This window comes from Sediminibacterium sp. C3 (genome assembly GCF_000508085.1).
Classification (GTDB): domain Bacteria; phylum Bacteroidota; class Bacteroidia; order Chitinophagales; family Chitinophagaceae; genus Sediminibacterium.
Window position 1 is genome coordinate 677,589 of the sequence record NZ_KI669560.1, and the last position, 115,343, is coordinate 792,931.

General features: G+C 37.7%; 108 protein-coding genes, 2 tRNA genes and 2 pseudogenes (2 of these 112 cut by a window edge). 62 read left to right on the top strand and 50 right to left on the bottom strand.

Going from position 1 to position 115,343, the window contains the following annotated elements:
• Positions 1–599, bottom strand: partial view of a hypothetical protein gene (locus tag F777_RS0103130; RefSeq protein ID WP_026750769.1) — the 5' portion only. 61 nt of this gene lie to the left of the window's left edge; 599 of the gene's 660 nt are visible here — the first part of the coding sequence; the start codon lies at positions 597–599; the stop codon falls past the left edge of the window.
• A 46-nt stretch (positions 600–645) separates the two neighbouring features.
• Between F777_RS0103130 and F777_RS0103135 the strand changes: the two genes are divergently transcribed.
• The 6 genes from F777_RS0103135 to F777_RS15535 all read left to right on the top strand — a co-directional run bounded on the left by F777_RS0103135 (position 646) and on the right by F777_RS15535 (position 5,451).
• Entirely contained in the window at positions 646–1,221 is a 576-nt protein-coding gene (locus tag F777_RS0103135; protein WP_026750770.1) for a Crp/Fnr family transcriptional regulator, read from the top strand.
• A gap of 94 nt (positions 1,222–1,315) precedes the next feature.
• A complete protein-coding gene (locus F777_RS17145) occupies positions 1,316–1,801 on the top strand; it encodes an NAD-binding protein (RefSeq protein WP_051408396.1) in 486 nt (161 codons plus the stop codon).
• An 11-nt stretch (positions 1,802–1,812) separates the two neighbouring features.
• Entirely contained in the window at positions 1,813–2,907 is a 1,095-nt protein-coding gene (locus tag F777_RS0103145) for an alkene reductase (protein ID WP_026750771.1), read from the top strand.
• A 9-nt stretch (positions 2,908–2,916) separates the two neighbouring features.
• On the top strand, positions 2,917–3,633 hold the full coding sequence (locus F777_RS0103150; protein WP_026750772.1) for a 3-ketoacyl-ACP reductase: 717 nt from the start codon (positions 2,917–2,919) through the stop codon (positions 3,631–3,633).
• Between the two features lie 33 nt (positions 3,634–3,666).
• The gene (locus F777_RS0103155) at positions 3,667–4,812 is read left to right on the top strand and encodes a serine hydrolase domain-containing protein (RefSeq protein ID WP_026750773.1); all 1,146 of its coding nucleotides are present in this window, start codon (positions 3,667–3,669) and stop codon (positions 4,810–4,812) included.
• A 3-nt stretch (positions 4,813–4,815) separates the two neighbouring features.
• Complete coding sequence (locus tag F777_RS15535) at positions 4,816–5,451, top strand: class I SAM-dependent methyltransferase (RefSeq protein WP_037369088.1); 636 nt, start codon at positions 4,816–4,818, stop codon at positions 5,449–5,451.
• Here F777_RS15535 and F777_RS15540 read toward each other — a convergent pair.
• Genes F777_RS15540 through F777_RS0103175 form a run of 3 tightly spaced genes read right to left on the bottom strand, consistent with a single transcriptional unit; the run spans position 5,422 to position 7,455 of the window.
• Positions 5,422–6,519, bottom strand: a complete 1,098-nt coding sequence (locus F777_RS15540; protein ID WP_051408397.1) for a hypothetical protein — start codon at positions 6,517–6,519, stop codon at positions 5,422–5,424. The genes F777_RS15535 and F777_RS15540 overlap by 30 nt on opposite strands.
• Position 6,520: 1 nt before the next feature.
• Positions 6,521–6,820: a winged helix-turn-helix domain-containing protein gene (locus F777_RS0103170; protein ID WP_026750774.1), complete on the bottom strand. Its 300-nt coding sequence runs from the start codon at positions 6,818–6,820 to the stop codon at positions 6,521–6,523.
• Positions 6,817–7,455: a hypothetical protein gene (locus F777_RS0103175; RefSeq protein ID WP_026750775.1), complete on the bottom strand. Its 639-nt coding sequence runs from the start codon at positions 7,453–7,455 to the stop codon at positions 6,817–6,819. The genes F777_RS0103170 and F777_RS0103175 overlap by 4 nt, the downstream gene beginning before the upstream one ends.
• A gap of 155 nt (positions 7,456–7,610) precedes the next feature.
• Here F777_RS0103175 and F777_RS0103180 point away from each other — a divergent pair, with 155 nt between their 5' ends.
• A complete protein-coding gene (locus F777_RS0103180; RefSeq protein WP_026750776.1) occupies positions 7,611–8,117 on the top strand; it encodes a membrane protein in 507 nt (168 codons plus the stop codon).
• Positions 8,118–8,130: 13 nt separating this feature from the next.
• Here the strand turns inward: F777_RS0103180 and F777_RS0103185 are convergent, their stop codons facing one another.
• The 8 genes from F777_RS0103185 to F777_RS18555 are packed head-to-tail and all read right to left on the bottom strand — an operon-like array spanning position 8,131 to position 12,017.
• Entirely contained in the window at positions 8,131–8,475 is a 345-nt protein-coding gene (locus F777_RS0103185; RefSeq protein WP_026750777.1) for a nuclear transport factor 2 family protein, read from the bottom strand.
• A 9-nt stretch (positions 8,476–8,484) separates the two neighbouring features.
• Positions 8,485–8,958 (bottom strand): nuclear transport factor 2 family protein, encoded by a 474-nt coding sequence (locus F777_RS0103190; protein WP_026750778.1) that lies wholly within the window; start codon positions 8,956–8,958, stop codon positions 8,485–8,487.
• A 9-nt stretch (positions 8,959–8,967) separates the two neighbouring features.
• Entirely contained in the window at positions 8,968–9,837 is an 870-nt protein-coding gene (locus F777_RS0103195) for a sugar phosphate isomerase/epimerase family protein (RefSeq protein ID WP_081720450.1), read from the bottom strand.
• Positions 9,773–10,258, bottom strand: coding sequence for an RBBP9/YdeN family alpha/beta hydrolase (locus F777_RS15545; RefSeq protein ID WP_051408398.1), 486 nt, complete (start codon positions 10,256–10,258; stop codon positions 9,773–9,775). The genes F777_RS0103195 and F777_RS15545 overlap by 65 nt, the downstream gene beginning before the upstream one ends.
• A 9-nt stretch (positions 10,259–10,267) precedes the next feature.
• A complete protein-coding gene (locus tag F777_RS15550; protein ID WP_152530844.1) occupies positions 10,268–10,570 on the bottom strand; it encodes a hypothetical protein in 303 nt (100 codons plus the stop codon).
• Positions 10,567–11,190, bottom strand: a complete 624-nt coding sequence (locus tag F777_RS0103210) for a hypothetical protein (protein ID WP_026750780.1) — start codon at positions 11,188–11,190, stop codon at positions 10,567–10,569. Before F777_RS0103210 ends, F777_RS15550 begins: the two co-directional genes overlap by 4 nt.
• A gap of 48 nt (positions 11,191–11,238) precedes the next feature.
• Positions 11,239–11,799, bottom strand: a complete 561-nt coding sequence (locus F777_RS0103215) for a GNAT family N-acetyltransferase (protein ID WP_037369091.1) — start codon at positions 11,797–11,799, stop codon at positions 11,239–11,241.
• 8 nt (positions 11,800–11,807) lie between these two features.
• Positions 11,808–12,017 (bottom strand): DUF4160 domain-containing protein, encoded by a 210-nt coding sequence (locus F777_RS18555; protein ID WP_071790342.1) that lies wholly within the window; start codon positions 12,015–12,017, stop codon positions 11,808–11,810.
• Between the two features lie 37 nt (positions 12,018–12,054).
• Between F777_RS18555 and F777_RS17880 the strand changes: the two are divergent.
• Both F777_RS17880 and F777_RS15560 read left to right on the top strand, forming a co-directional pair.
• Positions 12,055–13,115: pseudogene (locus tag F777_RS17880) on the top strand (IS3 family transposase); the annotation flags it as partial.
• Between the two features lie 111 nt (positions 13,116–13,226).
• Positions 13,227–13,526 (top strand): winged helix-turn-helix transcriptional regulator, encoded by a 300-nt coding sequence (locus F777_RS15560; protein WP_037369093.1) that lies wholly within the window; start codon positions 13,227–13,229, stop codon positions 13,524–13,526.
• 119 nt (positions 13,527–13,645) lie between these two features.
• On the opposite strand, the gene F777_RS0103235 is transcribed toward F777_RS15560, so the two are convergent.
• From F777_RS0103235 to F777_RS15565, 6 genes are all read right to left on the bottom strand, one after another.
• Positions 13,646–13,957, bottom strand: coding sequence for a hypothetical protein (locus F777_RS0103235; protein ID WP_152530846.1), 312 nt, complete (start codon positions 13,955–13,957; stop codon positions 13,646–13,648).
• Positions 13,941–15,371: a hypothetical protein gene (locus tag F777_RS0103240; protein ID WP_026750784.1), complete on the bottom strand. Its 1,431-nt coding sequence runs from the start codon at positions 15,369–15,371 to the stop codon at positions 13,941–13,943. Before F777_RS0103240 ends, F777_RS0103235 begins: the two co-directional genes overlap by 17 nt.
• A gap of 246 nt (positions 15,372–15,617) precedes the next feature.
• A tRNA-Asn gene (locus F777_RS0103245) sits at positions 15,618–15,691 on the bottom strand.
• Between the two features lie 58 nt (positions 15,692–15,749).
• On the bottom strand, positions 15,750–16,103 hold the full coding sequence (locus F777_RS0103250) for a Rieske (2Fe-2S) protein (RefSeq protein WP_026750785.1): 354 nt from the start codon (positions 16,101–16,103) through the stop codon (positions 15,750–15,752).
• Positions 16,104–17,291, bottom strand: coding sequence for a GTPase HflX (gene hflX, locus F777_RS0103255; protein ID WP_026750786.1), 1,188 nt, complete (start codon positions 17,289–17,291; stop codon positions 16,104–16,106).
• 9 nt (positions 17,292–17,300) lie between these two features.
• A complete protein-coding gene (locus F777_RS15565) occupies positions 17,301–18,026 on the bottom strand; it encodes an outer membrane beta-barrel protein (protein WP_152530847.1) in 726 nt (241 codons plus the stop codon).
• A gap of 176 nt (positions 18,027–18,202) precedes the next feature.
• Between F777_RS15565 and F777_RS0103265 the strand changes: the two genes are divergently transcribed.
• Complete coding sequence (locus F777_RS0103265; RefSeq protein ID WP_026750787.1) at positions 18,203–18,994, top strand: response regulator; 792 nt, start codon at positions 18,203–18,205, stop codon at positions 18,992–18,994.
• 25 nt (positions 18,995–19,019) lie between these two features.
• Entirely contained in the window at positions 19,020–20,390 is a 1,371-nt protein-coding gene (locus tag F777_RS15570; protein ID WP_071790302.1) for a DEAD/DEAH box helicase, read from the top strand.
• Here the strand turns inward: F777_RS15570 and F777_RS0103275 are convergent.
• Complete coding sequence (locus F777_RS0103275; protein WP_152530848.1) at positions 20,387–21,568, bottom strand: lactonase family protein; 1,182 nt, start codon at positions 21,566–21,568, stop codon at positions 20,387–20,389. The two genes, F777_RS15570 and F777_RS0103275, sit on opposite strands and share 4 nt — an antisense overlap.
• 72 nt (positions 21,569–21,640) lie before the next feature.
• On the opposite strand from F777_RS0103275, the gene F777_RS15575 reads away from it, so the two are divergent.
• The 8 genes from F777_RS15575 to F777_RS0103315 all read left to right on the top strand — a co-directional run bounded on the left by F777_RS15575 (position 21,641) and on the right by F777_RS0103315 (position 29,770).
• Positions 21,641–22,948 (top strand): TolC family protein, encoded by a 1,308-nt coding sequence (locus F777_RS15575; RefSeq protein ID WP_051408403.1) that lies wholly within the window; start codon positions 21,641–21,643, stop codon positions 22,946–22,948.
• Positions 22,949–22,966: 18 nt separating this feature from the next.
• The gene (locus F777_RS0103285) at positions 22,967–24,070 is read left to right on the top strand and encodes an efflux RND transporter periplasmic adaptor subunit (RefSeq protein WP_026750789.1); all 1,104 of its coding nucleotides are present in this window, start codon (positions 22,967–22,969) and stop codon (positions 24,068–24,070) included.
• Positions 24,071–24,096: 26 nt separating this feature from the next.
• Positions 24,097–27,300 (top strand): efflux RND transporter permease subunit, encoded by a 3,204-nt coding sequence (locus F777_RS0103290; protein WP_026750790.1) that lies wholly within the window; start codon positions 24,097–24,099, stop codon positions 27,298–27,300.
• Positions 27,301–27,307: 7 nt separating this feature from the next.
• Positions 27,308–27,622: a hypothetical protein gene (locus F777_RS0103295; RefSeq protein WP_026750791.1), complete on the top strand. Its 315-nt coding sequence runs from the start codon at positions 27,308–27,310 to the stop codon at positions 27,620–27,622.
• Between the two features lie 5 nt (positions 27,623–27,627).
• A complete protein-coding gene (locus tag F777_RS0103300) occupies positions 27,628–27,813 on the top strand; it encodes a YgaP family membrane protein (protein WP_173399623.1) in 186 nt (61 codons plus the stop codon).
• 44 nt (positions 27,814–27,857) lie between these two features.
• The gene (locus tag F777_RS0103305) at positions 27,858–28,457 is read left to right on the top strand and encodes a hypothetical protein (protein WP_026750793.1); all 600 of its coding nucleotides are present in this window, start codon (positions 27,858–27,860) and stop codon (positions 28,455–28,457) included.
• A 54-nt stretch (positions 28,458–28,511) separates the two neighbouring features.
• Positions 28,512–28,585: transfer RNA gene (locus F777_RS0103310), tRNA-Ile, on the top strand.
• Positions 28,586–29,014: 429 nt separating this feature from the next.
• Positions 29,015–29,770 carry a hypothetical protein gene (locus F777_RS0103315; RefSeq protein WP_152530849.1) on the top strand — a complete coding sequence of 252 codons (756 nt, stop codon included), beginning with the start codon at positions 29,015–29,017 and terminating at the stop codon, positions 29,768–29,770.
• 72 nt (positions 29,771–29,842) lie between these two features.
• Here F777_RS0103315 and F777_RS0103320 read toward each other — a convergent pair whose 3' ends face one another.
• Positions 29,843–30,235: a hypothetical protein gene (locus F777_RS0103320; RefSeq protein ID WP_026750795.1), complete on the bottom strand. Its 393-nt coding sequence runs from the start codon at positions 30,233–30,235 to the stop codon at positions 29,843–29,845.
• An 86-nt stretch (positions 30,236–30,321) separates the two neighbouring features.
• Between F777_RS0103320 and F777_RS0103325 the strand changes: the two genes are divergently transcribed.
• On the top strand, positions 30,322–30,729 hold the full coding sequence (locus tag F777_RS0103325; RefSeq protein ID WP_026750796.1) for a transposase: 408 nt from the start codon (positions 30,322–30,324) through the stop codon (positions 30,727–30,729).
• Positions 30,730–30,770: 41 nt separating this feature from the next.
• Complete coding sequence (locus tag F777_RS0103330; RefSeq protein ID WP_235785968.1) at positions 30,771–31,619, top strand: IS3 family transposase; 849 nt, start codon at positions 30,771–30,773, stop codon at positions 31,617–31,619.
• 386 nt (positions 31,620–32,005) lie between these two features.
• Here the strand turns inward: F777_RS0103330 and istB are convergent, their stop codons facing one another.
• The 3 genes from istB to F777_RS0103345 form a co-directional block, all read right to left on the bottom strand.
• Entirely contained in the window at positions 32,006–32,746 is a 741-nt protein-coding gene (gene istB, locus F777_RS0103335; RefSeq protein ID WP_026750798.1) for an IS21-like element helper ATPase IstB, read from the bottom strand.
• Between the two features lie 20 nt (positions 32,747–32,766).
• Positions 32,767–34,281, bottom strand: coding sequence for an IS21 family transposase (gene istA, locus F777_RS0103340; protein WP_161631475.1), 1,515 nt, complete (start codon positions 34,279–34,281; stop codon positions 32,767–32,769).
• Between the two features lie 186 nt (positions 34,282–34,467).
• Positions 34,468–35,418 carry a hypothetical protein gene (locus F777_RS0103345; RefSeq protein WP_037369096.1) on the bottom strand — a complete coding sequence of 317 codons (951 nt, stop codon included), beginning with the start codon at positions 35,416–35,418 and terminating at the stop codon, positions 34,468–34,470.
• A gap of 221 nt (positions 35,419–35,639) precedes the next feature.
• On the opposite strand from F777_RS0103345, the pseudogene F777_RS15580 reads away from it, so the two are divergent.
• A pseudogene (locus tag F777_RS15580) lies at positions 35,640–36,715 on the top strand (IS3 family transposase); the annotation flags it as partial.
• Positions 36,716–37,170: 455 nt separating this feature from the next.
• On the opposite strand, the gene F777_RS17975 reads toward F777_RS15580, so the two are convergent.
• Positions 37,171–37,323 (bottom strand): hypothetical protein, encoded by a 153-nt coding sequence (locus tag F777_RS17975; RefSeq protein WP_157611476.1) that lies wholly within the window; start codon positions 37,321–37,323, stop codon positions 37,171–37,173.
• 336 nt (positions 37,324–37,659) lie between these two features.
• On the opposite strand from F777_RS17975, the gene F777_RS0103370 reads away from it, so the two are divergent.
• The 4 genes from F777_RS0103370 to F777_RS0103390 all read left to right on the top strand — a co-directional run bounded on the left by F777_RS0103370 (position 37,660) and on the right by F777_RS0103390 (position 41,576).
• The gene (locus F777_RS0103370; RefSeq protein ID WP_026750803.1) at positions 37,660–38,733 is read left to right on the top strand and encodes an ATP-grasp domain-containing protein; all 1,074 of its coding nucleotides are present in this window, start codon (positions 37,660–37,662) and stop codon (positions 38,731–38,733) included.
• Positions 38,734–38,774: 41 nt separating this feature from the next.
• On the top strand, positions 38,775–40,412 hold the full coding sequence (locus F777_RS0103375; RefSeq protein ID WP_026750804.1) for a PAS domain S-box protein: 1,638 nt from the start codon (positions 38,775–38,777) through the stop codon (positions 40,410–40,412).
• On the top strand, positions 40,340–40,714 hold the full coding sequence (locus tag F777_RS18480) for a PAS domain S-box protein (protein WP_026750805.1): 375 nt from the start codon (positions 40,340–40,342) through the stop codon (positions 40,712–40,714). Before F777_RS0103375 ends, F777_RS18480 begins: the two co-directional genes overlap by 73 nt.
• A 205-nt stretch (positions 40,715–40,919) precedes the next feature.
• Positions 40,920–41,576 (top strand): response regulator, encoded by a 657-nt coding sequence (locus tag F777_RS0103390; protein ID WP_255326567.1) that lies wholly within the window; start codon positions 40,920–40,922, stop codon positions 41,574–41,576.
• A gap of 11 nt (positions 41,577–41,587) precedes the next feature.
• Here F777_RS0103390 and F777_RS0103395 read toward each other — a convergent pair whose 3' ends face one another.
• From F777_RS0103395 to F777_RS0103405, 3 genes are all read right to left on the bottom strand, one after another.
• Complete coding sequence (locus F777_RS0103395) at positions 41,588–42,259, bottom strand: murein L,D-transpeptidase catalytic domain family protein (protein ID WP_026750808.1); 672 nt, start codon at positions 42,257–42,259, stop codon at positions 41,588–41,590.
• Positions 42,260–42,355: 96 nt separating this feature from the next.
• On the bottom strand, positions 42,356–43,057 hold the full coding sequence (locus F777_RS17565; RefSeq protein WP_071790304.1) for a response regulator: 702 nt from the start codon (positions 43,055–43,057) through the stop codon (positions 42,356–42,358).
• 3 nt (positions 43,058–43,060) lie between these two features.
• Entirely contained in the window at positions 43,061–45,982 is a 2,922-nt protein-coding gene (locus F777_RS0103405) for a PAS domain S-box protein (protein WP_161631476.1), read from the bottom strand.
• Positions 45,983–46,101: 119 nt separating this feature from the next.
• Here F777_RS0103405 and F777_RS0103410 point away from each other — a divergent pair, with 119 nt between their 5' ends.
• The gene (locus F777_RS0103410; protein WP_161631477.1) at positions 46,102–46,509 is read left to right on the top strand and encodes a small multi-drug export protein; all 408 of its coding nucleotides are present in this window, start codon (positions 46,102–46,104) and stop codon (positions 46,507–46,509) included.
• On the top strand, positions 46,509–47,129 hold the full coding sequence (locus F777_RS0103415) for an HAD family hydrolase (protein WP_026750811.1): 621 nt from the start codon (positions 46,509–46,511) through the stop codon (positions 47,127–47,129). Before F777_RS0103410 ends, F777_RS0103415 begins: the two co-directional genes overlap by 1 nt.
• A gap of 29 nt (positions 47,130–47,158) precedes the next feature.
• Here the strand turns inward: F777_RS0103415 and F777_RS0103420 are convergent, their stop codons facing one another.
• Positions 47,159–47,422 carry a DUF4834 family protein gene (locus F777_RS0103420; protein ID WP_026750812.1) on the bottom strand — a complete coding sequence of 88 codons (264 nt, stop codon included), beginning with the start codon at positions 47,420–47,422 and terminating at the stop codon, positions 47,159–47,161.
• A 162-nt stretch (positions 47,423–47,584) separates the two neighbouring features.
• Here F777_RS0103420 and F777_RS0103425 point away from each other — a divergent pair, with 162 nt between their 5' ends.
• From F777_RS0103425 to F777_RS0103470, 10 genes are all read left to right on the top strand, one after another.
• Positions 47,585–48,055 (top strand): LSm family protein, encoded by a 471-nt coding sequence (locus tag F777_RS0103425; protein ID WP_026750813.1) that lies wholly within the window; start codon positions 47,585–47,587, stop codon positions 48,053–48,055.
• A 20-nt stretch (positions 48,056–48,075) separates the two neighbouring features.
• Positions 48,076–49,326, top strand: a complete 1,251-nt coding sequence (gene nusA, locus F777_RS0103430; RefSeq protein WP_026750814.1) for a transcription termination factor NusA — start codon at positions 48,076–48,078, stop codon at positions 49,324–49,326.
• 75 nt (positions 49,327–49,401) lie between these two features.
• Positions 49,402–52,416, top strand: a complete 3,015-nt coding sequence (gene infB, locus F777_RS0103435) for a translation initiation factor IF-2 (RefSeq protein ID WP_026750815.1) — start codon at positions 49,402–49,404, stop codon at positions 52,414–52,416.
• Between the two features lie 117 nt (positions 52,417–52,533).
• Complete coding sequence (locus F777_RS0103440; protein ID WP_026750816.1) at positions 52,534–53,934, top strand: peptidylprolyl isomerase; 1,401 nt, start codon at positions 52,534–52,536, stop codon at positions 53,932–53,934.
• 88 nt (positions 53,935–54,022) lie between these two features.
• Positions 54,023–54,481 (top strand): MarR family winged helix-turn-helix transcriptional regulator, encoded by a 459-nt coding sequence (locus F777_RS0103445; protein ID WP_026750817.1) that lies wholly within the window; start codon positions 54,023–54,025, stop codon positions 54,479–54,481.
• A gap of 44 nt (positions 54,482–54,525) precedes the next feature.
• On the top strand, positions 54,526–55,245 hold the full coding sequence (locus F777_RS0103450) for a pirin family protein (RefSeq protein WP_026750818.1): 720 nt from the start codon (positions 54,526–54,528) through the stop codon (positions 55,243–55,245).
• Position 55,246: 1 nt separating this feature from the next.
• On the top strand, positions 55,247–56,113 hold the full coding sequence (locus tag F777_RS0103455) for a pirin family protein (RefSeq protein ID WP_026750819.1): 867 nt from the start codon (positions 55,247–55,249) through the stop codon (positions 56,111–56,113).
• A 49-nt stretch (positions 56,114–56,162) separates the two neighbouring features.
• Positions 56,163–56,690, top strand: a complete 528-nt coding sequence (locus F777_RS0103460) for a YceI family protein (protein ID WP_026750820.1) — start codon at positions 56,163–56,165, stop codon at positions 56,688–56,690.
• 47 nt (positions 56,691–56,737) lie between these two features.
• A complete protein-coding gene (locus tag F777_RS15590; RefSeq protein WP_051408406.1) occupies positions 56,738–57,313 on the top strand; it encodes an NADPH-dependent FMN reductase in 576 nt (191 codons plus the stop codon).
• A 53-nt stretch (positions 57,314–57,366) separates the two neighbouring features.
• Positions 57,367–59,214 (top strand): amidophosphoribosyltransferase, encoded by a 1,848-nt coding sequence (locus F777_RS0103470; RefSeq protein ID WP_026750821.1) that lies wholly within the window; start codon positions 57,367–57,369, stop codon positions 59,212–59,214.
• 1 nt (position 59,215) lies between these two features.
• On the opposite strand, the gene F777_RS0103475 is transcribed toward F777_RS0103470, so the two are convergent.
• The 4 genes from F777_RS0103475 to F777_RS0103490 form a co-directional block, all read right to left on the bottom strand.
• A complete protein-coding gene (locus F777_RS0103475) occupies positions 59,216–59,956 on the bottom strand; it encodes a LuxR C-terminal-related transcriptional regulator (RefSeq protein WP_051408407.1) in 741 nt (246 codons plus the stop codon).
• 130 nt (positions 59,957–60,086) lie between these two features.
• On the bottom strand, positions 60,087–61,163 hold the full coding sequence (locus F777_RS0103480) for a 3-oxoacyl-ACP synthase III family protein (protein ID WP_026750823.1): 1,077 nt from the start codon (positions 61,161–61,163) through the stop codon (positions 60,087–60,089).
• 92 nt (positions 61,164–61,255) lie between these two features.
• Positions 61,256–62,338: a mannose-1-phosphate guanylyltransferase gene (locus F777_RS0103485; protein WP_026750824.1), complete on the bottom strand. Its 1,083-nt coding sequence runs from the start codon at positions 62,336–62,338 to the stop codon at positions 61,256–61,258.
• Between the two features lie 57 nt (positions 62,339–62,395).
• A complete protein-coding gene (locus F777_RS0103490) occupies positions 62,396–63,358 on the bottom strand; it encodes a KpsF/GutQ family sugar-phosphate isomerase (protein ID WP_026750825.1) in 963 nt (320 codons plus the stop codon).
• A gap of 186 nt (positions 63,359–63,544) precedes the next feature.
• Here F777_RS0103490 and recQ point away from each other — a divergent pair, with 186 nt between their 5' ends.
• A complete protein-coding gene (gene recQ, locus F777_RS0103495) occupies positions 63,545–65,803 on the top strand; it encodes a DNA helicase RecQ (protein WP_081720452.1) in 2,259 nt (752 codons plus the stop codon).
• 1 nt (position 65,804) lies between these two features.
• Here the strand turns inward: recQ and F777_RS15595 are convergent, their stop codons facing one another.
• On the bottom strand, positions 65,805–66,713 hold the full coding sequence (locus tag F777_RS15595; RefSeq protein WP_051408408.1) for a DUF3089 domain-containing protein: 909 nt from the start codon (positions 66,711–66,713) through the stop codon (positions 65,805–65,807).
• A gap of 118 nt (positions 66,714–66,831) precedes the next feature.
• On the opposite strand from F777_RS15595, the gene F777_RS0103505 reads away from it, so the two are divergent.
• The 5 genes from F777_RS0103505 (at position 66,832) to F777_RS0103525 (ending at position 71,413) form a co-directional block, all read left to right on the top strand.
• Entirely contained in the window at positions 66,832–67,776 is a 945-nt protein-coding gene (locus F777_RS0103505; RefSeq protein WP_026750827.1) for an isopenicillin N synthase family dioxygenase, read from the top strand.
• A gap of 7 nt (positions 67,777–67,783) precedes the next feature.
• Positions 67,784–69,040, top strand: coding sequence for a chromate efflux transporter (gene chrA, locus F777_RS0103510; RefSeq protein ID WP_026750828.1), 1,257 nt, complete (start codon positions 67,784–67,786; stop codon positions 69,038–69,040).
• Between the two features lie 35 nt (positions 69,041–69,075).
• Complete coding sequence (locus tag F777_RS0103515; protein ID WP_026750829.1) at positions 69,076–69,819, top strand: ParA family protein; 744 nt, start codon at positions 69,076–69,078, stop codon at positions 69,817–69,819.
• A gap of 3 nt (positions 69,820–69,822) precedes the next feature.
• Complete coding sequence (locus F777_RS0103520) at positions 69,823–70,554, top strand: esterase family protein (RefSeq protein ID WP_026750830.1); 732 nt, start codon at positions 69,823–69,825, stop codon at positions 70,552–70,554.
• A gap of 82 nt (positions 70,555–70,636) precedes the next feature.
• A complete protein-coding gene (locus F777_RS0103525) occupies positions 70,637–71,413 on the top strand; it encodes a peptidase associated/transthyretin-like domain-containing protein (RefSeq protein WP_026750831.1) in 777 nt (258 codons plus the stop codon).
• On the opposite strand, the gene F777_RS15600 is transcribed toward F777_RS0103525, so the two are convergent.
• From F777_RS15600 to F777_RS0103545, 4 genes are read right to left on the bottom strand one after another with little or no spacing between them, the layout of a single operon-like run.
• Positions 71,410–72,450, bottom strand: a complete 1,041-nt coding sequence (locus F777_RS15600; protein ID WP_037369099.1) for a phosphotransferase family protein — start codon at positions 72,448–72,450, stop codon at positions 71,410–71,412. The genes F777_RS0103525 and F777_RS15600 overlap by 4 nt on opposite strands.
• 8 nt (positions 72,451–72,458) lie before the next feature.
• Positions 72,459–73,670: an acyl-CoA dehydrogenase family protein gene (locus F777_RS0103535; protein WP_026750832.1), complete on the bottom strand. Its 1,212-nt coding sequence runs from the start codon at positions 73,668–73,670 to the stop codon at positions 72,459–72,461.
• An 8-nt stretch (positions 73,671–73,678) separates the two neighbouring features.
• Positions 73,679–74,446: an SDR family NAD(P)-dependent oxidoreductase gene (locus F777_RS0103540; protein ID WP_037369101.1), complete on the bottom strand. Its 768-nt coding sequence runs from the start codon at positions 74,444–74,446 to the stop codon at positions 73,679–73,681.
• Between the two features lie 7 nt (positions 74,447–74,453).
• A complete protein-coding gene (locus tag F777_RS0103545) occupies positions 74,454–75,383 on the bottom strand; it encodes an SDR family NAD(P)-dependent oxidoreductase (protein WP_235785970.1) in 930 nt (309 codons plus the stop codon).
• 50 nt (positions 75,384–75,433) lie between these two features.
• Here F777_RS0103545 and F777_RS15605 point away from each other — a divergent pair, with 50 nt between their 5' ends.
• Genes F777_RS15605 through pdxH form a run of 4 tightly spaced genes read left to right on the top strand, consistent with a single transcriptional unit; the run spans position 75,434 to position 80,259 of the window.
• Complete coding sequence (locus F777_RS15605; protein WP_037369796.1) at positions 75,434–76,486, top strand: efflux RND transporter periplasmic adaptor subunit; 1,053 nt, start codon at positions 75,434–75,436, stop codon at positions 76,484–76,486.
• A gap of 18 nt (positions 76,487–76,504) precedes the next feature.
• Positions 76,505–78,538: an efflux RND transporter permease subunit gene (locus tag F777_RS18485; protein ID WP_255326260.1), complete on the top strand. Its 2,034-nt coding sequence runs from the start codon at positions 76,505–76,507 to the stop codon at positions 78,536–78,538.
• A gap of 5 nt (positions 78,539–78,543) precedes the next feature.
• Positions 78,544–79,578: an efflux RND transporter permease subunit gene (locus F777_RS18490; protein WP_255326261.1), complete on the top strand. Its 1,035-nt coding sequence runs from the start codon at positions 78,544–78,546 to the stop codon at positions 79,576–79,578.
• Positions 79,579–79,614: 36 nt separating this feature from the next.
• Complete coding sequence (pdxH, locus tag F777_RS0103560; RefSeq protein ID WP_026750835.1) at positions 79,615–80,259, top strand: pyridoxamine 5'-phosphate oxidase; 645 nt, start codon at positions 79,615–79,617, stop codon at positions 80,257–80,259.
• A 15-nt stretch (positions 80,260–80,274) separates the two neighbouring features.
• On the opposite strand, the gene F777_RS0103565 is transcribed toward pdxH, so the two are convergent.
• The 7 genes from F777_RS0103565 to carB all read right to left on the bottom strand — a co-directional run bounded on the left by F777_RS0103565 (position 80,275) and on the right by carB (position 91,094).
• The gene (locus F777_RS0103565) at positions 80,275–82,458 is read right to left on the bottom strand and encodes a PAS domain-containing hybrid sensor histidine kinase/response regulator (RefSeq protein ID WP_026750836.1); all 2,184 of its coding nucleotides are present in this window, start codon (positions 82,456–82,458) and stop codon (positions 80,275–80,277) included.
• Complete coding sequence (locus F777_RS17150; RefSeq protein ID WP_051408358.1) at positions 82,436–83,452, bottom strand: IS3 family transposase; 1,017 nt, start codon at positions 83,450–83,452, stop codon at positions 82,436–82,438. Before F777_RS17150 ends, F777_RS0103565 begins: the two co-directional genes overlap by 23 nt.
• Before the next feature lie 59 nt (positions 83,453–83,511).
• Positions 83,512–83,805, bottom strand: a complete 294-nt coding sequence (locus F777_RS0103575; RefSeq protein WP_026750484.1) for a transposase — start codon at positions 83,803–83,805, stop codon at positions 83,512–83,514.
• Positions 83,774–84,859: a PAS domain-containing protein gene (locus tag F777_RS0103580; protein WP_026750837.1), complete on the bottom strand. Its 1,086-nt coding sequence runs from the start codon at positions 84,857–84,859 to the stop codon at positions 83,774–83,776. The genes F777_RS0103575 and F777_RS0103580 overlap by 32 nt, the downstream gene beginning before the upstream one ends.
• A 106-nt stretch (positions 84,860–84,965) precedes the next feature.
• Positions 84,966–85,928 carry a transketolase family protein gene (locus F777_RS0103585; RefSeq protein ID WP_026750838.1) on the bottom strand — a complete coding sequence of 321 codons (963 nt, stop codon included), beginning with the start codon at positions 85,926–85,928 and terminating at the stop codon, positions 84,966–84,968.
• A gap of 42 nt (positions 85,929–85,970) precedes the next feature.
• A complete protein-coding gene (locus F777_RS0103590) occupies positions 85,971–89,342 on the bottom strand; it encodes a glycosyltransferase (protein ID WP_026750839.1) in 3,372 nt (1,123 codons plus the stop codon).
• Between the two features lie 105 nt (positions 89,343–89,447).
• Positions 89,448–91,094, bottom strand: coding sequence for a carbamoyl-phosphate synthase large subunit (gene carB, locus F777_RS15620; protein ID WP_037369798.1), 1,647 nt, complete (start codon positions 91,092–91,094; stop codon positions 89,448–89,450).
• Between the two features lie 96 nt (positions 91,095–91,190).
• On the opposite strand from carB, the gene bcp reads away from it, so the two are divergent.
• Together bcp and F777_RS0103605 are read left to right on the top strand one after the other, a co-directional pair.
• A complete protein-coding gene (bcp, locus tag F777_RS0103600; protein WP_026750840.1) occupies positions 91,191–91,658 on the top strand; it encodes a thioredoxin-dependent thiol peroxidase in 468 nt (155 codons plus the stop codon).
• 71 nt (positions 91,659–91,729) lie between these two features.
• On the top strand, positions 91,730–92,977 hold the full coding sequence (locus tag F777_RS0103605; protein WP_026750841.1) for a GAF domain-containing sensor histidine kinase: 1,248 nt from the start codon (positions 91,730–91,732) through the stop codon (positions 92,975–92,977).
• Here F777_RS0103605 and feoB read toward each other — a convergent pair.
• A complete protein-coding gene (gene feoB, locus F777_RS0103610) occupies positions 92,974–95,085 on the bottom strand; it encodes a ferrous iron transport protein B (RefSeq protein ID WP_026750842.1) in 2,112 nt (703 codons plus the stop codon). The two genes, F777_RS0103605 and feoB, sit on opposite strands and share 4 nt — an antisense overlap.
• A gap of 127 nt (positions 95,086–95,212) precedes the next feature.
• On the opposite strand from feoB, the gene F777_RS17155 reads away from it, so the two are divergent.
• Positions 95,213–96,856, top strand: a complete 1,644-nt coding sequence (locus tag F777_RS17155; protein ID WP_051408411.1) for a M28 family peptidase — start codon at positions 95,213–95,215, stop codon at positions 96,854–96,856.
• Between the two features lie 8 nt (positions 96,857–96,864).
• Complete coding sequence (locus F777_RS0103620; protein WP_026750843.1) at positions 96,865–97,299, top strand: IPExxxVDY family protein; 435 nt, start codon at positions 96,865–96,867, stop codon at positions 97,297–97,299.
• Positions 97,300–97,307: 8 nt separating this feature from the next.
• On the opposite strand, the gene selD is transcribed toward F777_RS0103620, so the two are convergent.
• Entirely contained in the window at positions 97,308–98,357 is a 1,050-nt protein-coding gene (selD, locus tag F777_RS15630; protein WP_037369106.1) for a selenide, water dikinase SelD, read from the bottom strand.
• 289 nt (positions 98,358–98,646) lie between these two features.
• Between selD and F777_RS0103635 the strand changes: the two genes are divergently transcribed.
• Together F777_RS0103635 and F777_RS0103640 are read left to right on the top strand one after the other, a co-directional pair.
• Positions 98,647–101,595, top strand: a complete 2,949-nt coding sequence (locus tag F777_RS0103635; RefSeq protein ID WP_026750844.1) for a sensor histidine kinase — start codon at positions 98,647–98,649, stop codon at positions 101,593–101,595.
• Between the two features lie 43 nt (positions 101,596–101,638).
• A complete protein-coding gene (locus tag F777_RS0103640) occupies positions 101,639–102,379 on the top strand; it encodes a LytR/AlgR family response regulator transcription factor (RefSeq protein WP_051408412.1) in 741 nt (246 codons plus the stop codon).
• Here F777_RS0103640 and F777_RS0103645 read toward each other — a convergent pair.
• A complete protein-coding gene (locus tag F777_RS0103645; protein ID WP_051408413.1) occupies positions 102,369–103,217 on the bottom strand; it encodes a biotin--[acetyl-CoA-carboxylase] ligase in 849 nt (282 codons plus the stop codon). The two genes, F777_RS0103640 and F777_RS0103645, sit on opposite strands and share 11 nt — an antisense overlap.
• Here F777_RS0103645 and rsfS point away from each other — a divergent pair.
• Genes rsfS through F777_RS0103675 form a run of 6 tightly spaced genes read left to right on the top strand, consistent with a single transcriptional unit; the run spans position 103,202 to position 108,619 of the window.
• Entirely contained in the window at positions 103,202–103,606 is a 405-nt protein-coding gene (gene rsfS / locus F777_RS0103650; RefSeq protein WP_026750847.1) for a ribosome silencing factor, read from the top strand. The two genes, F777_RS0103645 and rsfS, sit on opposite strands and share 16 nt — an antisense overlap.
• A 54-nt stretch (positions 103,607–103,660) precedes the next feature.
• Positions 103,661–105,682 (top strand): ATP-dependent zinc metalloprotease FtsH, encoded by a 2,022-nt coding sequence (gene ftsH, locus F777_RS15635; RefSeq protein ID WP_051408414.1) that lies wholly within the window; start codon positions 103,661–103,663, stop codon positions 105,680–105,682.
• Positions 105,683–105,737: 55 nt separating this feature from the next.
• Positions 105,738–106,310 carry a LutC/YkgG family protein gene (locus tag F777_RS15640; protein WP_235785881.1) on the top strand — a complete coding sequence of 191 codons (573 nt, stop codon included), beginning with the start codon at positions 105,738–105,740 and terminating at the stop codon, positions 106,308–106,310.
• A gap of 13 nt (positions 106,311–106,323) precedes the next feature.
• Positions 106,324–106,752, top strand: a complete 429-nt coding sequence (locus tag F777_RS0103665; RefSeq protein ID WP_026750848.1) for a gamma-glutamylcyclotransferase family protein — start codon at positions 106,324–106,326, stop codon at positions 106,750–106,752.
• The gene (locus F777_RS0103670) at positions 106,749–107,525 is read left to right on the top strand and encodes a UDP-2,3-diacylglucosamine diphosphatase (RefSeq protein WP_201767564.1); all 777 of its coding nucleotides are present in this window, start codon (positions 106,749–106,751) and stop codon (positions 107,523–107,525) included. Before F777_RS0103665 ends, F777_RS0103670 begins: the two co-directional genes overlap by 4 nt.
• Positions 107,522–108,619 (top strand): mechanosensitive ion channel family protein, encoded by a 1,098-nt coding sequence (locus tag F777_RS0103675; RefSeq protein WP_026750850.1) that lies wholly within the window; start codon positions 107,522–107,524, stop codon positions 108,617–108,619. Before F777_RS0103670 ends, F777_RS0103675 begins: the two co-directional genes overlap by 4 nt.
• On the opposite strand, the gene F777_RS18290 is transcribed toward F777_RS0103675, so the two are convergent.
• Positions 108,608–109,327: a MerR family transcriptional regulator gene (locus F777_RS18290; protein WP_235785882.1), complete on the bottom strand. Its 720-nt coding sequence runs from the start codon at positions 109,325–109,327 to the stop codon at positions 108,608–108,610. The two genes, F777_RS0103675 and F777_RS18290, sit on opposite strands and share 12 nt — an antisense overlap.
• An 81-nt stretch (positions 109,328–109,408) precedes the next feature.
• Here F777_RS18290 and F777_RS0103685 point away from each other — a divergent pair, with 81 nt between their 5' ends.
• A complete protein-coding gene (locus F777_RS0103685; protein ID WP_026750852.1) occupies positions 109,409–110,266 on the top strand; it encodes a 3-hydroxyacyl-CoA dehydrogenase family protein in 858 nt (285 codons plus the stop codon).
• Between the two features lie 25 nt (positions 110,267–110,291).
• Here F777_RS0103685 and F777_RS0103690 read toward each other — a convergent pair whose 3' ends face one another.
• Together F777_RS0103690 and F777_RS0103695 are read right to left on the bottom strand one after the other, a co-directional pair.
• Positions 110,292–111,671, bottom strand: coding sequence for an Ig-like domain-containing domain (locus F777_RS0103690; RefSeq protein WP_161631478.1), 1,380 nt, complete (start codon positions 111,669–111,671; stop codon positions 110,292–110,294).
• An 18-nt stretch (positions 111,672–111,689) separates the two neighbouring features.
• The gene (locus F777_RS0103695) at positions 111,690–114,836 is read right to left on the bottom strand and encodes an ATP-dependent helicase (RefSeq protein WP_037369109.1); all 3,147 of its coding nucleotides are present in this window, start codon (positions 114,834–114,836) and stop codon (positions 111,690–111,692) included.
• A gap of 51 nt (positions 114,837–114,887) precedes the next feature.
• Between F777_RS0103695 and F777_RS0103700 the strand changes: the two genes are divergently transcribed.
• On the top strand, positions 114,888–115,343 hold the 5' portion of the coding sequence (locus F777_RS0103700; RefSeq protein ID WP_026750855.1) for an SRPBCC family protein. 42 nt of this gene lie beyond the right edge of the window; the window shows 456 of its 498 coding nt (coding positions 1–456); it begins with the start codon at positions 114,888–114,890; its stop codon lies off the right edge, out of view.

Genomic DNA, 115,343 nt, shown 5'->3' on the forward strand with positions numbered 1-115,343 from the left:
GCCAAAACAATTTTTCTGGCATATTCATTATTAAGGATTACGGTTTTACGAATCCTGTTAAAATCAGTAATGGGTATCTGGGCAACCAATAAACTTTCTTTTTGTTTCCAGGCTTCCGCATCAATTATCATATCGGCCTGCCTTCCGTTGATACCCAACTGATCAATTAATTTTTTCCGGTATTTTGTTTTGTAGCTGCTTACAAGCTGTGCTTTTGACAAAGTATCATAAGCATTATTCGGACTTAACTGGGTAATGGCACAACCACTGGCATAAGCCCTGTTCAAAATGGATTTTGCCTTATCTCCTGTGATGGAAATGGCTTTATATTTTTTAAGTACTTCCTGATTTACTTCATTCACTGTAGCGAAAGTATCGTTGGTATTAGCCTCAATTTTAAGTTTTTGTAAGGTTGCCCAATAGTTAATTTGACCAACTTTATTCGCCGTCTCTTCCGAAATACCTAATTCCTTCATCAGAAACTGTTTTTCACAATATCCAAAGAGCTCCAGCTGTTCTTCAGGTGTCCAGGTTTGAGCGAAAATATGACCCTGGTTGAATACCAGAAAGCCAACAAGGTAGAGAAATACTTTTTTCATAAGTTCCTATTTAATTAGTCAATCTTATTAGTGTAGCTTTGATGTAATGTTCGAAGTATTTTTTTCTCAGGTTAAAGATAAAGTCTTGATTTCCGAACAGGAACAAAACCTTGTTAAAACCTTTTTTTCACCCAAAAAGATAAGAAAAAAGCAATATTTATTGCAAGAGGGAGACGTGTGTAAGCACCTTGCATTCGTTGAAAAAGGCTTGTTACGTTCTTATAGTGTTGATGAGAGAGGTACGGAGCATATGATCCATTTTGCCTGGGAGGGATGGTGGATGGCTGATATTCTCAGCTTTCTTTCGGCAGAACCATCCACGTATTTTATTGATGCCATAGAAGAATCTGAATTATTACTGATTAGTTTTCAAGGCTTTGAAGAAATGCTTTTAAAAGTACCTGTAATGGAACGGTATTTCAGAATCTTATTCCAAAACAATATCATCTCCAAAGAACGAAGGTTAATTCAATCACTTGCATATTCTGCAGAAGAAAAATATTTGCACCTCTTAGCTAATAATCCAAAACTGGTTCAGAAAATACCTCAAAATTTAATAGCATCCTATCTGGGCATCACTCCTGAGACACTGAGCCGCATCAAGCGAAAAATTAAACAATAGACCTTTTTTATTGATATAGGTCAATGCTATTTCTTGTTTTATCTCAATGGCAAAAAAATAATGGCAACCTAATTTTGCATTTCAAATTAGAAAGATGCAGTATAACAATATTGTAGCAATACTAGGTGCTAATTCGGATGTAGGTCAGCGAATTGCCAAAAGCATATCCGGACAGTACCCTGTTTTATTAATGGATGCTGACAAGGAAGCATTGAAGGAGCTACAAAAAGCCATTCAGGTCAATAATCCTGCTGCGAATATTACTCTACTTGAATGCAGTAAAGAAGCTTCCTGGGAAGCAGATATTGTAATTATTGCAGTTGAAAAGGAAGAAGAGCAACAATTGATTGCAGAAAGAATCAATGAATTCACTACCTGCAAAATCGTAATCCAAATTCGCCCCGAGAACAATTCAATGCAGCATCTCCAGCATAAACTACCCTATGCCAAATTCATGCTGGTAGACTGGGGTAATACAGTCGCAATAGTAGAGGGGAAAGATGAAATGGCCTTGTCTGTTACAGGAGAAATTATCCATTTATGTGGTTTACAACCCATTTTTAAAAAGTCATTAATTTAATCAATATACATATGAGTACTAATGTTTTGTTTACGCCTTATCAGTTGGCAGATTTAACGTTGAATAACAAAATGGTGATGGCGCCCATGACCAGAAGTAGAGCAGACAATGCCGGGGCTGTTCCCAATGCATTAATGGCAGAATATTATGCACAAAGAGCTTCTGCGGGATTAATAGTAACAGAAGGTTCTCCGGTGAGTACCTGGGGTGTAGGTTATATAAATGTGCCAGGTATTTACAGTGATAAACAAGTAGAGGGATGGAAGCAGGTAACCAAAGCTGTTCATGAAAAAGGAGGCAAGATCTTTGTTCAATTGTGGCATGTGGGCAGAATGTCTCATCCCGATTTTCATAATGGCGAATTGCCTTTGGCGCCTTCAGCTTTTAATCCCAATGAAAAGTCGTACACAAAAAATGGTTTTACCGATACAGTAGCTCCTCGTGAAATGACGATTGCAGATATTAAGCAAACGGTTCAGGATTTTAAAAATGCTGCAGCCAATGCCTTGAAAGCAGGTTTTGACGGAGTTGAAATTCACGGAGCCAATGGATATCTTTTGCAACAATTTTTTAATGCTACTTCTAACCAGAGAACAGACGAATACGGGGGTACGGTTGAAAACAGAGCAAGAATCTTGTTTGAAATTCTGGATGCATTCAAAGAAGTAATCGACTATAAAAAAGTAGGACTTCGTTTAAGTCCAAGCTTAAACGGATTATTTGGAATAACAATGGACGAAACCACTATTCCAACACACGAATACATCGTAAAGCGTTTGAATGATTATGGTCTGGCTTATTTACACTTAACAGAGCCATTTGTACCGGTAGACCATTTGCCTTTTGCTGTATCAGAAGTGGCAAAGCATTTCAGACCGCTTTATAAGGGTACTTTAATTATTAACAGAGGATTTAACAAGGAAACGGCTACCGCAGTATTGGAAGCAGGCGATGCAGATTTAGTTGCTTTTGGTGTTCCTTTCATTGCTAATCCCGATTTAGTAAAGCGATTTGAAACCGGTGCTGCATTAAACGAAGTAGACACGCAAACATTTTATACACCTGGAGAAAAGGGATATACCGATTATCCTTTTTTAACCGCTTAATTAATTACAATGGAATCATTACAGAATAAAGTGGCATTGGTTACCGGTGCCGGAAAGGGAATTGGAAAAGCAATTGCCATTGCTTTGGCAAAAGAAGGCGTTCATGTTGGACTAATAGCCAGAACAGAAATCGACTTGCAGGAGGTTGCGGCAGAAATAAACACATTAGGTGTTAAATCAATCATTGCAACAGCTGATATCAGCAATATCAATGCAGTAAACTGGGCAGTTGAAAAAATAGAAACTGCATTAGGTCCGGTTGATATCCTGATTAACAATGCAGGAACAGGAACATTTGGAAAGTTTCTGGATCTTAGTCCGGAAGTGTGGGAGCAACAAGTGAAAGTAAATCTGTTTGGTGTGTATTACACTACCAGAGCGGTTTTACCACAAATGATGAAACGCCTTACAGGTGATATTGTGAATGTATCTTCAACAGCCGGATTAAGAGGAGCCGCAACTACCAGCGCCTACAGTGCATCTAAGTTTGGTGTAATGGGATTAACAGAGTCGCTAATGCAGGAAGTAAGAAAGTACAATATCAGGGTTACAGCAATGGCTCCCAGTACAGTGGTTACCGAATTGGCACAGTCTGCTAATTTAATCAACAACAATGAAGAGCGTTTGATGCATCCGGAGGATTTTGCAGAATTGATTATTGCACAATTAAAATTAAACAGAAGGGTTTTTGTAAAAGAGAGTTCAATTTGGTCTACCAACCCTTAAATTTATGCATCCTATCACCCTAAAGCGGTAAAGATGCAACCATTTAAATATCTTTTATTTAGCCTGAGTCTGCTTTTGATTCACCTGCCCGGGGCAAGAGCACAAAATTCAAAAGCAGACTCTGCTATTTTAGCCATCATGCGGGAGACTCCCGTTATGGGATTATCTGTAGCTGTGGTGAAAAACAATAAACTTGTTTTCACCAATGCATATGGATATAAAAACCAACAAACCCTTGAGCCGCTTGCTACCGGTAATCTATTCAGAATAGCATCAATTTCCAAGTCTTTTACGGCAACAGCTATGATGCAGCTGGTTGAGAAAAAGAAAGTTTCCCTGGATGACGATATCAGCGCACTGGTGGGCTTTATTGTGCGCAATCCTTCTTTTCCAGAGCAGCCTATTAGTTTAAGAATGATTTTATCTCATCGTTCTTCCATCAATGATAGTCAGGGGTATTTTAGTTTGGACGCTATCAACCCCGCAAAAAATCCGGATTGGAGAAAATGTTACAATTCCTATGCACCTGATTCCGGATATCAATATTGTAATTTGAATTATAATATGGCAGGTGCTATTTTGGAGCGGATTTCTGGAATACGTTTCGATCAATACATCCAACAGAATATTCTGCAACCACTCAGTTTATTCGGAGGGTATAATGTGGACGAGTTCGATACTCAGCAATTTGCACAGATTTACGAATACAACAGAGACTCAGCAAAATTTCTATTTTCCTCAGGCGCTTATGCATCCCGAAAAAAGGAACTTGAGTCTTACACGCTCGGTTATTCAACCCCCATTTTTTCACCAACCGGAGGGATGAAAATATCTGCGCCGGATTTGGCAAATTATATGATGATGCATGCTAATTATGGCAAGTACAATGGGAAAAGAATTATTGCAAAGAAGAGTGCCAGGAAAATGCAGACCATGTATTCTGAAAAAGAACAATATGGTTTGGCCTTGTCAAAGTCAGTTAACCTGATAGAAGGGAAAACATTGGTTGGGCATACCGGTTCTGCTTATGGTTTGTATAGCATCATGTTTTTTGACCCTAGGGAAAAATTTGGTATAGTAGTTATTAGTAACGGATGTGATCCTGCTTATGAAAAAGGATTCAATAAAGTGCTGAGAAAAGTTGCCAATATATTGTATGAAAATATTGTGATTCAGTAAACGATGGTGTATCCGGTAATTGACTTTTCATTTTCCCCTGAGTTGAGTTTAACTATTCCGGATCCGGATAAGTTAAGAGCAGCCTATGAAACATTGCTTTTGAGTAATACCGAAACTGAATTTCCATTTTGGGCAAAATGCTGGCCATCTTCCCTGGCAATGCATTCGTATTTGAACAGTCATCCAGATATAATAAAGCACAAACTAGTATTAGAATTGGGCGCCGGAATTGGCTTGCCTTCTTTCTTTGCTGCCAAAACAGCATCTTCAGTAATTATAACCGATTATGCCAAAGAGGCTGTGGAGCTGATGCAAATAAACATTAATGCTCTTGGATGTAAAAATGTAAAAGCATTGGAGCTGGATTGGAATAATTATGCCGGAGATATTCCCGCAGATATTCTTTTGCTAAGTGATGTTAATTACGATGAGAGGGATTTTGAATCATTAAAATTAATATTGAGTTCTTATTTGGAAAAAGGGGTCACTATTTTATTAGCAACCCCTTACCGCATTAATGCAAGTTCTTTTGTTACCTATTTTTCTTTGTTCATTCAGGAACAGGAATTGATTGCGGTTCAAAATGAAGGAACGGAAGTAACGATAGGGTTATTTGTATTGAAATATAAGGGGGAATAAAAAAGCAACAATAAATGCCCAGCCACCATAGACAGGCAAGTAAGCAACAATGGTGTTGGCAACTTCTTCAATGGCTTCTTTCTTTTTAGTTGCTTTAACTAGTTTAAAGAAAACCAAAATAAGATTGGTAAATATAATCAGGTTGGCACCCAATACAGCTAATCTGTTTGCACTGACGCCAAATTCCGATAGTCTGAAGAGAATAGCTGACAAGGCAATTCCATTCACAATAATGGTAACTGTTGACAGCAGCAGTAACAGAATCGTATTTATTCTATTATCTTTTAGTTTGTTGGCTTCAATAACCGAAAATAGAATCAAAGCCATCACCCCTATCAATACCAGATTGAAAATGAGTAAAAAATCTCTATTACTGTAAATACTTTTACCTGTTGCGAATAAGGTAATCGTAAAGATGGTGAGCATGATTAATACCAGGGGTGTGAAAATTTTGGCAATCAGTGGCGTTATTTTGTTTACTAATCCTGCATTGTTTTCTACCAGATAACTGGCAATTAAGGGAACGGCAGATAGACCCGTTATAACCACATAGTTAAAATAAAATGTTTCAATCTTAACTTCAATCAGGTTAAACATGCTAATGGTTAATGCGGAAAAAATAAATCCGGAAATTACTAGCATTGCCGACATTACTGCCAGATTGCTGTTATATATCAGATATTCAATTTTTAATTTTGTATTTTTTACTTCTCCTTTTATGTAAATAAAACCCAGTATTGTCCATGCAAGAATAGGCATATGCATGCAGGCCAAAATCAGAGAATCATTTGATTCAATCGAAGGCAATAAGTTCATGTACACCCATGAAAGAATAATTACCACTAATGCGATAGCCGCTTTATTAATATTAATTTCTTTTTTCCATATAAAGTAGGCCATTAACGTAGGAACTATAATGAATGACAGGTTCTTTGCGTAATATTCGTCTTCTGTCAGTCCAAAAAACTGAGGTATTTTGGCTATAAACGTTGCAATGATAATCCCGCAGGAAATAAGAAACAATTCTACAAATTGTTTGCTGGATAATTTTATGGTCTTGTTTTCCATTTTAAAGTGTTTGTCTTATTAATTTTTCAAGTGCGTTGATATGCTCTTTAAATGCTTTTTTACCTTGAGCCGTAACTGAGTAAGTTGTATTTGGTTTTTTTCCGATGAATTTCTTTTCAACTTTTATATAGGCCAATTTTTCCAGGGCGGTAATATGACTGGCTATGTTTCCATCTGTAACTTGTAGCTGCTCTTTCAGACTAACAAAATCAATCTCATCTGCTACCATTAAAACAGACATGATGCCCAAACGAACCCTACTCTCGAAAGCCTTATTCAAATTTTCTATTCGGTTTTTCACTTTTCGTTTTTATAGTAGATAATGAGTCCAAATACAATATGTAAAAACCCAAACCCTGTTGTCCAAATTAATAAACCATGGGCAGTAAAAAACGAACCCAGTAGTCCGAGTGCAATCATACATATACCCAAATAGCGCATCAGATCAATGGTGTATTTGCCTGCGTTCAGCATTCCCATTCCATAGAACAGAAGGGTAGCAGGTAGTACCAATTCAATATGACCTTGCACTAATAGAATCGCACTATATATGCCTCCAGCCAGTAATGGAATCGAAAAGTTCAATAACATTCTTCTCGCAGTTAAATCGAATGGACTTGCCCCTTGTTTTTTGGCATTCACCGCAGATAAATAGGCTGAAATTCCGAAAGCAAGCAACAATAAAATTCCCAGATTAATCAGAATTAGTATTCCTTTTTCTGTTAATGATTCTGTTGATGCTGACCATATGTCTGCATAAGATATAGGTTCGCCCAAAGGGGTATCTAATATAGTATAGGTGATGAAACTGCTAATCAGGGCAAGCAGACCTGCAATTGCTCCGGAAAGGCCACTCAAGGCTGAAAATCTGGAAGAGCGTTCCATTAGCCTTTTAATGTCTTGTATGGCATCTAGCTGTTCTTCTTGTTTGCTCATTTTGATGTATTTAAAAGTACTTTGAAATACAAAGTAAAAGCGTTTTTCTAATCCCGCCAAATTTTTCTTTACTGATTTCGTAAACGGAATTCCTGTTTGCGTTAGTCTGCTTAAACACCTGAGCTTAGTTTCGCGACTCAATTATAAAAGTATCAATGAGCAAGGCTTCAACCAAAATGCGTGTTTACCATCGTTATCTGGGATTTTTTCTGGCAGGAATCATGGCCATTTATTCTATTAGTGGTATAATTCTTATCTTCAGAAACACGGATTTCCTAAAAAAGGAAAAGCATAAAATAACCATTGTAGAACCTAATCTTGATGAGGAATCTTTGGGAAAGGCAATTAAGGTGAAGGAGTTGAAGTTTTTGAAAAAAGAGGGAGACATGGCATTTTTTAAGCAAGGGAACTATCAAGTATCAACAGGAAAAGCTAGTTATACTGTAAAGGAATTGCCTTTTATTATCAGTAAGATGAATAATTTTCACAAAGCCAATACCAAGCATCCATTATTTTATCTCAATATCTTTTTTGGTTTATCGCTAATGTTTTTTGTGATTTCTACTTTCTGGATGTTTGCACCAGGCACGCGAATTTTTAAAAAGGGGATCTTATTTACAATTGCTGGTGTGATTCTTACTTTGGTACTACTTTTTGTATGAGAAAAATATAGCTTTATTTAGCCTGCTGATTTATAAAAGATAATTTATCCCAATACCCTCTTTGGTAAATGATTTTATCATTTTCTATCCAGAAAAAGCCACAGCCCCTTAAGCCTTTAGGGTCCTTCCACTCCAGCATACCCACATTGCCATCTTCAAAAATATTTTCCACAATACAAACCATTTCAAATTGCTCAAACTCTTGTTTAAACATTTGCTTAATATTTTCTTTACCACTTACTATACCATTGGGTGTTTGATGATTTGTACATTCTTCTGCATATAACTCAGCAAGTCCCTCAAAATCATATTGATTGAACAATTCAACCCATTGTTGTAAAACTTCCTTTGGTCTCATATTTTTGAATTAATGATCGTAGCTAATTACCCGGGAAATTTTCCAATTTCCTTTTTCGTTTTTCCAAATCATCATAAACTTGAAAGTACCAACTTCTAGCTTCCCATTTTCAATATGACTGAACTGATGACTACCCGCTTCAATGGCACCGTATCCTTCAATGGGATGAACTTCCAGTGATTCTTTAATAAGACTTCTGGTAAGTGTATATTCTCTATTAAATATGGATTGGAAATTAGCAAACACTTTTTCAAAATCAATAAGACCACCATTATCCTGATACCATTCCAAATCATCGGTAAAATAGGTTTTCATTAGATTCAGATTCTTTGAATTGTAAGCTGAAAATAATGCACTATCCAGTTGTGCTATTTTCTTGTACAGTACTGATTCTTTATCAGTTACCTTCTTTTCATTATTGTTCTGCGCAAATGAACAGAAACAAAATGAAAGGCAAATAAATATTACGATGGTTCTTTTCATTAGTACAATTTAGTAAGATGTTACCGATTTCATATATTCCATACTCTGTTTTAAAGCATCATAAACATCAATGGCAGAGGTATCCATCTCTAATACAAACCATTCACAACCAGCAGGAGCCGATTCAAAAATCGCCGGAAGATTTTGTGTTCCTTTTCCTAAAGGAGTCATTGGGTCCGGGTTATCACTAATTAGGTTTTGATTAAATTCAGCCGGGCCATCTTTTATATGCATAAGATTAACCCTGTCCCCGAATATTTTTATGATTTTATCTGGTTGATGCCCGGCTACTTTTACCCAATAAATATCAATTTCAAAAAAAATATCTTTATCTAATTCTTCTAATAAAACTTCATAAACAAATTTTCCATCTACTTTATTTCTAAACTCCCACCAATGATTGTGTAAGCCAAAACTCAATCCATTTGCTTTTGCAAATTTGTTTGCATTATTGTAGATTTTAACAAGCTCTCTTGTTCCTTCTATGCTACTATATCTCTTGTCTTCCGGCCAACCATGCCATATCATGTTTTTACAATTAAACACTTTGGCGGTTTCTAGAAATATTTTCTGATTTTCTCCAACAGGAAGTTCAATATGACAAGAGCTGACCTTTAAATTATTTTCATTCAAAATTGCAGCTGCTTGGTTCAGACTAATTCCCTTTGGCCAAAATGCCGTTTCTACATATTCAAAACCAAGGTCAGATATTTTTTTAATTGCGCCTGCAAAGTCTTTCGCAATATGATCTCTGATTGTATACAATTGAACAGACATTTTCTTTTTTGGGCTTAATCCCAAGAAATTAAAATTCTCAGGCAAACAAGTACCCATTATACCCATTGAAGTTAACTGTAAAAAGTCTCTGCGTGTTTGCATAAATTGTATTATAAAAATAACCTACAAAAGAAACCCAAATATCATTTGAACTGGCCACTACAATAGAGTTGAAACCTAATCTTTCCAGTGGGATGGGTGAAAAACCTTTTGTAGGAAAAGTATAGTTGGCTGCCTCTAAATCACTGGGAGCTACTAGCATAGCCCCCTTAATTTCCCTTTTATACTTTACTGCCCAATGTGCTATTGCAGAACAGCCTAAACTGTGTCCTATCAAAACGATGGAGGATGCTTCAAATGAAGTTACCATATCATCAATACTTTTTATCCAGTCTTCGCAGGCCGGCGTATCCCAATCTGATTGTTGTATTCTGGTGAAATTAGGAGCGGAGTTTTCAAAATAGGTTTGCCAATGTTCCGGACCTGAATTTCCCAGTCCAGGAACAATTAAATAATTTGTCATATCAAGTATTTAAAATTCTTTTTTTCTAGCTCTTGCAATTAAATCCGTATCAATTAACTCTAAAGACAAAACCATATCCTTAACAGTTTCCTTTTTATCAGATACTGCTGTATAAGATAATACTCCTGACTCTAGTTTTATGGCTGCTTTCATTTGCTCTTGCAAGGCAGATTTATATTTTTCTAACTGACGGCCATCTACTTTAATTTTTGCAATTCTATAAATTGGGTTAGCGTTCTGTGCTTTTGAATCAAAACCGATTATTGTTAGTATTCCAATCATTAAAAGCACTAGAAATGTATTTTTCATCATAATTTATTTAATTTAAAATCAATTCCTCCACAGGGAACCACAACAACATCTGTACCAGCTGTAATCTTGTAAAATAGTTTTTTATCTTTTAATATATACTCTCCTCTGACGGGCCATTTTGTTTTATGGATGAAAACTACGCTATAAAACAAATTATTTTTGAACGGGGAAATTCTAAAATTTAAACTCTTCAATTCATCTGATTCGTTATTTAAAAGAGATGATATGTCCGTAAGACCATAATCGAATTCTTGTAATTTGTCAATTGTCATTGGAGACTTAGGTATGACCACTTTTGCGTGAGAATCTTTTGATTCAAAGGGGATGCTTGTTGGAAATTTTATTTTTATATCCAGAGGCGTAAATTCGGCATTATGTACATTGGTCCAAAAAATGAAATTGTTATACTCTTTTCCATTATGATTTACGATACCCCCGCCCTTAGGTAAACTATTTGTAATAATTGTTTTCTTTTTGTCAGAAGAGGTGTAAACAACTTTAGTATGCTCCCAATTCTTTTTTTGATCAGTTTGCCCATTCAAATTTAATGTAAGAAGTATAAGAAATAAACCTGCGTATATGGTCAATTTCGGTGACGATGTTTGAAAAGTGATATACATAAACGAAAAAGGTTACACTTTACAAGTATAACCCTTTTAATCAGATATCTAGTCCCCTGCATTCCAATCCCACAAAACAATATCCCATTTAACACCACCATACATCAATTCATTGATGACTTGAAATCCTCTTTTCTTATGCGCTTTAAGAGAACGAGTATTTGCTTGGGCTATATCCGTAACGAGGTAAGTATATTCTTTTGAAAGACAATCCCTGAAATGTCCGTATAATTTTTGAACCAGGTCTTGTCCGCGGTATTCTTTTGCTACACACAATTGCCCAACAACTACATAATTAACATCCCTGAGTAATTTCCCATTGTATTCTGATTGATCAATGGCCTCAAAAAGCCCTTCAACAAGGTCGTGCCCATTTCTAATTTCTTTTGTAGCTACCAACGCATAACCAATAACTTTGTCTCCAACCTTTGCAATGATGGAAGGCGAATTTGCATTCATCTCCTGCAAATATTCTATTGTAAAGGCTGCTGTAAGAAAACCCTGGTCTCTGGCCTCTTCGGCACTTATATTCTGCTTTAAATTCAACGCTTGCAAATCTCTTATGCCAATTATATCACTTGGTCTTGATACCCTTGTTACTTCAATCATAGCACAACTTATACCAAAGGATCAATTTCATGAAGTTTTTCTTGATTTCTTGCTCTTTCCCAATTATTAATTAGATCCATCTGGTGAAGTGCAGTCCACTCTGTTACTATTCCTAAAACGCGAGGAGGTAGAAATCCTCCTATTATCTCATTTTTTTCTATATCAATTATCGCTTCATAGTCACCATGGTAAGCTCCCCCAAAAAGAGTACGGTTAATTTGTAGACAAAAAGTTTATAAATTTAAATCGTAAACCATGAGAAAGAGTCAGTTCAGTCACACACAGATTGCCAACATTTTAAAGGAGTTTGAGCAAGGAAAATCAGCCGAGGAGATCCATCGGGAGTATGGAGTTAGTAAAGCCACTTTTTATAAATGGGGGGAACGTTATGGTGGTATGGAAGCCAGTGAGCTTAAACGAATCAAAGAGCTTGAGGAAGAAAATGCTCGATTAAAACGGATGTATGCCAACTTGGCCATGGAGTTAGATACGGCAAAATATATCATCGAAAAAAAGCTTTAAAGCCTTGCGAAAAGCGAAGAATCATTGAGGAGCTAAAAGATGAGCGTCCAAAAGACATCGGCAAGGCGTGTCGGGTACTAAGAATAAGCAGAAGCAGTTTGCACTATCGGTCTATTAAAGATGATAGTACCATTATCAAGCTTCTAGAGAATCTAGCTGAAGACCAGCCAATAGAAGGCTTTTGGAAGTATTATCACCGATTAAGGAACCAAGGTGTGGTTGTGAATCACAAGCGACTACATCGTATTTACAAGGATTTAAAACTGCCTTTAAGGCGCAAGGTTAAGAAAAGATTGCCCCCACGGGAAAAACAATCACTTGAAGTGCCAGAATGCTTTACACAAACCTGGAGCATAGATTTTATGACTGATGTATTAAGTAACGGAACCAAATTCAGATCGTTTAATGTGATAGATGATTTTAACAGAGAAGTATTATTCATTGAGGTTGATTATTCTTTAAAAAGCAGTAGAGTAATATGGGTACTGCGACATTTAATAAACCGCTTTGGTAAACCACAAAAGATTAGAATGGATAACGACCCAGAGTTTATATCTAAGCTAACCCAATCATGGAGCAAGGCCAATGAAATTGAGTTCCACTATATTCAACCAGGTAAGCCATCACAGAACGCCTACATTGAAAGATTCAATAGAAGCTTCCGTGGCCATGTATTGGATGCCTATTCATTTGATAACCTAAACCAAGTAAGAGAAATTTCGGATGCATGGATCGAGGATTACAACAATCATCGACCACATGATGCACTTGGAGGTTTACCACCAAGGGTATACCGAGAAAAACAAAACCAGTCTAATGGGCTTCTTTTCGCTTCGGCTTCGCCTACGCTACAATCAGCCCATTAGCAATAAAAGAAAAAATTATACTTTTAACAAGTACTCAAAATGGGGAGCCTTCAGAAGCCGATCATTCTTAATGTTATCGGCGACCGGGCAATACGTTTTGGTAAACTTAACCAACTGATTCCTGCAATCTCAAATAAAGTACTGGCCAACGAATTAAAAGAGCTGGAGATTTTCGGACTGATAAGAAGGAAAGAATACAAAGAGTTACCTCCACGTGTAGAATATGAGCTTACTTCTGCGGGTATTTCGCTGATGCCAATTCTGCACGAAATGGCTAAATGGGGAAATACAAATATGGCTAAGCAAATAATAATAAAGGGTCATACTATCAAAGTATAACCCTTTACTTTTATGTCTGCTCCCCTTATTGACGAAAGATGCAGCTTTTCTCTTATCTAAAGGCTATTATTTTATTATAAAACATATTGTTAGTTCATTTAATATTATTGGAACAATAATTAGATATGCCAGTTTAATAGGATGCTTATTTTGACATAAGACCAGCCACCAATCATTACAGCTAAAATTCCTGCCACATAATATAACAATGAATTTTTATATTCTTTTGATTTTGGAGCTTTAATGATCATTAATAATAGCAATACAATAATATGAATGATTGTAAATACCATTTGGTAAAATCCAATTAATAAACTTTCAATATTTATTCTTGAAAAATAAATTGCAACCATCCCAAATAAATAAATTAATGAAAGTAAAAAATTTATAACAAAAAAATATAATATCCCTTTATTAGTTACATTCTCCATGGCTTCTTTTTGTTTTATAATTTCCGATTTTAATATTTGAATCAATATTTTTTCTTGAATTCAAATATTGATATACTCCTTTTGGGGAATAGCCACTGGTTATTCCAAAATAACTGGTTGAGGGTACAACAAGTCTCTCATTATTAGTTCTTGCAAAATTGAAAACATCTAACGCGTAGTTAGTACAATTATAATCATCTAACTTATACTTAGCATTATTAGCATATGCAATTGCAATGTTAACTGCAGAATTAAAATCTATTTCTGGCATGTTATCCATAATTATACTAGCATCTTCCTCTCGTTCAAGATTTGGAGCCCCATCGTTTTTAATGACACTTGACATATATTGCATAGTCAATGATGCATAAGAATTATTGGGGTAAAATCCGATGGATTGACTAATACTTTGATTACCATAAGATTTTTCAAATGTTAAATAAACATGTCCAGCATTAGAAAAAGTCGATAAAACTGTTGGATCTGAATTGTCAGGAATATCTACACTAAGTTTAAGTGAGAATTTTGCTCCATTACTTGGAATATTCTCAAAACATTTAAAAATTTTTAAAATATCAACAATTGGACGATCTTGATCAAAATATATAACAAAGTCTTCTTGTTGAATATTTTGAGTTTCATTACCACCACCACCACAATTACTTTTTAGGATATTGGATTCATTATCAATATCAATTGTAGTTTGACATTGATCTCCAGTGCAGGTTGTATATAAATATCGGCTACTTTCTGTTGTTGTTCCGTCTGAATAAAAGTAAGTAGTTACTAAAAACCAATTAGTGCAGTTTACTTCAGTGGATTTTATGTTTTCTAGTGATGAAAATGTAGAGTTTGCTTTTAAATTTCCTTCAAGTTTGGGTAATTGATTTTTTAGATGTCTAGTTTTAGTCAGTGACCCGTTTTCATAATTAAATTCCATAATAAATCTTCCATCAATATGTATTGTAGATATTAATAAGTTTTGTTTATCGGAGACCTTTGTGTAATCATTGAAATAATCTAAAATTATTTCAGAGCAATTTTTATTTAAATTATTTCCAATTATTTCTACTAAAAACCCTGATTTTATCTTTTGATTTTTAAACTGTAGAACAACCTTTAATTCTTTTCTTTTTTCTGTTTTATTAATAGTTTTATAATCTTGATTAATATCAATTAGTAAAAGTTTGTTATAAGAATCAAGTTTTATCTCTTGAGATTTATTCCATTCTATGTTTTTAATAAGTGAATCAATCATTTTATTATTGTGAAGAATAGAATTATAATGTTTTACTGTTGAAAAATATTCCAATACATCTTTTTTGTATAAAAGACTAATCTCATCATTATTAAATTCTTTTTTGCAAGAACTAAAACTTAATGGTATTAAAATAAGTAGGATAAAGATTCTCATATATTTTTATTTCTACCTGAAAATAATACAATTTAGTCCTTTGAATTAACCACTACAAAAAATAGGGTGATTCATACAAAATTGCTTTATCAATATTTTTTGTACAAAATAGCAGGTCATAGAAAATTTGGAAAAGATGCAACTATAAATTTCAATCTACCAGTGAGGATATTAATTAATGCCAGTAAGACTTTGGTAAAAGGTAAAAAGAAAAAGAGGTCATTTCTGACCTCTTGCCTTGTTTTGCTCCCCCTTCAGGACTTGAACCTGAGACCCTCTGATTAACAGTCAGATGCTCTAACCAACTGAGCTAAGGAGGAATTTCCCCTTTCGGGGTTGCAAAAATAGGGGATTATTGATTCTTACAAAAAAATTCCATTAAAAATTCGCAAAAAAGCCTTTTTTAAAGCCTACAAAAATACCTTCAGCCCCTTGTTTCACCGGGTAGGTTTTTAAAAAATACCCTTCTCCGCTGGTATTGCGGCCATTCTGCAAGGAAAACCGGTAACGATGTAGCGGGCAAACCACATTCCCTGCAGCATCTATAAATCCATCTGCCATAATACCACTGGCATGTGGGCATTTATGTGCAAAGGCAAAGATCCTATCATCTTTAAGTGCTAAAGTCAGTTTTTTCCCATCAGCCTCTATAATGCACATATGGTTGCTCTGCCAGATGAGTTCGTTTGCTGAATCGGCGATTTTAATCCAACTATAATCGGTTGCTTCCAATTAGTATAACATGGTTTTGTAGGGATAGCGAATGGCATATAATTCCCGTACCTTTTCAAGAATAATATCTCTTAACGCATCCATATTTTGTCTTTCTGTAGCTGAAACAAATACACAATTGCCATTGGTGGCCAAATCCCATTTGTCTTTCAGGTCCTTTAATATTTCTTCTTTCACTGAATCTTCCAACCACTCATCAAAGTTCTTCTGAACGTATAAATCCATTTTATTAAAAATGGTCAGCATGGGTTTTTCAAAAGCCTTTAATTCCTGGAGCGTTTTGTTTACAACGCCTATCTGGTCTTCATACTGCGGATGCGAAATATCTACCACATGCAATAAGATATCTGCTTCTCTTACTTCATCCAATGTGCTCTTGAAACTCTCAACCAGATGATGCGGAAGCTTTCTGATAAACCCTACTGTATCACTCAATAAAAAGGGTGTGTTCTCAAAAACCACTTTACGGGTGGTGGTATCAAGGGTGGCAAATAATTTATTCTCAGCAAATACCTCACTCTTGCTTAATACCGTCATGAGTGTGCTCTTGCCCACATTGGTATACCCAACCAGCGCAACACGTATGAATTCTCCACGTTCTTTTCGTTGCGTAAAAGCCTGTTTGTCTATTTCGCTCAAACGCTTGCGCAGTAAGGCTATCTTGTCTTTTACAATACGACGGTCTGTCTCTATTTCTGTTTCACCTGGACCACGTGTTCCAATACCACCTCCTTGTCTTTCCAGGTGTTTCCACATCCCTTTTAATCTGGGAAGTAAATACTGATACTGGGCAAGCTCTACCTGTACTTTTGCCTGAGCTGTTCTTGCTCTGCGGGCAAAAATGTCCAGGATCAAATCGCTTCGATCAATGGTTTTAACATTGAGCTCTTTTTCAATATTGGAGATCTGAGAACCGGTTAATTCATCGTCAAAAATGACAAGGGTAATATTCTTGCCGTTCAGATAATCTTTAATTTCTTCCAGTTTTCCCTTTCCTACAAAGGTTCTGCTGTCGGGGTGAGCTAGTTTTTGGGTAAAACGTTTAACAGTTTTCGCACCTGCTGTTTCCGATAAAAATGCCAGTTCATCTAGGTATTCTTCTGCCTGTTCTGTAGTTTGATCTTTTAAGATCACACCCACCAGAACGGCTTTCTCCTCAACGGAAATCAGTTGTTTTTTTTCTATCAATGGGTTGAATTATAATCCGCTAATTGAAATACCTAAAGAAAATCTGTTCATGGAAGGGCCAGCGCCGTCTTTTAGAACCGAACTGATATAGTAGCTTCCCTGTAATCCAATGATACCATATCCAACACGACCTGTGATAGCCAGAGAGGTTCCGTTAAAGTATTTTTTGGTTACTTCTTTTTGAACAAAGCTATTACCATAAACGGTTTGGTTGTTTTTGTCAACCAGGTTTTTACCCTTGGTATGAGCTCTTAAAAGAGTACCCACTTTTGCACCAATTGCAAATTTCCAGGACTTGGCCGGATTTTCCGGATTGGTATAGTAACGTAGTTCTACGGGTATCTCAAGGAAAATATTGGTTACTTTAAATTTGTCAAAATGGTTAATGCTATCCGCAATGGTAAAAGGCAGACGAGCTGCATTTGCTTTGATATTAACGTTTACATTGTCAAAGAAAATATTGCTGGAACCAATACCGGCACCATAAGACAGACTGAACTTCTTATTGTTTTTAAAAGGCTTATCAAACATCACATAGAAGTTGAAATGTCTGCTAAAACCGTTTCCGGTTCTTACACTATCGGGTCTGTTTGTCCAGCTGTCTGAACCATATTGAATCATAAAGTGGTCTTTGGATCGCCCACTCAGGTCAATTTTACTCCAATCTTTTTTTGTTGTTTGAGCAGCGGCACCCAGTCCTGCAAGCGTAGCAATTACTAGAAATATTCTTTTCATTTTGGTTGATTGCAAGATTATTCCCCTTGCAAGGCTGCAAAAATAATCAAAATGAATGCATCCGATTGGTTAAAAATTAGTCAAATGGGGTTATAATGCAGGGTATTTTCACAATTTTCACGATAAACGCCATATAAAATTTATATTTATGGCTCGTAGCACGTAAAACGAAAGGGATGAATACGGATTTTTTAAAGGGAAAAAGGATTTTAATAGCAGAAGACGACTTTGTGAATCAAAAGTTGATCACACACTCCTTAAATGTTACCGGAGCCAGCTTTGATATTGCCGGTAATGGCGCGGAAGCTATTGAAATGTTGAAGCAAAACCCTTATGACCTGATTTTGATGGACATTAATATGCCGGAAATGGATGGATTTGAAGCCACTCAAATCATCAGGGCCGAAATTAACAAGGAGATTCCGATTATTGCGATGACAGGCTGGAGCAGTCGTGCCGAAGGAGACAAGTTTACCAGAATGGGAATGAATGCCTGTTTGGCAAAGCCATTTGGACTGGAAGCATTATATAAAACCCTGGATGAAATATTCAATGCCCCACCACCCGTAAAGCCCAATAATGCCAATTTTGGTGTTAAAGCACCAGACACTGTGTCTACAGTTGCCGTTGATTTAGATATGCTGAATGAACTGGCAGAGGGTGACAATGAATATAAAACTACCATCATCAACATGTTTTTGGAAAGTATGCCGGAAAGCATACAAAAAATGGAAGATGATCTGGCCGCTGAGAACTGGGAAAACTTTTACAAGTCTGCTCACTACGCAAAATCCTCCTTATCTGTAGTAAGGGTTCCGGACATGCATACATTGGCTAATACCATGGAAGTTAATGCTAAAAAGCTGGAAAAGCTGGAAACCATTCCCCCTTCTTTGCAATTGTTTAAAAAGTACTTCGAGTTGGCCAAAGATGTATTACATGAAGAGATCAAAAAACTCGGAGCTTAATTAGTTTACTTAATTATATATCATTTTGAATTTTAGAGAACTCGGTTTAACTGAAAAACTGCTGGAGGGGATTGATGCCATGGGCTATGAAACAGCCACTCCTGTTCAGGCGCAGGTGATTCAACCCATACTCGAAGGAAGAGATATCATTGCATCTGCACAAACCGGAACCGGTAAAACGGCAGCCTTTTTATTACCGATTATTCATAAGATGTTAACGCAGCCACATTCGGCTCATCATATTAACGCCCTGATTATTGTTCCTACCCGTGAGCTGGCAATTCAGATTTCTGAGACCATGGAAGGGCTGGGTTATTTTACGGATATAAGTTGTATTGCGGTATATGGTGGTGGAGACGGAAGTTCATTTACTGCAGAAAAGAAAGCCTTAAGCAGTGGGGTGGACATGGTGGTTTGTACACCCGGCAGAATGATTGCTCATTTAAATATGGGCTATGTAAAAATGCAGGAAGTACAATATCTGGTATTGGATGAAGCAGACAGAATGCTCGACATGGGTTTTCATGATGATCTCATGAAAATCATTTCCTTCCTGCCAAAACAAAGACAAAGCCTTTTATTTTCTGCAACCATGCCTCAGAAAATGAGAGAGCTGGCCAGAAAGTTATTGAACAATCCTGCAGAAATAAATATTGCGGTTTCTAAACCACCAGAGCAAATATTACAACAGGCATATGTGGTATATGAGCCACAAAAAATTCCGCTGATTAAATATGTGCTAACGCACCAAACATATACCCGCGTCATTATTTTTTGCTCTAAAAAGCAGAATGTAAAACAACTGGCTTCTGAATTAAAACGTGCTAAATTATCCGTAGAAGAAATTCATTCAGATTTATTGCAAGACAAGCGAGAACAGGTATTGCAGGATTTCAGAAACAGAAAATTAAAAATTCTGGTGGCCACCGATATTTTAAGTCGTGGTATTGATATTGAAGAAATTGAATTGGTCATTAATTACGACGTACCCAATGATGGTGAAGATTATATCCATCGCATTGGAAGAACAGCCCGTGCAGCCACTTCAGGAACTGCCATCACATTTATCAGCGAACCCGAGCAAAGAAAGTTTTTACAGATAGAAGAATTGTTGGGCAAGCCGGTGGAGAAAATTCCGGTTCCTGAATCTTTTGGTCCTGCGCCGGAATATGCGCCAAGAGCATTCAAACCAGGTGCGCACCGCGGAAATCGCCCACCGCAAAAAGGCAGACCGAATCAGTTCAGACCAGGCCAACCGCGACAAAATCAAAATAGGTCTGCTCAGCCAAATAGAAATCAATCCAATCATAATCAAAGGCAAGGTAATCAGGGAAATATTAAATTAAATTCATCTGACCCAAAGCCAATTGATAATAAAGAAAAGAAGGATAATTAATCAACGAACTTCAGGCAAACGGGTTTCGAAACCTCAATTCGTTTTCCCGTATCCGTTAGTTTTCCTGTTTGTAAATTTCTTTTAAAAACAACCACCTCGTTACTGTTTTGATTGGCAGCTAATAAAAATTTTCCTGTTGGGTCTATGGCAAAATTCCTTGGTGCCAGACCTAGCGTTGGTTCTGATCCCACCCATTGCAACCAGCCATTTTGCCCAATTTTAAAAATAGCCAGGTCATTGAAGTCGGCCCGGTTGGAAGCGTATAAAAATTTTCCATCCGGTGATACATGAATATCAGCAGCGCCAGATTTTTTTTCGTCGCCCTTTACAAACATATTTACCTGCTGTAGTTTTCTGAGCGTACCCTTTGTAAAGTTCAATACAGTAACAGATCCTGTTAGTTCCTGAACTGCATATACAATGGGTTTGGTGGGATGAAAACTGATATGTCTTGGACCATCACCCGGATTGCAATTAAACACAGAAAGAGGCTTTTGTGAAACGGGACGGGTATTGTTCAGGTTTAAGCCATATACGCTAATCTGATCGGTGCCCAAATCCTGCACCAATAAATATTTTTCATCGGGAGAAATAAAGGCAGAATGCACATGTGGTTTGTCTTGTCTTGATTTATTGGCACTGCTGCCAGTGTGTTGAATGGTTTGTACCGCATTGCTCAGGCTTCCATCGGCTTCAATGCGCATCACACTAAAATTTCCTCCTGAATAATTTGACACAAATACAAAACGATTTTTGGAATCTATACTAATATGACAAGGATGGTCGCCACCGCTTAAAACCGTATTCAGTAATTGAAAACTACCGGATACTTTATCGAATTGATATGCGGATACTGCACCCATGCCATTGCCCAATTCGTTTACTGCATATATATTGGGTTTATTTGCGGCGATTGCTAAAAAGGAAGGATCCGCTGCTGCTGTTTTGCTTATCAACTCAGCTGAACCATTGGCATTGAATTGGTAATTATAAATACCCTCTGTTACAGTTCCATTGGTATAACTGCCAATCAACAATCTCTGACTGCCAGGCTTTTGTGCAGTAATGGATAAAAATGGAATAAGGGTAAAGAAGAGGTTTAGCAATCCTTTTATTAATCGGTTCATAGCGAGCAATTCAAGTGTATTGATACCATAAATATCGGCCTTTCTTGGCAAACCCCGATTGTTACATATGTTACTGAACAGGCTTTTTAACGGTTCTACTTTTGTGTTCTTAAAATAGGAATTATGAGATTATTGTCAATTTTTTTAGTGTCAATCCTCGGATTTCTTAGCGTAGAAGCACAGGAAATGCCTACCCAAATCCAGCTGGAAGAAGCATTAAGTCTGGCACAAAAAGCCAATCAGCAAATCAAAATTGCGCAGATTAATCAGCAGATTGCCAGCGCCAACGTAAAGCAAACCGAAGCTATTTGGTTGCCGCAGCTGAACCTTTCGTATACAGCAATGAATACCAACAACCCATTGAATGCATTTGGATTCAAGCTTCAGCAGGCCAATGTAACTGCAGCTGATTTTAATCCTGCATTATTAAATAACCCCGGCGCTACACCTAATTATCTTACTCAATTAAGTTTACAACAGCCCATTATAAATATGGATATGCTTCAAATGCGCAAAGCGGCTGAACAACAAGTCCAGATAAGTTCATTGCAAACAAAGAGAACAGAAGAAGCCGTTAAGATGCAGGTTACACAATTGTATCTGCAATTAAATTTTTTGTATCAGGCACTTGATGTTGTAAAAAGTGCCCTAATTACTTCTCAGTCAATTTATCAGTTTACTAAAAACAGATTTGATCAGGGGCTGATGCAAAAATCTGATTTGCTCAATGTTGAAGTTCAGGTTAAAAATACTGAAACCCGTTTAAATGAGCTTTATTCTAATATAGCGCAGACTTCAGATCAGTTGGGTCTGATGATGAATAAACCACAGGGTGTAATATATAAAACCACACCAGTTTCGCTTGATTTTGCAAAGGAACAATTACAAGCTATTCCAATGGACAGATCAGATTTAAAAGCAATGCAAACAGGATTGGGCATGTATGATATTGCTATAAAAGGATCTAAAATGAGCTGGCTCCCCAGATTGAATGCTTTTGCTAATTACCAATTGAACGACAGAAAAGCATTGGGGTTTAATGCAGGCTCTTATTTTGCGGGCATTCAATTGTCCTGGGATATTATCAAGGGTAATCAGACAAAAAATAAGATTGCTACTCAAACGATAGAAAAAGCTAAACTACAGGAACAGTTGGCTGCAAGATTTAATCAGGAACAGACCGAACTGCAAAATACAATCCGTAAAATTAAAGATGCTAGGTATAAATATCAGCAATTGGAAACCTCAATAGCACAGGCCGACGAATCTTTAAGAATATTACAAAACAGATATCAGCAGGGGCTGGTTAGCACCAATGATATACTGCTTGCTCAAACGCAGCTTTCTCAACAAAAACTACAGCAGGCAGAAGCCAAATTGATGGAACAGGCTGCTATTAATTACTATGAATTTTTAACAACAGTTAAGTAAAATATTAAAACCACTAAAATGAAAATAAATTACAAATTAGTCATTGCTGGAGCTATCATAACTACGTTTACAGCTACTGCTTGTGGAGATAAAAAAAGTGCAGAGACTGTTGTTTCTGAAGCACCTGTTGAAGTTGTATTAGCAAATGCCGGGACCAATGTTACAAATGGTAATTTTGAAATTACTGGTCAAATCGAAGGCATTCAATCAGCCAATATTTCTACCCGAGTAATGGGTACCATTACCAGTATGCGGGTAAAAGCAGGAGATATAGTTAAGCAAGGTCAGGTATTATTTACGATTAATGCCAGTGATATTAAAGCCAAGACGGCTCAAACAGAAGCCATGATAGCTCAGGCGGAAGCTGCTTTTAAAAATGCACAAAAAGATCACGAAAGATTTACTGCACTTTATAAACAACAGAGTGCTACTGCAAAGGAATTGGAACAAATATCCTTACAGTATACTTCTGCGAAAGCGAACCTGGATGCGGCAAAGCAAATGAAAAATGAAGTCAACGCAAATTTGGCTTATACAACCGTTACTGCTCCTTTTTCAGGTGTAATTTCTCAAAAGAATGCTGAAGCTGGTAGCATTGCCAGTCCAGGTATGCCTATTTTAACTTTAGAGCAAACCGGTAATTTACAGGTAAGTGCGATGGTGCCGGAAAATTTAATTGCAAGTATTTCAACCGGACAAGCTGTTGAAATGTATGTGCAAGCTGTTAATAAGAAAGTGAATGGAAAGGTAATTCAGGTAAATCCTTCATCTCAGTTTACCGGAGGGCAATACATTGTAAAAATTAGTTTGCCTCAGGCAGACATGAAAAGTTTTTATTCAGGCATGTTTGTTAATATAATGGTTCCGGTTACTGAAATAACATTAGCAGAAAAAGTGAATAAGGCCATAAGTGTTCCGGAATCAAGTATTGTTTATAAAAACCAACTTACTGGTATTTACACAATTACTGCCGAGAATACAGCACTTTTAAGATGGGTAAGATTAGGAAAAAATCAATCAGGTCAAATTGAGGTTTTGTCTGGACTATCTGAAGGTGAAAAATATATTGTGAGTGCCAAGGGGAACCTTTATAACGGTGTACCTGTAAAGATTGCAAAATAATTGCCAAAGCATTTAAACAAATGAAAATGGAAAAAGGATTATCAGGAAATATAGCAAAAGCATTTTTGCAGTCCAAACTTACCATTCTGCTGATGGTTGCCTTCTTACTTATTGGCGGTTATAGTACTTTATTAATGCCAAGAGAGGAAGAACCTCAGATTCAGGTTCCTATGGCTGATATTTTTATTGCCTATCCGGGAGCAAGTCCAAAAGAAGTTGAAACAAAAGTATCTGCTCCTCTAGAAAAAGTTATTTCAAATATAAAGGGAGTAGAATATGTTTATTCTACATCAATGAGTGGCCAAACCATGCTGATTGTTCAGTTTTTGGTAGGGGAAGATGTTGAACGTTCACTCGTAAAGCTCTATAGTGAAATCATGAAGAATATGGATAAAATGCCGCAAGGTGTTTCCATGCCTTTGATCAAAACCAGAGCAATTGATGATGTTCCTGTTTTTGGACTAACACTCTGGGGTGAAAAATATGATGACTATCAATTGAAACAGGTTGCTCAGGAATTGTCGAATGAGTTAAAAAAGTCCAACGATGTATCTGATATCAATATTATCGGAGGAAGAGCAAAAGAGGTAAAAGTACTTTTGAATAAGACTTTAATGGCAGCTAATCATGTTGACTTTTTATCTATATCTAAAGCAATTGGTGGAGCAAATACACAATCACAAAGTGGTAGTTTTTATAAAAATGACAGCTCATTCGCTGTACTTACCGGTAATTTTCTTAGCTCAGCCGAAGACGTGGCTTCATTGGTGATTGGTATGAATAGCGGGACGCCTGTTTATTTAAAGCAGGTGGCAACCGTTACAGAGTCTCCGGCAACTTCAAGTCAATATGTATTTTATGGTTACGGTCAGGCCGATACGGCGGGATTTAAAAAGTTTTCTGCATCGTATCCTGCTGTAACATTAGCTATTGCCAAGAAGAAGGGCGCAGATGCCATGAAGCTTTCTGATAATATTTTATCGAAAGTAGAATCCCTTAAAAAGGATTTGATACCATCAGATATTCAGGTAACTGCAACCAGAAACTATGGTGAATCTGCAGCTCATAAAGTATCTGAATTATTATTCCACTTATTTATTTCAATTGTTGTAGTAACGCTTTTTGTAATGCTGGCCATGGGCTGGAGAGGTGGTTTGGTTGTATTTCTTTCTGTACCGGTAACTTTTGCATTGACCTTGTTTAGTTATTATGCAATGGATTATACACTGAACCGGATTACTTTATTTGCCTTGGTATTCATTACAGGTATTGTAGTGGATGATTCAATTATCATTGCTGAAAATATGCACCGTCACTTTAAAATGCGTAAACTGCCGCCTCTGCAAGCCGCTATTTATGCCATTAATGAAGTCGGTAACCCAACCATACTTGCCACTTTCACTGTAGTAGCGGCCGTACTTCCAATGGCATTTGTTTCCGGCTTAATGGGGCCTTATATGAGCCCAATGCCTATTGGAGCATCTATTGCTATGTTGCTTTCATTGATTGTTGCCTTAACCTTAACTCCCTATTTAGGATATATTTTCTTAAGAGAAAAGGAAAAACGCGGTAGTGAAGATCATTCACATGGAAGTCATTCTTTGGAAGCATCAGGCATCTATAAAATCTATAACTCATTCATTCAGCCTATGCTGGAAGTAAGATGGAAGCGATGGGCATTTATCATGGGTACCGTAGTTGTATTATTAGCCAGCATGTTACTTTTTTACACAAAATCTGTGGCGGTTAAAATGTTGCCTTTTGATAATAAGAATGAGTTTCAGGTAGTGATTGACATGCCTGAAGGTACAACACTGGAAAAAACAAACGCAGTGGCTAATGAGATAGCACAGTATGTATCCAAACAGCCCATGGTGAAAAACTATCAGGGTTATATAGGAACAGCTGGTCCAATTAGTTTTAATGGATTGGTTAGACACTATGATTTAAGAAGAGGTGATAATGTGGCAGATATACAAGTGAACCTGATTGATAAAGAAGAGCGCTCTCTGCAGAGTCATGATATAGCTAAGTCAATGCGTGAACCCATTCAGAAAATTGCTGCCAGGTATCATGCAAATGTAAAAATTGTTGAAGTTCCGCCAGGTCCTCCAGTTTTATCTACATTGGTAGCGGAAGTATATGGCCCTGACTATAAACAACAGATTGAGATTGGCAGACAAATTGAACAGCTGTTCCGTAAAACACCTGATGTGGTTGATGCAGACTGGATGGTTGAAGATGATCAGTATGAATATAAGTTTACAGTTGACAAAGAAAAAGCAATGCGTTATGGAGTTGCAACAGCACAAGTGAATGCAATAGTTGCCGGCGGACTTTCAGGAATGCCTGTTGGGGTAATTAATGCACCTAGTTCCTTTTCGCAAACTCCAATTCGTTTACAGTTAAAAGAGGAAGATAAAGCTGGTGTGAATGAAATTCTTGGATTGACAGTTACAGGAATGCAGGGCAATACAGTAAACTTGCGAGACATTGTTACTGTAAATAGACAGGTGAAAGACAAAAGTATTTACCGTAAAAATCAGAAGGAAGTTGTTTATGTAATGGCTGATATGGCAGGTGAACTAGAGAGTCCATTCTATGCTATTTCTAAAATGTCTGACAGTATTTCAATGCTCAAAATACCTGCAGGTTACACTATAAAAGAAGAATATACAAAGCAACCCGAAAGTCAGGATCAGTATTCACTTAAATGGGATGGAGAGTGGCAGATTACCTACGAAGTATTTAGAGATTTAGGAATTGCTTTCGCTGCAGTTATTCTGATCATCTATATGCTGATAGTAGGTTGGTTTCAGAATTTTACCGTTCCGGTAGTTATGCTTGCTGCAATCCCATTGAGTTTGGTTGGAATTATTCTTGGGCACTGGATGATGGATGCTTATTTTACCGCAACCTCTATGATTGGTTTTATTGCACTGGCTGGTGTAATGGTGCGAAATTCAATTTTGCTAATCGATTTTATCAATATCAGGCTTGATGAAGGCATTCCTTTGAAACAAGCTATTATTGAAGCCGGGGCTGTTCGAACAACGCCAATTCTGTTAACTGCGGGTGCAGTTGTGCTAGGTGCTGTAATCATCTTGTTTGATCCAATTTTCCAAGGCCTAGCTATTTCTTTAATGGGAGGAACCATTACATCAACATTTTTAACCTTATTGGTTGTGCCATTGCTTTACTATAAAATGATGCGCAATAAAGTAAAATAATATTGACATGAAATTATTAATAATTACAGCTGTAAAAGAATGCAGCAAATCCATTGAAAAAATATTGAAAGAAGCATCTGTTTCCGTCTTTAGTGTTACAGATACCATGGGTGTAAAAAATAGTCCCGATGATTATATCCTGGATGATTGGTTTGGTTCTGATGATGGAAACAAATACGATTCTGTTTTTATTTTTAGCTTCTGTAATAATGAGGCAGCCAATCATGCCCTAAGTTTAATAGATGACTTTAATGCTAAGGAAAAAGAAAATCAGTTTCCAATCAGAGCATTTATTGTACCCGTAGAAAATTCAACAAAATAATCATTATGAAAGAAAGAATTGTAAGAGCTGTTGCAGGGGGCTTTGTATTGACCAGTATTAGTCTTGCCTATTTTGTGCATATTAACTGGCTTTTATTGGCGGCATTTGTAGGTTTAAATCTATTGCAATCCTCTTTTACCAAGTTTTGTCCTCTAGAATGTATACTAGAAAAAGCAAATATTTCTAAATAAGAAGTAAAACTGATGTACCTTGGTATTTGCCATTCACTAGTAATATGAATTTAGAAAAGAGGGATAAGTTAGCAGATAAAAAGCGCTCGTTAAAAACTCGGTTATTAGTTGAATCAAAAATCAAGGCTTTAGAAAATTGCTGGTTGAATTGGTTTAAACAGGTAAATGAAAAGATTAAAAGTTGTGAATTGATCTGTCTGGACTGGGTTCAAGATTCAGAGTTGCCATTTTGGGATAGTTTTTTAAATCATGCACCCTGGACAGAATTTTCTGATTTAACTAAGTTTTTGAAAGTCGGAAGTGAACCAGTAATTCTGGAATTACTTTTCAAGAATCATCCTGGTGTTTTGCCGCTAAGATATCTGCCGGATGCTCCAGTTTTAAAAACCAATGAGGCACCTGCTGCAATATTTTCTCAGATAGTTATGCAAAACCAAATAACGCAACAACCAGTTTATGTATTTTTTGTTCGTATGTCTCCTGTAATAAAAATGGACTTGTATGATATAATGAATTCGCCGGATTTGAATGAGCTTTTGCCAGAGGAAGAAGACATGGTTATTATGTCTTTGGATGGTAACTGGATTATCTTCAAATCACTCGAACAGGAATGGGTTTATAGAAATTCATTAGAAATTCAATAGAAATTAGCCCATAATCATTATTTTTGCCACCCTTTAAGAACAGCAATGTTCTTCGGGCCTATAGCTCAGTTGGTTAGAGCACCTGACTCATAATCAGGGGGTCCCAGGATCATGCCCTGGTGGGCCCACTTGAAAATCAAGCAGTTACGAACGAAAGTTGGTAGCTGCTTTTTTTATTTGCATACTATTTGCATGCCTTTTTTGATAATCATCACGAATTTTGGTCTGGAAGTATATGAAAGTAGACAGAAATCTAATATAACCGTGTGTATGTAAGAGGGTCTCAGGTTCAAGTCTTGGAGGGGGAAAGTAAGAATCAGCCGCTTACGACAAACAGTCTTAAGTGGCTTTTTTTTGCACCACTTTTTGGTCCACAATTTTTTTCCAAAAATTAATACCAGATTTTCAATTTCGTAACAAGCACTTGTGTCTGTAACGCCAATTGGATTATAATTACCCTAAAAATCAAAAAGTTTTATATAGAGTATAATGAAAATTTAGAATTGAATAGTCAGATTAAATTTTTAAATTTATTTCAGAGAAATACTTCAAAAAGTATGAAAATGAGGGTATTGATTTATTGCTTATTAATTTGCAATCTTTGCAAGGGCCAAGCTCCAGATTTAACTAACTGGAAATTAGACACACTACCATTAGAAGATAGAATATACAAAGCAAATAATTCAGATAATAATTGGTTTTTTGAAAAATCTGGTAATGTTTGGGAAGTAAAAAGAAAGGCTAATAGATTAGAAAGGGGGGATAGTCTGCCTGTATTAAGTAAAAGAATAAGGAAATTAATCGATTCAATTAAAGGAATTAAGTTTTTTAAGAAAATATCTTCTGGTTATTTAATGGGGGTTAATAATGGTGAGTTTGGAGGGGGATTGTATTATATTGATTTATCAAGAAGAAAGCTGCGTGAAATTCACCAAAGTTTTAGAATTCAAGAAATTTTTGAATTTCAATCAAAAGTGTATGCATCTGTAGGTGTATATAATGGTCAAATAATTGAAATTTATGAGGAAAATGAGCATTGGAAATACAAATCTGTATGTATTTTAATTGGAACACCAAGATTAATTGTTGATTATAACGATGAAAAATTAATTCTGACTAGTCAACATTTATCGGTACTTGGTAAAGATTTAAAGGTTACTGAATTACTTAAAGCTCCATTTTATTGGGGAATGTTATATCCTTCTTCTATTTTAATTGATGGTGACAATATATATATAGCAATGCGGGGAGGCGTATTGAAAATAAGTCAATTTATTACCAAACCTATGTTCGAATGGTTTACACCAAAATAAACAGGTATTGCAATACTCAATTATCACTAAGGGTTAATGAAAATATTTGAACGCAACTAATATTTTATATGTTTAGTTTTTACAAGGCCCATCAATTACTGAATTTTCATTTAACTTTTTTTCTTGCCAGTTTTTTGATTCGTTAGATCCTTTGAACATAGTCAATCCTGCATCGTAATCTTTTATTAATTTTAAAAAGTTAGTTTCCCAAGATTTGCTATGGTTACTACTAGCTAGGTTATAATCTGCTTTATATTTATTTTCAAAAGACTGTAAATCCATATCATCTGAAAGATGATCTACATAAAAATTTATAAATTTTTCAATATCATTTATTTTAAACACATATGAACCATATGTACTTACAACACCAAGTGTGAAATCACTATAAATCTTATACGGATCTTTTGCGGAATTACTAGCAACTATTTTACCTAATTGTTTTAGGTCACCTGGTGATGGCATTGAATTTAGGCCAGAATAATGAGAATGTATAATGCCAAAAGTCCTTGTGTCTAGTCCTGAAATAGCTTGTCAAAAAACTATTCAGCATGACAGAAAAGGTTCAAAAAAAGTCAAAGCCTAGTTTCCCCAGTAGCCAACCATATAGGCGGAGAAGCGAAGAGGAAATGTTAGAAATTGTCCGAGAAATTCAGGAAAGGGGAATGCCAAAGAAAACGGCATGCCGTAAATATGGAGTCAATAGGAACACCCTAAGGCTATTTATTTTAAAGCAATCCACAAAGGATTTATCCCAAAATCATTCATTAGATTTATTATCAACTATGAATGAAAATCAACAACACTTGGCATTGTCCAAAAAGATTAAGGAGCTAACTGGTGCACTTGAAAAATCTGAGTTAAAGGTCCTTACCCTTCAAACTATGATCCAAGTTGCTGAGGACGACCTCAAAATTAAGATTAGAAAAAAGTCTGGTACCAAACAGTCAAAAGAATAAGGCAAAGAAATCCAAAAGCATCACTGGAGAGTATTTGTGCACTGTTTGGTGTGACAAGGCAAGCATTTTATGATGCTCAAAAGCAAGAACAAAATATCACGATTGCTCAAATGATAGTTCTCTGTTTGGTCCGGGAGGCCAGGTTGATTATGCCAATGATTGGAACCCGGAAATTGGTTCATTATTTGGCAGGGCCACTGCAGGATCATGGGATAAAAATGGGAAGAGATCAGCTATTTAATCTACTGAGACACCATGGTCTGCTTGTCCGAAAGAGACGCAGGATGATAAAAACTACTGATTCATTTCATTGGTTAAAGAAGTATCCGGATTTAACGACAGGGCTTAATTTAAATGCATCAGAACAGCTTTGGGTGTGTGATATTACCTATATAAGAACCATTAATGGGTTTAGTTATTTGAGCTTAATAACGGACGCATATTCAAGATTGATAGTAGGATACTGTTTATACCCAACGCTGGAAGCTGTTGGTTGCTTAAAGGCCTTAGAAATGGCAATCAATAACAGAAGCAAGGGCTGTAAATTGATACACCATTCTGACAGAGGAATCCAATATTGCTCGGCGGCATATGTAGATGTATTGAAACTAAACCATATTGAAATTAGTATGACACAGAGTGGTAGCCCGTATGAAAATGCTCTGGCTGAAAGAATGAATGGTATTCTGAAAAACGAATTTTATCCCAAACGAGTTTATCAAAATCATAAAGAGGCTGTCAAGGTTTTAACTTCTAACATTGAGGTATATAATTCTAAACGACCTCATTTAAGTTTAGGCTATCTCACACCACGGTCAGCACATCAAATGACAGGTGATATTAATAAAAGCTGGAAGAGTTATCCCAGGAAAAAGAAACAGGTTTTTTAAGACATAGCAGAAGTACACTAAAAATAATCGGCAAAATATTTTGCCGATTATCGTGTTCATTTGGTTGGAATATCCCTGACAAGATGCCCCTCAGCAGAGCTTGTTTACGTTTCTTCCAACGTTTTAAGGCTAATAAATAGATCAAAATATACAAGGATATAAAATGACTATCTTTGATTGTAAACAAAATCCAGGATTAAGAAAAACACATGTAAAGTAATATCCGGATTAATTTTTAAATGTGTAAGGTTTTTTTAGGACGAGACATTGTGTTAAAGTTAAAGTGTAAATTCCGGTCATGTTGACCCCCTATTCCGGGATGTTGACCCCTCTGTTAAGAGGGCAATAAATGTAAGAGCTAGATGATGTTGTAAAAGTACAGAGGGTTATTGATTTGTCTTGGTTTTTTTTCTGCGTAATGATTCACCTTTTAGTTCTATTCTATGCCCATTTGCTGTCAGTCTGTCAAGGATGGCATCTGCAAGTGTAGGGTCATTGATGTATTCATACCATTTTGCAACTGGCAATTGAGAAGTTACGATGATACTTTTTTTGCCATAACGGTCTTCGAGTAGTTGTAAAAGCGTGAGTCGTATTTCTTGACTTAAGTTTTGTAAACCAAAATCGTCAAGAATAATGAGTGTCTGTTTTTCAAGGTGGTTTAATAGTTTAATGTAAGAGCCATCCAGTTTGGATAGGGTTACTTTTTCAATTAGCCGATTCATATTCAAATAGGTTGTCTTGTAACCCTGCAGACAAGCCTGATGTCCTAAGGCGCAGGCGAGGAAGCTTTTTCCGCAACCAGTTGGGCCAGTAATCAGTACGTTTTCTCCTTGCTGGATATAACGTCCTTCCGCTAGTAACCCCAGTTGTTGCTTAGTTAGGTTTCTGGCAGGGCTACATTCAATTTGATCAATCGAAGCAGCCAAGCGCAGTTTAGCTAGTTTTAGGTAATAAGCCGTCTTTTCATTCATTCGGCTGAGCTGTTCGGACTGAACCAATTGGGCAACTAAATCATGTCCTTCGAGCTGTTGATCTAAAGGGAGTTCCATTTGTGATTTATAGGACTGATACATCCCATTGAGTCGGAGTTGTTGTAATTGTTCCAGGGTTTGTGTTGTATTCATATATGTTGGTTTGATGACAATCATTGATATTGTTCTTTTCCTCTAATGTTTTCGTGAAGTGGTATGGGGGTATTAGAAGTGAAGAGCATTTTGTCGAGGCCACGTTCTAAAATATTTTTAATCATAGTATAGTTAATACGAGTACCCAATAAAGCACGGCTGCAAGCTGCTTCAAGTCGGTCGGCACCATATTTTCTTTGTAGCTGTAACATTCCAAAACAAGCTTTATAGTTTTGTTCTATGTAAATACTGTTTTCAAGCATCAATGCCGCAGCACGGGAAGTAGACAGGCCCACTTTAGCTGCTTGTTCCAGCAGTGTTTCTTTATTCCAGCCTTTAATTTCTTTCATGCGCTGATGATGTGGCGGCATATGTTCATCAAGGGTGGTATAAGCGTTTTGGTGTGTTTTGCGCAGATGCATTGCAATGCGCTGATGGTCAAAGTAAACTTCTACTACCCGGTTGTCGTAAAGTACTTTTACTTTTTTGCCTACATATTGGAAGGGTACACTGTAATAATGATAGTTTTCTGTTAGTTGTACATGATAGTTCCGCTGTACAGTTAACATAACCGCTTTCTTAGGAGAAAATGCTTCACAGGGAAGAGGTCGTAGCGTTGCTTTTTCCTGAAGGTCGTAATAGTACCATCGGCTATGTACTGTGTTCTTATAGGGTTTATCATTGAGTATAAGTAGCTGCTGGTACATTGCCTGATTAAGGGCTTTGATACTGGTAAAGTGGTGATGACGTAAGGGGGCATAAATATGCGTATAGATAATATTTACCGCACGCTCTACCATGGCCTTGTCTCTTGGACTATAGGGCCTGGTTGCACTAAAAGTAGTACCATAGTGTTCTCCGGCTTGGTTGCACATCTCAGTAAATACAGGCTCATATTTACTGGGGCGTATAACGGCTGTCTTTAAATTATCGCATAAAATAGTGGCAGGGCTGCCTCCATAGAACTGGAGCATTTTATTGAAGCAGGTGGTGAGATCTGCCGTCTGTTGGGTAGCTACAGCATAACAAAAAATCAACCCGCTGTAAGGAAGGATAGACACAAAGACTTCACAGAAGATTTGTTCGCCCGTTTGCTCATCAACATAAAATGGTTTTTTGCCAGCAAAGTCTACCATGATCATATCACCTGGCGTATACTCTAGGTGCATGGATACATCACTGTTGCGTTGATATTCCTTTAGGTGATAACAGAACTGACTGTATCCATAACCATCAGGGTAGTCCACCAGATACTCATGCCAAAGGAGCTGTCGGGTTACCCCTGTTTTTGAGAGTTCATGAGCTTTGACTTTAAAATACTGAAACAAGCTTTGTAGGCGTTGCTCGTTGTGATCTAATACGGCATTATTATATGCAGCATCGGCTAGTTCCTTGTTTGAAAAAGCATCAGTAGACACATTGATCCTAGAAAGATATTTACGTACACTGTTACGACTTATACCCGTTCGGCGTACAATCTCTTTAATGGCAACTCCATCTCTTTTTAATTGTAAAATTTGTTTTACGTGATCCATTGCAATAGGCTTTTGTGACATCGCTCCCTTGGTTTAGGGGTGCAAAAAACATCATTCAGCGCTATACATTGAATTGCCTACTGGGGTCAACATGCCGGAATGACAGAAAACCCAGACTAAATAAAACAAAAAACAGAGGGGTCAACATGCCGGAATAAAATCAAAACACCTTAATACAGCATTAATTTAGAAAATTAAAAGGTGGGGTGAACATCCCGGAACGGGGGGTGAGCATGAAACGGAATGAGGGGTCAACATGATCCGGAATCTACAGTTAAAGTGTATGAAATTTTCATTTTCGTTACCTTTCACTAGACTATATTCAAAATCACCTGAAGCGTTTTTGGTTATTACATATCCTTCTTCATTTGTTTGATTGACTTTCTTTGATAAATCTTGGATATTAGCAACGAAATTAGTATCAGCACTAATTGTTTTCATTGAACCACATGGATCATTACCTGTTGATTCATTTGATGTTGAATTATCTCCACCACCACCATAACTGGTAGTTTCAGGATTTTGGAATGTTAAAAAATCATTGTAATAAGCTTTATCTTGTAACATAAAAAAAAGATTCCAAAAGTCTAATTTTGCATTACTTGAAGGTATATAACCTATTACAAAGACTTCTGGCAATGGTTCGTTAGCAATGTCTTTGGATGTTATTGCTGAAGTAGATGTGAAAGAATTTGAAAAACTGGTTTTTTGATTTATCCATTTACCATCCACAACTATCATTTCATTTTCTAAAATTCCATTTAAATCACGAATAATAACACGTCGCTTCCTCGATTCAGCAGGTAATATTTTATCAAATTCAATAAACTTTATTGCCTCATGTCCTTTTGAATCTCCATAGACTAAAAATTGCCCTGGAGTATTTAATTCAACTAAATAAACATGATATTGAGTTCCATCTATTTTGCTAAACGTATTATTTTGCCCTTTCGCCCAATTAATTTTGTTGAATTGTTCTAGCGGAATTTTACCTTTTAAAATATTATACGCTGATAAAAGATCATGTTTTATTACAGTTTGATGAGTTATTTTCTGACAACTAAAAAGGGTTAATAAACTAATAGAAATGAATAAGATTCCTCTGGAAATCATTGTGGTTTTATAAAATATATTCATTTATTTAACAAATTTTTTAAAATCATAAAAGTAATATGTATTTAAATATATATATATAAATTTTTATAAATAAAAATTATTTGTCCTAAATACCCAATAATAATCTTGGTATAGCAAATGTCTAACCCGTGTAAATCAATTAACCTCCCCCCGAAAAAACGGACTGATGTAAATTAGAAAAATCGGGCAATTATTCATAATTTAAACATGAAAGATTGCTTATGAAAAAGTCACATTACACAGAGCAGCAAATTGCCTTTGCGTTAAAGCAGGCAGAGACAGGGACCCGGATTGATGAGATATGTAGGAAGATGGGTATTAGTGACGCTACTTTTTACAATTGGAAGAAGCGTTATGGAGGTTTGGGTGTATCAGAGTTACGGCGATTAAAACAAATGGAGGAAGAAAATTCAAGATTAAAACAGATTGTCGCTGATTTAACCTTGGATAAGCAAATGCTCCAGGATGTATTAAAAAAAAAGCTTTAAGGCTAAAACAGTTGAAGGAACTAGCGGCCAGTTTAATCAAGGATTATCGGGTATCTATAACGCGTGCTTGTGGTGTAGTATGCATCCATCGATCAGCTTGGCACTATAAGTCTAGGCGAAGAGAGGACAGACCTCTAAGGCAACGAATAAAAGAGATTGCAGCTGCGAGAGTCAGATATGGCATGTGGCGTATTTATGTTCTATTAAGGCGGGAAGGTTTTAAGGATAATCATAAGCGTGTTCATAGGATTTATAAGGAAGAGGGTTTAAATCTTAGAAGTAAGCGCCCCAAACGCAGTAAAAGTGCAGCACATCGCCTGGAACGCAGTACAGTCAACACTTTACATCACTGTTGGAGTATGGATTTTGTTGCAGATCAATTGTTTGATGGAAGAAAATTTAGGGCCTTAACTATAGTAGATAATTTTAGTCGTTTTTGTTTGGGAATCAGGGTTGGTAAATCAATAAAAGGAATAGATGTAGTTGAAGTGTTAGAAGCATTAAAAAATCAACAGCAGTTAATACCCAAACGAATACAAGTTGATAATGGAAGTGAGTTTATCAGCAAAGATTTTGACAAGTGGGCATATGAAAATAAAGTAACCTTGGATTACTCAAGACCAGGCACTCCGACGGATAATCCGTTCATTGAATCGTTCAATGGAAGCTTTAGAGATGAGTGCTTAAATACCCACTGGTTCTTATCTTTAGACGATGCGTATAAAAAGATTAATGATTGGGTGAATGATTACAACCATTATAGACCACACAGCTCTTTAAACGAATTAACACCTGCAGAATATGTTCAGTATTATCAAAATAAGTTGATCGATGGAGAAATCCTGCCGGAGGCGACTGATGATGAAGTTATGTTTATGAAGACACCGAAAAGTGATAGAATTAATCAAAAAAACATATCTTCATCATCAGTACAAATCAGTTCACCAATAGCCTGATTCTTCTACTATTAACCAGACCGATTATTGGGAGGACGTCATCAGTGAATCGTGTCTTTTTCATGTTTTGCAGTTTATATTTAAGCTTTTAGCTCTATTTTTAAACTGTCCGAATTTTAGGGACACTTACAAGCTTTGAAATGATTTTATCATAATCCTTTTCAGAAATATAAAAGGCATAATTCGGAGTCTGAATTAGATTATCTATACAAAAATCTGAAAACCCTATTTTTGAGCTTAACAATTTTTTGTTTTCAATTTTTGTTAGGGGCATTATTTTTTTGAAAACATTTATGTCGTCAATAATTTCACTCAATCCAAAAATCATGAAATCGATTGGTTTTAAGCCAGGCTTCTTTTCTGCAATAAATATCTACCACACAGCCTGCTTTTTTGAATATAAATGGAACTTCTGCACAACTATCCCAGTTATCCAGGCTTGCAATTAATACTTTATTCATTTTCTAAATATTGCTTGTCTGTGAAGTATGCAGTATAGATGCAGATTTTAAAATCAGTAGAATTATAGATTCTGAAGATAATCATTAATCATTTTTTATTCCTGAAACAGAGCAAGTATATCATCATTATTCAAGGATACTATAGGGAAAAATGAGGGAGAGCCTTCACTAAACAGAACCCAGATGATCGGTACTAACAGCAAAATGGCTTGTTATTTATTTATATAACATAAATATTTATTTGAAATAAAATTCAATTTGCACAATATTCAAATTAAGAATATTTGTTAATGTTTGATAACACTATCTTAACAAATTTTAAAATTTTTAACCACTATGAAGCCGAAAAACCTACTATTGATTGGGTATGACTCTAACTTAGCATTGGGTGTTCTTTTTTGTTTGCGTGCTCTGGGTTATAAATTTTATTTGTTATCTCATAACCGTAAAAATGCAGCCAGATTTTCCCGCTTTGTAGAAAGCACTTATTATTACACGGATGGTACGGACGACCTGAAACAGAGAATTATTGATTTATGTAACAAGCATTCAATCGATTTCATTTTTCCATACGATGAATTGGAAATCAGAGAAGTGACCTTGCATAAATCAGATTTAGAGCAATATGCAACCTGTTTGTTAGGAACAGATCCAACCTATTTTGATATTGGCATTCATAAGCAAAATCTGGCAGCGTTCTTACACAGGCATCAGCTACCCAGTCTTCCGTTTGTTTCCCTGGCCCAGAAAAACCTTGTTCAGGAGTTCATTAAAAATCATCCCTTTCCTTTATTGGTTAAACCAGTTAGAATGGCTTCGGGTCGTGGAATCCAGAAAATGTTTCATGAAACTGAATTATGGACCTTTCTTAAAGAAGACAGTGTAGTTGGCAGTGATTTTATGCTTCAGCCATTTGTAGTGGGTACTGATATTACCTGTAATGTGATATGTATCAATGGAAAATTACAATGTTATACCATTCAGGAGTCTCCAGTAAAACGAGGGGCTAATTTTAGCAGCAACGATATACTTTGTTATCATGATGATCCGGATGTTGTAGAAGTGGTTGGTTCAATGATGCAGTTATTGCATTGGAACGGAGTTGCCTGTGTTGATTTACGCAGAGATGAAATAACAAAGAAGGTATATGTGCTGGAAATTAACGGCCGATTCTGGGCATCAGTGGTTCCTTCCTTTTTAAAAGCAGGTGTTAATTTTCCGCTGATCATGCTGAAACTTTCTTTAGGAGAATCTATCGAAATTCCCAAAATGAGAACAGCTTATCAGATTTCACTAAAGCAATACCTGGTATCACTATTGAAGTTTGGTCCATATAAGTTTAAAGATACCAAGTACTGGCCTTATCTTTTCGATCCAATTGCACGCCTGGCTCAGTTATTACATATATAGTTATTTATAGTATCTTCATTAAGATTTGCAAGTATCCTTAGATGAATGAGCCATTATTGCCTGCCGATTTATCTGATAGTAATCAACAGTCATTTCTAGATTTGATTGAACATGTTGCTGTAGGAATAGTTAAGCATCGCGCCGACTTAAGCATTGTCCTTGCAAATGTTAAAGCACTTCAGCTACTGGGTCTTACCAAAGATCAGCTGATAGGAAAAACCTCCTTTGATCCTTCCTGGAATGTTATTGATGAGCAGGGGAAATTATTGCCTGGCGATTTACATCCTGTTTCTCTTGCACTTAAAACGGCAAAACCGGTAGAAAATGTAATTATGGGTGTATTTAGACCCATTACCCGGGATAGAATTTGGATTTTAACTACTGCAATTCCAGAGTTGGATGACAGAGGAGCTGTTCAGTTTATTACGGTCACTTTCAGTGAAATTGATGCAATTATAAAGAAAGAATTAAAGATTGTTGAGTCGAATAAGATGATCAACAGTATACTTGAAGCAGCCCATGATGCTATTATTGTTTACAATAGCCAATTTGAAAAAGTATTTATAAGTAAATCTGCTGCTGATATTTCTGGTTTTACGCTGGAGGAATTCTATAATCTTAAAGCTTTCTCTCTGGTTCCTGACTCAGATTTGCATTTATTAGATGAAGCAAAAAATGAATTATTAGATAAAGGAACAATTAGTGATAAGAAGATTAAAATTAGAACAAAGCAAAATCAAGTTTTAGATTTTACATGGAGTGGTAAAGTTGATAAGGAACTTAATCTGGTTTATTTAATTGGGAAAGACTTAACTGAACAAAACAATTATGAAGAAGCTTTAATTCAATCCAAGAGATTGTTTAAGTTCTCATCAGAAATAAACGATTTAATTTTAAATGCAAAAGAGCCATTGGATTTATACAATGGTTTTTGTGATATTGCTGTAAATAAAGGAGGTTTCGTTTTTGCGTTTGTGGGATTAAGGGACGACATTAACGAAACGATACAACCTTATAAATATGCAGGGGAAGAATCTGGCTATCTTGATTATTTTAAAAAGCATATTTCAATAAAAAATATACCAGCAGGTAACGGACCATCAGGCAGAACAATACGGGATGGAAAAATTTATTATTGCAATGATATTGCCAATGATCCTGCAATGGAAATCTGGAGGGAAGAAGCTTTAAAAAGAGGATACAGGTCTTCTTTAACAATGCCAATACGTGTAGATAATTATACTGTTGCTCAGATTGCCATATATGCAAACAGGCCAGACTTCTTTACACAGGAGGAGTTGGAGCTAATGAACAGAATTAATGAGAATATTAATTTTGCCATGTCTAATTTTTCTCTAGCAGAGAAACATGATCTTGCCAAGACACAAATTGATACGCTTACAGTGGCTATTGAGCAAAGTACCACATCTGTCATGATTACGGATACCAATGGGGTTTTTGAATATGCCAATCCATCCTTTTGTAAATCTTCCGGATATAGTTTACCTGAATTAATAGGGCTAAAAACGAGTATACTAAAATCAGGTTATACATCTATTGAGGAATACCAAAGATTATGGGCGAATATTAAAAACAAGAATCCTGGGTGGGTGAGTTTTGTAACAAACGAAAAGATGGAAGCCTTTACTGGGTTAAAGCCTATATTAATCCGGTTGTAAATGCAAACGGAGAAATTACTAAGTTCATAGGTGTTGAAGAAGATATAACTCAGCAGAAGGAAACACTTTCCAATCTGGAATCAAAAAATAAACAACTGGCTCGAATTGCGTGGGAGCAGTCGCATCTGGTTAGAGCTCCTCTTGCCAGAATTTTGGGTTTAGTAAATCTCTTTAATAACCATTTGGTTTCTGAAGAAGAAAGGTTGAAATTCTTGGAGTACTTAAAAATTTCTGCAGAAGAGTTAGATGCAGTTATTAAGGCCATTGTAATTAAAACCAACGAGCATTCAAACTTGGCCTGACCTTAAGTTCCAAATGACGAATTATTATAATTTATTGTTACTAGATGGTAAAGAGTCATTTTTTATTAAAGCCGACAAGCAGCGTATATAGCAGGTTGTTATTAACCTGGTTAATAATGCAATCAAGTACAATCGTGTTGGAGGTTGGGTAAAACTTTCTGCAGTTGAATTTGTAAAAAATGATCAGCCAATTATAAAAATTTGAATTGCCGATAATGGACCTGGTATTGAATCTGTTCATTTAAAAAAACTATTTATTCCGTTTGAAAGAATTGGTGCTGAAAATAGTGCAGTAGAAGGTACTGGTCTTGGACTTGCAGTTGTACAGCAGTACACTTCTTTAATGGGAGGTATTTGTGGTGTAGAGAGCGTGCCGAATGAGGGAAGCATATTTTGGGTAGAATTACCCAAGACAAACGGCTTGGCTGATACCATTCAAATACAACAAGAGCAATTACCAGATAAACCTGAATTGGTTAATATTCAGCAGCAGTCGGTAGTGTTATATATAGAAGATAACAGTTCTAATATTGAACTGGTCAATCAAATTATTGCAACCACCAGGCCTCATGTTAAATTAGTCAATACAGTTTACGGAGGAATGGCAGAAAGCCTGGCGCTTGAGCATAAACCCCAACTAATTCTATTGGATTTGAATTTACCTGATATGCATGGCTCAGATGTATTTAGTATACTTCAACAGAATAAAGAGCTCAAAGAAATTCCTGTTGTGGTAGTAAGTGCCGATGCTGTATCATCACAAGTTAATAGATTACTGGAAGCTGTTGCTAAGCAATACCTAACTAAGCCATTTGAAATAAAAGATTTTCTGAAAATAATTGATGAGTATACATTGCATTAGCCCTGGCGAGACTAACTTCCAATTAAATTTGATTTTTGTAAGTAGCTCTTATCTGGGGCGTGTATATAGAATAAGGAGGATCCTTTTATGGTTTGAATGATATCTTTTACCTGATTTTTCGGTACGGCCGGACAACCAAGGCTTCTGCCGATATATCCTTGTTTTTTTATTAATGCCTCATTAACATAGTCGGCTCCATGCACTACAATGGCTCTTTGTTTGGCTTTATCGTTAATACCAGCTTCTATTCCTTCCAGTTGTAATGACATTCCATGTTTGCCTTTATAAATATTTCCAGTAATAAAAAAACCAATACTGGATTGAAAGGATTCCATTTTATTGGAGAATTTCTCCGCCATCTGTTTTCCGGAATTTCTTCCATGGGCTACCAAACTATGGAAAACCAATTCCATTTTCTCCATATTAATAATGAATAATCTTTTTTCAGAGCTGGGTTTACTAAAATCTGCTATGGTTAGGAACTGCTGATTGTTTAACTGCCCCGAAAGCTTTAGTTGCTGGTAAACCTTAACTGCATTTTGAAGTGCATCTATACTGATGTTGAACTTACTTGAAAGTGTTGCAATTGAATTTTTCCATCCTTCTATAGGATTGGATGTTTTATTGTTGAATGCCTGCGTACTGAATAAAGTGAGCAGACTGAACAGGAGTATTTTTTTCATAGGGGGTGTGTTCGGAAAACTAGACAATAATTATTCCGCATGCAAAATTACCGCTATTATAGCCGATTTGCCCTTGAAAACTGTTAAAATGGCATTTTATATATTGGCTTGAGTCGATTTAGAAGAAATTTCCCTTACTGTTTTGTCGATTTCGTTAGCTGAACTCACTACAATTTCCATGATTTCTTCCTGTGTAACCCCTGCTTCGTCTTTTATATCAAGCAATGCAATGGCGCCCATCATCCTGGCCAATGGGGCTCTTACTACGTGAGATTGAATCCATGAAATTTCTCTAAGTGCTTTGTTTTGCAGTTCTATTGCAGCCAGATTTTTTTCCAGTTCAGCAGTTCGCTCTGCTACTCTTTCTTCCAGGATTGCATTTTGATTGGTTAACTGCGATAAGAGATAAACAGTATAAAGCAGGTTTTTGATTCTCAGGTCAACTTCTGTAAGATCGAATGGTTTGGTTAAAAAATCGCTGGCACCGCCTGACAATGCTTTCTTTTTAGATTCCGGTGTAATATCGGCTGTTAAAACCAAAATGCGCATGAGTTTAAGTGCATGGGGCTCTTTATTTAACTGATCTAGTATATCGAATCCAGAAACTTCTGGCATCATCAGGTCTAATAAAATTAATTCTGGTTGAAATTTTTTTATAGTTTCAATCGCTTTAGTAGAGTCCGTAACAGAAAGGACATTGGTATATCCCTTCATCAATAATAAATTTTCCAATACTTCTATATTGGCAAGTGTATCATCAACAATCAAAATTCTACTGTCTTTTAAATCTTCTCTCATGGTTTATTGTATATATGCATCGATTATTTCAAGAAATGATTTTATTTCTATTGGCTTTGTTAAATAGTTGGCTGCTCCTATTGATTTTAGCTCATTAATTTGATTCGGCATGGCATCAGCACTTATAATTAAAACAGGAATTTCCCGAATGGACTCATCGGCCTTTATTTCCTGCAAAATTTCTTTTCCGTGTTTATCTGGCAAGTTTAAATCTAAAAGAATAATATCTGGTTTTGTTTCTTTTATTTTTTCAACTACCCCCTTGCCACTCATGTGTATTTTTAGTTGAATACCTTTTCTTTTGGTGCTGATAATTTCTTCAACCAATTCTATATTAGGCTGATTGTCCTCAACATACAAAATACATCCAATCGTATCTTCTGACTCTTTATGTTGCCGCAGTGTAGCAGATTTCTGAATTTTGTCTAAATAGGTTTCAGATTCCTGTAATTCTATCCAGAAAGTACTACCCTTGCCGTATAAGCTTTTTACTCCAACACTTCCTCCCATTAACTCTGTTAGTTGTTTTACTACCGAAAGTCCCAATCCTGTGCCCTCCACATTGGAATTCTCCGCACCAATTCTCTCGAATGGAACGAATATTTTTTCAATGTATTGCTCCTCAATTCCCCATCCATTGTCTTCAATAGATATTCTGATGGGGGTATAGCCATCCACTGAAGCTGGTTTGGTATCAACAGAAATATTAACCTGACCGCCTTCATTGTTGTATTTGATGGCGTTATTTGTTAAATTAATTAATACCTGTTTTAATCTTTGTCTGTCTGCCTTTACATAAACGGGCATTGTTCCTTTGGGATACCATTGTAAGCTTACTTTTTTCTGATCGGCATAAAATTGAAGTCCTTCCGTAATTTCTTTAATTACTTCATATACATCTACCGACTCTACGGAAATACTGATTCTGCCTGATTCAATTCTGGAAATATCTAGCACTTCATTAATCAAATTCAGCAAATGTTTTCCACTATCTAAAATATGCTGAACTCCTTTTTCCTGAACAGGTGTTAAATCACTCATCTGAAGCAGTTGTCCAAACCCAAGAATAGAATTCATGGGAGTGCGAAGTTCATGACTCATTTTAGATAAAAAGTCAGTCTTTGCCTTATTGGCTTCCTGTGCTTCCTTATTTGCATTAATCAGTGTAATATTTACATTTTCCAGATCCAGTGTGCGTTCTTTAATTTTTTCTTCAAGATGATTGTTTAAATCTTTTAACTCATCCTGTATGCGTTTGCGTTCGGTGATATCTTCCTTGATAGCAATATAATGTGTGATTTCGCCTTCTTCGTTTAAAATTGGGCCAATGGTAGCTTGCTCCCAATACAGGGTACCGTCTTTTTTTCTATTGTGGAAAATCCCTTTCCATTCCTTTCCTTGTGTTATATTTCCCCATAAATGCTGGTATTCTTCTAAGCTGGTTTCGCCCGATTTAAGCACTTTTGGATTTTTTCCTAATAACTCTTCTTGTTTGTAACCTGTTGTATGAAAAGTATATGGATTTGCATATTCTATATTGCCATCTAAGTTGGTAATTACAACTGTTAAGGGAACTTGCTCTATAGCGCGGGAAAGTTTTCTTACTTTTTCTTCTGCAATTTTTTTATCGGTAATGCCAATGCCCATGCACTGCATTTCTGTGGGCCTGCCATTGGCATCAGCCAGACAAACAAATTCCCAAAGTGTGGTCATTATTCCTCCTTCCCTGGTTGGTTTGTCTAATTCTATCTGGTGCACTTTTCCCGGATTCCGGATACATGCCAAAACCACTTCCTGTGTTTTTTTGTGATGATAACCACAAATGGATTTTAGAGAGTCGCCTTCTGAAAGTCCTTTTTCACTGTACAGCCAGCCAAATGTTTCTTCAAATGTTTTATTCCAAAAAGTATGCTTACCACTTAAATCGGTTCTTAATACATAGTGTGTTGGACTATTGACAATATTTAACAAGCGCTCTTCACTTTCTGCAATTTGCAGATTATACTCAACCCTCAGCTTCATGTTGGCATATAATTCTGCAAAAATGACCAGCAGGTTTTGTTCTTCTGATGTAAAGAAGTGTTTTTTCTTAAATACGTCAATGCCAATAAAACCAAGACATTCCTGACCTTGGAAAATAGGAACTGTAAATAGACTTTGAATGTTTTGTGTCTCCAATGCAGCTTTTAAAACATCATTTTCTGGCAAAGCACTAACATCGGGTATATGAATGGATTTTCTTTTTTTGTGTTCTTTGGTCCACTCAGACATTAATTCCAGCGGTATATTCTGTAATTCGTTGATATGCGATGAAGTTCCCTCACTACACCATTCGTAGGTATTGTTACTAACTTCTTTTTTAAAATTGTATTCAAAAATATATACCCGATCAACTTCTAAAAATTCGCCTAGTTCTTTTAAAGAATTTTGTACTGCACTGTCGGGGTTAATTACAATACCGCCTAAATAATCTTTGGCCGTTTTGGTTATCAGATTTTGTAAACGATTCTGAAAGCGAAGTTTCTTTTCAATATTAATCTGATTGGTAATATTAGTAACTGTGGTCAGAATTTTTTCAATGGTTATCCCGTCTTCTTTCAATTCAGGTTCTGCTTCTATCAGTATCCAGGTAGTGTGCTTTGTTTTTATTTGGTGTATTCCAACAATTGCATCCTGTACAGGCTTTTTTGTTCTAATTACAATATTGGTTGGGTATTCTTCCTTGGGCAGTATTTTACCATCAAAATCTATAATAATATAACCGTCTTCCTGGGATCGAAGCTTGGTGAACTCTTCTACTTTTACCCCTAATATTCTTTCTGCTGCTTTGTTGGCTAATATAGGGTTTCCCTCTCCATCCGAATAAACTATCCCAATATTTATCCGGTTAAATAATTTTTCGTTCAATACAAGACTATCCTTCATTTTCCACTTATTTTTTGCAATCATTTAAAGTTAACAAATTATATGCGTTTGTGCTGAGACCAAAAGAGTAGATTCGCGGTTGACGATTATTTGAAACTATGTTTTATAAAATACTAACTGTGGCAGGACTAGCAACCTTTGAAATTTACGCTGCCATTCCTGCTGGCTTTGCTTTTGGCATTTCCCCGATTACTATTTTTATTGCCACAGTGATAGGAGGCCTTGCCGGTGTATTTATTGCAGCTTTTCTGGGTAAACATATTCAACAGTATATCAATCGCTTCAGAAAGCCGAAACCCAAGAAAGAAGACAAGAATACACTGATTTTTAAAATCTGGGAAAAATATGGAATTATTGGTCTTGGTTTTTTTGGAACACTAACAGTGGGCGCTCCGGTTAGTATTGGTGTTGGGACTGGTTTGAATGTTTCTATTCAAAAATTACTGGTATGGTGTTGTATTGGTGTTGTTACCCGTTGTGCCATTTTTACTACCTTAGGCCATTACGGTATGAAACTGATTAACTAATGGCTTATCAAATTAAAAATATCATTTTCGATTTAGGCGGAGTGTTATTGAATATTGATTTTAAACTAACCAGCAACGCTTTTAAGAATTTGGGTGTTAACCATTTTGATGAAATGTTCACCCAGCATTTTTCTAACCCCCTTTTTGAACTCCTGGAAACAGGCAAAATAGATGAAACCGCTTTTTATGAAGCGTTCAGAAAGGAAGCGGGATTGCCTTTATCCAATGAGCAGATTCAGGCTGCTTGGAATGCCCTTTTGCTTGATTTTCCACCCGAAAGAATTAAGTGGCTTGAAAAAATAGCGAGCCAATACCGTATTTTTCTATTTTCCAATACCAATCAGATTCATTACGATTGTTTTAAACTGAATTTCAGCAATGCATTTGATGGTAAGAATTTTGACGATTTTTTTGAGAAAGCATATTACTCTCAGTTCCTGGGATTAAGAAAGCCATACCCTGAATCTTTTCTGGCAATTCTAGAGGAGCAAGGAATTCTTCCTTCAGAAACACTTTTTATTGATGATACGTATAAAAACATTGAAGCAGCAAACCAGCTGGGATTTCAGACAATTCATTTACAAAGCCCCACTACTGTTCTGGATCTTAATCTGATTTAACTAAATCAGTGAAAATCAGCCAGAGTTTACTACTTAACTTCTTCAAAATCAAGGTAATCGCCCTTGCTGGCTGTGCCTGAAAATGTGCTATTCCCTGAACTGGAAGTTTGTTTTTGCTGGCTGGAATTTTGATTGTTCCGGAATGCTTCCTGTTGCTGATAGGCTTGTTCTGCCTGCATTTCTGCCATTTTCTTTTTCAACTGGCTGGCTGTTCGGCTTACCGGTATAACCAGTCCAAAAATAAAACGGTACAAAAAATAGATGGCCAAACACCAGAATAATACTTTAAACATAAGGTTGTAAAACTACCGATAAAGCTTAAAACCGATTGTTAAATACTGCTAAAACACTCAATGCAGTAAAAATTTGGATTCTAGCCTATTTTTTGTATACCTTTGCAGTAAGCTAAGAAACAAAAGAAGGGAACGACTATCGTTCCCTTCTCCTTTTTTACTATGGCAACAGATAAAAATTTAGGACAGATAGAAGCATTTCTTCAGACTTTACTGGCAGATGAGCCCAGTTATTTTCTGGTTTCTGTAAAAGTTAAGCCTACAGACAATATCAAGGTATTTCTGGACGGCGATAATGGGCTTCCCATTGAGAAATGTGTTTACTTTAATAGAAAACTCTATCATATGATAGAAGAAGCAGGCCTTTATGAAGAAGGTGCTTTTTCATTGGAAGTTTCTTCTCCTGGGATTGACGAACCGCTCAAGCTAAAAAGACAGTACCAGAAAAATATTGGAAGAACCATTCAAGTGGTGTTTAATGACAATACCATCAAGGAAGGAGTTTTGGAAACAGTTGCAGAAGCAGACATTATGTTACAGAGCACCTCGGGTAAAGGCAAAAAGGCAGTAACAGAACAGATACTTATTCCTTTTGAAAATATAAAATCAACAACCGTTCAAATTAAATTTTAGCAGAATAAAAAAACAGCGTTATGGCAAGTATAAACTTAATTGAAGCGTTTCAGGAGTTTAAAGACGCGGAAAATATTGATCGTCCCACGATGATGAAAGTGGTTGAAGACGTGTTTAAAACCTTACTACGTAAGAAGTTTGGCGCCGATGACAACTTCGACGTAATTGTAAACGCGGAAAAAGGTGACCTTGAAATCATCCGAAGAAGAATGATTGTGGAAGATGGAGAAGTGAATGATCCACTTGCTGAAATTGCTTATTCAGAAGCTGCCAAAATTGAACCCGATTTTGAAGTTGGTGAGGAATTGTATGAAGAAGTTGATATTCTTGACTTCGGACGCAGAGCTATTTTAGCTGCCAAGCAAACATTGGCAAGCCGAATCAGCGACCTTAAGAAAAACGTTCTGGTTAAAAAGTACGGCGACCGTATCGGTGAAATCATCAGCGCAGAAGTATATCAGGTTTGGAAGAAGGAAGTATTATTATTAGACGAGGAAGGCAATGAGTTGATTCTACCTAAATCGGAGCAGATTCCTCAGGACTACTTTAAAAAGGGCGAAAATATCCGCGCAGTTGTTGCCAGAGTAGACATGAAGAATAATACACCGGTTATTATCCTTTCCAGAACCAGCCCATTATTCCTAGCCAAATTGCTTGAAATTGAAGTGCCTGAAATTTTTGATGGCCTGATTGCTATTAAGAAAATCGTTCGTGAACCAGGTGACAGGGCAAAAGTTGCGGTTGAATCTTATGACGACCGTATTGATCCGGTTGGAGCATGTGTGGGTATGAAGGGTAGTAGAATTCACGGAATTGTTCGTGAATTGAAAAATGAGAACATTGATGTTATCAACTTTACTACCAATATTCAATTGTTGATTCAGCGTTCATTAACACCTGCTAAAATCAGTTATATGGACCTGGATAATGAGAAAAAGCAGGCCAATGTTTACTTAAAAGCCGATCAGGTTTCATTGGCCATCGGACGCAGAGGGGTAAACATTAAGTTGGCTTGTGAATTAACTGGTTATGAGATTGATGTGTACCGTGAAGACGAAGAAATTACCGATGAATTTGATATTGATCTGGATGAATTCAGCGACGAAATTGAAACCTGGATTATTGACGAGTTCAAGAAAATCGGTTGTGATACCGGACGTAGTATTTTAAAACTAACTGTTGATGAATTGGAGCGCAGAACAGACCTTGAGCGCGAAACCATTGAAGAAGTTAGAAAAGTATTACAAGAAGAATTTGATAGAGAAGAATAAGCAGCCAATAACCACGTATATTTGTCAAGTATGCGTGGCTTGATTGTTACGCATATTAGGACCCAAAAACAAAGAATGTCAGAACTGAAATTACCGAGACTGTTAGCAGCCGCCAAAGAATTCAACATTGGTCAGGATACCCTGATTGAATTTTTGGTGAAGAAAGGATTTAACAGAGATGACCTGAAGCCTACTGCAAAGCTTCAGGAAGACCATTACCGTGCCCTGCAGGCAGAATTCCAGGGCGATAAAGTTGCCAAGAACAAAGCTGACCAGGTAGAAATTCCAAAAGGAGGTCAAACAGAGGCGAAGAAGAAAAAAGACGAGGAAGAAATTACTTTCAGAAAAGAAGAGAAGAAACCTGTAGCTGAACCAGCTGCTCCTCCTGTTCAGCCGACAGTTGTTACTAAAGAAGAAGTGATAGAAAAGGAACCGGAACCAGTTGCACCAGCAGCCCCGGTTACCCCAGAGCCAGTTGCTGAACAACCGAAACCAGCGCCAGCACAAGCTCCGGAAACACCTTCCGAGAAAGCCCCTGTTGAAAAAGCTGTGGCTGAAGTTGTTAAGCCAGAGCCTACTACTATAGAAGGCCCAAAAGTGATCAATAAGATAGATTTATCTACCATTGATTCATCAACCCGACCAAAGAAGACCCCTAAGAAGCAAGAACCTGCGGTTGAAAAGAAGGCAGAAGCTACAAAGCCTGCACCTGCACCGGAAACTTCGGTTCCAGTACAGGCAGCCCCTGTTGCAAAAGTGCCGGACCCTGCTCCTACAGCCGTTCCAGCTCCCCCAGCAGCAGAAACAGCACCTACTATTGAAAATATTCGTGCTGAAAAACTGGAAGGCCCTAAAATTTTAGGAAAAATTGAGCTTCCCATCAATAGTGATACCCGTCCGAAGCCAATGGGCAGAGATGAGAAACGCAAACGCAAACGTATTCCTGTTGATAAGAAGGGAGAACCTAATACCAATGTTCCTAAAGATGCGGAAGGAAGACCATTGACGGGCCCTAATCGTCCGATTGTACCTGCGAGAAATAACAATGCTAATAGCGGAGGTGGTGGATTCAACAGAGGCGGACAAGGTCAGGGTGGATTCAATAGAGGTGGTCAAGGTGGCGGAAACAGAAGAAATGATAGAAATGCGCCACGTACAGAAGAAAAGGAAATAGATCAAAAAGCAATTCAGGAAAAAATAAGAGAAACCCAGGCTAAGCTTGCCGGAACGGGTGGCAGAGGTAAGAGCTTAAAAGCAAAATACCGCAGAGCCAAGCGTGATGAAGCAGCTGAATCAATGGGTGAGGAAATGTCGGATGACAACAAACTTCAGGTTACTGAATTTGTAACGGTAAGTGAGTTGGCCAACCTGATGGATGTAAGTTTTGCCGATGTAATTGGCAAGTGTATGAACCTGGGTATTATGGTTTCTATTAATCAGCGTTTAGATGCTGAGGTAATTGAACTGGTTGCCAGTGAGTTTGGTTTTGAAGTTGAATTTATTGGATTGGAAGACGTTGATGAATTAGAGGGAGATGATGATGTGGATGATGAAGCAGATTTACAGGAGCGTCCTCCAATTGTTACCATCATGGGTCACGTTGACCACGGTAAAACTTCCTTGTTAGACTATATCCGTAACGCGAATGTAGTTGCCGGGGAAGCGGGTGGTATCACTCAACATATTGGTGCTTATGAAGTAACCTTGCCTAACGGTAAAGCCATTACCTTCCTGGATACTCCTGGTCACGAGGCGTTTACCGCCATGCGTGCTCGTGGTGCCAAGGTAACCGATATCTCTATTATTGTGGTTGCTGCAGACGATGCGGTGATGCCTCAGACAAAAGAAGCCATCAGTCACTCTCAGGCCGCATCTGTTCCGATGATTTTTGCGGTGAATAAAATAGACAAGGACGGAGCCAATCCTCAAAAAATATACGAGCAACTTTCTCAGATGAATATTCTGGTGGAAGCCTGGGGTGGTAAATTCCAGAACCAGGAACTGTCTGCTAAACAAGGTTTGAATGTTGATCTTCTATTAGAGAAAGTATTGTTGGAAGCTGAATTATTAGACCTGAAAGCCAATCCTAACAGAGAGGCAGTAGGTACAATCATTGAAGCATCTCTTGATAAAGGAAGAGGATATGTAGCAACTATTCTGGTTCAGAATGGTACTTTACGTCAAGGGGATTTGATTGTTTCCGGACAATATTTTGGTAGAGTAAAAGCCATGTTTAATGAGCGTAATCAGCGCATTAATGAAGCTCCACCTTCTACTCCTGTGGTTATCCTAGGGTTGAACGGTGCACCTCAGGCGGGCGAGAAATTCAAAGTATTCGAAGACGAGGCAGAAGCAAAAGAAATAGCTACTAAGAGAGCCCAGATTTCCAGAGAGCAAGGACTTCGTGCCCGTAAGCATATCACATTGGATGAAATTGGCCGTCGTTTGGCATTGGGTAACTTTAAAGAACTCAATATTATCATCAAAGGGGATGTGGACGGTTCTGTAGAAGCATTGAGCGACTCTTTACAAAAACTAAGTACGGCTGAAATTGCAGTGAGAGTAGTGTTGAAAGGTGTGGGCCAGATATCTGAAAGTGATGTGTTGTTGGCTACAGCTTCTGATGCCATTATCATTGGATTTAACGTACGTCCTTCTATGCAGGCCAACAGATTGGCTGATACAGAAGGCGTGCAGATTAAGCTATACTCTATTATCTACCAGGCTATTGATGAAATCAAGAGTGCCATGGAAGGTATGCTTGAGCCTAAGATTCAGGAAAAGATTACAGCTAACGTTGAAGTTAGAGAAGTATACAAGTTTGATAAAGCCACTGTGGCCGGTTGTTATGTACTGGAAGGTAAAATTGCCAGAAACAGTAAGATCAGAATTATCAGAGACGGTATTGTGGAATATCCAAAAGGAGAAGGCCAGAGTGCTGAACTTGGCAGCTTGAAACGCTTTAAAGATGACGTAAAAGAAGTATCTACCAATATGGAGTGTGGATTAACCATTAAAAACTTCAATGACCTGAAAGTTGGGGATATTGTAGAAGCATTTGAGGAAGAAGAAGTGAAGCGTACTTTATAAATTGTTAACAGACATAAAGCCTCAAACCTGGTGTTTGGGGCTTTTATAATTTGTTAAAAGGTTTGGCAACAGCTGAAAACCATATTAGTTTGATTATTTTTGAATACTATGCAAGGGATGAACAAAATTGGAATGCTGCTCGTAATTATGCTGTTTGCTATTGGCTTTACAGCTGATGCGCAATCTAAAAAAGTGGTTGCTGATAAAATTATTGGACAGGTTGGCGATAAAATTATTCTTCGTTCTGATGTAATGAATACCATTGCCGATGCCAAGCGTCAAACGCAGGGTCAGGAAAATGTAATATTACCCAGCGAGTGTCAGGTTCTGGAAGGACAATTGATTAGGAAAGCATTATTGCTTCAGGCCCAGAAGGATTCTCTTAAAGTAGAGGATGACGAAATTGAGGCTGAACTTGACAATCGTATTCGTCAGACGATTCAGCAATACGGTTCAAAAGATATATTGGAAGAGATTGCAGGCAAAACTGTCTATCAGTTAAAAGATGATTTCAGAGAAGCTTTTCGTGAACAGAAGCTTGCGGATCAGATGCAACGTAAAATTGTTGACAATATTAAAATAACCCCAACAGAGGTTAAGCAATACTTTAGTAAGACCCCAACTGATAGTTTACCCTTCTATGAAAGCGAAGTGGAAATAAGTCAAATCATGATGATTCCCAAAGCTAATAAAGACGTGGAAGAGTATGTGGCCAAGCAATTGTATGATTACAAAAAACAGGCTGAAACACAGGGGCCCAAGAAATTTGAACAGCTGGCGAAAAATTTTTCGGAAGATCCTGCTGTTAAGGAAAATGCGGGTCAGTATACCTTAAATAGAAATGATAAGTTTTGGGATCCGGCATTCCTGGCTGGTGCTTTCCGTTTAAAGGAAGGTCAGATTTCACCTGTAATCAAGTCTAAGTTTGGTCTGCATATTATCATGATGATTAGTAGATCCGGCGATGAAGCCATCGTTCGCCATATTCTGAGAATTCCTCCCATTACGGAAGATGAAATTAAGGAGACAACCGATAAACTAGATTCAATCCGCGTGCAGATTCAGTCAAGCAAAATCAGTTTCCCAGAAGCGGTAAGCAAGTATTCAGACGATGAAAATAGTAAGTTCAGTGCTGGTGCCATGGTTGGTAGAGATGGATCTACCTTTATTTCTCTGGACATGTTAGATAAAGACATGATTCAGCCCATCAGTAAAATGAAACCGGGTGATATATCTGCTCCACAGGTTTACCAGGATGAGCGCGGAAGAAAAGTGGTCCGTATCATCTACTTTAAATCCAGGAAGGATCCACACAGAGAAAACCTGAAAGACGATTACAATCGTATTGCCCAGCGTGCTTTGGAAGAAAAAAAGAATGCTACACTGGAAAAATGGTTCAAGGATCGCATACCCACCTATTATGTCTTAATAGACAATGAGTTCAACAAATGTCCTGAGCTGGAGCAATGGAAGCAGGCTGCTGCCAATGCTGCTGCTGGTAGAAAACAACAGGATTAATTAACTCCACAATTGCCCCATTTTACCTAAAAACAAGCAAAGGAAAAAAAATTTGGAAAATACATGTATATACATGTATTTTTGCATTGTGAAATTAGAACAAGCCATACAAAGTAATAAATTCAAGAATGAAATGCATAAAGCAAGTCTGAATATATTGTATACAGCTTGGTGGTTAAAGACGCAAATGAGTAAGGTTTTAAAGGAGTTTGGGTTAACACACGAGCAATACAATGTAATGCGCATATTAAAGGGGAAGTATCCCGAACAAATGTGTGTGAAGGATATTAGTTGCAGAATGATTGAGAAAAGCTCAAATGTTCCCAGAATTATCGACAGGCTGGTCTTAAAAAAATTGGTTAAACGTGCGGATTCTCCCACAGATAAAAGAGAAACTGTCATCACATTAACACAGGCCGGAATTGCGGTGTTGGCAGCTTCAACAGAAAGTGTGAACCAGTTAATGGAGCAAATGGTACAGATAGAGACCCAAGAGGCACAAGAGCTTAACCGATTATTAGAGAGAATGAGGGGCACAGAAGTCTAGTTTTTTTTAATTAAATACATGTATATACACTTAAATAATTTTTTATGAAAACCGTTTTACACAAGGCCAACACCAGAGGACATAACAGTTTTGGTTGGTTAAACAGCTACCACAGTTTTAGTTTTGGACATTACTATGACCCGGAAAGGATTCATTTTGGTGCATTGAGGGTATTGAATGATGATACAGTTGCTGCAGGGATGGGATTCGGCAAGCATCCACATGATAATATGGAAATTGTATCAATTCCACTTTCTGGTGACTTACATCACCAGGACAGTACAGGAAGAAATGAAATTATCCGTCAACACGATGTACAGATCATGAGTGCGGGAACAGGAATTGCCCATAGCGAAATGAACGCCAATAAAGACAAGGAAGTAAAATTTCTGCAAATATGGGTTTTGCCAAAGCAAATGAATATTGCTCCCAGATATGAGCAAAAATCATTTAATCCGGCAGATCGTCAGAATGAAATTTTAACCGTTGTTGCTCCTGATCATAAAGACGCTGTTTGGATTAACCAGGATGCATGGTTTTCTCTGGCTGGTTTTGATGCAGGCAGATCCGCCATTTATGAACTTAAGAAGCCCGAAAGTGGCGTCTATGTTTTTGTAATTGCCGGCAAAGCTTCTATCAATGGTATTGAATTGAATGAGCGGGATGGCTTAGGCATTTCTGAAGTTGAACAACTTGAGATTTTTGCCAATAGTCAGACTGAATTATTGTTAATTGAAGTTCCCATGAACATAAACTTATCATAAGATGAAAAACAGAACAATTGAAACCATTGCCTACGGACAGCCTATGGATATGGGAGGTTTTCCCATACGCCAGGCATTGCCTTCCAGTAAGGCGGATAGCATCGATCCCTTCCTGCTATTGCACCATGCGGTGTTGAAAGTGGATCCCAATGTGGATGTTAAACATGCAGGGGTGGGTCCTCATCCGCATCGTGGTTTCTCCCCTGTTACTTTTATTTTTAAAGGAGGAGTGCATCACCGCGACAGTCGCGGAAACAGTCATGTGGTATACGAAGGGGGCACCCAATGGATGAATGCCGGAATGGGTGTTATCCATAGTGAGCGCCCTCCTGCAGATATTCAGCAATTGGGTGGTGTACAGGAATTAATTCAATTATGGATTAATACGCCCGCTGCCAATAAAATGGAAGAACCGGCCTATATACCCGTTTCAAAGGAAGAAACACCGGTCGTTTATTCTGAAGATAAATTGGCAGAAGTACAGGTTGTAGCTGGCGAACTCAATGGTGTTAAAGGCGCGATTGTGCCGCATACTTCCATTAATATGTTTACCATTCGGTTACAGAAGGGAGCAAAAATTGATATTCCTTTTTCCAATACCCACAATGCATTCATTTATGTATTGAATGGAAAAATTCTCTTGAATCAGGAAGAGTTGCCTGCCCATTATCTGGCATCATTTCATAAAGACGGTGATGGCATTTCCATCAACGCATCGGAAGAAACCACGTTATTAATGGGTACGGGTGAACCATTGAATGAACCCGTTGTTTCTCATGGACCCTTTGTGATGAACAACCAAACCCAGTTACTGGAAGCCTTCCGGGATTATCAGATGGGTAAAATGGGCATCCTCATAGAAGAGTAAAAAACAATTAAAACAAAACCTTCATTTTAAATCAATAAAAATTACAACAATGGCTATTTACAAAATCGACCTCATGCACAGTGAAGTAACTTTTAAAGTGAAACACTTAATGATCACCAATGTAACCGGTAGTTTTCAGCAATTTGATGCTACAATGGAAGCAAACGCAGAAGATTTCAGCGATGCTAAAATCAGCTTTGAAGCAGATATCAATAGTATTTCTACTGGTAACGAACAAAGAGATACCCACTTGAAGAGTGATGATTTTTTCTCTGCTGAACAATTTCCTAAGTTAAGTTTTACTTCTACTTCTTTTACCCATAAGGGTGGATCTGATTATGTTTTAAACGGAGACCTGACAATTAAGGGCAATACCAAGCCTGTAAGTCTGAATGTTGAATTCGGCGGAAGAATGACTGATTTCTACGGTCAGGATAAAGCTGGTTTTGAAATTTCCGGTAAGATCAACAGAAGTGAGTTTGGCCTAACCTGGAGTGCTGTAACCGAAGCAGGTGGTGTGGTAGTAAGTGATGAAATTAAGTTAAACCTGGCTGTTCAAATGGTTAAGCAAGCATAGTCTTTGCATACCATTGAACCCTTCACCTGAAAGAATGTTATAGTTATATGCAAATCGAAATTATATCCGGAAGTCCCAGAAAAGACAGTGTAACGTATAGAATTGCCCTTCACTTACAGGAGCATCTGCGTAAACACACCGATCATATGGTAGGAATTATTGATGTGAGAGAATGGAAACTACCTTTATTGGAAACGGTTTTTTCTTCCGTAGATCAGACCCCAGAAGCCTATAAGCCATTGGCAAAAAGAATTTTTGCTGCCAATGCCTTTATTTTGGTAACACCCGAATACAATGGAAGCTATGCACCGGCATTACAGAATTTGCTGGACCATTTTCCTAAGCAAACCAGAAAAGCTTTTGGATTGGTAACCGCTTCTGTTGGTGCAATGGGAGGGATGCGTGCGTCTCAGCAATTGTTGTTGCTGGTTCCTGGCTTGTTTGGTATAGCTTCTCCGCATATGCTGATTGTTCCTCAGGTAGATAAAAAGTTTGATGCCGCTGGTCAGCTCACTGATCCGGGATTCCAGGGCGCTACAGATAATTTTGTCAGAGAATTCTTATGGCTGGCCGGGAATTTACTACCCGAAACGGTGGCAGAAAAACGAACCGTATATAATTAATTTTTAAAAGGGTGGCGGAGTTGTAACTTCGCCATTCCTTTTTATACAGCATCATGAGCGACGAAATAAAACACGAATGCGGACTTGCCTACATTCGTTTGCGCAAACCCTTCTCTTATTACCTCCAGCAGCATGGAACGGTTACGTATGGCTTAAATAAGCTATATCTTTTAATGGAAAAACAGCACAACCGTGGTCAGGATGGAGCGGGGATTGCAACCGTTAAATTGAATATTGAGCCAGGGAATCCTTATCTGCACAGAATGCGTAGTAACGCTCAGCAACCAATTGCTGATTTGTTTTTTAAAATTGGTCAGGAAATCCAGGAACTGGAAAAATACCAGGCAGATATTAAACAACATCCGGGTCTAATGAAAGGCCATCTTCCTTTTTTGGGAGAATTATTGCTGGGCCATCTTCGTTATGGTACACAGGGTAAAAACAATGTTGAATTCTGTCATCCCTTTATCAAAAGAAATTTAATGCCAGGTAAGAATCTGGCATTGGCTGGAAATTTTAATCTCGTTAATACCGATGAGTTATTTGAAAAAATAGGATTTCAGCCAGGAGATTTTCAGAAGCAAAGTGATTTGGCTGCCATGATGGAAGTGGTTCACCATTATCTGGTAAAGGAGGATGATGCCAATCCCAATAATGCTGATATCACAAATGTATTGAAGAAAGCAACCCCCCTGTTTGATGGTGGATATACCATTGGCGGTTTATTGGGTAATGGACATAGTTTCATTATGCGTGATGCCCACGGTATCAGACCTGCTTACTATTATGTAAACGAAGAAGTGATTGTAGCAGCCAGTGAGCGGGCAGCCATCCGAACAACATTTAATGTTGCCGAAAACGAAGTGAAGGAATTAATGCCGGGCACGGCCTTGATTGTAGATGATAAAGGAAATTATTCCATAGAAACCATTCTGACTCCAAAGGAAAGAAGAGCCTGTTCTTTTGAAAGAATTTATTTCTCAAGAGGTAGTGATGAAAAAATTTATCGGGAAAGAATTGCATTGGGGCATCATTTAAGCAAGACTGTTCTGGAAAGTATCTCCTATGATTTAAAGAATACCATTTTCTCCTATATCCCCAATACCGCTGAAGTAGCATTTTATGGTTTGGTAAAGGGCATGGAAGAGTATCTGAATAAGATTAAAGTGGAGAGAATATTGAGCTGGGGTAATGATTTTAGCCCGGAAAAGCTGGAAGAAATGGTGAACAGAAAGATTCGCCAGGAAAAGATTGCCATCAAGGATGTGAAGCTCAGAACCTTTATTACCGAAGATGCCAATAGAAATGAAATGGTTCAGCACGTCTACGATATTACTTATGGTACTGTTCGTAAAAATGAAGATACACTGGTAGTGATTGACGACAGTATTGTAAGAGGAACTACTTTAAAGGAAAGTATCATCAGAATGCTTTCACGTTTGCATCCTAAGAAAATTATTGTGGTTTCTTCTGCACCACAAATCCGTTATCCGGATTGCTATGGAATTGATATGAGTAAGCTGGGAGACTTTATTGCATTCAGAGCAGCGATTGCTTTGCTAAAAGAAAGAAACCTGGATCATATACTGAATGAAGTGGAGCAACAGATTCTGGAAATGGAAGCAAACGGAACACTCCACACAGAAAATCTAGTTCGTCAGATTTATAAGCCATTTACCACACAGGAAATTTCCAATAAGATTGCGCAACTGATTACACCAGAAGGAGTAAATGTTGAAGTTGAAGTAATTTATCAGACCATTGAAGATTTACATGAGTGTTGTCCTACCAATACCGGTGACTGGTATTTTACAGGAAATTATCCTACACCAGGCGGAAACAAAGTGGTGAATAAGGCATTCCTGAATTTCTTAAGCGGCAAAAACATAAGAGGTTACTAAATCAGGGTAGAATATGGTTCTCGTAAGCAAAGCTTACCAGGTGTGCCAGATTTTTTACGTTGAATCTTTTGTATAAAGGCTGTATTCTTTTTTCTATAGCTGAAGCAGAGACGCCGAGTTTGTCTGCTATTTCTTTAAAGGAATAACCTTTTGCTACATAGCTTAAGGCTTCTTTTTCCTTTCCGGAAATAGTGAGAAATTTCTGTACTGCTTTGTTGATTACTTTTTCAAATTCTTCCTTATCAGGTCCATGTACATCATACCGCATTACTATGCCAAAATGAATATTTCGATTGATCCTGAATCTCCCGATAATATAATCTACTCCTCCGTTTTCATCCACCGTTAAAATCCCGATTTTAGCTTCCATGGGAACAACGCTTCCGTCTTTATGGATTTTTTTGAGTTCTACGGTAAAGCTATAATCTTTAATACCCGTTTTTCTGCTGAGCAGGAACTCAATGGTTTTGGCATTGATTTCATGGGAAAAAGCAAGATAGGAAGCATCCGTTTGTCTGATGATTTGCTGCAGGGTGATTTCATCATCTTTAAATCCCAGGGTTTCCTCCCATCCATCCGCATAAATCAGTTTTTTATCCTTGAATGAGTATATGTAGATGGCTTCATCAGCAAACCGGATTAAACTTCTTTTATACTGCTGATATATGGGACAATTCTTGTCGGCTGGCAAATCGGTTATAATAGCCGGATCTATTTCTGCAATTTTATTCGGCTTTTTCATGGATACAAGGTACAAAAAACTGTGTAATTACACAGTTGTTCAACGTTGTGTATTGACTTAGCTTTGCAAGGATTAGCTATCGGGGGGTAGTTAATTTTAAGGTCGCATTCCGAAAGGTAAGCGGCCTTTTTTATACCCTATAACAGAATGCATTGATATTCATTCCGGCTCCAACAGAGGCAAACATGACTATATCCCCTTTTGAAAGCTGATGTTCAGGCATTTCACCTCGTTTTACCAGATCATATAAAGTTGGGATAGTAGCTACCGAGCTGTTGCCGAATTTGTGAATGCTCATCGGCATTATATTCTCGGGAATCTCCCGAATTCCGTAGAGTTTAAACAGGGCTTTGATAAATCCTTCATCCATTTTTTCATTCGCTTGGTGCAAAAAAAACTTCTTTACATCCCGAACATCTACTTCGCTTTTTTCCAGACAGGCTTTCATGGCAAGGGGAACATTTTTAATGGCATACTCGTACACTTTTCTCCCTTTCATCTTGATATATCTTACTGCAGGATCCGCATCAGGCAAATAGGATTTACCCATGGTAATATATCGTAGTTCATCATTGCAATGACTTTGCATACTGCTGGCAATAATACCAGCATCGGTATTGTCTCCTTCTACAGCTTCTATTATAGTAGCTCCGGCTCCATCACTGAAAATCATACTATCTCTGTCGTAATGATCAATAACCCTGCTCAAGGTTTCTGTACCAATTACCAGACAACGCTTTGCCAGCCCGGCTTTTATAAATGCATCCGCCTGAGTAACACCTAAAATCCAACCCGGACAACCGAATAAAATATCATAGGCAACGCAATTTGGATTAACAATTCCCAATGCATGTTTAATATGAGAAGCCAATGCAGGAACTGCATCAGACTGAATGGTATTCTTTATTACGTTGCCGAAATTATGCGCAACAATAATCTGGTCAATGGTTTCATGATCAATGCCTGCATCTTCAATAGCATGTTTGGCGGCTATTGCTCCCATATCGCAGGCAGTAAACTCGTTACCTGCGTATCTTCTTTCTTCAATGCTTGTGATGTCTTTGAACTTCTCTACAATTTCAGCAGATGGTGTCGGAATTTTCAGATGATCTTCTCCATAAAAATCCTGGTTGGCAAAATCTTTATTGGTTTTTATATGCGGAGGAATATAACTTCCTGTACCAGTGATTACCGTTCTGATTCCCATTGATATTTAATTTGTTACTCCTTCAAATGTAATCATAAATAAAAAGGGATGGCAAGCCATCCCCTTATAATTTTTAGTATGCTAACAAGCGTTTATAAGTATTGGTCTCCCTTATTGCGTTTTACTTCTGCAACATATTCTTTAATGGCTTGTTCTTTTTCTTTTTTACAAATCATCAATACATCAGGTGTATCAACTACAATAAAATCGTCAAGTCCTTGTAGTAATAATAATTTTTCTTTTGGTGCTGAAACCATGCACTTAGTGGCATCAATGATGATTACATTTTCAGAAGCTACTGCATTGCCCAAATAGTCTTTTTCAAGATTGTCATAAGCACTGTTCCAGGTTCCTAAATCGCTCCAGCCAAAGGATGATGGTATAACATAAACATTGTCTGCCTTTTCCATTATCGCGAAGTCAATTGATACATTAGTGCATAGTGGATAAATGCGATTAATGGCATCTTTTTCTGTAGGCGTATTGAAATGTACTTTTTCTGCTTCAAAAAGCTCATACATTTCAGGCTGAAATTTTTCAAAAGCCTTCATTACATTTTTAACCTGCCACACAAATATGCCGGCATTCCATAAAAAGTCTCCACTGGCCAAAAAGGTCTTGGCCAATTCAAGATTGGGTTTTTCTGTGAAAGTCTTCACTTTGTAAATACCATCTGCCACCTGCATGGGTTCGTGCTGAATGTAGCCGTATCCCGTATTGGGGTGAGTTGGTTTTATTCCCAGTGTTACCAGTGAATTGATATGTGAAACAAAATCCAATCCTTGTAAAGTGATTTTTCGGAAATTTTCATTGTCCAGAATCATATGATCACTTGGCGCAACAATTAGTGATGCTTCCGGATCCTTCTGCAATAATTTATATGAGATATAAGCCACACAGGGTGCTGTGTTTTTTCTGCTTGGCTCGGCCAGAATATTTTCTGCTTTTAACTCAGGTAGTTGCTCCTGTACAATGGAAACATATTCTTCCGAAGTAACAATAAAAATATTATCGTTCGGAATAAATGCTGCATAACGCTCATAGGTCCATCGGATCAATGATTTTCCTGTATTCAATATATCCAGAAACTGCTTGGGATAACTGGTTCTGCTTTGTGGCCAGAAACGACTTCCAATCCCTCCTGCCATGATGGCAACATAATGGTGTTGATTCATTTGATTGACTTTAATTGCTGCAATACAAACGATTTCAATTTAAACTTATTGCTCAGTTTATACAATTCCCTCCCTAATTAAATCATGCAGATGAATGATACCCATATACTTACCTTTTTCGGCTACTACCAACTGACTAATGTCTTTTTGACGAATCAACTCCAGGGCTTCAACTGCCATTGCCTGAGGCGAAATGGTTACCGGATCGGGAGATAAAATATTGGCAGCACAAATGGTTGAAATATCACTGGTTTTTTCCAGCATTCTTCTTAAATCTCCATCAGTAATGATGCCGATTAGTAAATTTTCCTCATTAACAACAGCAGTTACACCCAGCCGATTCTGTGTAATTTCTACAATGACTTCCTTTAAGCTGGCAGTAGGTAAAACAGCTGGTTTTTGATTGTTTTCTGATAAATCTTCAACCCTCAGGTACAAGCGCTTACCCAAATTGCCCCCGGGATGAAATCTGGCAAAGTCCCTGTTGTTGAATTGGTTCAATTCCATAAGGCAAACAGCCAGTACGTCGCCCATAACCATCTGTGCAGTAGTACTGCTGGTTGGGGCCAGGTTATTGGGGCAGGCTTCCCTTTCAACGGTTGTATTAATAACCAGGTTGGCTTTTTGAGCCAGATAACTATCCATATTGCCAACCATGCCAATTAATAAGTTGCCAAAATTGTTGATTAGGGGGATCAGAACCTTAATTTCAGGGCTCTCCCCGCTTTTACTAATCAGCATTACTACATCATCAGAAGTTATCATTCCCAGATCTCCATGGATGGCATCCGCAGCATGCATAAACAATGAGGGGGTTCCGGTTGAATTTAACGTGGCTACAATTTTTTGGGCAACAATGGCACTTTTACCTATCCCACTCACAATCAATCGGCCTTTTGTATGATGAATTGCCTGAATAATTTTTTCAAAATCATCATTGATAAACTCCTTCAATCCCTGAATGGAAGCCATTTCAGTATCAATGGTTTGCCGGGCTATGGTCTGGATATTTGTATTCATGCTTAGCAAAGGTAAACTTTAACAGCTTTGGTCGGGTATTGCATATTGGATTCATTAACTTCGCAACCCTTTTGCAAAATAGCTTGATTTTTAGGCTATTTGTTGAAATAAATAAGGAAAAAAGGCAAAAATTGTTTAACTTTTACAGACACTGATTGTTCTTGTGAAGTAAATAGATATCCCCCAATGGCAACGACTACAAAAAAAGCAGTAACCAGGAAATCAACAGCCAAAAAAACGGCTGGTGCAAGCCAATATCCTATACATGCAGCTTTAGAGCAATATTTTGGATTTAAAGAATTTAAAGGAACTCAGGAAGCGGCCATTAACAGTCTTTTAGACGGGAAAGACACATTTGTAATTATGCCCACAGGCGGAGGGAAAAGTCTCTGCTATCAGTTACCAGCCCTGATGCTGGATGGTTGTGCCATAATTGTATCTCCATTGATTGCCCTGATGAAAAACCAGGTGGATTTGGTTAGAGGATACAGTGAAAATGATGAAGTTGCCCATTTTTTGAATTCTTCCCTGAATAAAAGTCAGATTAAAGCGGTAAAAGACGATCTTAACAGCGGTAAAACCAAATTATTATACGTTGCACCGGAAACCCTGACCAAACAGGAAAACCTGGAATATTTCAGTGATCTGAATATTTCCTTTTTTGCAGTAGATGAAGCACACTGTATTTCAGAATGGGGACATGACTTCAGACCAGAGTACAGAAGACTCAGGGAAATGATGGACATGATTCATCCCGACAAACCGGTGATTGCGCTAACGGCTACTGCTACTCCTAAAGTTCAAAGTGATATTGTTAAGAATCTGGGTTTAAGAGAAGCCAATATTTTTATTTCCTCCTTTAACCGAACCAATCTGTTCTATGAAATTCTACCCAAGATTCAAAAGGAGCAAACCGTAAAAAGCATTGTAAAATTCATTACGCAGCATAAGGGGAAGAGTGGGATTATTTATACCCTAAACAGAAAAACAACTGAGGAGCTGGCAGAATTGCTGGTGGCGAATAAAATTAAAGCCGTGGCTTATCACGCAGGTCTTGATCAGAAACTAAGAGCCGAGCGTCAGGATCAGTTTCTGAATGAAGATGTGCAGGTGATTGTAGCCACCATTGCATTTGGTATGGGTATTGACAAACCGGACATCCGTTTTGTAATTCATTTTAATATTCCCAAATCAATCGAGAATTATTATCAGGAAACAGGCAGAGCGGGTCGGGATGGTCTGGAAGGTATTTGTGTATTGTATTATTCTCATAAAGATGTATCCAAGCTGGAACACCTGATGCGCGATAAACCTCTGAGTGAAAGAGAAGTGGGTGCTCAATTAATTGATGAAATGGTGGCCTATTCTGAAAGTGCAGTTTGTAGAAGAAAGATTCTCTTACATTATTTCGGGGAAACTACGGCAACTGAAAACTGCGGACTTTGTGATAACTGTAAGAATCCAAAAGAAAAATTTGAAGCCAAAGAAGAAGTAGTAAAAGTGCTAAAGGTGGTAAATGCGCTGGATGGAAGATTTGTTGCCGATTATGTAGTAAATGTTTTAACCGGGAAGCTTACACCACAGATTACCATGTTCCGTCATGATAGTTTACCAGAATTTGGAATTGGTAAAGACAAGGAAACACATTTGTGGAATAGTTTAATCAGACAGCTGTTACTTGAAAACTTATTGCTAAAAGATATTGAAGAGTATGGTTTATTGAAAGTGAGTGAAAAAGGGCTTAAATACCTCAAGAAGCCATCCTCCTTTAAAATGGTTTTGAATAATCTGTTTGAAGACGCCAATGCTGATGATGACGAAAACGAATCTGGCTCTCAGTCTGGTGCTGCCACAGACGAACAGTTATTTACCATGCTGAAAGAGCTTAGACAAAAAGAGGCGAAGAAAAAAAGTTTACCTCCCTTTGTTATTTTCCTTGAAAGTTCTTTACAGGATATGGCAACCTTGTATCCAACCACATTGGATGAAATGAGTAAGTGTCAGGGTGTAAGTAAAGGGAAAGCCCTGAAATATGGTAAACCTTTTGTGGAATTGATTGCCAGTTATGTTGAAGAGAATAATATTGAAAAGCCCGATGATTTTGTCATGCGCAGCGTAGCCAATGCTGCAAGCAACAAAATTTACATTATACAGAATGTAGATAAAAAAATTCCACTGGAAACCATTGCAAGGAATAAAGATTTGAAACTTGACCAATTATTGGAAGAGATGGAAACCATTGCTGCAAGTGGAACCAGGCTGAATCTGGATTATGCCATTGATGAATGGCTGGGCGAAGATGAGCAGGATGAAATTCTGGAATATTTCAAAAGCTGTGAAACTTCTTCACTCGATGTTGCCCGTGAAGAGCTTGCTGAATTTGACTTTAACTGGGAGCAGTTAAAAATCATGAGGATCAAATTCCTGAGTGTTTACGGCAATTAATTTACTTATTAGAATAACTGCTGATACGCTGTTTCAGGTTTTCGCGGATATTCAGATAGTATAAATTAATATCGCCTACATGATAGTTTTTGGTTGTATAAAAAATATTTCCAAAAAATCTGGGTTTGTTTGTCCATAAAACATTCCCTTCAATTTTGGCAGAAGCAACCCTAGGGACTATTTTATTAAAATTCAGCAGTATTCCTCCCATGTTTAAGCTGGCATCTGCAACGGCAGGTTCTTCATTCCAGGTTAATGGATTTGTAACGATTGCCTTATTTTCTTCTTTTAAAATGATTGGGGGCGTATACCCTGTTTTATAGGTGCGCCAACCTACAATACATCCTGTCTGATTGTTGGTTTTACAGGATTGAATATGGGTATACTCATTCTCTGAAACCGGTATTCCAATTAAATAGGCAGCAATTAACTTTTTTTGCAGTGGCTGATTGTCAAAAAATTCCTTAACTAATCTTTTCCCATGAGTGGTTCCCTGGCTATGTGCTGCTATGATAATGGGTTTACCTTCATTGTAATGGTTTAAATAATGTACAAATGCAGCTTTTATATCCTGATAAGCCAATTCAAAAGCCGCTATAGCTGATAAGCTGTCTGCTGAATTCTTTGGAAAATAAGCCTGTAAATTGGCTTGACGATACCTTGGTGCAAAAATCTTACCTGCCTGATTAAATGCACTTGCCTGAAATAAAATGGTACTATAATCTGTTTTGGCATTGAGCTCATTGTTATTGATGGGTGCACTGTTTCCATACGGTAAATCACTATCAGTATAAGTAGTAGGATGAATAAAAAACACATCTACTGTGCTATCTGTTACTGCTGTTGATTTCAAAGGTTCAGGTATACTGTCTGCCGGATCTTTTTTATCCGGATGCGCTGCCCAAAACACTTATAACTAAAACCAATAAGGCTAACTTTTTCATAGAATAAAGTTCACTCTTTTTATTGGATTGGTTTACAATGCCTGCTATTATTGAATTTCCTGTATTTTCGTATAAACTTTTGTTATGGCCATACCAGTTGTTGATTTAGCACAGTTTACGCATGGAACTCCCGAAGAGAAAGCCGCATTTGTACAGGCATTGGGAAAAGCATATGAAGAAGTTGGATTTGTTGCGGTTAAAAACCATGGGGTTCCAGATCAGTTGATTGCCCATCAATATGAATATGTACAGCAGTTTTTTTCTCTTCCGCTCGAGAAGAAAAAGCAATATGAAATTCCCGGCTTGGCAGGTCAGCGAGGATATACTTCTTTTGGTAAAGAGCACGCAAAAGGCAGTGAGGCCCCTGATTTAAAAGAATTCTTTCAATATGGTCAAACGGTAGAAGATCGGGATGCCATTCAATCTGAATATCCCGATAACGTTCAGGTTTCAGAAATTGCTCCTTTCAATGAAACCTTATACAATGCGTACAGGAATTTTGAAAAAAGCGGAAAAGCCCTCCTGCAGGCGATAGCGTTGTATCTGGGTCTTGACGAACATTATTTTGATGAGCATATCCACAATGGAAATTCCATCTTGCGTTGTATCCATTATCCGCCTATTACATCTGAACCTAAATCAGCTATAAGAGCAGAACAACACGAAGACATCAATCTGATTACGCTATTGGTAGGTGCTTCTGCCGATGGTTTGCAGATTCTGACCAAACAGGGAGAGTGGGTGAATGTTACTTCCTTGCCAGAACAGATTGTGGTGAATGTAGGTGATATGTTGCAGCGACTAACCAATAATAAATTAAGAAGCACAACGCATCGGGTAGTTAATCCGGCCAGAGAACTATGGCATACCAGCAGATTTTCCATGCCATTTTTCCTTCATCCCAGAAGTGAAATGAGCCTTGCCTGTCTGGAAAGTTGTATTGATGAGCAGAACCCCAAAGCATATCCGGACACAACTGCCGGTGAATACCTCGATGAAAGGTTAAGAGAAATTGGACTAAAGAAATAGTCTGCCATTGAACCTGATTCGTCATATCCCCTTTTTAAGAGCTGTGTTTACGCACAGTATCACTGCATTTGGCGGACCACAAGGTCATCTGGGAATGATGATGAAAACATTTGTACATCAGCGAAAAGATGTAACGGAAGAAGAATTGCTTGATTATAATGGCTTCTGTCAGATGTTGCCAGGAGCTTCTTCCACGCAGGTATTAACTTTAATAGGATATAAGCGTGGAGGTGTTTTACTATCCATTCTTACATTGATCATCTGGATTTTACCGGCAAGTCTCTTGATGTCGAGCCTTTCATTTTTGTTGTATTATTTTGACAAAATTCAAAACCCGGCTACTTTTTTTAGATTCATCCAGCCAATGGCAATTGGATTTATTGCCTATTCTGCATTAAGAACCTATAAAGTGGCAGTGAATAATACAATTACCCGTGTGATTGTTTTGATAGCAGCGATTGCTACTTTTCTGGCTTTTAAAACACCCTGGATTTTTCCGATTCTGATTGTTTGTGCCGGTATTGCCACCAATTTCAGTGATAAAAGAATCCCGCAAAAAGGAAATCCACCTAAACAGGTAAAATGGGGTAATCTCCTGATTTTTTTGGTGCTATTTGGTATAACAGGTTATCTGTCCGAAACAGCCACCAAACAAAACTGGGAAAACCGCAAAGTATATAACCTGTTCGAAAACAATTATCGTTTTGGCAGTCTGGTTTTTGGAGGCGGGGATGTTTTGATTCCACTGATGTATGAACAATATGTTACACGTCCTCAGAGCAAAAGAATTCTTGAAAACAGGCGAGATGTTCTGAAAATAGACAGGGAAGCATTTTTAACAGGATCAGGAATTGTCAGGGCAATTCCGGGCCCGGTTTTTTCTATTGGTGCTTTCACGGGCGGTATGGTATTGAAGGAAATGGGAACTGAAAAGCAGGTTTTGGGATGTATGATTGGAGTAATTGGAATTTTTTTGCCCAGTGCCTTACTGGTCTTATTTTTCTTTCCCGTCTGGCATAATTTAAAGAAATATGCAGTGATTTTCAGGTCATTAGAAGGTATTCGGGCATCAGTGGTAGGTATCATGGCCGGATCTGTTTTGTACTTACTAAATGACCATATTTTACCTGAATTGGGTTCACAGCACTGGTCTATTTTTTGGGACTTGGGGATTGTAATTGCCACACTGATGGTACTTCGCTTAAATCGCGTACCCGCACCGTTTATTGTAATTGGTTGCTTATTACTGGGCGCTATTGCCTGATTTTTTGTATCTTCCTCTGAAGCATATTTTTAATTATGGTAACCATAGCCCTTTATAATTTAAAAGGTGGTGTTGGCAAAACTGCAGCTACCATCAATCTGGCCTATTTAAGTGCTAAACAGGGATATAAAACTTTAATATGGGATCTGGATCCACAGGGATCTTCTTCCTTTTATTTGGGCATTGCATCAACGGTTAAAAATGAATCCAGAAAACTCATCAGTGGTGAATTGGATTTGGCAGATGCAATTCAGCGTTCTGCCTACGATAACCTGGATATTATTCCTTCTGATATTTCAGCGAGAAATGCAGATATCTTATTAAATGATATGAAGCAAAGCAAAAAGAAAATTGCTTCTTTGCTTTCATCGGTTAAGAAATCATACGATATTGTTTTTTTGGATTGCCCACCGGGTATTTCTATTTTACACGATGCTGTATTTACCGGATCAGACTGGGTATTTATGCCAAATATTCCAACAACTTTGTCTATCCGCTCTTTTGAGTCTGTGCTCCAGTATTTTAAAGAGAATGATTTTGATACTTCAAAACTCAAATGTTTCTTTAGTATGGTAGACCATCGGAAGAACTTACATCACGAAGTCATCAATGAATTTTATAAAGACAAACTCTTCTTTAAAAGTTATATCCCCTATTTAAGTGATGTAGAAAAAATGGGTGTGAATCAGGCTCCGCTGGAAACTTTTGCAGCCAGTGGTTTTGCCGCACAATGTTATAACAATTTATGGAAGGAAATTAAAAAGACCTGTATTGAATAGTATATGAAAAGAGAGCTTAGTTCCTGGAATAGTCCGGCTTTAAATAAAGAAATGCCAATTGCTGCTTATGGTCATTACGGCTTTGCCATTTTGCTGATTCCAACTGCTGCTGCAGATTATCTGGAATATGAAAGATTCCAGCTGATTGATGCCATTGCACCCATGATTGAATCAGGGAAGTGCCGGGTTTTCAGCATTGATAGTATGAATAAGGAAAGCTGGATGAACAATCAGATGCTCCCTGAACACAAAGCAATTCGTCATAACCAGTTCAATGAGTATGTTTTTAATGAAGTGGTTCCCTTTATTCGCAACAGCACCAGCAATGAAACAATGATTTATACCTGTGGTGCCTCTTTTGGTGCATTGCATGCCATGAATCTGTTTTTAAAAAGGCCAGATATACTGAACGGCGCCATTAGTATGAGCGGCGTGTATAATCTAACAGAATATACCAAAGGTTTCTGGGACGATCAGGTATTTTATAATAGCCCGGAACACTATATTCCCAGTTTACAAGACGACTGGTACCTGAGCAAAATAAAAGCCAGTCACCATATTCACATTTATTCAGGTAGTGGAAATTTTGAAGATCCTGAAGCATCTAAAAGATTTGCCGGCATTCTATACAATAAAGGAATATGGTATGATCTGGATGTTTGGGGCCCAGACATTCACCACGACTGGCCTACCTGGAGATCCATGCTTCCGTATATTTTAGATAAGAAGTTTTAAACTGTAAAAAACTCGTTAATTCCCTAAGAACCTATGGTACTATGCCATTGCTGAACTAATATTACACATTAATTAAAGGCAATTGAGGTATTTTTCCGGAATATCGGCTTTCATTTTACTACTGCTTATTTCATTTGCTGCTAATGTACAGGCCCAGTACACAACAGTGAGTGGAAATGTCTATGATATTTCGGCCAGAAGGCCATTGGAAGCTGTTGCGGTACAAAGCACTTCTGGAAGAGGCACTATTACAGATTCAACAGGTTATTATAACTTAACAGTACTAAAAACAGACTCTATCTGGTTTTCTTTGATAGGAAAATCAACCATGAAATATCCGGTTGACACCATTAGCAATCTGGAGCGATTCAATGTAATGATTCATGTAAGGGCATTTGATTTACCGGAAGTGAAAGTGCGCAATAATTATTATAGGTACGACTCTATGATGAACCGTCAGGATTATGCCAAAGTGTTCAATTTTAAAAAACCCAGTTTAGGAGTTGTTTCCAGCCCTAATTATAATCCCGGGGCTTCGGTTGGTTTTGATTTAGAAGGCATCATTAATATGTTCAGGGTTAAACGCAATAGAAGTATTTTAACCTTGCAAAAAAGATTGATTGAAGAGGAAGAGGAAAAATATGTAAACAGCCGCTTTACCAAAATATTTGTAAAGAAAATTACGGGACTTCAGTCACCTGAACTGGATACCTTTATGCGTCGCTATCGTCCTGCCTATGGTTTGGTAAAACTATTGAACGATTTGGAACTGGGTTATTATATTGGCAAGCAATACGAGGATTACCGTTCTTCCAAATACAACTGGCGGGGTGGTTTATATAGAAGAAGAGACGATTAATAATGTCTGGTTGCTTTAAGCGCTTTTCTACCTAATAATTCTATTAAGGGTAATAATGCCCCAAATCTCTCATCGGTACTAAAGCCCTGTTTATATCGGTGATAAATCTGTTGTGCAATAACTGCATTTTTAAATAAGCCGAATGCGTAGTAAAAATGAATATCTGAAACATCTCTTTTGGTAAGGCTTGCATACAAAGAAATAATTTCATTTCTTGTTAAATTACCAGGTAGCCAGGTACAATTATATTGTTTAAAAATGGGTTCTTCATTGTCTTCAAACCAATAAGCCAACATGGCACCAAGATCCATCAGTGGATCACCCACGGTTGCCATTTCCCAATCTAATACCCCGATTACTTTTGTAAAATCCTTATTGAAAACTATATTGTCGTATTTAAAATCATTGTGCAATAATGCTGCTTCCTGCGCTTTGGGCTGATATTGTGTTAACCATTCTGCAACGGTGTTCATTGCCTCAATTTTATTGGTTTCAGCCCCATAATATCTTTTGATCCAACCGGCCACTTGCCTGTTTACATATCCTTCCGGTTTGCCTAAATTAATTAATCCTGTTTTGTTAATATCAATGGCATGTAATTGCACCAATGTTTCAATCAACTGCTTTGAACAATGTTCAAATTGAGTAGGTGATAGATTCATTTTAGGAGCATTATGGGCCCTTAAAATAACCCCATCTAATTGTTCCATGATATAAAACGAAGCGCCGGTGATGCCTGTGTCGGTTGAGTATATGATAGTTTGCGGCACTTGACCAAAATGTGGTTTTAATAATTGGAGCACTTTGTATTCCCGCTCCATATCATGTGCCGATTTAATATTGGCTCCTGGCGGGGCCATTCGCATAACAAATTGTTGGCTGTCTGTTTGAATGCTGTAGGTTAAATTGGAATAGCCGCCTGGAAAACGCGTAATGGATTGTATGGGTTTCGCATCTGGTATAAAGTTTTTCAACAAATAATTTATACCAGGTATATCAAACACTTCTTTATCGGAAAGGGGAACGGTTTTTTCCATATTACAGTTTACATTTTTCTACTCATGCCATATTTTTTTAAAATGCTCAATGCCAAACTCTGCTTATGCACTTCATCTGCGCCATCCCAGATTCTGGCACCTCTTTCGTGTTGAAATAAATTCGCCAGCATGGTTTCATCTGATAGTCCCATAGCGCCATGTACTTGTATGGCGCGGTCTAAAACTTTTAAGACCATATTCGCCACAAAAAACTTAATGCCTGCAATTTGATCTCTGTTTGCTGCAGCTCCGTACAAATCAATATTGTGTGCAGTTCTTAATACCAATAATCTGGCAGCATCAATCTCTACGCGACTTTCTGCAATAAACCCTTGTATGAATTGTTGATGTCCCAACATTTCACCTTCTTTAATTTCTCTGGTTGCAGCTCGTTTGCACATCAGGTCAAATGCTTTTTCTGCAATCCCTACCCAACGCATGCAATGGTGTATTCTTCCTGGACCCAGGCGTTCTTGTGCCAACTTAAATCCAGATCCCTCTGTGCCAATGATATTGCTTACCGGTATGCAACAATTGGTGTAACGTATTTCTGCATGACTGGCCCAGCCTTCTCCTGCTTCTCCAAACACTGGAATATTGCGAACGAATTCAAAACCAGGTGTATCTGTGGGTACAATAAACATGCTGGCTCTTTCGTGAGGCGCAGCATCCGGGTTGGTTACCGCCATGACTACTGCAAATGAAGCACCGTCAGCAGAGGAGGTAAACCATTTGTGTCCATTGATAATATACTGATCGCCCTGCCTAACTGCTGTAGTGCCCAATCTGGTTGGGTTTGAACCTGCAAACTCCGGCTCTGTCATTGAGAAACAGCTGCGAATCTGACCTTCTAATAAAGGGTGTAAATATTTTCTTTTAATATCCTCCGATGCAAATCGGGCAATCATTTCTGTATTACCAATATCGGGAGGTTGTGCGTTAAATGTATATTGGCCATAATAAGGAGATAAGGATAAAATTTCACTCACCTGACCAAATTCGCAAAGGGTTAATCCCATGCCTCCTTCAGAAACAGGCAAGTGCAGATTCCACCAACCTTTTTCTTTAACCATTGCTCTTTTAGTAGCAAGTAATTTTTCTGTTGCTTTAAATGGCCTTGTGGTATGCTCGCTTTCTAAAGGAATTAATTCTGCTTCAACAAAGGCTTTGATTTCCGGTAAAAGCGTTTTCAATCTTTCAGTTACAAAAATGGCTTCCATAATTTTTTTTAAATGGTTACGCCCCCATCCGCGGTAAATAATGTGCCTGTACAATATCCGGAAGCCGGCGAAGCTAAAAATAAAGCCAGTGCTGCAATTTCATCTACTGTTCCCATTCTTGAAATAGGAGCCAGTTTTACAAATCGATTCAACCACTTTTCATCCTGCCATAATGCTTCTGAAAATTTGGTTTTGATGAGTCCCGGACAAATTGCATTCACTCTGATTCCATCTTTACCCCACTCTTTGGCGGTTACTTTAGTAAGCATATTTAAAGCGGCTTTGGACACAGAATATAGCCCCAGTCCCGGATCTGGCGTAATACCTGCAATGGAACTGATATTAATTACTGAACCGCCGCCTCTTTCTTTCATAATGGGGTAAACAAGTTTTCCCAGTTCAAATGGTGCTTTCACATTCACATTCATGATTTTATCAAAAGCCCATGATTCAGATTCTACTACCGGACCAAAGACTGGATTACTTGCAGCATTATTAACCAGAATATCAATTCCACCAAAAGCCTCAATGGTTTTCTCTATTAATATTTTACAGAAGGCAGAATCCCCAGCATTACCCGCTATACCGATGCATTTTCCACCAAGCCTTTGAATGGTAGCAGCTACTTTATCCAATTCTTCCTGTTTTCTGGAGTTGATTACAACTGCGGCTCCACTACTGGCAAAGTAATGTGCTATGGCTTCTCCAATTCCTTTGCTGGCGCCAGTGACTAAGGCTACTTTTCTTTCCAGACTAAATGTTTCCTTGATTTGCATAGGTAATTTATTTTGAGAGTGCTTTATGCATGGCTTTCATAAACTGATCTTTCACCTTTAGCCTGAACCAGGTCGGTGCCAGTCTTTTCAGTTTCCACATGGTCACTGCTGCTTTTGGCAATATGATATAGAGTTCTTTTTTGCCTGCACGGATTAGAATCTCATTGGCTACATCAGCAGCTTCTAATCCGGATTTTTCAATGAATTTTCTTGTAATTTTTTCAGTAATGGCGCCACCCCTGACCGAATTGGCAATATTAGTTTTGAAATAGGTTGGTTGAATACAGGAAACATGAATGCCGACATCAAATAATTCACTGTAAAGGGTTTCACTTATGGCAACCACCGCTGCTTTGGTCATATTGTACCCACCCATGGTCGGCGCACAGCTGATAGCAGCTGCACTGGCTGTATTCAGAATATGCCCGTATCCCTGTTTTTTCATGACTGGAATAAAATACCAGCAACCATACAAAACCCCCATTTGATTAATCCCTACCATCCATTCATAGTTTTCAAGGGAATATTCTTCAAAAGGCGAACCATCGCCAACCCCGGCATTATTAAAGAGTAAATCAATCCCCCCTGTCGCATGAACAAACTGTTGGGCTATTTCCTTGTATTCATCTTTATCTGCTACGTTCAGAGAAAAAAGAAGCGCTTTGCCTCCGGCTTCCTGCACCAATTCTTCTGTTTCCTGATTAAGTTTAGGCTGGTTATCTGCCAGTCCAATGGTCCATCCATCTTTGGCCAATGCAATAGCCAAAGCCCTGCCCAATCCAGATCCTGCACCGGTAATGAATGCTCTTTTTTCAGGATATCGGTTGCTCAATACATACATAGGCAGAAATTGTTTACTGAATGTAATTAAAGCAATGCATTTTTCGCTTGATTCACCGAATAATTTTATGCTTTCGCCATTCAGCAAAACCTGCACTTCCTCCAAGTTTTTAATTCTATCTTTACAGCTTCCAAAAATTGACTCCTTTGAAAAGAATTAATCTGCTGCTGACATTGCCCTTGTTGATATTTGCCTGCAAGGAAGCTAAAAAAGAAAATGTTGATGCAAAATCAAAAGGTCCTTCTGCAACCATTGTAGATGTTCTGATTGCAGGAACCGGAAATGTAGACAACAAGGTTGAAGTAAATGGGTCTGTAATTCCAATGGAAACCGTGAATATTAATCCGGAAGTAAGTGGCAGGTTAATTCAGCTGAATGCCCCTGACGGAGCTAAAGTAGCACAGGGTGCTGTCCTTGCCCGTATTAATGATGCTGACTTACAGGCAAGTTTGTCTAAAACCAAGGTATTGCTTGAGTTGGCTCAAAAGAATGAAGAACGACTCAGAAAATTACTGGCTATAAACGGTATTAACCAATCTGAATACGATTTGGCTTTGAATCAGGTTAATGGGTTAAAAGCAGATTTGCAAATTACTCAGGCGCAGATAGACAAGACAGTAATCAAAGCACCTTTTGCAGGTGTTCTGGGCTTAAGACAAATCAGCCCGGGTGCATATGTTACCCCTGCTGTTACTTTGACAACACTACAGCAGGTAGACAAAGTTAAGATCGACTTTAATGTGCCGGAATTTTATACCAATATGATTCGCGTTGGCGCTTCGGTACAGGTACAAACCAACGAAAGCAATGATAAAAGAAGAGCCACTGTAATTGCAACAGATCCTCAAATTAACCCCACTACCCGTAATCTCCGGGTGCGTGCGGTGTTGGATGGACCCTCTTTGTCACCAGGTACATTTGTGAAAGTGTTTTTAGAAGGCAGCAAGAACAAGTCGAGTATTCTGGTTCCAACGAATGCCATTATTCCTGATGCAAAAGCTAAAAAAATCATTGTCGCCCGCGGAGGTGAAGGAGTTTTTGTAGACATAGAAACAGGTATGCGAGGTACAGGGTTTGTAGAAGTTACCAAAGGCCTTCAACCCGGAGACAGTGTAGTGGTTACAGGAGTATTATTTGTTAGACCCAAGCAACCCGTAAAAGTTCGTTCTGTTAAGCAATTGAGTGATATTATCAAATAGTAGAAGCAGCCATATCCCATGAATATTTCTGAATTATCATTAAAAAGACCCATCCTGGCAACAGTGATGAATATTCTCATCATTTTGTTTGGGATAGTTGGATATAGTTTTCTTGCAGTAAGAGAATATCCGGCAGTGGACCCTCCGGTAGTGAATGTTAGAACCTCTTATTCAGGGGCGAATTCTGAAATTATCGAGAGCCAGATTACAGAACCACTGGAAAAAGCCATCAATGGTATTCCCGGTATTAGAAGTATCTCTTCTTCCAGCTCTAACGGAAACAGTAATATTACTGTTGAATTTAACGTGTCTGAAGATTTAGAAGCAGCTGCCAATGATGTTAGAGATAAAGTGAGTCAGGCGGTAAGAAATTTACCCCAGGACGTTGATGCGCCACCAGTAGTAAGTAAATCGGATGCCAATAGCGACTTCATCATCATGTTGGCTGTGCAAAGTCAGACAAAAGGGTTATTGGAGTTGAGTGAGTACGCTGAAAATGTGTTGCAGGAAAGGTTCCAAACCATCTCTGAAGTGAGCGCAGTGAATATATTCGGACAAAAGCGTCCGTCTATGCGTATCTGGATTGATCCGGATAAATTGAATGCATTCAATGTTACTTTCAGCGATATCCGTACAGCATTAAATACGGAAAACGTTGAAATTCCTTCTGGAAAAATCTATGGTGATAAAACTGAGTTAACGATTAAAGCACTAGGAAGATTAACTACCGAAAAAGATTTTAGGGATTTAATTATTCGTCAGACAGCAGGAGGCATTGTTCGTTTATCTGATGTTGCGTATGTTGAAATTGGTCCGGAAAATGATGAATACAGCTGGCGCTTAAATGGAGTGAATGCAGTAGGTATGGCTATCATTCCGCAACCAGGTGCCAACTATATTAAAATTGCAGATGAATTTTACAAGCGTCTGGCAGAAATACAGAAGACCGAGAAGGGGGACTTTATGATGACCACCCTGATTGATCAGACCAAAAATGTTCGGGCTTCTATTAAAGAAGTAGAAGAAACCTTGTTGATTTCTTTTTCATTAGTGGTTTTGGTTATCTTTTTCTTCTTTAGAAATTGGCTGATTGCTATTCGTCCGTTGATTGATATTCCCATTTCCCTGGTAGCTACTTTTTTCATCATGTACATTTCCGGATTCTCTATTAATGTACTGACTTTATTGGGTATTGTGCTGGCAACAGGTTTGGTGGTTGATGATGGTATTGTTGTTACCGAAAATATTTTCCGAAAGCTGGAAGGAGGGTTACCTATCAGGAAAGCTGCGCTGGAAGGTAGTAAGGAAATTTTCTTTGCCGTTCTTTCCACTTCTATCACACTCGCAGTAGTGTTTTTGCCTGTGATTTTCTTACAGGGATTTGTAGGTAGCCTGTTCCGTGAATTTGGTATTGTGGTAGCTGCGGCAGTATTGATTTCTGCATTTGTATCACTAACCATTACTCCGGTACTGAATGTATACCTGAATAAAAAAGATGCTGGTCATGGCAAATTCTACGAAATGACCGAGCCTTTTTTCAAAGGCATGGAAAACGGATATAAAAATCTGTTGGGAGCATTTTTAAAAGTCAGATGGCTGGCATGGGTAATTGTAATTGCCTGTATGGGACTGATTTATTGGATTGGTTCCGGGTTACAAAGTGAACTGGCACCTCTTGAAGATAGAAGTAGTATTCGTTTTCAGATGAGTGGTCCTGAGGGAGCCAGCTACGGTTATATGGTGGAAACAGGTGACATGCTCTTGAATTATCTAACCGATTCGGTTCCGGAAAAAGATTTTGTATTTGCGGCGGTTCCCGGATTTGGAGGTAGCGGTGGGGTAAATGGGGGTACCCTGAGAATTAAATTGGTAGAGCCCAATGAGCGGACAAGATCTCAATCAGAAATTGCCAAAGCCATCGGAAAAAAATTACCCAGTATCAATAATGCCAGGATCTTTCCTGTTGAAGAGCAAACCATTTCTGTTGGTTTGGGCTCCCGCGGCTCCTTACCCGTTCAGTTCATTTTACAGAACCTTGATTTTGAAAAATAAAAACGGTGATTCCTAAGTTTCTGGAAGAAGCCAGAAAGGATAAGACTTTTCAAAATGTGGACGTGAATCTAAAGTTTAATAAGCCTGAGCTGCAATTAACAATCGACAGAATCAAAGCAAAAGATCTAGGTCTTTCTATTATTGATGTGGCAGATGTAGTTTCCAGTGCCTTTAGTGGCAGAAGACTGGCTTATTATATTATGAATGGCAAACAATACGAAGTAATTTCACAGGTTGCCTACAAAGACAGACAGAAACCAGCTGATATAGAAAAACTATATGTAAGAAATAACAGAGGAGAAAGTATCCCATTAAAAGCGGTTGTGAAATTAGAAGAAAGTTCTAATCCGCCCACTTTGTATCATTTCAATCGTTTCAAGGCAGCCACTATTTCTGCATCATTGGCAGAAGGAATGACTATTGGAGATGGTGTAAAAGCAATGAGAAGAATAGGTGACAAATTATTGGATGAAAGTTTTAAAACAGCTTTAAATGGGCCTTCAAGAGATTTTGAGGAGAGCTCTTCCAACACTGCATTTGCCTTTGGGTTTGCGTTGATTCTGATATATCTGGTTCTGGCTGCTCAGTTCGAAAGCTTTAAAGATCCGTTTACCATTATGCTTACCGTTCCTTTGGCATTAGCAGGGGCTTTATTGAGTCTTTGGGTTTTTGATCAGACCATCAATATTTTTTCTCAGATTGGTATGATTATGTTGATTGGTCTGGTTACCAAGAATGGTATTCTGATTGTGGAATTTGCCAATCAAAAAAGAGAGTTTGGCCTGGCTAAAAGAGAGGCAGTTCTGGAAGCATCAGCACAGCGTTTGAGGCCTATTTTAATGACTAGTTTGGCAACCGCTTTGGGTGCATTACCGATTGCGCTTAGTATTGGTGCAGCGGCAACCAGTCGTATGCCATTGGGTATTGTGATTGTCGGAGGTATTATGTTTTCATTATTGTTAACCTTATTTGTTATTCCTGCTGTGTATACTTATATCTCTGGCAAGCATGATGCCAAAAAGGTTGATATTACTGATTAATATAGTTGTAATAAAGCGTTTAATATTATAAGAAACATGCTAAGTTCCATATCTGATATTCGCCGTGATTATATGCTCAAGTCTTTTGATGAATCCCATGCTGCTGTCGATCCCTTTGATCAATTCAGGGTATGGTGGGAAGAAGCTACTTCTGCAGACATTGATGAAGTAAATGCTATGACACTGGCTACTGTTGACAGTAATGGAAAACCAGCAGCCAGAATTGTATTGCTGAAAGGATATACTCAGGATGGCTTTGTATTTTTCACCAATTATGAAAGCGCCAAAGGTCAGGATCTGGCTTTTAATCCAAATGCGGCACTCCTATTCTTCTGGAAAGAACTAGAAAGACAAATCAGAATTGAAGGAGCTGTAGAAAAAATTGATCCCGCAGATAGCGATGCCTATTTTCATTCCAGACCTTCAGGTAGTAGGATAGGGGCATGGGTATCTCCACAAAGCAAGGTAATACCGGATCGATCTTTTCTTGAAAACAACTACAATGAATTGGTAAAAAAATATCCTGATGAAAATGCAGTTCCCAGACCACCGCATTGGGGCGGGTATATAGTAAAGCCAGAATCGTTTGAATTTTGGCAAGGCAGAAGCAGCCGCCTACATGATAGATTAAAATATACCAAAACGATGGGTGGTTGGAACAGGGAACGATTAGCTCCTTAACAATCAGGAGCTTGATTAACTAGCAGGAAAATCTGTTTTTAATTGTAGAAATACCTGTTCTAGAATTTGTTCTAACTGCTTACCCAGTAAAGGTATTTTTTCTTCCTGCTCTCCGGTTTTCGCATAAAACTCAAGGATCTCAATGATTTTGTAAGCTTGCTTTATGCCCATACTGTATATAGAGGATTTCATTTTATGTGAAAATTGAAATACCTCATTCATCTGATTATTATCTATTGCTTTAAGTAAGTTTTCTAAATCTTTCCTTGTATTCTTATTAAATACACTAATAATTTCAATTAAGAATTCTGTATCGTCTCTATCTATGCCCTGCAAAGCATCCAGATTATATAACTTCTCATTTGATAAAGTTTTTGAAGTGTCGGATAAATTTTTGCCAAAGTCAATAGAATGTGCAAGTTGTAGTTGCTTCTTGATACAATCATATAAGACCTGTTCAGTAAATGGTTTAGTGATATAATCATTGAATCCGGCTTCTGCAAATCGTTCTGTTTCCTGCTTAAATGCATTGGCTGTTAATGCAATAATTGGCACTGCAGCTTTATTGGTATCATTCAGTCTTCTGATCATTTGTGTGGCTTCATATCCATCTACTTCAGGCATATGAATATCCATTAAGATTAAATCAAAGTCTTGTCTCTGATGCGCTTCATAGGCTTCCTGACCATTGTTAACGATCACTACATCATGTCCCCAATCAGACAAGATTTGTTTCACAATAATCTGGTTAATGGCTACATCTTCTGCTACCAGTATTTTCTTTTTTTCCAGAGAATTGTAAGTGGCTTCTTCCTTTTCCGGGTTTAGTAAACGGATATTTCCGGTTTTGTAGGGAATCTGAACAGTAAAACAGGTGCCCTTATTCAATTCACTTGTTGCCCATATACTTCCTCCCTGCATTTCAATCAAATTCTTTGTAATGCTTAATCCTAAACCGGTTCCACCATATTTTCTGCTGGTTTCTGAAGAAGCCTGAACAAATTCATCAAAAATATGGGCAAGGTTTTCTTCTGAAATTCCAATTCCTGTATCCGTAATCACAAACTCAAAAACAGATTCCTCTTCATTTTTAACTTCTTCCCGGGCAACCAAAGTAATCTTTCCGTATTCAGTAAACTTAAGCGCATTGCTGATTAAGTTATTTAAGATTTGCCCCAGTCTGAATGGATCTCCAATAATTATCTTGTCTTTTGTAATCTGATTATCAAAAATTAATTCCAGACCTTTCTCTTCTATTTTGAAAACAAAAGTTTTTAGTGTAGAAGCTATTTTGTCTTCCACATTAAAGGGTATATTTTCCAGTTCAACTTTTCCAGATTCAATTTTTGTAAAATCAAGCACGTCATTTACAATATGCAACAAATTATCAGCCGACTCCAATATTAACTTGGTATACTCGGACTGTTTTGGGGTTAAATGAGTTTTATACAAAAGACTACCAATGCCCAGAATACCATTCATTGGTGTTCTGATTTCATGACTCATATTGGCAAGAAATACTTCTTTAACCCTACTTGCTCTTTCCGTTTCCTCCTTTGCTTTAAGTAATTCCTGTTCAGCACGAATTCTATTGGTAATATCCTGTGAGAACCCAATTATATAGGGGGTGCTGGAGTCTTCTTCTACCATATAATTCTGAAAGAGAAGGAAAATCTGCTCTCCATTTTTGCAAACAATGGAGAAGACCCCTTCGGCCTGCCCTGTTCCCAAAACTTCTTTTAAATAGGTTTTATCAAAATATGCTACTCTTTCTGATGGTATAAATTCCTTGATATTTCTGCCAATCAGTTCTTCCTGTTCATATCCCATTATTTTACAAATGGCAGGATTAACACTTAATAATTTCCCCTCCAGGTCATGCGTACAAATAAGTGCCTGACTATAATTAAACAAATCCCTGTATCGCTTTTCGTTAAGCTTTACTTTTTCTTCAATCTGCTTTCTTTCTGTTATATTCAATCCAAATCCAATTACCAGCTTAACTTCATTATTTTCATTTAGAACAGGATAAAGATTTCTTAAATGATATTCGGTCTCCCCTTTATCGTTTACATGACTTTCTTCCCATGAATACTGCTTCTTACTCTCTATTACTTTTTGAAATACCGCTGACCTTGTTTCAGCAATTTTAGGGTCTTTATTTTGTCTCGACCCCTTAAAAACTAGACAAAAGTTCAATATTGGTTAGTCTGTTTTGGGCTGTTTTTTCTCTGCTTTTGGCAAAGATAGCCTCGCCTGCAGAAAACTCAAGGCTATACGAAGCGGTGGTGGCCTTTTCACAAGGGCCTTCAACCACCGGCCTTGACTTTTCCTCCGGCTTTGCGGCTTCAGGTTGCCTAAGCAGATCAACACCAGTATAATAGTCATCCCAGGCCTGTTGTGGTGATTGATCACCTAAGCTTCCGTGTAGCCTTCTTTCATTGTAATGCTTTTTCCACCTGTTCATGACCAGGCCGGCATCATAGATCGATTCAAACTCATATCTGCGTTCAATGGTTCGCTCTACAATGCTGTGATATGCTTCTATGAAAGAGTTCTCCTCCGGAGTGGCAACATGGGTAAATTCTTGGTCTACTTGCATCTCTTTGAGGTAATCCCTCACAAGCTGGGCAATGAACTGACTTCCGTTGTCGTTTCTGATGGTGATACCCTTAACAGGATGTTTTTCAATAATCCGGCTAAGCAACCACTTCACCTGTTCCTTTCGGATACGCCACCAAAGAAGCTGTCCCAAGATCTTGCGACTATATACATCGAGCACAGTCAACACCAATGCATTACGACCTGCACCATGGATATGAAGGTACTTGATGTCCATACACAGCTGCTGCATCGGCGCTTCGGCTTGTTGAGTGTAGTACTGAACAAACTTACGCTTGTCTGTCTTAACCTGAATTTTACTACAATACAGCAAACCTTGCTCCGCCATCAGCCTGTACACCTTTTTCCTATTGATTAGAAAACCTTCCTGTCGAAGACTGGAAGTCATCACCCGGTATCCATAGTCAACAAACTCAATGCCTAAAATAAACTTTACAGCAATAATCACGCTGATGTTGCTGAGCTCATTACCATCCTTCATCAGAGTATGGGTCGATGGCTTTCTGCCTTGTTTTCCCGATTTACATCGGTAATAGAAGCTACTCCGATTAACACCACACCATTGCAGCATCCGACTAACCTTTATCTTACTTTCAAAGAGCTGGATACAGGATCTTACATCCTGAACCTTTAACGGCTTTTTTTTAAAAGCTCGGTTTTGAACTCAAGCTCCAAAGCCTGGTTCGCAATGATCCGTTTCAAACGTTCATTCTCAGACTGTAACTGTTTGACTTCCGGATCAATGGTGTGATACTTGGACCGTAAACCAGCTATCCCATCCTGATTGAACTCCTTCTTCCAACGATGGAATAACGATTGTGCCACATTGTGCTTGCGTAGCGTCTCAGTAAGCCCGTACTGATCCACTTCCTGGATGAGCTGAAGCTTCTGTTCAACACTCCAACTTCGACGTTTTGTACTCATGGTTCCCTAAATTTAATGTTCTAAACTGAATTAAAAAATCAGTCCAGTCATTTAGGGGGCTAAGACAATTTCTATACTGACAATACTCCTGATCATTCTTTCCTATAATCCATTTTCTAATTTCAGGATTCTTTATACCTACGGGATTAGCAAAAAGATAGCGATGATTTTTATCTAATACTACTATATCTGTTGGTATATTATTTAATATACTTTCGTAAAAATTCCTTTGTTTGGTAAATTCAGCTTCTGTTTCCTTTATTTTGGTTATATCCGTATGTGTCCCCAGAATTTTTAATGGAAATCCATTGTCATCCTTCTCTATAACAATACCTCTGTCTAAAATCCATTTATAATCTCCAAACTTATCTTTTATTCTGTATTCTGAACTATGGTGATCAATCTCCTTATCCCTGTATTTTCTGTCCTGTTCTATTAAAATAGGAACATCTTCAGCATGAACAGCTTTCCACCATTGTTCAGCAATGCTTAAATGATTGTTCTCAAGTTCAATGAAAGCTCTTTTACTGTGTGAAAAGTTGGTTGTATTTTTTTTATAATCATGCAACCAGACATTATCCCCCATTTTTTCCAGAGCAAACAAAAGCGTTTGTTCGTAGTTATTACGAATGGCTTCCTCTTCTTCTTTAACTTTTAATGTTTTAAGTAAATCTATTTGTGGATTCTGAATAGCAAAATCACTTGCTTCCAGATTTGATTCTTCTAATTCCTTAATTGAATTAAAGGCAGGAGACCCCAGAAATACAAAGAAATTGTCAGTTTCTGAAAAAACAAACTGTCCCCTTAAATGAATGCTTTGCATTTCCTTTATCCTAACGTTTATCAGTTGATGCAAATGCATTTTAATAAAGGAAATTACTGGCTCATCTTCCAGTTCTTCTATCAGAAAAAAATCACTGAAAGGTGCTCTTTGAATAGCAGGTAAGATCTTCCTGATAGATTTTCCACAGCCAACTAGTATCCCATCAACACTCACTTTCAAGTGAAAAGGAAATAATATATCTGTTTGTTGTTGATTGAAGTGAATACCCATTACTCAGGATGCTTATTTCAATTTACGATTTATTTATGTTTAATGACCATATATAAAACAAAAAAGACTGTATGAATACAGTCTTTTGCTTTTCTTATTCTAAAGTTTATTTTCGGGCAATTGCTTTCTCTGCCGCTGTAATAATATTGGGTGTGTCCAAACCATATTTGGTTAATAGTTCAGTGGGTTTTCCGCTTTCCCCAAATGTATCATTGGTTCCAATCATTTCAATTGGTATCGGGAAGTTTTTTGCAGCAACCTGTGCAATGGAATCCCCTAATCCACCAATGATATTGTGCTCTTCAACTGTAACAGCACATTTGGTTTTTTTAATAGAAGCCAATACTGCTTCTGTGTCTAATGGTTTAATGGTATGAATATTAATTACTTCAACACTCAATCCTTTTTCTTCTAGAATCCTACCGGCTTCAATGGCTTTCCAAACCATATGACCGCAGGCAAAAATGGAGATATCGGTTCCCTCGCTTAATTGCTGTGCTTTACCAATCACAAAGTCACTTCCATCTTCCTTTGTAAAATTGGGCCATTTGGGTCTGCCGAATCGCAGATAAACCGGTCCATTGTATGAAGCAATTGCCTTTGTAGCTGCTTTTGTCTGATTAAAGTCGCAGGGTACAATCACGGTCATACCAGGAAGCATTTTCATTAAGCCAATGTCTTCCAGAATCTGGTGCGTTGCCCCATCTTCCCCTAAAGTAAGTCCTGCGTGTGAAGCACATATTTTTACGTTTTTCTCACTATAAGCAACACTTTGTCTAATCTGGTCGTATACTCTTCCGGTGCTGAAATTAGCAAAAGTAGTGGTATAAGGTATTTTACCACCGATGGTCATACCAGCCGCAATACCTATCATATTGGCTTCTGCAATTCCTACCTGTACAAAACGATCCGGAAAATCCTTGATAAATGGGCCTAATTTCAAAGAACCGGCAAGGTCAGCTGTTAACACAACAACATTTGGATTTTCTTTGCCTATTTCATGTATTCCTTCCCCAAATCCACCTCGGGTTTCTTTTTCATTGAGTACCTGAATATCTTTTAGTTTCATACAGTTATATTTTTACTGGAAAGTTGCAAAGTAAACACTTTTTTATATGGCTTCCTGTACATTTCCTGTTCTTTTAAGAACACCCCAGTGTTGAAGTTCTCCCTTTACCGCTTTTCGCATGGTTTTAAGTAATATCCATAATAATAGCCAGCGATAAATAATTCTTTGCGGAATTAGCCAAATCAGCTTCCAATAAGGCTCATTTTCTCCTGAAAAAGCAAAAGCAGCCAGTATCATGTCAACAACCAGAAAAATGCTGTAATACAACCCAATCTCTCCTGCACTGCCAGTTAATAATCCCAAAATCATTAGTAAGTCTGCAAAAGGAGAAAACAATGGAATAATGTATTTGAAAAGCAGAATATCTGGTAAGGCAATAAATCCCAGGTTTTTGAATGAGACATTAAAGATGGCATCTCTGTTTTTCCAGAAAGTCTGCAATACCCCAAAAGTCCACCGGAATCTTTGTTTTAAAAATTGTTTTATTGATTCTGGAGCCTCGGTTAACGCAATAGCATTATTTTCATTTGCAATAGTATATCCCTCACGTAAAATACGAATCGTTAAATCGCAATCCTCAGCCAGTGTGTCTGGAGTAAAACCACCTGCTTCCAGCACAGCCGATTTTCTGAATGCACCAATGGCTCCCGGTACTACAGTAATGGCGTTAAGAAGACTGAATGCTTTTCTATCCATGTTTTGACTGGTAGTATATTCAATACTTTGCCAGCGGGTTATCAGATTAATTTCATTGCCAACTTTTACATTTCCTGCAACTGCACCTATTTCCTCGTCATTAAAATGCATTACCAGTTTTTCAACAGCATCGGGTTTCAGCTTTGTGTCGGCATCAATACACACAAGGATGGAAGCATCTGTATGGCCAATGCCAAAATTCAAAGCTGAAGCTTTTCCGCCATTTACTTTGTGTAAAATAGTAACCTGCGGATGCTGATCAAATGACCGTTTAACTATAGATAGGGTCTGATCTGTACTACCATCATCAATAAAAATAATATTAAAATTAGGATAGGTACACTTCAATAAGTTATGCAATGAACTCACAGCGTTTACTTCTTCATTGTAAGCAGGCACAATGATTGATACCAGCGGATTATTTCTTAAAGGCATCAGCTGTTTTTTCTTTTCTTTTTTTCTTGCCTTTATTGCCAGAACCAATACAGCCAATAAACGTATACTACCCAGCACCAGAAATAAAATAAAGGTTGCATTAAAAAACTTTCCCAGGTAATATCCTGCTTCTGCCAGAAAATAATTAAACCTAAGCAAATAGTTTTCTTTATAGTTGGGTACAGGAGGCATTACATCGTCACGGGTTTTGCCCATTAAGTCTGCAACTGTTGTAAATTGATAACCCTCTTTATGGAAATACTCTATTATTTTAGGCAGTGCGTCAACAGTTGCACTTCTGTCTCCTCCTGCATCGTGTAATAAAATAATATTTCCACGGTCTTTCATTCTAACAACTCTATTGAAAATACTGTCTCCATTAAAATTTTTATCCTCGTCAATTTGCCAGTCAAGCGGATCAATGTTTTCTCCTATGGTAAGATAGTTTTTGGTTCTACTCATAGCTACCGGAACTAATTCTTCCATGGTTTCAGGACGACTGTCTGCATTAAACGGCGCTCTGAACATGATAGTACTTCTTCCTGTAATGGCTTCGATTAGTAGCTTTGTGGCATCCATTTCCAGATAGGCCCTCTGTTTGCTAACAGTAGCCATATTAGGATGCGTAAAAGTATGGTTACTGATTTCGTGTCCTGAGTTATAAATCCTTTTTACCAGCGGAATATTCTTCTCTGCCTCAATTCCAACAATGAAAAAATTAGCTACGACGTTGTATTTATCCAGGATATCCAGAATTTGTCTAGTATAAACCGGATGAGGACCGTCATCAAAAGTTAATACCATTTTCTTCTCCGTTGATTTCCCAAACTGTTTAACCACAAACATGGAGGGCAAAGTGTCGTAAAACTCTTCGGATATCAGCATCCATGCTGTATCAAGTTCTGTTCTGATATGTCCGGGAGTGGGCGTTGAAATTACATCCAGTATTTCTCCCTCACCCATGAAGTCTACATCATTACTGGTTTCTACTTTTGTAAATTCCTCAAAATTGAATTTTTGAACTGAAGCTTTGTTCATGGGCAAGTGGTAAAAGTCCCATAAACGACTGTCTTCACTTCCCATTCTCCATAAAGCAGTCCCCGCAAAACCATATTCAGTAGCGAATCTGAGGGAATTAAAATTGGTAGCAGCATCGGTAAAATGAACTTCTCTTTCATGCCCTACTTTGTCTTTATAAGTAAAATAAAGGTTATAGGAATCATTATCGTAAGTAATCTTACTGCCATTTTCCTTGGCAATACTCAAAGCCTGCTGATAAGTAACATCCGATCCCTCTCCACCTTTTGGCCAATCATAACCAAACCCGGCAATACAAAGAACCAATTTGGGTATGGGAACTTTTTTTACAATCTGATCTACGGCAGCTTCAATCCATTTTTGACCACTGATAGGTCCGGGTTTGGTACTGGAAGTGTACTGATCGTAAGCCATCAAGAAAATGTAATCTGTATTTTCAGCCAATGCTTTATAATCATAATCATCATTAAAGGGCATCACATCAATAGAAGTAAGCAATCCTCCCTGATGGAATTTGGCACTCAGTTTTTTTAAGAAGCCAGTCAGTACCCGGTTGTCTTTTTCAACTAATGCTTCAAAATCTATATTGATACCTGTGAAGCCTTCTGATTTTATCCATTTATATAAATCATTAATCAGCTTTTCACTTTTAACCGGGTCTTTGATAATCCTGCGTACCACTTCTCCGTCCCATTTCCCATTAACATTATTGGTAAGCATGGGCATGACCCTAACCCCTTTGGTGTTCTTAATAAGGTCGTACCCTCTTTTTTCTTTTCGAATAACCATGGAATCACCCTTGGGGTCAAAAAACAGCCATTCTGGTAAAACCAGGTTTAGTTTCTGAATATTTCTTCTGAGTGAGAAATAAGCCTGTGGGTCCCAGTCAACATAAAATGCTGCTCTTATACCCAAGGAGTCGCTGAAGAATTTTGAATTAGAAAGACGTATAGCGCTATCGTTTTGGCCGCATCCGTTACCAGCAGCCCATTTATCATCTATGAATTTCCTGAAACCCTGATATTCCTTTGCTAAAGAGTCCGGGCTATAGTCATCAACTAAGATTTGTTTAAAAACACTGCTCTGGAGAATAGGTACAGTAGGCACATAGGCAGTTCTAAGCGCTATAATTATTGCAATTAGAGCAATCACCAATAAGAACAGCAAAATACGGAACGACCACTTGAATCGTTGCCATCTGCTTGGATTATTGGTTTGAAAAACCTGTTGTGAAGCTTTGCTCATGAATTGCTTAAAAATTAATAGATAGTATATACAAAGTTAATGCCATTCAATGGCAGTAATACTACCAACCAGGTGGTATAAATTTTTAAGCAAACCGGTCAGGTTCTATCCTTCAAAAGTGCTGTAGAAATAGGGGGTCTGAGCCTCAAATTCAGCCGCACAAGTATCTACCATTTTATAAACACGGGTAATACCCAGTTGTTTTCTCTTTTCGTACACTTCATCTTCATGACAATTCCCGCTAAGTATTCTGGCAATTTGAAGATCTCCAAAGCCCATTTTTTTAGCTTCTTTCAACAATTCAGCGGGTAAACTATCTAAAGTATGGCTAGCAATGGCTTTTTCTAAATTGCAGATTTCCTGAATCTGAAACAGGAACCAGCGGTCAATACCTGTTGCCTGAGCTATGGATTTTACGGTAGAACCCTGCATTAAAGCGTCTTTGATTCGGAAGATTCTGTCCCATTTCGGAGTTTTAATATATTCTACCAGTTCTTCGCTTTTCATTAAACTCTTACCGTAATAACCCAGACCTACTGCTTCATTTTCCAGGCTTTGACAGGCTTTTTGCAAAGCTTCAGGGAAGCTTCTTCCAATGGCCATTACTTCACCTACACTTTTCATCTGTAGTCCAAGTGTATCATTTGCGCCTTTGAATTTGTCAAAATTCCAACGGGGAACTTTTACAATTACATAATCCAGTGCCGGTTCAAAATAAGCAGAAGTTGTTTTGGTAATCTGGTTTTTTAATTCAGCAAGAGAGTATCCGATAGCCAGTTTTGCAGCAATCTTGGCAATAGGATATCCGGTTGCTTTGGAAGCAAGCGCAGAGGAACGGCTTACTCTTGGGTTGATTTCAACCGCTATTAATTCTTCAGTTGCCGGGTTTAAGGCGAATTGAACATTACAACCTCCGGCAAAATTGCCCAGAGAGCGCATCATCAGGATGGCTTTATTTCTCATTTCCTGGAATGCAGTATCGCTGAGAGTCATAGCAGGAGCAACGGTAATAGAGTCTCCGGTATGAACTCCCATTGGATCGAGGTTCTCAACAGTACAAATGATTACTACATTATCATTAACATCTCTTAATAACTCTAGTTCATATTCTTTCCAGCCCAATACTGCTTTCTCAACCAGTACTTCATGTATAGGGGATGCTTTCAATCCTTTTTCCAATGCAGCATCCAGATCATCCTTGCTATGTACAAATCCGCCACCTGTACCGCCCAGGGTGAATGAAGGGCGAATAACCAGTGGGAAACCTATTTCCTGCGCAAATTCCTTTCCTTCCAAAAAGCTGTTGGCAACGCGGCTTGGAGCTACTGCCATGCCAATTTTCACCATCAGTTGTCTGAACTGCTCTCTGTCTTCAGCAGTATCAATGGCAGCCACATCCACCCCAATTAAACGGCAGTTGTATTTTTCCCATATCCCCAGTTCATCGGCTTCTTTACAGAGATTCAGTGCAGTCTGGCCTCCCATGGTAGGTAATACGGCATCAATATTATTTTCAGCCAGGATCTGTTCAATGCTTTCAACTGTTAATGGTAACAGGTAAACCTTATCTGCCATCATGGGGTCAGTCATAATGGTAGCAGGATTACTGTTAATAAGTATTACTTTTATGCCCTCTTCACGGAGACTTCTGGCTGCCTGAGAGCCTGAATAGTCAAATTCACAAGCTTGTCCAATGATAATAGGCCCAGAACCTATGATGAGTACCGTTTTGATTGATTGATCTTTAGGCATAGTAGTTGTATAGATAAATTGTGCAAATGTAAGACTGATGCAGTTAATGTGAAGAAAAAATAAAACCTTTTCAAAAATATAAATGTTACATAAAGTATGGCAGTTTTAAAAGAAGGAAGCAAGGCGCCGGCATTTAAGGCCCCTGATCAAAACGGGAATATGGTTTCCCTATCTGATTTCAAAGGCAAAAAAGTAATTCTTTATTTTTATCCAAAAGATGATACTCCAGGTTGTACAGCACAGGCATGTAATTTAAAGGATAACTATAAAATCCTTATTGATAAAGGATTTCAGGTAGTTGGAGTGAGTGTGGACAGTGTCAAAAGCCATAAGAAATTTCAGGAAAAATACGATCTGCCATTCCCATTGATTTCTGATGAAGAAAAAAAGATTGTAGATAAATACAATTTATGGGGAGAGAAGAAGTTTATGGGCAGAACCTATATGGGAACAACCAGAACTACATTTTTAATTGATGAACAGGGTGTTATACGCAAAATTATTGCGAAGCCAGATACAAAGAATCATACAGAAGAGGTATTGGCTGCCTGGGAAGACAATTAATATATTTTTTAAATGTTAAAGCCAATAAAATGACTTTTTAAGCGTTAAAAGCACGGACAAACCAGCTTTTGATGCCCAAAAAGAAAGAGCCGCTCAAACAAATCAATTTGTTTATGGTACCCCCGCAAATACCATCAGACGATAATAGGCGTTTGAAAGAGCTTTATCGGTATGAAGTACTGGATACTTCATACGAAGATGAGTTCAATGACGTGGTTCAACTGGCGGCAACAATCTGTAATACCCCTATTGCACTGGTTTCTCTGATTGATCAGAAACGACAATGGTTTAAGGCAAAGCTGGGAATTGAAGTAAATGAGTTTCCAAGAGACATTTCATTCTGCGGGCACACTATTAATTCAGATGCTGCTGTTTTTGAGATTCCCGATGCTGCAACTGATGAAAGGTTCTTGGATAATCCTCTGGTAGTTGATTCTCCATATATAAGATTTTACACAGGAGTTCCGTTAATCAATAGCAATGGATTTAAAGTGGGTACCATTTCTGTGATGGATACACAACCCAGAAAATTAAACGATGTACAGCTCTATACTTTGCAGACACTAGCTCGTCAGGTAGTGAAATTGCTCGACCAGAATTTACTAAATAAACAATTGGAGCAGCAACAGGAAAAGCTACAACAACAAATGGAGATGCAAAATCGAATTCTCTCGATTATTGCACATGACGTAAGAAATCCAATAGGCGCTGTAAAGTCAATCATTGAACTGAATGCTAAAAAAATACTCAGTCAACACGATTCTGTTGAATTAATGAATATGGCTGGAAAACAAATTGACGGTACGGTTGAATTGTTGAACAACCTGGTAGACTGGGGATCTATGCAAATGCGTGGACAAGGGTTTGAGAAGGAAAAAGTGCATATGAGAACCCTGGTCAGCAATATGTTTAAGAGTTTTGAAATCATGGCATCCCTGAAGTCAAATATTATGGTTAATCTGGTAGACGAAGATTTATTTATTAAATCTGAAATCAATGCCATGCGTTTCATCCTGAGAAACCTGATTAGTAATGCCAATAAGTTTACCAAGGAAGGTGTTATAACAGTGTATGCACACAAAGAAGACAATCAGGTTACGATGTCCGTTAGTGATACAGGAGTTGGAATGACCGAAGAAATTAAGTCGAAATTGTTTGATGGAGAGCATTACCAAAGTACTACCGGTACAGGCAATGAAAAGGGTTCTGGTTTGGGTTTGATTCTAACAAAAGACTTTATTCAAATTTTAGGTGGTACCATTAAAGTAGAGTCAACATTGGATAAAGGAACATCCGTTTATCTCTATTTCAATCATTAATTGAATAGGTTATAAACCAACCAGCTCATTCCATAGGCCAGTATGGTCATGTATATTAATTGAATTACAGGCCATTTCCAGGTTTTTGTTTCTCTTTTTACTACAGCCAGCGTACTCATGCACTGCATGGCAAGTACATAGAATACCATTAAGGAAAGTCCGGTTGCCAGTGTGTAAACTTTATCGCCATTTGAATAAGTTGCTGATTGTAATTTTTCACGGAGACTTTGGTCATCTTCTTCATCCACACTATACAAGGTAGCCATTGTTCCAACAAATACCTCTCTTGCCGCAAAAGAGGTAATTAATGCGATACCAATTTTCCAATCATACCCAAGCGGTGTAATTGCCGGCTCAATGGACTTGCCTAAGACACCTGCGTATGAGTTAGCCAGCAATTCGGTATTCAGTTGTTTTTTTAAAGAGTCTTCCTGTAAAGGATGGAGTTGAATAAGACTTTCGTATTTGGCGCTGGTTTCTTCCATTCTGTTGCCAGGTCCAAAGGAACTTAAAAACCACAAGAGCAGACTGATGACCATAATTACTTTTCCTGCATCAGTAACAAAGATTCTTGCTTTTTCTACCATAGTAATTCCGGCATTTTTCCATCGAGGAGCCCGGTACATGGGTAATTCCAGAATAAAGAAGCTCTTTTCTTTAATTTGAATAAAGAATTTCATTACGTAGCTAACCAACAAAGCCATAACCGTACCTAATAAGTATAACCCCATCATTACTAGTCCCTGCAAACTCAAAAATCCTAAATAGTATTTTTCTTCAATTACTAGTGCTATTAAAATGGTGTAAACTGGCAGCCTCGCACTACAACTCATTAATGGAGTAACCAAAATGGTAAGTAATCTTTCTTTTTTGTTTTCAATATTTCTTGCTCCCATGATGGCTGGAACCGCACAGGCAAAGCTGCTGATCATGGGCATTACGCTTTTGCCGTTCAGGCCTACTTTTCTCATTAGCTTATCACTCAGAAAACTGATTCTTGCCATATAGCCAGTGTCTTCCAGAATGGTAATTAATCCAAATAGAATCATGATCTGAGGTACAAAAACGAGAATGCCACTTAAACCTGCAATAAAGCCATTGATGAGTAAGTTGCTCCACCATATTTCGGGCAGGTTATCTGAAAGCCATCCGGCTATGGCAGCAAATGCCCACTCAATTCCATCCATTGGATAGGTGGCCAGCCAGAAAATACTTTGGAATAATAAAAATAAAACCGTCAATAGAATCAGGTACCCCCAGGTTTTATGCAGCAATACATTGTCTAGTTTCTCGGTAAATAGTTTTTTTTCGAGTGGACCAGTCTCAATTACGTTTTTCTGCATAATCTGACGGATGCGGGTATACCGCTGCATAATTTCTTCTGCCTGCGTTTTGGTGGTATTGAATTGTTCTTCCGAAATGATACGATTCAATCTGTTCTTTTCTTCCTCGTCGGAGAGCAAGTCATGGTAATTTATTAGCTGGTGAATACAGGCATAATCGCTCCAGTCGGGAAATATAGATTTTACTTTAGCAACAGCCGAAGGAGCCAGGGTAGCAGTATCTAGAAAATCACGAAACTTATTACCTGTATCCAACTGTATTTTTGAAATCACTTTTTTTAACTCACTCAGCCCTTTATTCTTTCTTGGATTCACTGCTACTACCGGTATTCCCAGATCTGCAGCCAAACCTCCGATATCTATTTTAATATCTTTTTTTGCTGCCAGGTCATTCATGGTTAAAGCCATGACAACAGGGATTTTTAAATCGATAATCTGTGAGCAAAACAAGAGATTGCGTTTTAAATTACTGGCATCAGCTACCAAAACAATCAAATCGGGTTGAATATCTGGGTCGGCCCCCATTAATACTTTATAGGAAACCCATTCATCTGCCCTTCGGGGATATAAACTATAGGTCCCCGGCAGGTCAATCAATTCCGCAGATCGGTTATCTTCTAAATTAAAAACACCTGTTTTTTTATCAACGGTTACACCTGGAAAATTACCTACCTGCTGATTCAGGCCGGTAAAGGCATTAAATAGAGAACTTTTCCCACTGTTGGGATTCCCAACCAACGCAATATGGATCTTGTCTTGTTTCAAGAATGCAAAAGTAGGAGGCTGAAGGCTCAGTTGGTTACGAGTTTGGGAACAGAATCCATATGATGACATTTCTATTGCGAATATCTACCCTGCCCTGCTTACTTTTGTGCCATAAAGATTTTGAATTATGAAAAAGTGGATGCTAGTATTGTTGATTTTGCCAGTTTTTGCAGAGGCTCAAAGTAAGCGAAAGTTAAGGATTGCGGCAGAAAAGGAAAATATATTAACAGAATCCAATTTGCAAAAACATGTGCAGTACCTGGCAGATGATAAACTGGAGGGAAGAAGAACCGGTACAGCGGGTGAGTTGCTGGCAATGGAATACATTATAGGGCAGTATAAAAATCTGGGCATTGAACCTAAGGGAAGCAATGGATTTGTGCAGGAGTTTGAAATTAATGAAGGATTACAATTGGATGAAAAAAATGCTTTCAAAATAAACGGGCAGTCCCTGGTTTTGCAGGATGAATACTTTCCAATGGCATTCAGCGCCAGAAAATCAGCCCAGGGAAAGCCAGCATTGGCATTGTCAGAGCCTGGACAGCCCTGGTTCAAAGACTTGAAAGAGTTGCTGGAAGAAAATAAGCAGAATCCTCATTTTGATATTGAGGAAGCTATCAAAAAACTGGTGAATGATGCTGCAGCTAAAAAGGCAACTGCATTTATCATTTACAATTCAGGATCCCAAGTAGATAATGTACAATTTAATAAAAACGATGCTTCTCAGCCATTATCAATTCCTGTAATCTATGTGAAACCAGCAGCAGTAAAAAAATACTTTTCTGATCTGTCAGCGAGTTTACAGATAGAATTACAGGTTTCCATGAGTAGTAAAGTCAGAAAAGCAAGAAATATAATTGCTTATATAAATAACAATGCTGCTAATACAGTTGTGTTGGGAGCGCATTATGATCATTTAGGGTATGGGGAAGATAAGAACGCACTGGATGCTGTACATGAAGTACATAATGGCGCAGATGACAATGCAAGTGGAACTGCTGCCTTGCTTGAATTGGCAAGAAAGTTGAAATTACAGTCTCCTAAGCAGAATAATTATTTGCTGATGCATTTTTCAGGTGAGGAACTTGGCTTAATGGGAAGCAAATACTGGCTGGAAAATCCAACCATTCAAACCTCAACCAACTACATGATTAATATGGATATGGTGGGCAGGTATGATACTGCAAGAAAATTGACGATTGGTGGATATGGAACTTCTCCTGTATGGGGCAATACGGTTCCAGAACTTGCTAAGAATCTTGCCTTTAAATTGGATAGCGCCGGTACAGGTCCCAGTGATCATGCCAGTTTCTATAGAAAGGATATTCCGGTATTATTTTTCTTTACTGGTAGTCATCCCGATTACCATAAGGCTTCGGATGATTGGGAAAAAATTAACTACAAGGGAATCAATGAAATTGTGCAACTAGTGTATAAAATTGTTGAAACCACTGATACAAAAGGTAAAATTGAATTTAATAAAACAAGAGAACAACAAATGGGAAGAAGTACCCGTTTTACGGTTAGTCTTGGTGTGATTCCTGATTATGGATATACCGGAACAGGTATGAGGATTGATGGAGCCAGTGCAGGTAAACTGGCTGATAAAATTGGTTTAAAAGCCGGAGATGTGCTTTTGCAGTTAGGAGACTATAAGTTTGTGGATGTAAACAGTTATATGCAATCGCTGTCTAAATTTAAAAAAGGAGATAAGACCAGATTGACATATAAAAGAGGAACAGAAGAAATTACTGTTGAAATAGAATTCTAATTTATTCTATGAAGTTAAAACTGGATGTTGATGAATTAAACGAAGACTTCTTTGAAGAAACCCGTCTATTAGGTATAACAGCTACAATTAAGAATTATCAATTCTGTATGCAGCTCAACGCCAGTCTGGGATACGATTTCAGGCTCAACCCTGAACTGGAAATTCAATTATTTAAAAAAAACCGGAACTACTTCTTTTCCATTTATCAGTTCAAAGAGTATAATTCTCCGCTTACTCATTATTTATACCAGAATCAATATGACGGCGAATATTTACTTCCTGAATTCAAGCATATGGATTTTTTGTGGTTAATGAAATACGATTGGGTGGATGATGAAAAATGCAACTGGATAAAAAATACAGTACGTAATTTATCAGGAGTTCAGCTGGTGGCTGAATTAACCAACGAACAGATTAAAAACAAAGGGAATATGGTTTTTTAGAGTCTGATTCAGGACACAACGATTCTTTTTTCCCCCTTTTCATGAAACTGTCCTATTGGGTTAGCAAATTCGCTCAGGTTCTGTGCCTTTAATAGGGATTCAAAATCTTCTCTTTCGGCTGGAGAAACGGCAATGAGCAGCCCCCCGTTGGTTTGTGGATCCGGCAATATTGAAAAAGCCTGCATTACATCCACTCCTTTCTCAAATGCCACCTGACTGCTGTAAGCATTCCAGTTCCGGTAAGTTGCATCCGGAACAATTCTTTTTGCCAAATACTTTTTACTGGCTTCAATAATGGGTACTTGATTGTAATAAACAGTGGCTCCCAAATTACTACCTTCTGCCATTTCCATCAGATGACCAATCAGTCCAAAACCAGTTACATCAGTCATAGCATGAACCGACGCTAAAGGGCCTAATAGTTGTCCAATTTTATTTAATTTATTTAACTGTTCTAAAAGAAGGGTAAAGTCTTCTTCTTCCAATACTTCTTTTTTCTGGGCAGTGGAAAGTATTCCAACACCAAGCGGTTTGGTCAGATACAGCAGGTCTCCATCCTCTGCAGTATTGTTTTTTTTCAGATGATTAAGAGATACAGTGCCGTTAACTGATAATCCAAAAATGGGTTCGGTAGTATCCACACTATGACCTCCTGCAAGTGGAATTCCTGCTTCCGCACAAATACTTCTGCCCCCTTCAATTACTCTCTGGGCAATCTCAGGCCCTAATTTTTCAATTGGCCAACCCAAAATGGCAATGGCCATTATCGGTTGCCCTCCCATTGCATATATGTCACTGATTGCGTTGGCTGCAGCAATTCTTCCAAACTGATATGGATCATCTACAATGGGCATAAAGAAATCGGTAGTACTGATTAATCCCATTCCATTCCCCATATCATATACTGCTGCATCATCTTTGCTGGAGTTGCCTACCAATAAATTAGGATAATGGATTGGCATGATGTCTGATCGGAGAATTGTGTCTAATACAGCGGGTGCTATTTTACATCCACAACCTGCACCATGAGAGTATTGCGTTAATTTGATTGCTGACATGCCGGTAATTTCAGCAAAAGTAAAGTCAAATAATGGGATATGGCTAAAAATGAAGAAAGCTGCAATTGACAATGCAGCTTTCTTACCCCCCAATGTTACGCGGTTAAATATTAATTTGAAATAAAATACTGTTCGGTAACAGTGTAAAGTTGTTTCATTTTTTAATGCAGATTTAAGATTTTACACGAATCCCCCCATTTCTTTCATGAACCCCCCCATTTCTTTCATAAAGGCCTCAAGTGATTTAAAATGAGCCATTTATATTATATTGTTCTTTAATTGATGCTACATGAGGTATTTCATTCTATTGATTGGTTTATTGGCTGGGGCAATTTCATTAAATGCACAATTTCCTTATGTTCAGAAATTCAACTATCCTGCTCAGTTACCTACACAGGTTATCTATGATATGCTGGCAGACAATAAGGGATATATCTGGCTGGCAACAGATAAAGGCTTATTTAAATTTAATGGGAGGTTATTCGTAAAAGTACCATTTGATGTAACCAGTATGCAATCGGTAAGTTATTTGCAACAGGATGATCAGGGCACTATATGGTGTATGAATTTTTATAAAGAATTATTTTCTCTGCGGAATGATACACTTCGTAATTATCATTTTAAGGACAAAAGAGTAAAAAATGAATCGGTAATTGTGAATTACACAGCCACTAAAGATCATATCTGGTTTGCCTCACTCGAAAATCTTTATCAGATCAATAAACATACCGGAGAAACCATTGAACGCATTTATTCACCTGAGTATCTGGGAATTACTTCACTTATAAGAAATGGAGAGGAAGTGGTAGCCTACGGCGCCAAAGGATGGATATTTACTTATCCGTCCAGAAAACCAGCATGGACTAAAACATCATTCATTTATAATGATACGCGGATGATGTCTTCAGGAAAATATATTTATGGCACTCAGATTGGAAAATCAAGACTTCCTGCATTTACGGTAAAAAATGGAATACTTAAACTAACAAAACCTTTTGAGGTGGCGGATAATGTACTCGTATTTCACTTTGCCTCTACATCTGAATCTGAACAATGGATATGCACACAGACGGGAGCCTATTTGTGGAATGTAGAGACCGGGAAAACCAATCTGATTTTTCCGAATCAAAGTATTACGGATGTAGTAAAAGATTATCAGGGTAATTATTGGGTCAGTACCCTGGATAATGGGTTATTTGTGTGCCCATCATTAAACAATAAACAGTACACCATTAATGTTGGTAACGGGTTTGATAATATTTCAAGAGTAACAACAATAAATAATGATACCATCGTAACAGGAAATACAAAGGGCATGATTACTGCATTTAACTTGACAAACGAAAGCAGAATGCATTATGAGCTACCTATTTCAACTGAAATCCAGTTTCTCAATTATGATGCAAGTGATAAAGTAGTGTTTTCAAACAGAGGTATCATCAACTTTCGCACAAATAAACCCATCAGGGTATCAGATTATGGCAAGAGTGTTTTTAGAGACCCTAATAAAAATTTGATTGTTGCTTCCTATAATAGAACCTATGTATTAAATAATCCATTGGGTAAAAATCCTGATATCACACCAGATACAACTGGGATTCCTTTGTATAGTCATTATATGAAGGAAAATATTTTCAGGAAAGGTCTGCGTATTCCCGTTTTCAGAAATGCCAGAAGCTCTAAAACACTGTTATCAAAAACAGGAAAATATTTCTGGATTGCATACTATGATGATTTATATAGATACTGTTTCAGTGATAGCACCTTTATTGTAAGGAAAAAGAATAATCAGAAAATAGTTGCCAGAACCTTATTTGAAACAAGTGATTTATTGTTATTGGCAGGAACTTCTAATGAAGGACTTTATGTGATAAAAAATGATAAAATTATTCAACGGTTTTACACTGGAAATGGTTTAAAGAGTAATAATATAAAATCGATTGCTGAAAGAGATGGTAAAATCTGGGTTAATACAGATGAGACTCTGCAGATTATTGATTTAAAAACAGGTTCCATTACCAATCTTCTGGATGAATATGGCTTGGCTGGACTTACTGTTAATGATTTTTCGCTTCATCCAAGGAAACTGATTTTAGCTACTACGGTAGGTTTGGTAGTAAATGACTACAGAGGTAAACCTGTTAATGAATCAATTTATTTTCCTGTATTGAAGGCAGTATCCAATGGAATTGAACTGAATAATATGCAGGAACTTTCAGCAGATCAAAATAATATCAGCTTTAATTTCGATGCCATTCAGTACAAGATTCCTACTAATTTACTTTACCGATATAAATTAGTAGGAATTGATACGAGTTGGAAAATATTGAGTTATAATATTGGCAATCTCAATTTTTATCAATTACCGCCCGGGAGGTATGAGTTTAAAATTCAGGCCTATGATAAAAATGGAATTTATGAAAGTAAGTTAAAGAGTTTTAAGTTTACCATTCTTCATCCTTTCTGGCTGCGTTGGTGGTTTATATTACTGGTGTTGATATTAACTGGATTTCTCATTTACCTTTTTTTCAAAGTCTGGTCTAAGCGTTTAATATTGAGACAAGGACTCAAGGAAAGATTATTTAAAAGTCAGCTGGTGGCAATAAGATCTCAGATGAATCCACATTTCATTTACAATGTACTCAATACGGTGCAAGGCCTCCTGTATGATAATCGCAAGGCAGAAGTAGGAAATTTGCTGGCTAATTTCAGTGACCTAATGCGTAAAACCTTGCAATCCAGCGACCGTCAACACCATTCACTGAAGGAAGAAATAGAAAACCTATCCTTATATCTTGAACTGGAAAAAGCAAGATTCGATAAAAATTTTGAGTATAAAATTGAGCTTTGCTTACAAGATGATCCTGCAGATTTAATTATTCCATCCATGCTTTTACAGCCCTTTGCTGAAAATGCAGTTAAGCACGGACTCATGCATAAAGCCGGACCCAAAAAACTGGTACTTCAATTCAATCAGTCAGAAGAGGGCCTTAATGTGTATATAATTGATAACGGAATTGGAAGAAAACAATCTGCCCTAATTAATCAAAGAAATAAAAGCAAGCCACAAAGCTTTGCAACCAAGGCGATTTCAGAAAGAATTGATTTGTTTAACAGGCTTTATAAACAAAAGATACTGCATGATGTAACAGATCAGTTTGATGAGCATAATTATCCATCCGGAACGGTAATTCATATATTTATACCCAGATATGAAATAGATAAGCTTGATTTATAAAAGGCTTTTCTAATACACATGGGAATGTTTAACTTCGGAATATATGAGTCCAATAAAAGCTATTATTGTTGATGACGAACCCAATGCCTGTAAAGCATTGAGAGGAATGCTGAATGAGCATTTTGAAGAAGTACTGGTTTTGGCAGATTGCGGTAATGTGCCTGAAGCAGTAAAAATGATCAATCGTTTTAAACCCGATTTGATATTTCTCGATATAGATATGCCTGGTTACAGTGGGTTTGAACTATTGGATTTTTTTGATGAACAACAGATATGGTTTAAAATTATTTTTGTTACCGCATATAGTGAATATTCTTTAAAAGCCTTTGAGAGCTCTGCGGTAGATTATATTTTGAAACCAGTAAGGCTGGAGCATATGAAGAGGGCTTTGCGTAAAATAAACTTCAATCTTCCCACACCTGTACAATACAAGGTATTAAGAGAAAATTTTAATTTGCAAAACGAGCGAAAAGTAGTTTTGCAAACTTCTGAAACTATTTATGTAGTAAACCAGGATGATATTATATTCATTCAGGCAGAGGGTAGTTACACAAAAATTGTAACAGTGTCGCATGGAGTTTTAACCATCACCAAAAAACTGGCAGAGTTTGAGTATCTGGAGACGGAAGCCCCTTTTTTCAGAGCGCACAGAAGTTATTTGGTAAACCTGAATCATATTAAAAGAATTGATAAGCGTGATTTTCTACTTGTCATGAGCAATGAATCGCAGGTTCAGCTAGCTCAGGATAAAAAAACGCTTCTTATTGAAAGGTTTACTGCTTAGTTTCTATTATCCATTCAACGGTTCCATGTGAAAACTGCATGGGGATTCCTCCGGAAACATATAATAAGCCCAGCCTGTCAACTTGCTGTATGGTATATCTGGCAGAACTGTTTCCGGTTTTCAGCTTTACCATTTCCCCTTTTTTGTATAATACCCGGTTATAGTCGTTGATTATTTTAATACTGCCGTCTGAAATCAGCAGCTGATGGAATCTTTTTTCTATGTAAAAACAAAGCTCTTTGGCCAATTCAACCGCATTGTATTGCTTTCCGGTAATCTGCCGTAATGAGACAGCCCGGGAGGTAGTTCCCGGAAATTGGGTTTGATTGATATTAATCCCGATGCCTGCAATCGCGTGCGTCCAAATACCCCCGCTAATTTGGTTTTCTATTAATATGCCTCCTGCCTTTCTGTCACCCCAGTACAAATCGTTTGGCCATTTTATGGTCAGATCCTGGCGAATATAGACAGATAAAAAATCATGGGTTGCCAGCGCCACTGCAGCACTCAGCGCAAACTGATCTCCCATATTAAGCGAGGAAGTATTAAGTACAACGGATATGAGAAGGTTTTTACCGGCTTCGGATTCCCATTTTTTACCCATTTGACCTTTTCCGGCAGTTTGTAGATCGGCAAAAAAAACAGTTCCGTGCTCAGCCAATTTTGCCTGAACTTGTTCCATGGCATAGATGTTGGTACTGTTTATCTCGGAAAGGTGGATAAACGGTATTCCTATCACAGTTTTAACACCTGAACCTGCCAAAGAATTACTATTTTTGACGAAGTTAACATGAAATTTTTTTAATAAAATACTGAAGCTATTTGGAACCTCTTTCACTATTGAAATCCCGCGAGAAAAAAACAGTTACCAGACTGACTAAAAATTCTAAGCTTTTTAAAACAATCATCCAGGCAATTTTGGATAAAAAAGGCGAAAACATTATCAGTTTAGACCTTAGGAAAATTCCAGAGGCCTCGGCAGATTTTTTTATTGTTTGTGAAGCAAGCAGTACCACACAGATAAAGGCAATTGCTGATTATGTGGAAGATCAGGCAAAAAAACTTTGTGGTGAAATCCCTTATCGCCATGAGGGTAAACAGGCAGCGCAGTGGGTATTGATAGATTATATCAATGTAGTGGTGCATGTAATGCATCCCGAAGCCAGAAACTTTTATAAATTAGAAGAAATGTGGAGCGATGCTGCTTCACAAATGCATGAGTCCTGATATTAACAAACTTTTAAAAGGGCTCAATCATTATTATATATCACGTAAGAAGCTATGTCACAAAATAACCCGTTACCAAAAATAAGTCCCGATAAGGGAGATGGTCAAAAGAAAGGGCCTAAGTTTACGATATACTGGATTTATGCCATTATTGCAATCATTCTGCTTTCTATGCAGTTCATGCGTATGTCTCCGGATCTTGCACCAACCAGTCAACAGGAGTTCATTGATCAGATGTTGATTCCTGGGGATGTACAGAAAATTGATATTGTAAAAAATAAAGAGAAAGTAAGGGTCTATATTAAGTCAGACCGACTTTCCAAGGATTTTTACGTAACCAAGTTCAAAAAGGATTTAAGTAAAGACAAGGCCAAAGTTCAGAATGTTCCTCTGTTTGAGTTTGAATTAACTGGGGATGTAAAGAATTTCAAGGATGATTTGAAAGAAGTATATGTTTCTCATCCTGAACTTACCAGGATTCCTGAGAAAGCAGTATCAGACCCGGAATGGTTTGGACCTATTTTTAATACCATGTTTTCCTTATTACTCATTATTGGCGTTTGGGTGTTATTAATGCGTAAAATGGGTGGTGGTGGACCCGGTGGTGGTGGGCCAGGAGGCATTTTCAATATTGGTAAGTCTAAAGCAACCTTATTTGATAAGGGAGCCAAGGTTAACATCACATTTGCGGATGTGGCAGGATTGGATGAAGCCAAAGTAGAAGTGATGGAGATTGTAGACTTTTTGAAACAGCCTAAAAAATATACCTCATTAGGGGGTAAGATCCCAAAGGGAGCATTGCTGGTGGGTCCTCCGGGAACGGGTAAAACCTTATTGGCCAAAGCAATGGCTGGTGAAGCACAGGTTCCGTTCTTCAGTTTAAGTGGATCTGATTTCGTAGAGATGTTCGTAGGAGTTGGGGCATCCAGAGTTAGAGATTTATTTAAACAGGCAAGGGAAAAAGCGCCTTGTATCATATTCATTGATGAAATTGATGCAATTGGTAGAGCGAGAGGAAGAAATGCCATCATGAGTAATGACGAAAGAGAAAACACGCTGAATCAGTTATTGGTGGAGATGGATGGGTTCGGCGGAGATACCGGAATTATTATTCTCGCAGCAACCAACCGACCTGATGTACTGGACAGTGCCTTATTAAGACCAGGTCGTTTCGACAGACAGATTTCCATAGACAAGCCAGATGTTAAAGGACGCGAAGCTATCCTTAAAGTACATTTAGGACCTATTAAGGTTTCTGAAACATTAGATCTGCATAAGCTGGCAGAACAAACACCTGGTTTTGCAGGTGCCGATATTGCCAATGTATGTAACGAAGCAGCCTTGATTGCAGCACGTAAAGGGAAAGATGCGGTAGATATGAGTGACTTTCAGGATGCTATTGACCGTGTAATCGGCGGTTTGGAGAAGAAGAATAAGATTATAGCTCCTCATGAGAAATCAATTATTGCTTACCACGAAGCAGGACATGCAGTTTGTGGATGGTTCCTGGAGCATGCTTATCCTTTGCTAAAAGTAACCATTGTGCCAAGAGGTACGGCTGCATTGGGTTATGCACAGTATACCCCAACAGAGCAATACTTATACAATACTGATCAGTTAATGGATCAGATTTGTATGACATTGGGAGGAAGGGCTGCTGAAGAAATCTTCTTCGGAAAAATATCAACGGGTGCGGCCAATGACCTACAGCAAATCACTCGAATTGCCTATAGTATGGTTACTGCTTATGGTATGAATAAGAAAGTGGGTAATGTGAGCTTTTATGATCCATCACAGGAAAATACTTTTACCAAGCCTTACAGTGAAGAAACGGGTAAAATTATTGATGAGGAAGTAAGAGGGATTATAGATCAGGCCTACCAGAGAACCTTAGATCTTCTAAGAGAACGCAGAACTGAAGTGGAGCGCTTGGCAAAAGAATTGCTGGAGAAAGAAGTATTACATAAGAGTGATGTTGAAAGCCTGATAGGGAAGCGACCATTTGAAGAGAAAAAAATTCTGGAAGTGGAAGCAGGTGAAAATAATCCCGGTAATGCAGAATCAACAACTATTTAATGTCTACAGCTAGAGAAAATATTTTAAAAAAATAAAACAGGCACTTGTTACAAAAGTGCCTGTTCCCTTTTCAACCCATACCGAAACACCTTCTTTGTTTCAGCCTTCCCGGAAAGAACTGGAAATTGAATTTGCAGAACATTTTACCAGTCTTCAAGGTCGTTTTTCATTTTGTGCCAATCAGCAGGAACTGACCGAGCAATTAAGCCAATTGTTTACAAACAGAAAGTGGGAAAAAATTTATTGCATTGACGCACAGATCCAGGACATGCTGACAAAGAGTGGAATGCCTCTTAAACCTTATAATGATTTAGCCAGTTGCGATGCATCTATAACAGGATGTGAATTACTGGTAGCAAGAACCGGGAGTATCTTTCTCAGTAACGCTACTTCCAGTGGCAGAACTACCAGTGTATATGCGCCTATTCATATTTGTATTGCCCATACATCTCAGCTGGTATATAGCCTTGAAGATGCCCTCCTGAATCTGACGAATAAATATGGTAATCAATTGCCTTCTGTGTTAAGTTTGGCAACAGGTCCCAGTAGAACTGCTGACATTGAGAAAACACTGGTGGTAGGAGTTCATGGTCCTAAAGAAGTATATTGCTTTTTAATAGACGAATGAAAATTGGAACTACATGGAACTAACTTGTCGTAACCTTTTTGTGTATGGATCTTTACGAAGTGGATTCAATAACCCGGCTTATGGGTATATCAGTAAATATTTTACACTGATAGGAGAAGCATATGTTAATGGGAAATTGTATCAACTCCCTGACTTTCCAGTAGCTGTTCCTTCAGAAGATGATTCATTGATTAAAGGAGAACTATATACCATCAAAGTGCCTTCTGAGTGTTCATGGGCTTTTGCTCAATTAGATGACTATGAAGGAGTGCAAGCAGAAGAAGGTGAGCACCCATTGTATAAAAGAGTTCTAACTACCGTACTTCTGAACAACAAAGAAGAAAAAGCCTGGGTATACTGGTACAATGGTAGCATTGAAAATGGTACACGAATAGAAGAATCAGACTTGCTGGCCTATCTAAAACAAAGAGGCCAATTATGATTTTGGAGATTAACAAAAACAAGAAAATTTATTTTCTCTCAGATTTTCATCTGGGAGCGCCCAATCATGAATCCAGCTTGATCCGGGAAAAAAAAGTTGTTCAGTTTCTTGAATCTGTAAAGTCAACTGCTGCCGCTTTCTTTATTGTTGGGGATATTTTCGATTTCTGGTTTGAATATAAAAAAGCAGTGCCTAAAGGATTTACCCGCTTACTTGGAAAACTGGCAGAGCTGAGTGATTCAGGCATCCCTATTATTGTATTTACTGGAAATCATGATTTGTGGATGGATGGATATTTTGAAAGAGAACTGAACATAAAAGTATATCATGAGCCACAGCAGTTTTTATGGAATAATAAAAAATTTCTGATAGGACATGGGGATGGTCTTGGACCAGGTGACCATGGCTATAAATTTTTAAAAAAGATTTTTACCAATCCTGTTTGTAAAACGCTGTTTAGGTTATTGCATCCTGATCTTGGCATAGGACTTGCTAATTATTTCAGCAGAAAGAGCAAAGAGAAAACCGGAACTTCCGACGACCATTTTTTGGGAGAGGAAAATGAATGGCTGATTGTTTATTGTAAGACGGTTTTGAAAGAATCGTATTATGACTATTTTATCTTTGGACATCGTCATTATCCAATTGATTTTTCTCTTCCCCAAAATAGCCGGTATATTAATCTGGGAGATTGGATTAAAAGTTTTACTTATGCTGAGTTTGACGGAGAAGATGTACAGTTGAAAAAATTTGAATTACCTAATTCATTATGAAAGAGATACTCAATAAAGTAGTACTGGATAATACAATACAAAGTTATCTTACTGTATTATTGATTATTCTGGCTATTCTGCTAATTAAAAGAGTGGTTTCCAAATACCTGGCGAAATTAATGTTTAAGGCTGTAGGAAAGGCCGGAAAGCATGTAGCCAGAGAATCATTTCTAAATCTGGTTGTTCAGCCGCTGGATTATTTTTTACTCTTACTCATTGGAATTATTACACTGGATCAGCTGAAGTTTCCGCAGGTATTAAATGTGAACATATACAGGGTCTCTTTAAAATCGGTAATTGATGCAATAGCGGATGGGGTATTGATTTTTGTATTTATCTGGTTGTGTATAAGAATCATTGAATTCATTGCCATGATTTTGGAACAGAAAGCCAATCAAACAGCTGATATGACAGACAATCAGCTGATTATTTTTTTCAAGGATTTCTTTAAGGCAATTCTGGTTATCATTGGAATTTTAATGATTCTACGTTTCTCTTTTAATCAGGACATCAGCAATGTATTAACGGGGCTAAGTATAGTGGGTGCTGCTTTAGCATTGGCAACCAGAGAAAGTCTGGAAAATCTCATTGCCTCTTTTATTATTTTCTTTGATAAACCCTTTAATACCGGAGATCTGGTTAAAGTAAATGGGTTTACAGGCACTATTGAAAAAATCGGATTGCGAAGTACCCGAATTAGAACTTTAGAAAAAACCTATATTTCAGTTCCTAATAAGCAAATGGTTGATACCATTGTTGATAATATATCTTTAAGAACGCATAGAAAGGCAGAAATTAAAATTGAAATTGGACTGGAAACAACCACCAATCAGTTAACCAATCTGATAAATGCAATTCAACATTTATTGTCGGAAAAGCAACTCGAAGGCATATCTGTTCATCTGGTGGACACCGGTAAAAATGCCCATGTGGTAAATATTGAGTACCTGCAATCAGCAGAACAGCCCATGCAGGAATTTCTGCAGGTTAGACAGGAGAGCATGTTGCAAATTATTGCCCAAATGGAGATATTGAAAATCCCCATGGCAGGGGCGTCAACAGATATTGTTGTAACGAACAAATCAGCGGTCTAATGAGCTTTTCAGTTCAAGTAGAAATTTTTTAAAATTTCCCAGCGTCTGAACTAGCAATGTCTCGGTATCAATTTTATTTTTATTCGATTTCAGATAGGCTTTTGCTCCTTCAATAGAGAATTTTCTTTGTCTCAGCAGTAAGTATATAAGTTGCAGGTTTTTGATGTCTTCCACTCTGAACAAGCGATCACCTTTTCTGGTTTTTCTGGGTTGTAGAATGTCGAATTCATTTTCCCAATATCTAAGCAAAGAAGTGTTTACCTTAAACCAGGAAGCCACTTCGCTAATTGAATAATACAATTTCTGTTTCAGCATTTCATCTGTTGGGATATCAATTAAATCAACCCCTGCATCCATTTCTTTAAAGGATTTCCTTCCGCGCTTACCAGGTACTTTAACTGTTTTTAACGGCTTTTCTTTTTTTACTTTTACGACAATTTGGTTATTGGCATAAATAACCGGATCTGCTACTGATTGAGATCTGACAACTACAGGTGTTTCAGGCGAAGAAAAATCGGAAATAGCTGTAGGTTCAATTTCAATAGTTGTATCAGTATTCGCCTCAATGGATTTTTCCGAGCGAGAAGTTGTACTCTGTTCAATAGTTTCAATGGCTGTCTTCTTAACAGGCTGCTTTTTGGGCTTTGTTGCAGGAGCTGCTTCCACAGGCATTCCAAATAAGTCCAGTTGTTGTAAAAGATTTGCCATGCTGTAAAATTAGGACCAAATTCATCTAAAAATAGACGGGTAGAGGCTTTGGTGGAAAAGATGTAAGTATCTTGCATTTCTATGGAGATCAGAAAAATTGAAACCATTGTGGTTTGCGGTGCCGGAACGATGGGTAGTGGAATAGCGCAGGTAGCTGCTACTGCAGGCTATCAGGTTGTACAATTCGATTTGAATGAAGCGGTTTTACTTGCATCCAGGCAACGTATCCAAAAGAATCTGGAAAAATCAGTGGAGAAAGGAAAAATTACCCGGGATCAATTCCAGGAAATTCTCAATAAAGTTCAATTTACCAGCGACTTAACTAGTTGCAAAGGAGAATTGATTATAGAAGCCATTATTGAGCAAAAGGACGCCAAAATAAACTTATTCAATCAACTGATTGAAGTAAACGACTCGGATACTATTCTGGCTTCCAATACATCTTCCATTTCTATAAATGCCATTGCTGCTGGAATTCGTTACCCGTCCCAACTGGTTGGGCTGCATTTTTTTAATCCAGCACCCCTGATGAAGCTGGTGGAAATTATTCAGGGAAAAGCAACCAATCCGGCAATCGTTGCAAGCTTGGTTGCTTTGGTTCAATCCATGCAAAAAAAACCAGTCATCTGTAAAGACTCCCCCGGATTCATTGTAAACAGGGTGGCCAGACCTTACTATCTGGAAGCCATGTACTTGGTGCAATCCGGTCAAACCCATTTTGAACAGGCAGATAAAGTACTGGAAGCAGCCGGATTTAAAATGGGACCTTTCAAATTAATGGATTTAATAGGCCTGGATATTAATTACAGCGTAAGTACCATTGTTTGGGAGGATCTGGGAAAGCCAGAAAGACTAAGACCTTCGGTGGTCCAGAAGAACAAGATTGACCAAGGGCAGTTTGGTATGAAAACCAAAAAAGGATTTTATGAATATGAATAAGTAAGCATTTAATAGTTTGGGTTCGTTACAATTCAATATTTACTTCATTGTCCCAGTTAGCTCTTACAGAAAGTGGTTTGGATATAAGTTGAACTACTTCCGGCTGACGCTTCACTTTACCAAAAGCACCTGTATCCCAGACTCCGTTTTTATTAGTGTCGTATAATATCCTCATTTCAAAACTCCCCGATTTAAATAATTTCCTGATAAGTTCATTGGATGTAAGCGGGGTGGATTCAATCAATTTATCTGCTTGAAAAAACTGCAGAATTGGATTCTTTTGCAAGTTGATATTCATGAATCGTAATCTGATACTACCATATTCAATCTCTTTTTTTGTTGTGAATTTCAAGGTATCGGATTTTATAAGGCCTGCTCCTGCAGTATCTTCCAAAGCATCTTTTAAAAGAACTAGATTAAATTTGGTTTGCTCCTTCCATGGAAAATGCAAAGACAAAATTGTTTTAGTTGAATCTAGACTGATTTTTAAAGGCTTAACTGGGTTAAAGCCTGAATCTGTAAACACCAATTTGCTACTGTCTATTTTTTTAATTGGTTTACTAAACTTTAATTCCAGCGGAGACAATAAATCTTGATTACCATTGTCTAAATTGTTAGTGAATTTTAAGCGGGAATCGGTCTTTGATGCTGGAGTAGTGGCAGCGGCAGTTTGAGTTGCTTTTCTTTTATAGGCTTCAAACACATAGAAAGTATCTGTAATTGTATTTGAACTAATCAGCAGGGGCTCAGACCTGAATGCAAAAAGTTTGGTGCTGTCATCGTATTTTTTGGAAAAATCATTAGGCAATACATACGCAGTATAGTATCCTCCCGACAAGTTATTGAATTCAAAAACACCCTTTCCATTGATTCTGGTAAAATAACGGGGCCTGTTTTTATAAATGGCAGTATCACTTGTATTGTTGTGAAGTATTACAATCAGGGTTGAGTCAATGCTTCCTTTTTCTGCCAGGAGTACTTTTCCACGATAACTGAAATTGTCGATAGTACTACCGGTTGAAAAAACAAACCTGAAGTTTTTCAGAATATTCCCTTCGTTTACATCTTTAATGGCATTTCCGAAATTCAGTGAATAGGTCGTATTAGCTTCCAGGCTATCCTTAAATTTTATGGTTAGGTTCTTGAGTTTGTTATCAACAATAGGGTTTTCTTTTAGGGTAGGTGAAACAATCAGGTTGCTATTTACATCCTGAAGACTAACGAATTCATCAAATGTTAGTGTAATAAGTTTGGGAGAAACATTTAATGCAGAATCTTTCGGTAATGCAGTTACCAATACAGGAGGTAAACTGTCCCTGTCTCCACCACTAGGTGGTATTATATTGGCACAGGAAGTAAAGAAAAAAGAAATAATTAGTACAAACCAGGGTATTCTATGATTCATTATCTGCATTCAACAAAATTAATAGGTTTCCGTGTTGTTTTCCAGCTCCTCCGGATTTAGTTCTGCCAAAGAAACATTGAGTTCATTGGATTTAACAAACTGACACCAGTGACAATCCTCTTTACCACAGCCAGTATAAAAGTCATGGGCCTGTATTTTTTCCCAAACACTGGTAATTTGATTTTTTACTATTTCAATGTCCTGTTCGCTGATATTTACCGTTACTTTTCGGTAGTTCTTTTTGTTGTCTGGTTCTACAAAATCAAATTCACTGCTTATTACTTTCCAGTCCTTTTGCTCATAATTGTCTACCAGAATTTTATAAAAAACTGCCTGTCTCCAATAGTCTCCTCCATTGGGTTGCTTTTCATCCGGAGGCAAGACTTTATCTTTAGCCTTTTCTATATCTCCGGTTTTATAGTCTACCACATTCACCAGTTTTCCATTGAACTCCAGTTTATCTAACTTTCCTTTTAAGGGCACACCGTTAACAACAACATTATTGATATTCCTTTCAATCACTACTATTTTATTCCACTTGTCATTATAAGCTTCCCGATAGTTTTGAAGAACTTCCTGCCCATATTCCATTCTTCTTTTAAATTGTTCAGGAGTAAAGCTTTTTCTGTTTTTCACCATGTATTCTTCAAAATACTTAACAAGATTTTCTTTAGATGGAAACTCCTGCTTATCCAGCATATACTGGAAATATCTTTGTAAGGCTTCGTGGATGGCCGAACCAAATTCTGTAGCTTCTGATTTGCCGGAAGGAACTCTTACTAAATTCTGATAGTAGAATTGAAGTGGACATTTTAAGTAATTATTTAGTGCAGTTACATTCATTACAAATTTCTGAAGCACCTGTTCAATAAATGCAGCTTCCACTTTTTCTATGGATGGCAAAATAGATTCCTGATACTGTAAAGCAGTAAAATCAGCAACAGTGGAATTTTCCAGATTAATCTGCAATATTTCTGCTTCTTTCTGGTCCTGTATTTCCGCAATGAACATGGAAGGTTCTATAGGTTTGCCATCCAGCTTATACTGACTGAATGAAATATAAAGGTGTTTCTCTGCTCTGGTTAATGCAACATAGAACAGTCTTCTTAGTTCTTCCTCATCACTGGTTACTGGCTGAGAAGCAAAAAGGGTATCGGGCATGGTATATCCTCCGCCCGGTTTCCTCTTTTTTTCCCAGTAAGTTGCATTGCAGCCCATGAAAAAAACATATTCAAATTCAAGACCTTTTGATCCGTGTGCAGTCATCAGGTTTACTCCCTTTTCACTACCGGTAATTTTTTTCAGTGGAAGCCTGATTTTTTCTTTGCGCATTAAATCAATCAGTTCCACCAGCCTTTTCAGGCTAAGTGATGGATTTCGATTGGTTTCTTCTTTTATATAGTTGAAGAATGCAGTCAGTTCCTGAAGCAAAGCATGTTTTTCAGGGTGCTGCATAATATAGTTAATGATACCAGTGTCCCGGATAATATTATCAAAGAGATTGATTAATGTTACGTTTGGCACATCACCAATTAATTTCTCAAGGCAGCTGATTGCTTTTTGAAGGCCGGGAATGGGTTTACTGAATAAGTCTTTTGGAGGCTGACTGAGCAAATCAGAAAGGTAGGCTCTCAAACTTATTTTTGGTCTCTTATCGGCTACTGTTGCAGAAAGTTTAGCAATTTCAATAGGAGGAATGCCAAACCAGTTAAAATGTAATATTTCAAAAAGCAATTCATCCTCACTAAATGGTATTGTTGTTTCTGAGGACAGGTAGTCAAGTATGGAAATTATTTTCCGGGTTAAGGGAAGATCCAGAATATTCAGATCCCTTTTACTATAAACTGGAATTTTGTAAAGGCTTAAGTATTGACTGAGTGACTCTCCAAACTTATTTTCTTTATAAATGATGCCAATTCTACCAGGTTGAACTCCATTATTAATGAGTTGGGCTACTTCCAGTGTTATACCAATCATTTCATGGTGTTCGCTGGGATAACTCAGAATTTTTGGCTGCTCTTTTATATTTAGTAAAGATTGATTAGAACTTGATAATTCCTTACTGAGGCCGGGGATTTTTTTAACCAGCCGTTCCTGGTTCCTGTCTATCAGTGTTTTTGCAACATTTAATATAGGTTGAGTGGAACGATAATTATCTGTAAGCACAACGGTTTTTAAATCCTTGCTATAGGCATCAGCAAACTTCTCCATATTCTCAATATTCGCTCCCTGAAATCGATAAATACTTTGATCATCATCACCTACTACAAATACATTGGGCTGTTCCCAATAACTAATCAATAATTCAACAAGGTTATTTTGGGTTCCACTGGTGTCCTGGTATTCGTCAACAAGAATATATTGAAACTGTTCCTGATAGTTGGCAAGTAATAATCTATTCTCTTTAAATGCCTGAAGAACCCAAAGAATCATATCGTCGAAATCATAACGATTTCTTTTTTTCATTAAGGCAAGAAAATGATCAAACTCATTCACTGCTGCCCTAAGTTTTTCCATTTTTTCTGTAACAAGATCAATCTGGGTTTGCTTCAGGTCCCCTTTCTTAAATTGTTTGTAGGCTCTTTGATAAATAAATTCATCTCTATTTGGTAAATCGAGTAGATAGCTATCAATGGCAGCATTAATCATTGCAGTATTCCAGCCCTCCCTTTTCATATTACTGAAAAGGTTCTTCAGATTATTAATCTCAAAGTAAACATCCCCTCTGTATCGCTTTAATGGATGATTTTTGGGGAACCCATCAATCAATTCTTTAAACACTTCAATACTCTCTAATTCAGAAATGGGCTCTAGGGAAGATTTCTCAAAAAGCGATAAATTATCCTGAATAATATCATTGCAGAATGAATGAAAAGTATGAATATGAACTTTATAAGCATCCGGACCAATAAAACGGATTAATCTTTTGCGCATGGCAACCGTTCCTGCATCGGTATAAGTTAGGCAAAGAATGTTTTCAGGGGTTGCATCAGTTTCAAGTAATATCTTACCAATGCGGGCACTTAATATTTGTGTTTTTCCGGTGCCTGGTCCTGCGATAACCATAACAGGTCCTTCCAGCGTATCCACTGCCTGTTTTTGAGCCTGATTTAAGGCAGCATATATTTCTTCAAAATAGGCTTTTTGTTCTTCTTTGGTAATCATTCTATAAAGATACCATGAACCTTCTTATGCAAATACTGTTATTATGATATTATGTCAAGAGTTTACAGCATCAAAACCGTTCAGAAGATTCCGATCAGTCTGGATCAGGCATGGGAGTTTTTCAGTAAGCCCGATAATCTGAAAGAAATTACCCCTTCTAATCTGGGATTTAATATTATCAGCAAACACCATGGCCCCACCATGTACTCAGGCCAAATTATTGAATATACTGTGAAACCTATCTTGGGTATACCGCTATATTGGATGACTGAAATAACGCATGTGACCGATCGCAAATTTTTTGTGGATGAGCAACGTTTTGGTCCTTATAGCTTATGGCATCATCAACATCACTTTAAAGAAATTGATGGGGGTGTAGAAATGACGGATATTGTGCACTATAAAATACCATTTTGGATTTTAGGTGATATCGCTCAGGTTATCATGGTTAAAAGCCAGCTAAAAGGCATATTCAACCACCGATATAAAGCGGTGGAAGAAAGGTTT

Bases quoted from the DNA above. Each gene is read 5' to 3' on its own strand.
- F777_RS15590 (WP_051408406.1), top strand. From the start codon at position 56,738: ATGCAAATCGAAATTATATCCGGAAGTCCCAGAAAAGACAGTGTAACG.
- F777_RS0103295 (WP_026750791.1), top strand. From the start codon at position 27,308: ATGAAATTATTAATAATTACAGCTGTAAAAGAATGCAGCAAATCCATT.
- F777_RS0103195 (WP_081720450.1), bottom strand. From the start codon at position 9,837: ATGCAAACACGCAGAGACTTTTTACAGTTAACTTCAATGGGTATAATG.
- F777_RS0103685 (WP_026750852.1), top strand. From the start codon at position 109,409: ATGGAGATCAGAAAAATTGAAACCATTGTGGTTTGCGGTGCCGGAACG.
- F777_RS0103135 (WP_026750770.1), top strand. From the start codon at position 646: ATGTTCGAAGTATTTTTTTCTCAGGTTAAAGATAAAGTCTTGATTTCC.
- F777_RS0103450 (WP_026750818.1), top strand. From the start codon at position 54,526: ATGAAAACCGTTTTACACAAGGCCAACACCAGAGGACATAACAGTTTT.
- F777_RS0103345 (WP_037369096.1), bottom strand. From the start codon at position 35,418: ATGAATATATTTTATAAAACCACAATGATTTCCAGAGGAATCTTATTC.
- F777_RS0103420 (WP_026750812.1), bottom strand. From the start codon at position 47,422: ATGTTTAAAGTATTATTCTGGTGTTTGGCCATCTATTTTTTGTACCGT.
- F777_RS0103155 (WP_026750773.1), top strand. From the start codon at position 3,667: ATGCAACCATTTAAATATCTTTTATTTAGCCTGAGTCTGCTTTTGATT.
- F777_RS0103690 (WP_161631478.1), bottom strand. From the start codon at position 111,671: ATGAATCATAGAATACCCTGGTTTGTACTAATTATTTCTTTTTTCTTT.
- F777_RS17975 (WP_157611476.1), bottom strand. From the start codon at position 37,323: ATGAATAAAGTATTAATTGCAAGCCTGGATAACTGGGATAGTTGTGCA.
- F777_RS0103285 (WP_026750789.1), top strand. From the start codon at position 22,967: ATGAAAATAAATTACAAATTAGTCATTGCTGGAGCTATCATAACTACG.
- F777_RS0103575 (WP_026750484.1), bottom strand. From the start codon at position 83,805: ATGAGTACAAAACGTCGAAGTTGGAGTGTTGAACAGAAGCTTCAGCTC.
- F777_RS0103515 (WP_026750829.1), top strand. From the start codon at position 69,076: ATGGTAACCATAGCCCTTTATAATTTAAAAGGTGGTGTTGGCAAAACT.
- F777_RS17145 (WP_051408396.1), top strand. From the start codon at position 1,316: ATGCAGTATAACAATATTGTAGCAATACTAGGTGCTAATTCGGATGTA.
- F777_RS0103620 (WP_026750843.1), top strand. From the start codon at position 96,865: ATGAAGTTAAAACTGGATGTTGATGAATTAAACGAAGACTTCTTTGAA.
- infB (WP_026750815.1), top strand. From the start codon at position 49,402: ATGTCAGAACTGAAATTACCGAGACTGTTAGCAGCCGCCAAAGAATTC.
- F777_RS0103425 (WP_026750813.1), top strand. From the start codon at position 47,585: ATGGCAACAGATAAAAATTTAGGACAGATAGAAGCATTTCTTCAGACT.
- F777_RS17155 (WP_051408411.1), top strand. From the start codon at position 95,213: ATGAAAAAGTGGATGCTAGTATTGTTGATTTTGCCAGTTTTTGCAGAG.
- F777_RS15600 (WP_037369099.1), bottom strand. From the start codon at position 72,450: ATGGAAAAAACCGTTCCCCTTTCCGATAAAGAAGTGTTTGATATACCT.
- F777_RS0103460 (WP_026750820.1), top strand. From the start codon at position 56,163: ATGGCTATTTACAAAATCGACCTCATGCACAGTGAAGTAACTTTTAAA.
- F777_RS0103485 (WP_026750824.1), bottom strand. From the start codon at position 62,338: ATGAATCAACACCATTATGTTGCCATCATGGCAGGAGGGATTGGAAGT.
- F777_RS0103590 (WP_026750839.1), bottom strand. From the start codon at position 89,342: ATGAGCAAAGCTTCACAACAGGTTTTTCAAACCAATAATCCAAGCAGA.
- nusA (WP_026750814.1), top strand. From the start codon at position 48,076: ATGGCAAGTATAAACTTAATTGAAGCGTTTCAGGAGTTTAAAGACGCG.
- F777_RS0103675 (WP_026750850.1), top strand. From the start codon at position 107,522: ATGAAAGAGATACTCAATAAAGTAGTACTGGATAATACAATACAAAGT.
- F777_RS15535 (WP_037369088.1), top strand. From the start codon at position 4,816: ATGGTGTATCCGGTAATTGACTTTTCATTTTCCCCTGAGTTGAGTTTA.
- F777_RS0103505 (WP_026750827.1), top strand. From the start codon at position 66,832: ATGGCCATACCAGTTGTTGATTTAGCACAGTTTACGCATGGAACTCCC.
- F777_RS0103320 (WP_026750795.1), bottom strand. From the start codon at position 30,235: ATGCCATCACCAGGTGACCTAAAACAATTAGGTAAAATAGTTGCTAGT.
- F777_RS0103470 (WP_026750821.1), top strand. From the start codon at position 57,367: ATGAGCGACGAAATAAAACACGAATGCGGACTTGCCTACATTCGTTTG.
- F777_RS0103490 (WP_026750825.1), bottom strand. From the start codon at position 63,358: ATGAATACAAATATCCAGACCATAGCCCGGCAAACCATTGATACTGAA.
- F777_RS0103145 (WP_026750771.1), top strand. From the start codon at position 1,813: ATGAGTACTAATGTTTTGTTTACGCCTTATCAGTTGGCAGATTTAACG.
- F777_RS0103670 (WP_201767564.1), top strand. From the start codon at position 106,749: ATGATTTTGGAGATTAACAAAAACAAGAAAATTTATTTTCTCTCAGAT.
- F777_RS18290 (WP_235785882.1), bottom strand. From the start codon at position 109,327: ATGGCAAATCTTTTACAACAACTGGACTTATTTGGAATGCCTGTGGAA.
- F777_RS18485 (WP_255326260.1), top strand. From the start codon at position 76,505: ATGAATATTTCTGAATTATCATTAAAAAGACCCATCCTGGCAACAGTG.
- ftsH (WP_051408414.1), top strand. From the start codon at position 103,661: ATGTCACAAAATAACCCGTTACCAAAAATAAGTCCCGATAAGGGAGAT.
- F777_RS0103635 (WP_026750844.1), top strand. From the start codon at position 98,647: ATGAGGTATTTCATTCTATTGATTGGTTTATTGGCTGGGGCAATTTCA.
- F777_RS0103265 (WP_026750787.1), top strand. From the start codon at position 18,203: ATGAATACGGATTTTTTAAAGGGAAAAAGGATTTTAATAGCAGAAGAC.
- F777_RS0103325 (WP_026750796.1), top strand. From the start codon at position 30,322: ATGACAGAAAAGGTTCAAAAAAAGTCAAAGCCTAGTTTCCCCAGTAGC.
- F777_RS0103520 (WP_026750830.1), top strand. From the start codon at position 69,823: ATGAAAAGAGAGCTTAGTTCCTGGAATAGTCCGGCTTTAAATAAAGAA.
- F777_RS0103150 (WP_026750772.1), top strand. From the start codon at position 2,917: ATGGAATCATTACAGAATAAAGTGGCATTGGTTACCGGTGCCGGAAAG.
- F777_RS15575 (WP_051408403.1), top strand. From the start codon at position 21,641: ATGAGATTATTGTCAATTTTTTTAGTGTCAATCCTCGGATTTCTTAGC.
- F777_RS17150 (WP_051408358.1), bottom strand. From the start codon at position 83,452: ATGCTGCAATGGTGTGGTGTTAATCGGAGTAGCTTCTATTACCGATGT.
- F777_RS0103185 (WP_026750777.1), bottom strand. From the start codon at position 8,475: ATGAGACCAAAGGAAGTTTTACAACAATGGGTTGAATTGTTCAATCAA.
- F777_RS0103540 (WP_037369101.1), bottom strand. From the start codon at position 74,446: ATGCAAATCAAGGAAACATTTAGTCTGGAAAGAAAAGTAGCCTTAGTC.
- F777_RS0103405 (WP_161631476.1), bottom strand. From the start codon at position 45,982: ATGAAGGATAGTCTTGTATTGAACGAAAAATTATTTAACCGGATAAAT.
- F777_RS0103215 (WP_037369091.1), bottom strand. From the start codon at position 11,799: ATGATTGAAGTAACAAGGGTATCAAGACCAAGTGATATAATTGGCATA.
- F777_RS0103300 (WP_173399623.1), top strand. From the start codon at position 27,628: ATGAAAGAAAGAATTGTAAGAGCTGTTGCAGGGGGCTTTGTATTGACC.
- F777_RS0103605 (WP_026750841.1), top strand. From the start codon at position 91,730: ATGCCCAAAAAGAAAGAGCCGCTCAAACAAATCAATTTGTTTATGGTA.
- F777_RS0103290 (WP_026750790.1), top strand. From the start codon at position 24,097: ATGGAAAAAGGATTATCAGGAAATATAGCAAAAGCATTTTTGCAGTCC.
- F777_RS15550 (WP_152530844.1), bottom strand. From the start codon at position 10,570: ATGATGAAAAATACATTTCTAGTGCTTTTAATGATTGGAATACTAACA.
- carB (WP_037369798.1), bottom strand. From the start codon at position 91,094: ATGCCTAAAGATCAATCAATCAAAACGGTACTCATCATAGGTTCTGGG.
- pdxH (WP_026750835.1), top strand. From the start codon at position 79,615: ATGCTAAGTTCCATATCTGATATTCGCCGTGATTATATGCTCAAGTCT.
- F777_RS0103480 (WP_026750823.1), bottom strand. From the start codon at position 61,163: ATGGGAATCAGAACGGTAATCACTGGTACAGGAAGTTATATTCCTCCG.
- F777_RS0103315 (WP_152530849.1), top strand. From the start codon at position 29,015: ATGAAAATGAGGGTATTGATTTATTGCTTATTAATTTGCAATCTTTGC.
- bcp (WP_026750840.1), top strand. From the start codon at position 91,191: ATGGCAGTTTTAAAAGAAGGAAGCAAGGCGCCGGCATTTAAGGCCCCT.
- recQ (WP_081720452.1), top strand. From the start codon at position 63,545: ATGGCAACGACTACAAAAAAAGCAGTAACCAGGAAATCAACAGCCAAA.
- F777_RS0103580 (WP_026750837.1), bottom strand. From the start codon at position 84,859: ATGGGTATTCACTTCAATCAACAACAAACAGATATATTATTTCCTTTT.
- F777_RS0103210 (WP_026750780.1), bottom strand. From the start codon at position 11,190: ATGTATATCACTTTTCAAACATCGTCACCGAAATTGACCATATACGCA.
- F777_RS0103640 (WP_051408412.1), top strand. From the start codon at position 101,639: ATGAGTCCAATAAAAGCTATTATTGTTGATGACGAACCCAATGCCTGT.
- F777_RS0103475 (WP_051408407.1), bottom strand. From the start codon at position 59,956: ATGAAAAAGCCGAATAAAATTGCAGAAATAGATCCGGCTATTATAACC.
- F777_RS0103535 (WP_026750832.1), bottom strand. From the start codon at position 73,670: ATGGAAGCCATTTTTGTAACTGAAAGATTGAAAACGCTTTTACCGGAA.
- F777_RS0103695 (WP_037369109.1), bottom strand. From the start codon at position 114,836: ATGATTACCAAAGAAGAACAAAAAGCCTATTTTGAAGAAATATATGCT.
- F777_RS0103370 (WP_026750803.1), top strand. From the start codon at position 37,660: ATGAAGCCGAAAAACCTACTATTGATTGGGTATGACTCTAACTTAGCA.
- F777_RS0103665 (WP_026750848.1), top strand. From the start codon at position 106,324: ATGGAACTAACTTGTCGTAACCTTTTTGTGTATGGATCTTTACGAAGT.
- F777_RS15560 (WP_037369093.1), top strand. From the start codon at position 13,227: ATGGGGAGCCTTCAGAAGCCGATCATTCTTAATGTTATCGGCGACCGG.
- F777_RS0103235 (WP_152530846.1), bottom strand. From the start codon at position 13,957: ATGGAGAATGTAACTAATAAAGGGATATTATATTTTTTTGTTATAAAT.
- F777_RS0103440 (WP_026750816.1), top strand. From the start codon at position 52,534: ATGAACAAAATTGGAATGCTGCTCGTAATTATGCTGTTTGCTATTGGC.
- F777_RS0103240 (WP_026750784.1), bottom strand. From the start codon at position 15,371: ATGAGAATCTTTATCCTACTTATTTTAATACCATTAAGTTTTAGTTCT.
- F777_RS0103190 (WP_026750778.1), bottom strand. From the start codon at position 8,958: ATGAAAAGAACCATCGTAATATTTATTTGCCTTTCATTTTGTTTCTGT.
- istB (WP_026750798.1), bottom strand. From the start codon at position 32,746: ATGAATACAACACAAACCCTGGAACAATTACAACAACTCCGACTCAAT.
- selD (WP_037369106.1), bottom strand. From the start codon at position 98,357: ATGTCAGCAATCAAATTAACGCAATACTCTCATGGTGCAGGTTGTGGA.
- F777_RS0103180 (WP_026750776.1), top strand. From the start codon at position 7,611: ATGAGCAAGGCTTCAACCAAAATGCGTGTTTACCATCGTTATCTGGGA.
- F777_RS15545 (WP_051408398.1), bottom strand. From the start codon at position 10,258: ATGACAAATTATTTAATTGTTCCTGGACTGGGAAATTCAGGTCCGGAA.
- F777_RS15565 (WP_152530847.1), bottom strand. From the start codon at position 18,026: ATGAAAAGAATATTTCTAGTAATTGCTACGCTTGCAGGACTGGGTGCC.
- F777_RS0103455 (WP_026750819.1), top strand. From the start codon at position 55,247: ATGAAAAACAGAACAATTGAAACCATTGCCTACGGACAGCCTATGGAT.
- F777_RS0103395 (WP_026750808.1), bottom strand. From the start codon at position 42,259: ATGAAAAAAATACTCCTGTTCAGTCTGCTCACTTTATTCAGTACGCAG.
- F777_RS0103585 (WP_026750838.1), bottom strand. From the start codon at position 85,928: ATGAAACTAAAAGATATTCAGGTACTCAATGAAAAAGAAACCCGAGGT.
- F777_RS0103175 (WP_026750775.1), bottom strand. From the start codon at position 7,455: ATGAGCAAACAAGAAGAACAGCTAGATGCCATACAAGACATTAAAAGG.
- F777_RS15540 (WP_051408397.1), bottom strand. From the start codon at position 6,519: ATGGAAAACAAGACCATAAAATTATCCAGCAAACAATTTGTAGAATTG.
- istA (WP_161631475.1), bottom strand. From the start codon at position 34,281: ATGGATCACGTAAAACAAATTTTACAATTAAAAAGAGATGGAGTTGCC.
- F777_RS0103305 (WP_026750793.1), top strand. From the start codon at position 27,858: ATGAATTTAGAAAAGAGGGATAAGTTAGCAGATAAAAAGCGCTCGTTA.
- F777_RS0103415 (WP_026750811.1), top strand. From the start codon at position 46,509: ATGGCTTATCAAATTAAAAATATCATTTTCGATTTAGGCGGAGTGTTA.
- F777_RS0103375 (WP_026750804.1), top strand. From the start codon at position 38,775: ATGAATGAGCCATTATTGCCTGCCGATTTATCTGATAGTAATCAACAG.
- F777_RS17565 (WP_071790304.1), bottom strand. From the start codon at position 43,057: ATGAGAGAAGATTTAAAAGACAGTAGAATTTTGATTGTTGATGATACA.